Origin of the sequence: Superficieibacter sp., assembly GCF_032071645.1 — a bacterium.
Lineage (GTDB): Bacteria > Pseudomonadota > Gammaproteobacteria > Enterobacterales > Enterobacteriaceae > Superficieibacter.
Map to the genome: position 1 here is coordinate 1 of NZ_DAMAPU010000014.1, position 89789 is coordinate 89789.

Genomic DNA, 89789 nt, shown 5'->3' on the forward strand with positions numbered 1-89789 from the left:
GTTCCCTCTCCCTGTGGGAGAGGGTCAGGGAGAGGGAGAAAATCGGCACCGGACGCCACTCTCGCGCTCGGTCAGTTCCCTCTCCCTGTGGGAGAGGGTCAGGGAGAGGGCATTTTCAGCAATTTTACTTTTTTATTTTTCATTACCTTCAGGATAATCAACATGTTTACCGACACCATTAATAAGTGTGCGGCCAACGCTGCACGCATCGCACGCCTCAACTCCACTAATCCTTTCGGCTTCTGGATCAGCTCCGCCATGGCGGGCGCTTACGTCGGACTGGGGATTATCCTTATTTTCACTCTCGGCAACCTGCTTGATCCTGCCGTGCGTCCGCTGGTGATGGGCGCGACCTTCGGCATCGCCTTAACGCTGGTGATTATCGCCGGGTCTGAACTCTTTACCGGCCATACCATGTTCCTGACGCTCGGCGTCAAAGCAGGCACCATCAGCCAGGGGCAGATGTGGGCGATCCTGCCGCAAACCTGGCTTGGCAACCTGATTGGCTCGGTGTTTGTCGCGCTGCTGTATAGCTGGGGCGGCGGTAGCCTGCTGCCGGTCGATACCAGCCTGTTACACACCGTCGCGCTGGCAAAAACTGCCGCTCCCGCCTCGGTGCTGTTCTTTAAAGGCGCACTGTGCAACTGGCTGGTTTGCCTCGCGATCTGGATGGCCATGCGCACCGAAGGCGCAGCGAAATTGCTTGCCATCTGGTGGTGTCTGCTGGCGTTTATCGCTTCCGGCTACGAACACTCGGTCGCCAACATGACGCTGTTCGCGCTCTCCTGGTTTGGTCATCACAGCGATGCCTACACCCTCGCTGGTATCGGTCATAACCTGCTGTGGGTGACGCTGGGCAACACCTTCTCCGGCGCAGTATTTATGGGATTAGGTTACTGGTATGCTACGCCGCGCGCCGAACGTCCCGTTCCGGTGAAGTCAGCCCCGCAAACGACCGTCAGCCCGTAAAGTAAGGAACCGCCGTGGACCATTTGCCCATTTTTTGTCAGTTACGCAATCGCGCCTGCCTGCTCGTCGGCGGCGGTGACGTTGCCGAGCGTAAAGCGCGCCTGCTGCTGGAGGCCGGGGCACGGCTGACCGTGAACGCGCTGGCTTTTGTGCCGCAGTTTGCCATCTGGGCGGAAGCCGGAAAACTGACGCTGGCCGAAGGTGAGTTTGCCGAAGCGCTGCTGGATGAAAGCTGGCTGGTGATTGCCGCCACCGACGATGCCCGCGTTAACCAGCGCGTCAGTGATGCCGCCGAAGCACGACGCATTTTCTGTAACGTGGTCGATGCGCCGACGCAGGCCAGCTTTATTATGCCGTCGATTATCGACCGCTCGCCGCTGATGGTGGCGGTGTCTTCCGGCGGCAACTCGCCCGTGCTGGCGCGTCTGCTGCGGGAAAAACTCGAATCCCTGCTGCCGCAGCATCTGGGGCAGGTGGCGAAATACGCCGGACAGCTGCGTGCGCGGGTGAAACAACAGTACCACACCATGAGCGAGCGCCGCCGCTTCTGGGAAAAACTGTTTGTGAACGATCGTCTGGCGCAATCGCTGGCAAATCAGGATAGCCAGGCCGTTGAAGTTACCACGAAGCAACTGCTGAGCGAACCGCTGGATCATCGCGGTGAAGTGGTGCTGGTCGGAGCCGGGCCGGGCGATCCGGGGCTGTTAACCCTGAAGGGTCTACAGCAGATCCAGCAGGCGGATATCGTGGTCTACGACCGCCTGGTGTCAGATGAGATCATGAATCTGGTGCGCCGCGATGCGGACCGGGTATTCGTCGGCAAACGCGCGGGCTACCATTGCGTGCCGCAGGAAGAAATTAATCAAATCCTGCTGCGCGAAGCGCAAAAGGGTAAGCGCGTGGTGCGCCTGAAAGGGGGCGATCCGTTTATCTTTGGTCGCGGCGGTGAGGAGCTGGAAACCCTGTGTCACGCCGGTATTCCGTTCTCAGTCGTGCCTGGCATTACCGCCGCCTCCGGCTGTTCCGCCTACGCGGGTATCCCGCTGACCCACCGCGATTACGCGCAAAGCGTGCGGCTGATCACCGGCCATCTGAAAACCGGCAGCGAACTGGACTGGAAAAATCTGGCGGCGGAGCAGCAAACGCTGGTCTTCTATATGGGCCTGAACCAGGCACCGCGCATTCAGCAGGAATTGATTGCGCACGGGATGTCAGCAGATATGCCGGTGGCGCTGGTAGAAAATGGCACGTCGGTGAAGCAGCGGGTGGTTAGCGGAACCCTTGCCGAACTGGGTGAACTGGCGCAACAGGTCGCCAGCCCGGCGCTGATTATTGTGGGGCGCGTGGTGGCGCTTCGCGATAAACTTAACTGGTATTCAAACCACTAATTTAAATTCAGGCCAGCTTTCCGCGCTGGCCTTTTTATTTTCCAGCAATTTTTAAGTCCGAATGCAAACTTATTAATTCCGCCGCCTTGCTTTATACTAAATGCCTTATATTTGAAAAGGATATATACGCGCCTCGTAATATTCGCATCAACTATAAATAATCCGTTATATGACTTAATGATAAGGAAATTGAATATGTTTAAATTTGCAAAAGCCGCTGCGCTGATCGCAGCATTAGCTACCCTGACCGCCTGTACGGGTCACGTTGACAACAAAGCTAAAAATTGCAGCTACGACTATCTGCTGCACCCGGCAATCTCCATCTCTAAAATTATTGGTGGTTGCGGCCCGACGGCTCAGTAATTATGATTATTTCGCCCCCGCTTTGGGGGCGATTTTATTTCCCGGCACAACTTTCACGTAAAATTCTCAGCACCGTGTCTTTGCCACTGCGATTCGGATTAATTCGGATCATCCGTTGTTCAAGTGTCGGATCGGCCTGGCGAAACGTCCCCGATAAACGGTAAAACAGCGGCGGAATTTCATATTTTGACTCGGCCCCCACCGGATAAGGCAATGCTCCCAGTTGCTGTGCCATCGCTAAAACCTCCCCGGCAATCGGCTGATGAAACTCAACCAGCAGCACTTTTGATTGCGCATTGGCAATCAGCGCCTGCTTCACCTGCGGGATCGCCCCTCCGTTCAGCGCTGCCACCAGTTCATCATTCACCTGCGCCTGGACGGCGTGCATCACCGGCGCAAAGACCAGACCGCGCAGCGCTTCCATCGCCTGTCCGCCCTGAACCTGACTGCCGCCGGAATACATCGTCTGGCGCACCGCGCTGACCGCGTCGGCCTCCCCTACCACCACGCCAACGCCCGGCGGCCCAAAGAGCTTAAAGCACGAGAAGGTGGACAGCGTTGCCCCGTATTCACAGCCAATTTTGTCCACTTTCATCACCGCGTAATTATCATCCACCAGCGACGGTAACCCCTGCCGCTGGCAGCATTCGACGATCTCCTGCAACACATACGCGTCATCCATTTTTTGCCGGGTATGCTGGATCAGCACCGCCTGCGGACGATACTGCCTGATGGCTTCGGCGAGCCGCACCGGAGAATTAAAATCGGCGCGGATGAGTTTCAGGCCCATCTGCTGCGCAATCACTGCCGTAGTCGGATACAGCGGCGCATCGTGAACCAGCAGCGTCTGCCCGGCGTTTAGCAGCGCGGCCAGACCGCTACGGATCGCCCCGGTGCCCGCGCCCTGCACCAGCGCGGCGGCGGGCGCGGCAAAAAATTCAGCGAGCACCGCTTCAACGCGCCGGGTCATCTGCGGCTGATTCAGCCCCGGCACCAGGCCAACATCCCCGGCGCTAAGAAAATCGCTGCCGGGGAAATGGCGGCAGATAATATCCACCAGCCGGAACTGTTTACTCTGCGCCTGCGCCATCGTCAGGCTTTGCAACGGCCAGCATTTCACCGATTACGCTCCCGGCACAAACAGGCCGCAGTAGAACAGAATATTCAGCACGATCCCGGTGATCAGCACTGCCACCACCGGCGAGGCCATTTTCTGCACCGGACGCCCCAGCGATTCGTTGAGGAAGTAGAGCGCGGCGGCAATAGTAAACCCGGTATAGCCCGCCATTTTGATCGCAGCGAAAATCGAGCCGATCAGCAGCGCCATTTCCATCAGCATGTTCATCGCGTTGCGGATGTTATCCGACGCGTTGCGCACCGAAGGATAGCGCCCCAGCCACTTGCCAATGGAGCGTAAGAGCAGCACTTCGATGGAAATGACTATCGCCCCCGCCACAAAGGCGAGGATCGGATTGGTGATCAGGTATCCGGCAGCATAGACAAACGTAAAGCCTGCGACCGCATAAACTCCGGTCGCCAGCGCGGTTGTGGCAATCAGCGGCACAAAGCCCAGGCCGCGCATCAGTTCCGCCAGCGCCGCCTGATGGATCAGCGTCTGCGACTCGGCGGGGTCCAGCCCCGGCGTATATGCTTTCTCAAGGGTAAAGATGGAAACCTCCGATCCGGCAAAAATCTTCATGCTGGCGACGACCGCGATCAGCCCACCGACCACCGCGATAAACGGCAGATTTTTGATGATCCTGGAGGTGCGTTCCTCAAAAACGGATATGCCGCCGTAGTCGTGCTCTCGCTCGCCGCGCGTGCGCACATCCTGGGTGATGGCAATGCCCAACAGCATCACCATGCCGACGAAGATTTCGATGGATTCCGGGTTCAGATGCGGGAAGAAGCGCACCACCAGCACGCGGGTCATCAACACCACCACCGCCGCCACGAGGCTGTTCTTCCAGCCAAACTGATAGAAAATTGCCACCAGCGGGAACAGCGCGAACGCAGAGACGACGGGCGAACTCAGCTCTCCCAGCGACCCCAGCACATCTACCGGCAGCGCGGTCAGTAAATGGTTTACCGGGATCAGGAAGGTCAGGATCAATATCCCCCAAATCGCCCCCAGCCCGAACGCCAGCCAGCCGTTAATCGCCAGCACGCCGAGAATATCCGTCGGCAAAAACAGCAGCCAGCTATTGAGCAAGCCGGTTTTCAGCGTGAATGAAATGCCCACCGATGCCACAAATCCGATACTCAGGCCAAAGGCGATACTGCCCGCCTCGCGGCGATTCATATGGCCTTCAATAAGCTGGGGCAGAATGGGGCGAATACCGTCGTGAAAAACCGCCGCTGACTTGTGCGCCAGCAGCGCGGTCATTCCCGTCAGGCAGGCCACTATCAAGATTTGCATGTAGAAATCCATCACCGTGCCTCTATTTTAGGTGAGCGATTAGCATCGGGATCGCATGTTCAATATGCTCAACCGACAGTCCAAACGCGACTTTCCCTTCCGCGACAAATTTAGCGATCTGATCCTCTTTCGCTTTGATCCCCGGTTTGGCGATGGTGCAGCTTTTGTTGTAGCCAATCACCGCGATGGCAATGGATAACGCCGCACCCGCCCCGGTATTACACGCGCCGATGTAGTAATCAAGCTGCCCGGATTTCACCTTCATTGCCGCGTCCATATCGTTATGAATAAATACCTCAAAGCAGCCGGGGGCGGCGGTTTCAATCGTCTTTTTCATCAGCTCGCGCTGCAAGCCAGCAACACCGATCTTTTTCATGGGAAAACCTTATTTAAAGAAGACAGAGGGATTGTCGCGTAACATAAGATCAACATCGGCCTGAGTCAGGCCCGCCTTAAGCAGCATCGGCACAAATGTTGTCAGTAAATAATCAAAACCGGGGCCGCCGTTCGCTTTCAGGTGGGAGCGGCGGGTGATATCCATTGAGAGCATGACGCGATTAAGCAGCCCGCGCCGGGCCAGCTCGCACAGCGTGGCGACGCGCTTTTCATCCGGGTAATAGTTGTTCTTGCCGATAGTATCGAACTGGACGTAAGCGCCCTGATCAATCATCCGCAGAATGTCTTCGAAGTGATCGCGCAGGTCGCAATGGCCGACCACCACGCGGTTGAGCGCCACGCCGTGCTGTTTCAGCAGCGCCAGCTGCTCCAGGCCCATGGTGCTAAACGACGTATGGGTAGAAATGGGACGCCCGGTTTCCCGGTGCGCAATGGCAGCGGCGGTAAACACTTTGGCTTCGTCGGGAGTAATAACATCCACGCTGGAGCCGATTTCGGCAATAATGCCCGCCTTCAGGCCCGTGCCGTCGATGCCGGTTTCGATCTCGTCGATCATCTCCCGCGCCAGCGTTTCCACTGGCGTGGTCGCCACGTGTGCCGGGAAAAAATCGTGCTGATAATAGCCGGTGCAGGCCACGACGTTCATCCCGGTGTCACGCATAATGTGCATCAGAAATAAGGGATCGCGCCCCATATACCGGTTGGTCATCTCAATAATATTGCGCACGCCCTGCGCATAGAGAGATTTCATTTCGGCGCAAATCAGCGCGTATTGATCCAGACGGCAATCAATATTGTTCTTAAAGGACGACAGATCGATACGCAGATGCTCATGCGCATAGGTGTAGCCCGACGCATCAATCGTCATGATGACCTCCAGAATGTGTTTTCAGCAGGGAGAGGAATGAGGTGCCGTTTTGCGGAGCTGCCGCCGCGAAAAAGTCGCAGGCCGTCGCCCCCACATCGGACAGCGTGCGCCGCTCGCCGAGGCGGGCGGGGACAATATCCGGCTGCCAGACCAGCAGCGGCACCTTTTCGCGGGTGTGGTGGCTGTGCCCGATGGTCGGATCGTTACCGTGATCTGCCATCACCACCAGACAGTCGCCGGCGTGCATGGCCTGCATCAGGCGGGCGAGATTTTTATCAACCACGATCAGGCGGTCGGCGTAGCGCGTCACATCCTGCGCGTGCCCGGCCAAATCGGTTTCCTGGATGTTGGTGCAAATAAAAGCATTCCCCGGTTTCTGAAGTTCGTCCAGGGTAATATCCATAATCTGTTGAGTATCCACCAGATTCTGATAGCTGACGCCGTGCGGGTTAATGGCGATGTCTGCCACCTTGCCGACCAGCACCGTTTTGATGCCCACGTCGTGCAGTTTTTGCGGGGCCTGCACGTCAGGATCGACGCCGTATCCCAGATGCACCACCTGAAAGCCCCGCTCATATACCCCGGAGCGCGGTGCGTTAATCCCCATATAAATGCCCTGCTTTTCTTCGGCGGCATCATGCAGTTGCTGGCTGCTCTCCAGCAGACCGCCAAAAGCGATAACGCGCCCCACCCGCACGCAGCGGCGCACCACGTCGCCGATAGCACGCACCTTGTCGAAAGCGATGGCGCTGAGGTTGGCGCTGACGTTGAAGACCTGACCGAGATCGGCTTCGAGATTATCGCCAATCGCCACCGCCTGATTCACCCACAGGTAGCGCAGGGTATTGCCGAGACGTTCGACCTCCCAGCCGTCGGCAAGCAGCGCCTGCTCAACGTCGTCTATAACCGCCGAAAACGGCATTCGCAGCGGTGACTGCGGGCGGGTACCCAGGATTTCCTGGTGCCCCATAAAAGTGTCGCCGCCTTCATGCTGTAGCGCCGCCGTGCCATAAACCGCACTGGCGGAAGGCAGCATCGCACCGGCGGAAAAGCCCAGCGCGTTGATCAGGCCGAGCTTTTCCAGTACCGGCAGGCGAAGCTGGGGGAAATGCTGCAAAATATGCCCGCAGGTATTGGCTCCCACATCCTGCGGCCTCACCTGCGGCACATCCTTCATTGCGCCCACGCCAAAACTGTCGATAACCACGACGACAAACTTACTCATGCAGACCTCCAGAAATGGGATTGCCGAGACTGTCATACAACGCCTCAAGAACGGGCTTGCCCGTCTTAATGCCGGACACCAGCGCCACATCGCTGCGGGTCACAAAAATCTGCGTGCGATAACACATCAGCACCGGACTACCGACCGGGAATTCGCCCGCCAGCGGCAGGTGATAATCAATGCTGCTTTCGTCCACCGGCAGAAGCCGCGTCGCCCGCGCAACATCCTGATTTTTCGGGTACACCAGCGCGTTTTCTGCATGGCCCCGACGATAATAACCGCCGCCATAGCAGTAGCTATTCCCCTGGAAATGGTGGGAAACTTCGGTGAGGTAAAGCATAGCGATGCGTTCCGGCTCGTTGCCGTACTGGTTGGACGGCAGCGTGCCGGTTAGCGCGTGGCCGGGCTCCGCATGGGTGACGCCGAATTCCGCCAGCAGCGGAAACATGCGGCAGCTTGAGGCGGACGGCGCGTTAATCTGGCTCACCTGTACGCCCAGCGCCCGCAGATGGTCGCTGGCTTTCAGCAGCGTGTGGATATTCTGCGTCGGCAGCGTCAGGCGAATGTCGTCATGCCACAGCAGGCAGGGAAAGTGCGTCAGTCCGCTGATTTTGACGCCCGGCAGCGCCCGGATGGCCTTCACGACCTTATCAAGCATTTCCAGCGGAAAGCCCGCTTCCTGACCGGGATAAAGCGTGTCGTTATCAGCATAGAATTTCAGCATAATCGGCTGAACGCGCCCGGTACGCTCCGCCGCCGCCGAAATCTCTCTGGCTTTTTCCAGCGAGAAGACGGTGATGATGTCGACCGCAAAGTTCACTTCATCCTCAATGCGGCTTTTCGGTATCTGTACCAGATGCCCCACGTGCGACACCGGAATACCGGCACGGCGCAGCGTGCGCGCCTCTTTGAAATCGACCGCCACCGCGCCCTGAAAACCCAGTTCGATCAGTTTTTTGGCAAGCCAGGCATTGCGTCCAAGCTGCTTGGTCATCAGGTACAGTTTAAGCCCACAGCGGTCCGCCTCTTCCAGCAAGCGCCGTCCGTTTTCCATCACCTGATCGACATCAATCACCCAGGTATCGGGCAGTAGCGCCCCCTGCTGCCATAATTCACGCGTGGCCTGCATCAGCCCTGGATTTTGTGCCCTGAGTGCTTCAATAAACATGCTTTGCCTCTCAACGACCGATCACGATACCACCCTAAATAATCATTTTTTTGAAGATTTAAGGCATATAAAAAACACGCTACTCCCGACTGGCCAGCCACAGGCTGAGAAGATTCACCAGCATATACCCTTCTTCGTTCGGATGCAGTTGCACATCAAACGGGGCCAGCAGCGCCTGATGGACCGGCAGCAGCTGCGGATACAGTTCTGACGTCACCAGTTCCTGCCATAACTCCTCATCCAGCGGGTTGACACGCTCGCCCAGCCGGCTGCGCATCAGCGCATTGGCCATATGAGTGATCGCCATTTCCCCCTGCTCGTTATGCATCGGAATGTCCCATATGGTCTCCAGCCGGTTCACGGTCGCCAGCAGGCCGTCGCGAATGTCCTTATCGATAATTCCCGCCTCATGCAGAAGGTTTAACCGCTCTTCCATTTCGCTCTCCTAGTAGCTCGGCTCCTGAAGTCCGGTCAGCACGCGCTGTTGATGAGTCAGGAGCGCGTTTTTATCCACCACCGTGCGCAGCAGTTGCTGGATCGGGATGTCTTCACTGCGGGTCAGCACCACCGCTTCCGAGGCCTGCGCAAAGCGCGGATCGCCGGACAGCGGTCTGGCGACCAGCCCGTGCGTCAGCAGGTCCGCCTCGTTGGTAATGTTCCAGATCGAGGCATCAATATCGCCCCGCGCAATATGACTCAGGCATTCGTGATAGGGCACGTCCAGGCGCTCAATCGGCTGCCCGGCAAAATAGATATCCCCCATAATGCGCTGGTCGGCAGAACGCGGGTCCTGACCGAGGCGGCGGATGTCCTTCTCGCCAGCACGGCAAATCAACTTATGTTCATTCACATAGGTGTGCGGTCCCAGCGCCAGCGCCATGCAGACATCGCCGCTATCAAGATAGCTTTGCGCCGCCAGACGTGACACCACCGCCAGGTCGTAAACGCCGTTCAGCAGACATTCAACGCGAACATCTGATCCGCGCATATGCGCGTAGTAAAACGGAATACCGTTGAACTGCGCCTTCAGCCCGCTGGCTAACCCTTCATACAATCGGGTATAGGGCAGCGGCATTGCACACACTACATTACCGATATCGGCAAACGCTAATAGGGCTTTATTATCCATACTGACCAGATAGCTTCCGTTACGTCCGCGTCGCTCGACGGTCACGGCTCCGGCTTTTTCCAGCGTTTTCAGCGCCGCCTGAATCAGGCCCACAGAAAAGTGACACTCGCTTGCCAGCTCATCGATAGTTTTCAATCGATTACCGGTTTTTTCACCCAGCAAGTACCGGGCAAGCGACGTCTGCGCCACGCCTTCTTTTTTGATAAAGCTACGACTCATGATTAATCTTCAAAATATTGAATACTTATATCTTTATTAAGATGAATATAAATGGCAAATGGGGAAGATGCAAAAAGAGAGGGTGGTCACAGAATAAACAGTACAAAAAACCCTCTCCGCACGGGAGAGGGTCAGAGGAAAGGTATTACGGCTTCGCCACGAAACCAATCGCTTCGTAGACTTTTTTCAGCGTTTCCGCTGCGCGCGCGCTGGCTTTCTCCGCGCCCTCTTTCATGATTTTTTGCAGGAAAGCTTCGTCGTTACGGTAGCGGTGATAACGCTCCTGCAACTCAGTCAGCATCCCGGAAACGGCTTCGGCGACTTCCCCTTTCAGGTGGCCGTACATTTTGCCTTCGAAATGCTGCTCCAGTTCCGGGATCGTTTTACCCGTTACGCCGGAGAGAATATCCAGCAGGTTAGACACGCCCGCTTTATTCTGTACGTCATAGCGCACCACCGGCGGCTCTTCAGAGTCGGTCATCGCGCGTTTGAGTTTTTTGACTACCGATTTCGGATCTTCCAGCAGGCCGATCACGTTGTTGCGATTATCGTCAGACTTGGACATTTTTTTCGTCGGGTCGAGCAGCGACATCACGCGCGCGCCGGATTTCGGAATAAACGGCTCCGGCACTTTGAACACGTCGCCGTACAGCGCGTTAAAGCGGGAGGCGATATCGCGGCTCAGCTCCAGATGCTGCTTCTGATCTTCGCCAACCGGCACCTGGTTGGTCTGATACAGCAGAATATCCGCCGCCATCAGAACCGGGTAATCAAACAGACCGGCGTTGATGTTCTCGGCATAGCGGGCCGATTTGTCTTTGAACTGCGTCATGCGGCTTAATTCGCCGAAGTAGGTGTAGCAGTTCAGCGCCCAGCCAAGCTGCGCGTGTTCGGTCACATGGGACTGAACAAAAATGGTGCTTTTCTCTGGATCGATACCGCAGGCCAGATACAGCGCCAGCGTGTCCAGAGTCGCCTTACGCAGCTTCTCAGGATCCTGACGCGCGGTAATAGCATGGAGGTCAACGATGCAGTAGATGCAGTCATAGTCATCCTGCATGTTTACCCATTGACGCAGCGCACCCATGTAGTTACCAATGGTCAATTCACCTGAGGGCTGTGCGCCACTAAAGACGATGGGCTTAGTCATTTTTTAATTCCTGGTTTTCACTGTGCAAAAGCCCGAGTGCGGGCAGAAGTTCATTGAAGCGATCGAAAATATAATCCGGGTGGCTTAAGGAAATCGCTTCGCCATAGTTATAGCCGTAGGTCAGACCAACGGAGCAGCAACCCGCCGCGGCGGCGGCCTGAATATCATTGCGCGAATCGCCGACAAAAAGCAGCGCCTGCGGCTCAATACCCAGCCGACTGGCTACCAGCAGCAGCGGCTCCGGGTGCGGCTTTTTATTTTGTACATCATCGCCGCCAATCACGACGGTAAAATATTTGCTGATATCCAGCGCATCCAGCAGCGGCGCGACGAACGGCGTGGGTTTATTGGTCACCAGCGCCAGCGGCAGCCCCTGCGCGTGCAGCGCACCGAGCGTATCGGCGACATCCGGGAAGAGAAAACTTCCCTCTTCGGCAAACTGCGCGTAGTAGCCATCGAAGAGCTTGCGCAACATACGCGCCTGCTCTTCCTGTGGGATATCGTTTTGCTCAACCACCGGTTTACCAGATGCGGCACGGAGCGTCGCGCGCTCCTGAAGCGCCCAGCTTAGCGCTCGCGCCATCAGGACATCGGCCCCGTTACCAATCCACGTAATTACACGAGCTTCACCCGCCTGCGGTAATTCCAGCGCGTACAGAGCGCTATCAACCGCCGAGGTCAGACCCGGCGCGCTGTCGACCAGCGTGCCGTCAAGATCGAAGGCGATGCCCTTGATGGCGTTTAACTTATCCATGACTCACCTTCGCCAGCTCGCGGCGCATTTCGTCAATCACCTGCTTGTAGTCCGGCTTGTCGAAAATCGCCGAACCGGCGACGAACATATCCGCGCCCGCAGCGGCGATTTCAGCGATATTGTTCACCTTCACGCCGCCGTCAACTTCAAGGCGAATATCAAACCCGGAAGCGTCAATGCGGCGGCGTACTTCACGCAGCTTATCCAGCGTATGCGGGATAAAAGACTGACCGCCAAAGCCTGGGTTAACGGACATCAGCAGGATCACGTCCAGCTTATCCATAACGTAGTCGAGATAGCTCAGCGAGGTGGCCGGATTAAACACCAGACCCGCCTTGCAGCCGTGCTCTTTGATCAGTTGCAGGGTGCGGTCAACGTGTTCGGAGGCTTCCGGGTGGAAAGTGATGATGCTGGCACCGGCGGCGGCGAAATCAGGCACCAGGCGATCGACCGGCTTCACCATCAGATGCACATCGATCGGCGCGGTAATACCGTAGTCGCGTAAGGATTTCAGTACCATCGGCCCGATAGTCAGGTTAGGCACATAGTGATTATCCATGACGTCAAAATGCACAACGTCCGCACCTGCTGCCAGCGCTTTTTCCGTATCTTCACCCAGGCGGGCAAAATCAGCTGACAAAATCGAAGGGGCAATTAAGTACTGGCTCATCCGCATCTCCTTGAAATTTATTGAATATCGGGCAAAGCGCTCTCTGGACGATACAGCGCCAGCAGTTCGCTCACCTTTTTACGTGTTCCGCCATTGCTGCTAATACTGCGACGCACTTTAATCCGGGTTTTCGCCGCTAATTTATACCACTCGCGGGTCTGTACGGTATCGTGATTGGAAATCAGTACCGGGATCTGGTTATTCACCAGATCTTCCGCCAGCTGCGCCAGATGCGCCTGCTGCTCCAGCGTAAAACTGTTGGTGTGATAAGCGGTGAAATTCGCCGTCGTCGAGAGCGGCGCATAGGGCGGATCGCAATACACCACCGACCCGCTTTTCGCCCGCCTCATGCTGTCTTCGTAGGTTTCACACAGGAAAGTCGCGTTCTGCGCCTTCTGCGCGAAATGGTACAGCTCGTCCTGCGGGAAATAGGGCTTTTTATAGCGGCCAAACGGCACGTTGAATTCGCCGCGCAGATTATAGCGACAAAGACCGTTATAACCGTGGCGGTTAAGATACAAAAACAGCACCGCGCGCCGCAGCGGATCCTGGCACCGGTTAAACTCGTCGCGCAAAAGGTAGTACGCTTCGGCAACGTTATTTTCCGGCGTGAACATCGCCCGCGCAGCGTCTACGTACTCTTCGGTTTGCGTTTTGACGGTGTTGTAGAGACTGATCAGGTCGCTGTTGATATCCGCAAGAATATAATGAGAAAAGTCGGTGTTCAGAAACACCGACCCGGCACCCACGAAGGGTTCAATAAGGCATTCACCTTCCGGCAAATGCTTTTTGATATCATCGAGCAGGGAGTATTTCCCCCCTGCCCATTTCAGAAAAGCGCGATTCTTTTTCATGCTGACTGATTACACTTTCTCCGGCTGTGGAGAGTGCTCCGACAGCATACTGCGCTTCTGTCTGTGCCCAACCATTACTTCAGATCGGCCTGGACCTGGTTCAACGGTTTTGCCCACGGATTTTTCGCCTGGACATCAGCAGGCAGCGCGGTCACGGCGCGTTTCGCATCGTCTTTAGATGCATAAACGCCGCTTACCAGCACATACCACGGCTGACCGTTGCGGGTGGTCTGATACACCACGTAGTTTTTCAGATTCTCTTTCTTCGCCCAGCCGTTCAGGTTGTCGTAGTTAGAAGAGCTGCTGAGTTGCAGGGTGTAATGGCTGGACGGCGCGGATTTCAGCGAGCCAACGTTGCCGGAAGACTTCGTGCCCGTTGACGCAGCCGGTGCCGTCTGTGCCGGAGCCGTTGCGGTTACCGCAGGCGTTGAAGCCGGAGCCGTCGCCTTTGGCTGCTGGGCCGGGGCGGAAACTGTCGCGGATGGCGCCGTCGCTTTCGGCTGCTGTACCGTCGTTGCCGTCGGCGCTTTCACCGGCGCGGTGGCGGCGGTTTCAGTACGCTTCGGCTGGGCGACCGGTTTTGGCTCGGTTACCGTCGGTTTAGCGGCAGTCTGCTGCGGTTTGCTTTGCGGTTTCGGCTCGATGACAGCCTGCTTACGCTCTGGCCTGGTGGTCGTGGTGGTACGACGCTCGCCCGTTTCGCCAGTCGTGGCCTGACGCGGCGCATTGCCGTTGTGGATAGCCGCCACGGTCGCCGGTTGCGTCGGCAGCGTAGAGTTCACGGCGTTATCGACCTGGCCCTGCTGCTGGGTCAGCGCATTGTTCAGGTCGCCCTGCACTTCCACGCGCTGCTGATTACCTGGCGCAGCCGGAGCTTCACCCTGGGTCGGGGTAGAGGAAATCGGCGGCAGAGAAACTTCCTGCGGGGCGTTATTGCCCGCCGTTTGATTCGTCGGCGCGGTGCCATTTGCAGGCTGGGTGCCCTGGGCGTTGTTATCGTCGCCAGACAGCGCGATATTTTTCTCGCCTGATGAAGCCTGCTCATTCGACGAAGGCGCTTTCAGCGCGGAACCAATACCGGCGATCAATAGCAGCAGCACCACAATACCAATGCCCATCATGATGTACTGACGGGAAGCAGGTTTACGGGCAGGGGCTTTTTTGCGTTTACGCGGACGACGCTCTACCGGCTCTTCGTCATCGAAAGCTTCGTCGTCGGCCTCATATTCATATTCTTCTTCACGCGTTCTGCGCGCGCCACGCGCCGGACGCGGTTCATCGGCATCCAGTTCAACCTCATCAAAATTGATCTGCTGATCGTTATCACGATCGGAAGCCTGCCGAGAACGACCAGTACGACGATCGCTGGGATCGGGTTTCAGCTCGTCTTCTGGTTTGAATTCATCCATTTAACACCCCACTAAAAGGCTTATGCCCACTACGATTGCACATTGCCCGACGTTAAAACGCCACGTCGAAACGTGGCAGACACTTCTCGTTTATTACGCTTGCTGACTATCAGCAATGGCGCTAAGCACCACATCGTGCGGTACACCACTGCGAACTTCACTTTTACCGATTGCGAGCGGCAATACCAGGCGCATTTCGCCCGCCAGCACTTTTTTATCGCGCATCATATGCGGCAGATACGCGTCAGCGGACATCGACTGCGGCCCGTTGACCGGCAATCCTGCCCGCTTAAGTAGAGTGATAATACGCTGCGTATCCTGCTCTGAAAACTGTCCGAGGCGTGCAGAAGTGTATGCAGCCATGACAATTCCCGCTGACACCGCTTCGCCGTGCAGCCAGTTGCCGTAGCCCATTTCGGCTTCGATGGCATGACCGAACGTATGCCCCAGATTCAGCAGCGCGCGAACGCCGGTTTCCCGTTCGTCTGCGGCAACCACGTCCGCTTTGATTTCGCAACAGCGGCGGATGCAGTACGCCATCGCTTTTTCATCGAGCGCCAGCAGAGCATCAATGTTGTTTTCCAGCCAGTCAAAAAATTCGCCATCCAGAATGATGCCGTATTTGATCACTTCCGCCAGACCAGAGGATAGCTCACGTTTCGGCAATGTTTTCAGACAATCGAGATCGACAACCACCGAGGCCGGTTGCCAGAACGCGCCGATCATATTTTTGCCGAGAGGATGGTTAACCGCCGTTTTGCCGCCGACTGATGAGTCAACCTGCGACAGCAGCGTGGTAGGAACCTGAATGAAACGCACGCCACGTTGATAGCTGGCGGCAGCAAAACCGGTGAGATCGCCCACAACTCCGCCACCGAGGGCGACCAGCGTTGTATCACGACCGTGCGGTTTTTGCAGTAATGCAGTAAAGACCGTGTCCATTACCGTCAGGCTTTTGTATTGCTCGCCATCGGGAAGGATCACCCGATCGACGTTTACGCCCGCCTGCTTCAGGACGTTACTGACTTTATCCAGCCAGAGCGGAGCCAGTGTTTCGTTGGTGACCAGCATGACCTGATCGCCAGATTTAAGCGGCAAGAAGGAAGCTGGATCGTTAAACAAACCAGCCGCGATGGTAATCGGGTAACTACGTTCCCCAAGAGTAACGGTAAGCCTCTCCATAACGCGACGTCTACCTTAGTTGCTTATACTCGCTGGCCGTATGTATTAAGCCAGTATCAGTTGCTTTCCAGCATATGAATAATCTGGTTTGCGACGACTTTAGCGCTTTGGTCATCCGTACGGATGGTGACGTCAGCAATCTCTTCGTACAGCGGATTACGTTCGTCAGCCAGGGCTTCCAGCACTTCACGCGGCGGTGTCTCAACCTGTAACAGGGGACGTTTTTTATCGCGCTGGGTACGGGCAAGCTGCTTTTCGATAGTGGTTTCAAGATAAACCACGACACCACGAGCGGAAAGACGATTGCGCGTTTCGCGTGATTTCACAGAGCCGCCGCCAGTCGCCAGCACAATACCCTGCTTTTCCGTCAACTCATTGATGACTTTTTCTTCGCGGTCACGGAAGCCTTCTTCGCCTTCGACATCAAAGACCCAGCCCACATCAGCGCCGGTGCGTTTCTCAATCTCTTGATCCGAATCGTAAAATTCCATATTAAGCTGTTGAGCTAATTGACGCCCAATAGTGCTTTTGCCGGCACCCATAGGCCCAACCAGAAAGATATTGCGTTTCTCTGCCATTTTTTCGGTACTACTAAGACTATTCGTTAATGATAAACCTGCTTGCAGACTTCCAGCGGTGCAGGAAATGAACTGAAACCTCTTATGCGATAGAGCGAGAGTCAGACTAAAAATTATCTCAATACTCAGACGGGTTTGGCAACTGAATAAATTACCTTGCGCGAGTAATCATCACTTCTGCGTTAGTCGCTTAGTGACTCTCAAATCGGTACTCCTTGTATGCTAAATCCTCTCCCACGTCAAACGCCGGACGCGGGTTTCATACAAAAACGTGGTAACAAAAAAAGGCATTCAGGCTCCCGGAACCAGGCGGGGCGTAATGAATACTACCAGTTCACGACGTTCATTGTCTTTTCCGTCGTGACGAAAAAGTTGCCCCAGCCACGGGATATTGCCGAGTAGCGGGATGCTGTCGCTGGCCGATTTATTTTTTTGCGAGAAGATCCCGCCCAGCGCCAGCGTTTCTCCGCTTTTGACTTCCACCTGGGTTTCAATCTCTTGTTTATCAATGGTTAACACTTCACCATCGGCCTGCTGGAGTACCTGGCCCGGCATGTCCTGGCTGATGCGCAGCTTCAGACGAATGCGGCCTTTTTGCAGCACCGTCGGTGTGACTTCCATACCCAGCACCGCCTCTTTGAACTCCACCGACGTCGCCCCGCTCTCGCCGCTGGACACCTGATAGGGGATTTCGCTCCCCTGTTTGATACTGGCAGGCTGAAGATGCGCGGCCAGCAGGCGCGGGCTGGCGATAATATCCAGTTGCTGCTTCTGCTCCAGCGCGGAAAGCTCCAGTTCAAGCAGGCGACCATTGATGCGCCCAATGTTAAACCCGACGCGAGCGGTGGCTCCGGCGACGGATAAATCGCCGTTAAGCGTAGTCATTTTTCCCGCGCCCGGCGAAACTTCCGCATCGGCGAGATTCCATTTCACGCCCAGCTCACGCAGGCTTTTTTCATTAATAGTGACGATATGCGCCGCCAGCTCCACCTGATCGACCGGCAGATCCATTTCATTCACCCAGCGCTTTAACGCCGCCAGGTTGTTTTGATCGTCGCGCAACAGCAGCCGGTTCATGCGTTTGTCGACGGTCATTGTCCCGCGCGACCCAAGGAGTTTTGCCCCGGCTTTCGCCAGTTCGTCGGCGTCGGCATATTGCAAAGTGATGCTGGCGTCCGCCAGCGGTAAACTCTGCTGCTGGCGCGCGCGATCGGCTTCCTGCCGGGCAAGCCGCGCCGCCTGCCACGCCTGCGAATGGACGTGCAGAATTGCGCCCTCCTGACGCAGAATCAGCCCGGCGCTGCCGACCACCGTTTGCAGCGCCTGCTTCCACGGCACGTCATTGAGGCGTAGCGACAGCGTTCCGCTGACGTCCGGCGCAATCACCAGATTTTGCCCTTCCAGATCCGCCAGCGTTTGTAAAATCTGGGCGACGGGAACGTCATCCACCACCAGCGTTACCGGCTTTGGTTTTTGTGCCCACACCAGCGGGGTGACGATCAGCAACAGAATGGCTGTCCATTTTTTCATCTTTTTTTCCTTCCCTTGACCAGACCCAGCGTGCCGGATCGCATCCGGGACCGGTTTCAATCTCAATACTCTGTGGCGCGATCCGCACGATCCGCCAGCCTGTGGGCAGTTCGCTACCCGTCTCCACGCGCTGCCATTTTCCCTCAGGATTGCGTACCAGCCCGATCAGCCGGGGCCAGCGCGCTATCGCGCCCTGATAGTACCACTGCGTAAGCTGTGCCTTCCGGCAGCGGTCTTCCGGCGGCTGAAAAGGGTCGCGCATCCCCGTTATCAGCGGCAGCGCGATAAGCAATACCCTCCAGCACTTAACCGCCATCGTCCGACTCCAGTTGCAGAGTGAAATTCAGGCCGCCCTCGCCCGGCCTGATGGAAAACGCCGTTGCCGCCATACCGCGCTGCGCCAGCGCCGGAAAGACTTGCGGTACGGCCTGCCACGCGGTTTCCAGCGTCATGACACCGCCCTTTTCCGCAGGTTGCCAGCTCACCAGCCGCGCATCAGCGATGTGAAAGTCGAGCGGTGAGAAAGGCAGCGCGGGCGGCGGGCGGCGAGACAGCATCTCGTCCGCAGGCGCAGAAACCCGTGCCTCACGCCAGCGAGCGGCGAGGTACTGCTGCTGAAGATGCGCCTGCTCCCACGCCGCTGCCATTTGCTGCCGGGGCGGAAGCAGCCAGAAAAGCCACGCCGCGCCCGCCAGTAGCAGCGTGCTGACCAGCCAGCACAGCCCGCGCGCCCATGGCGGCAATGCACACCAGCGTTCAGGGCTGAACGTCATGATGAATCTCCCTGATCAGCTGATAGCTAAACTGCCAGCGGCCCTGTGGGTCGCGCCCGGTGTTGCCCGGCCTTATCGCGTGAAAGTCGGGCAGCATTTGCAGCGCCTCATCCGGCGCTTTTAGTGCCGCAAAGGTATTAGCGTGGCCGGCCAGCGTCAGCGAATCCTGCTGCACCTGAAGCTGTGTCAGCCAGGCCTGCTCCGGCAAACGCCCGGCGAGCGTTTCCAGCGTTTGCTGCCAGCGCCGTGTCATCCGCCGCTGTTGCTGACGCGCCCGTTGCTGCGTCCGGGCATCCTGCTGCTGGCGCAGTTGGGACTGCCGCTGTGCCAGCGCGTCGGTCAGCGTCATGCTGGCGCGCAGCCACAGGTTCTGGCTTTGGATCAGCGCCAGCTCTTCGCTGCGCAACGCAAAAGTGGACGTTAAAAGGATCAGCAAAGTGCCCACTCCGCACAGCCCCCAGAATCGCCAGCAGCGCTGCGCTCGCGCCTGCCGCCACGGAAGTAAATTCACCGTCGTCATGCGGATTTGCCTCCCAGCGCCAGGCCCAGCGCGATGGCGAACGCATCGCCGCTCGCCGGGAGCGGGGGCTGCTGAAAGCTTAGCGCGCACCACGGATCAAAATGGGGGGATGGGATTGAACGGGCGGTACACTGCACCAGTTCGCGTTCCTGATAGCCCAGGCTGCTGGCCAGCCGCGCTACACAGGGGGTCTCGCTGAGTGCGCCACTTCCCCAGCCAGTCTGCGTCGCCCACAGCCAGCGCTCATCATCCTGCCAGGCCAGACAGCGTTCTTCAGCGGAAAGCCAGGGTAAAAACTGTTGCAGCGCACAGGCATCCGGGGTGATGGCCGCCAGTTGCAGACGCAGCGTTTTCGTCAGCCCGGTCAGCACGGCGATGTCATGATTGCGGGCGGCGGTGATGCTGTAGAGGTTGTCCTGATCGCGTTCACAGTAGTCAAAACAGAGCGCGTCCGGGTCCATATCCAGCGACTGCGCCATAGACCCGGCGATCCATTCCGCCTGCTCGCTTTCCCGCAGGCGCAGCGCCGGGCGTGGCAGCGTTTTTTGTAGCGTCCTGCCCGCCGGAAAAGCGATGTGAACGCGGTGCTGGATCGGCAGTTCCCGCCGCCAGTCGCGCAGCGCGTCGGCCAGCCCCTGCGGCTCCATAATTTGCCCCTGCCGGACGATGCCGGACGCCAGCGGAATACACCACCAGCGCCGCAGCGACCAGCGGTTGCGCACCCGCTCAAGCGCAATGATAACTATCTGTTCCTGCTGAATATGTATCCCTGTTTGCCAGAGTCGAAACGCCATAGAAAACGATCTCCTTATCGGCCGTCAAATGACGGCTATATCAATGCATCTGGCTTGCCTTTATACTACCGCGCTGTTGTTTATAAACTGCCCACACCTGACTAAATGAGAAATCCTCGGTGAAGTTCGTAAAGTATTTATTCATCCTTGCAGTTTGTTGCATTCTGCTGGGAGCTGGCTCGATATACGGCCTCTACAAATTCGTTGAGCCGCAGTTGCCTGACGTCGCCACGCTCCGCGATGTTCGTCTGCAAATTCCGATGCAGGTCTACAGCGCAGACGGTGAACTGATGGCGCAGTACGGCGAAAAGCGCCGTATCCCAGTCACGCTGGCGCAAATGCCGCCGGAAATGGTGAAAGCCTTCATCGCCACCGAAGACAGCCGTTTTTATGAGCACCACGGCGTCGATCCGGTCGGTATTTTCCGTGCCGCCAGCGTCGCGCTGTTTTCCGGTCGCGCCTCGCAGGGGGCCAGTACCATTACCCAGCAGCTGGCGCGTAACTTCTTCCTTAGCCCGGAACGCACTCTGATGCGTAAAATTAAAGAAGTCTTCCTGGCGATCCGCATTGAGCAGTTGCTGAGTAAAGATGAAATTCTTGAACTGTATCTGAACAAAATTTATCTCGGCTATCGCGCCTACGGCGTCGGGGCCGCCGCGCAGGTCTATTTCGGCAAGCCCGTTGAGCAACTCACCTTAAGCGAGATGGCGACGATTGCCGGTCTGCCGAAAGCGCCGTCCACCTTTAACCCGCTCTATTCGCTGGATCGCGCCACCTCACGCCGCAACGTGGTGCTGTCGCGGATGCTGAGCGAAGGTTATATTTCGCAGGATCAATACAACGCCGCGCGTAGTGAGGCTATTGATGCGAACTATCACGCCCCGGAAATCGCTTTCTCCGCGCCTTATCTGACCGAACTGGTGCGCCAGGAGATGGTCACTCGCTACGGCGAGCAGGCTTATGAAGACGGCTACCGCGTTTACACCACCATCACCCGCAAGAATCAGCAGGCCGCGCAGGATGCGGTGCGCAATAACGTGATGGATTACGACATGCGTCATGGCTATCGCGGCCCGGCCAACGTACTGTGGAAAGTGGGCGAAGCGGCGTGGGACAACCAAAAAATCACCGATTCGCTGAAAGCGCTGCCGACCTACGGTCCGCTGGCTCCGGCGGTGATTGTCTCTGCCTCGCCGCAGGAAGCGACCGCGATGCTGGCTGACGGCACTTCCGTTGCGCTGCGTCTGGAAGGCGTTCGCTGGGCGCGACCGTGGATTTCCGATACCCAGCAGGGGCGCACCCCGGTCAAAGTGACCGACGCGGTGCAAACCGGCCAGCAGATATGGGTGCGTAAGGTAAACGACGGCTGGTGGCTGGGACAGGTTCCTGACGTTAACTCCGCGCTGGTGTCGATCAACCCGCACGACGGCGCGGTGCTGGCACTGGTCGGCGGTTTTGATTTTAACCAGAGTAAATTTAACCGTGCGACGCAGGCGCTGCGTCAGGTTGGCTCGAACATTAAGCCCTTCCTCTATACGGCAGCGATGGACAAAGGTCTGACCCTGGCGAGTATTCTGAACGACGTGCCCATCTCCCGCTGGGATGCCGGTGCCGGTTCCGACTGGCGTCCGAAGAACTCTCCGGCAGAATATGCCGGTCCGATTCGCCTGCGTCAGGGGCTGGGCCAGTCGAAGAACGTGGTGATGGTACGCGCGATGCGTGCGATGGGCGTCGATTACGCGGCGGAGTATCTCCAGCGCTTCGGCTTCCCGGCGCAAAATATCGTGCATACGGAATCGCTGGCGCTCGGCTCCGCCTCCTTTACCCCGATGCAGGTGGCGCGCGGCTACGCGGTGATGGCTAACGGCGGCTTTCTGGTTGACCCTTACTTCATCAGTAAAATCGAGAACGATCAGGGCGGCGTGGTTTTCACCGCCCGGCCGAAAGTGGCCTGCGCCGAATGCGATTTACCGGTGATTTATGGGGAAACGCAGAAATCCAACGTGCTGGAAAACAAAGACGTTGAAGACGTCGCCACATCGCTGGAGCAAAAAAATCTGGCGGTGCCGATGCCGCAGCTGGAACAGGCAAACCAGGATCTGGTGGCCCGCACTGGCGCGCCGGAATATGCCCCGCACGTCATCAATACGCCGCTGGCATTTTTGATGAAAAGCGCGCTGAACAGCAACGTCTTCGGCGAACCGGGCTGGCAGGGTACGGGCTGGCGTGCCGGGCGCGATTTACAGCGCCATGATATCGGCGGCAAAACCGGCACCACCAACAGTTCAAAAGATGCGTGGTTCTCCGGCTATGGTCCGGGGGCGGTGACGTCGGTGTGGATTGGCTTTGACGATCATCGCCGCGATTTGGGGCGTTCCACCGCGTCCGGGGCGATTAAAGATCAGATTTCCGGTTACGAAGGCGGCGCGAAAAGCGCCCAGCCTGCCTGGGATGCCTTTATGAAGGTGATCCTCGACGGCGTGCCGGAAGAGCCGCTGACCCCGCCGCCCGGCGTGGTGACGGTCAATATCGACCGCAATAGCGGGCAGCTCGCCAACGGCGGCAACAGCCGCGCGGAGTACTTCATTGAAGGCACCCAGCCGACACAACAGGCGGTGCACGAAGTGGGGACGACGCTTATTGATAACGGCGAAACCCACGAACTGTTCTAAAGAAAACGCCCGGCGATATCAGCCGGGCGTTTTTTTATGCGCAGGAAACACCGGCGCAATTACAGCCGCCCCTGCCCCTTCAGCCATTCGCGGACTAAAAACAGCGCGCTGACGTTGCGCGCTTCGTTAAAGTCCGGCTCTTCCAGCAGATCCATCAAATGCGCCAGCGGCCAGCGAACCTGCGGCAGCGGTTCCGGCTCGTCGCCGGGCAGCGATTCCGGGTATAAATCTTCTGCCACCAGGATATTCATTTTGCTGGAGAAATAGGACGGGGCCATGCTGAGCTTTTTCAGAAAGGTGAGATTATTTGCGCCAAAGCCCACTTCTTCTTTCAGCTCGCGATTACCCGCCTCAAAAACGGTTTCACCCGGATCGATAAGCCCTTTCGAAAAGCCCAGTTCGTAGGATTCTGTCCCCACCGCGTATTCATAAATCAGGATCAGATGATCGTCGACGATTGGCACAATCATTACCGCCTCTCGCGTGGAGGGACGCATTCTTTCGTACACCCGACGCTCGCCGTTGCTGAATTCAAGATTCACGCTTTCGACGTTAAAAAGGCGCGAGCGGGCAACGGTTTCGACGCTGAGAATGGCTGGTTTTTGTAATGGTTTACTCATTGTGCAAGTCTTTACTGGGGTGACAGGCGTTATTGTGCGACATGCCGCACGGTTTCGGCAATTCAAATTGCTATTTCTTTACATTTTCGTAACGTCTTTGGCCAATCCTGTTTTGACCACAAAAGTCAAGAGGTTGAAATGCAATTGAGAATTTGCTGATATTCGCCCGGAAATGGCTTTGCTACCATCGCGCGTTGCGGAATAACGGGTTAATTCTTGCGCTCTGCGTCAGGCGTGCTGCCACTGACTTACGTAACCCTCCATAAGACCTGTAAGAAAAGTAAGATAGGAAAAGCATGAGCACCTTTTTAATTTTTTTTGCTGCTGTGCTGGCCTGCGTGCTGCTTGCAGGATGGTTTTTCAGACATAAATTGCATCGGCATCACCTGCCCTGGCTGCATACTTTTGCCAGCGCCAGCACGCGCAAGCTGACCGCAGAAGAACAGAGCGCCGTCGAAAACTATCTTGCCAGCTTAAGCCGCATCCAGCAGATGCCCGTTTCCGGTGCCAGTGCTCCTCCCGTCTCGCTGAGTCTTAATGCGCAAAGCCAGACCGTGATGATGCTGACGCGCTCCATTACGCGCTACGGTATCAGCGCCGACGATCCTAATAAATGGCGCTATTTTCTCGACTCCGTGGAAGTTCATCTGCCCCCGTTCTGGGAGCAGTATATTAATGACGAAAACAGCGTGGAGCTGATTTATACCAGCTCCCTGCCGCTGGTTATTGCGCTCAATGGCCATACTTTAAATGAGTATATTCAGGAGGCGCACGGCTACGCGCTGGAGCGCCCGGCCTCCACGGAAACGTCTATTCGCGGTGAAGAAAGCGAACAGATTGAACTGCTGAATATTCGCCAGCAAACGCGGGAAGAATATGCGCTCAGTCACCCCGACGGCCTGCGCGAAGCTATTTTTATCGTCGCCTCTTTCCTGGTGATGTTTTTCTGCCTGATTTCACCGGACGTTTTTTTGCCGTGGCTGACCGGCGCGGCAATTCTGCTGATGGCCGCCGGGCTGTGGGGACTGTATGCCCCGCCGATGAAAAGTATGCTGCGCGAAATTCACTGCCTGCGCGGTACGCCCAAGCGCTGGGGATTGTTCGGGGAGAATAATCAGGAGCAGATCAACAATATTTCGCTGGGCATTATCGATCTGATTTACCCGCGTCACTGGCAGCCGTGGATCACCCAGGATCTGGGCCAGCAAACCAATATTGATATCTATCTTGACCGTCACGTCGTGCGCCAGGGACGTTTTTTGTCGCTGCATGATGAAGTCAAATATTATCCGCTTCAGCACTGGCTGCGCAGTTCGGTGATTGCCGCTGGCGCGCTGCTGGTTGCGCTGATGCTGTACATCAGCGTGCCATTAGAAATGCCGTTTAAATTTACCCTTTCCTGGCTGAAAGGCGCGCAAACGGTGGAGGCCACCAGCGTCAAGCAGCTTGAGGAGAAAGGCGTGCGCACCGGCGATACGCTGCACCTCCAGGGGAGCGGGATGTGTAGTATCCGCACGCCCGCTGGCTGGAACAGCCGTTCCAGTTCGCCATTTACCCCTTTCGACTGTTCGCAAATTGTCTGGAACGACGCGCCGCCGCTGCCGTTGCCGGAGTCGGAAACCGTCAATAACGCCACGGCGCTGATGCAGGCCATTAACCGGCAGTTGCACCCTGGCCCGGAAGAAATCACCCGCGTCAGCCCGGCGCTGCGCTCGGCGATCCAGAAATCAGGGATGGTGTTGCTGGATGATTTTGCCGATATCGTGCTGAAAACCCAGCAGCTTTGCGGTGCGCCGGATGGGTGCGTGCGTCTGAAAAATGCGCTGGTTAATCTCGGCAATACCAAAGACTGGGACGCGCTTACTAAGCGTGCCAGCGCGGGCAGGCTGGACGGCGTTAACGTTTTGCTGCGTCCGGTAAGCGCGGAGTCACTGGAAAATATGGTCACCACGACCGCCGCGCCGTTCGTGACCCGTGAAACGTCCCGCGCGGCGCAGGCGCTCAACAGCCCGGCTCCCGGCGGTTTTCTTATCTCCAGCGATGAAGGCAGCGATTTAGTCAATCAGCCTTATCCGCCGGTGGCGCTGTACGATTATCCGGCGCATGAACAATGGGGCGAATTCCAGCGGCTGGCGGAAATGCTGATGCACACGCCGTTTAGCGCAGAAGGGATCGTGACCAAAATGTTTACCGATGCTAACGGCACTCAGCATATCAGCCTGCACCGCATCCCGGATCGCGCGGCGCTCTGGCGTTATATTGGCACCACGCTGCTGATGATAGCGATGATTGTTTGCGCACTTTATAACGGCGTGCAGGCGATCCGCCGCTACCAGCGGCACCGCATCCGGCTGGCAAAAATTCACAAATATTATGAAAGCTGTCTGAATCCGGTTTTGATCCCCTCCCCGGATAAGCTCTCCTGATTCTGAACGGCGGCAGTTGTGGTACGCTGTCGCCTTTCTTCTGGCTGGAGAGTCATCATGCATTTGGCTATCGACTGGCAGGAGGTCGACACTGTCCTGCTGGATATGGACGGCACCCTGCTCGACCTCGCCTTTGACAACTATTTCTGGCAGCAGCTGGTCCCGGAAACTTACGGCGCGGCGCGCGGTGTCACCTCGCAGGAAGCCCAGGAACTGATCCGCCAGGAGTACAGCGCGGTGCAGCATACGCTAAACTGGTACTGTCTGGATTACTGGAGCGAACGTCTGGGGCTGGATATCTGCGCCATGACCACCGCGCAGGGTTCGCGTGCGGTGCTGCGTCAGGATACGATGCCGTTCCTGGAGGCGCTGAAAGCCTGCGGCAAAAAGCGTATTTTGCTCACCAATGCGCATCCGCACAATCTGGCGGTCAAGTCAGAACATACCGGGCTGGCCGCGCACCTTGATTTATTACTTTCCACCCACACATTTGGTTATCCGAAAGAGGATCAGCGACTCTGGCAGGCGGTAAGGCAGGAAACCGGTCTTGATCCTGCGAGAACGCTTTTTATTGATGACAGCGAGGCGATTCTGGATGCTGCGGCACAGTTTGGTATTCGTTACTGCCTCGGCGTGACTAACCCCGACTCCGGTCTGGCGGATAAATGCTATCTGCGCCATCCGGCGCTGAACGACTACCGGCGTCTGATCCCCTCACTCACCGTGAAGGAGGTGCCATGAAAGAAAAACCCTCTGACGATGTCAGGCTGGACAAATGGCTGTGGGCCGCGCGCTTTTATAAAACCCGCTCGCTGGCCCGCGAAATGATTGAAGGCGGTAAAGTTCACTATAACGGGCAGCGCAGCAAGCCGAGTAAAATCGTCGAGCTGAATGCCACCCTGACGCTGCGCCAGGGCAACGACGAGCGCACGGTGATTATAAAATCGATCACCGAGCAGCGTCGCCCGGCGACGGAAGCGGTGGCGCTCTATGAAGAAACCCTGCAAAGCGTGGAGAAGCGGGAGAAAATCGCGCTGGCCCGCAAGATGAATGCCCTGACCATGCCGCACCCCGACAGGCGACCGGATAAAAAAGAACGCCGCGACCTGATGAGATTTAAACACGGCGAAAACGATTAGTTTCGCCCGCGAGAGAGACCACTATGACTCAACACGATCAACTGCACCGTTACCTGTTTGAAAATTATGCCGTGCGCGGCGAACTGGTTACCGTGTCGGAAAGCCTGCAAGAGATCCTTGCCAATCACAGCTACCCGCTGCCGGTGCAGACCGTTCTTGCCGAGCTGCTGGTCGCCACCAGCCTGCTGACGGCGACGCTGAAATTTGACGGTGATATTACCGTACAGCTTCAGGGCGATGGCCCGATGAATCTGGCAGTGATTAACGGTAACAACCGTCAGCAGTTGCGCGGCGTGGCGCGTGTGCAGGCTGAAGTGCCGGAAAACGCCGATCTGAAAACGCTGGTCGGCAATGGCTATCTGGTGATCACAATCACCCCGGACGAAGGCGAGCGCTATCAGGGCGTGGTCGGGCTGGAAGGCGATACGCTGGCAGAATGCCTGGAAGATTATTTCATGCGTTCCGAACAGCTGCCGACGCGGTTGTTCATTCGTACCGGTGAAGCGGACGGTAAAGCGGCGGCTGGCGGGATGCTGCTCCAGGTGCTGCCTGCCCAGGACGCGCAGAAAGACGATTTCGATCATCTGGCTACCCTGACCGAAACCATCAAAGCCGATGAGCTGTTCACCCTGCCCGCGAACGACGTGCTGTGGCGTCTGTATCATGAAGAAGAAGTGACGCTTTATGAGCCGCAGGCGGTGGAATTCAAATGCACCTGTTCACGCGAGCGCTGCGCGGGCGCGCTGAAAACGCTGCCGGATGAAGAGCTGGACAGCATTCTGGCGGAAGACGGCGAAATCGATATGAACTGTGATTACTGCGGCAATCACTACATTTTCGACGCGATGGATATCGCGGAAATCCGCAATAACGCTTCGCCTGCCGATCCGCAGGTGCATTAATAAAGAAAGGGGCAGCGATGCCCCTTCTCATTAGTTAGCGTAATAATCGAGATCTATCCGCTCGCCGTTAATGCTGACATCCTGCCATTTTTTCGGCACCGTGCCCACTTTCCCCTGTTTAAACGCCTCCAGTACCCTGGCCTGGTCCATTTTTTCCGGCAGCGACATACCGTATCCCGCCCTGTCCCAGCCCTTATCACCTCGTTTCAGGACAGTTAAGCTACCGCGATCAAAATCAAACAGCAGCCATTCCGCTACGCCGTCACTGTTTAAATCCTGCGCCATCAGCAGACAATTTTTTGCCTCGCGGCCGCAGGTCTGCACAAGATCGTTCTGGCGGATGAGAAAAGCCCACAGCGCGTTGTCAGGCTCCCCGAAGCGCGTCGCCAGCGTAATATTGCGCCGCAAAACGTGCTCCGTAAGCGGCTGGAGAGTTGTCGGTCGGTTGTTGTCCAACGCTATGTCCAGCCAGCGTCGGCGTTCGGGGTCGCTGATGAACGTCATGTCTTTTCGCAGGCTGCGCAGCGCATCAAAACCCCGGCGGCCTCCTTCTTGCAGCTCGTAAAGCGTGAGATCTTTTGCCGATGTCTGTCCGCTATGATAGCGCGCCATCTGGCTGTTCACGCTGATCCGATAGCGGTCGAGCACCGGTGAATGCAGCAGGATTAGCAGTACCAGCATCAACAGCGTTACGCTCTGATTCACGATGCCCTGCACGGCGAGCGGCTGCCGCTGACGCGGTGATGCGCTGATGGCATAGCCAATCGACCAGGCAATCGCCACGCCGGTGGTCACGGCTGCGAACAAACGCTCCTGCGTCCAGCCATACTGTGCAACCCGCGCCCATACGGCCCACGCGGCCAGCAGGGTCAACACAGGCAGCAGGACCAGCGAAGTCCGTACCAGCCAGCGCAGCGGCGCAGGCAACGGCAGCACCGGTTTATCCGGCATCCACACCATCGCAGTCAACACCAGCAGCATAAACGTCAGGGTGTTCAGCAGTCCCGCCGCCGAAACCTGCCCGGAAAGCGTTTTCAGCCCGACAAAAGGCAGCGTTACGGTGAACAGCAGGACGACCAGCGCGGTTAACGGCAGCAGGCCAACGGCCAGCATTCTGAGCAGATTCTGCACCGCCAGCATCAGCCGCGCCTGCCCACGTGCGCGGATCACCACCAGCGCGCATATCAGCCCGGTCGACAGACAGAAAAACCAGCAGGTTTCGAAGAAAAGCTGGTGAAAGATCTTCAGACTGAGCATTTCAAACAGCGATGACCATAAATAAAGCACCAGCCAGAACAGGCCGAGGGCAATCGCGAGCAGCAGCACCGTCAGCCCGTTTTGCCAGAAATGCTGACAAAATAAAGCGTAGCCCGCGTTAAAACGTCCGGTTTGCAACCGCGCCTGAAACCACGGCAGGAACAGCAGCGCCATGATCACCAGCAAAAAGCCGTACATCGCGAGCGTGTCACCGCGTTGCCAGACGGTTTCCGATTGCAGGTTCCACCTCAGCCATGCGCCCATCGCGCAGACCACGATCATGACCAGCGCCACGCCGACCCACAGCGCACGCTGGCGGAAGTTCTCCACCGCAAACAGCAACGTGCCGGAGAGCGCAAGGGTGCCCATCATGCCATACAGAAAAATAAGGCTCTGGTTCTCCAGTCCCTGCGCCTCACTCATGCGCAGCAAAAAATAGCAAAGTGCGCCCTGAAGAACGCCCGCGCCGATCATGCCGAAGCGCGTGGTACGAGAAAGCGTGTTGATGTTGTCCATTATCCTTTCCGTGAATGAATTAAAAAATCCTGAAACTCTTACGTAATTTACTTACGTGAATGCGATTACACTCACAAAATACCCGATATATCCTCTGCCATTTCAGCTTTCTGAAACACATTCCGCATAAAAATGTTATTTATTACCATAATCGTCCCGTTTGTGTCAGGAGAGCCAGTATTTTACCGATATTTAGTTTTCTTCGGATACGCAAATCTATGAAGCCCGTCGCGGTTAATCGACCCGGAACAACCCTACAATTCGAGGCAGTACATATTAGCTAAGGAGTAGTGAAATGCGCGTTAAAGAATTAACCCCGCAGGATCTCAAGGCTTATGGTATCAACGACGTTCAGGAGATCGTTTATAACCCCGACTACGATACGCTGTATCAGGAAGAGCTTAGTCCGAATCTGGAAGGATACGAGCGCGGGGTGTTAACGGATTCTGGTGCTATCGCCGTCGACACCGGGATTTTCACCGGACGTTCGCCGAAAGATAAGTATATTGTGCGTGATGACACCACCCGCGATACCGTGTGGTGGTCCGATAAAGGTAAAGGTAAGAACGACAACAAGCCGCTCTCACCGGAAACCTGGCAACATCTGAAGGGACTCGTCACCCGTCAACTCTCTGGTAAGCGCCTGTTCATCGTTGACGCCTTCTGCGGTGCCAACGCGGACACCCGCCTGTCGGTGCGCTTTATCACTGAAGTGGCCTGGCAGGCGCACTTCGTAAAAAACATGTTTATTCGTCCTTCCGATGACGATCTGGCCGATTTTACGCCGGACTTTATCGTGATGAACGGCGCAAAATGCACCAACCCGCAGTGGAAAGAACAGGGGCTGAACTCGGAGAACTTTGTCGCGTTTAACCTGACTGAACGCATCCAGTTAATTGGCGGCACCTGGTACGGCGGCGAAATGAAAAAAGGTATGTTCTCAATGATGAACTACCTGCTGCCGCTGAAAGGAATTGCCTCCATGCACTGCTCGGCGAACGTCGGCGCAGAAGGCGATGTGGCAGTGTTCTTCGGTCTTTCCGGCACCGGCAAAACCACGCTGTCCACCGATCCAAAACGCCGCTTAATCGGCGATGACGAGCACGGCTGGGACGACGACGGCGTATTTAACTTCGAGGGCGGCTGCTACGCCAAAACCATCAAGCTCTCCGAAGAAGCCGAGCCAGATATTTATCACGCCATTCGCCGCGATGCGCTGCTGGAAAACGTCACCGTGCGTGACGACGGTTCCATCGACTATGATGACGGTTCGAAAACCGAGAATACCCGCGTTTCCTACCCGATTTATCATATTGAAAACATCGTCAAGCCAGTGTCTAAAGCGGGTCACGCAACTAAAGTGATCTTCCTGACCGCCGACGCGTTTGGCGTTCTGCCGCCGGTTTCGCGCCTGACGGCTAACCAGACCCAGTACCATTTCCTGTCCGGCTTCACCGCCAAGCTCGCCGGGACGGAGCGCGGGATCACCGAACCGACCCCGACCTTCTCCGCCTGCTTCGGCGCAGCATTCCTGTCGCTGCACCCGACGCAGTATTCCGAAGTGCTGGTGAAACGGATGCAGGCTGCGGGCGCGCAGGCTTATCTGGTTAACACCGGCTGGAACGGGACCGGCAAGCGTATTTCCATTAAGGATACCCGCGCGATCATCGACGCCATCCTCAATGGTTCGCTGGACGATGCCGAAACCTTCACCCTGCCCATTTTCGATCTGGCGGTGCCGACCAGCCTGCCGGGTGTCGATACGAAGATCCTCGATCCGCGTAATACCTATGGGTCCGTTGAGCAGTGGCAGGAAAAAGCCGAAGCGCTGGCGAAACTGTTTATCAGTAATTTCGAGAAATATACCGATACGCCAGCGGGCGAAGCGCTGGTCAGCGCCGGTCCGAAGCTGTAATCAGGTCGTCGTTTGAAATCAACCCTCTTCCTGGCGGAAGAGGGTTTTGTTTTATGGGGGGAACGTACTTTTTCAGCAACAGATATGACGTCTGTTTACCTGCCCGACTCATCAACCCGGACAGATTAAACGTCTTTCACCACGCCGCCTGAGCGCACGACCGGCACCGGGAGCCAGGCACGGATCGACAGGCCACCGCGCTCGCTGGTGCCGATTTCCAGCATCCCGTTATGGTTATCAATAATGCGCTGCACAATCGCCAGCCCTAACCCCGTTCCGCTGGTGCTGCGGGCGCTGTCGCCGCGCACGAACGGCTGGAACAGGTGCTTGCGCTGTTCCGGTTTAATACCGGGGCCGTCGTCTTCGACCTGGAACCAGGCGCGGTTGGCTTCGCTGCCGCTGCTGACTTTGATCCAGCCGTTGCCGTAGCGGGCGGCGTTGACCACCATATTGGCGACCGCACGCTTGATCGACAGCGGATGCATCCGTACTTCGATCTCGCCCGGCTGGAGATCGGTATCAATTTCACGCTCGTAGCCGCTTTCGGCTGCCACCACTTCGCCCAGCACGCCGTTGAGATCCGCCAGCTCCAGCGGCATTTCCTGCCCGGTGCGCAGGTAGTCGATAAACTGCTCGATGATGGCGTTGCACTCTTCGATATCTTTGTTGATCGACTCGGCAAGATAGCCGTCCTGCTCGCCCATCATTTCGGTCGCCAGACGGATGCGGGTCAACGGGGTGCGTAAATCGTGGCTGACCCCCGCCATCAGCAGGGTACGGTCGTCGGCAAGCTGCTTCACGCCCGCCGCCATATGGTTGAAGGCGCGGGTAACGGAGCGCACCTCCGACGCGCCGTATTCGCGCAGCGGCGGCGGAATAATCCCTTTCCCAACCTGCAACGCGGCGTGTTCGAGATCGACCAGCGGTCGGTTCTGTATTCGGATAAACAGCCACGCGCCGCCAATCGCCAGCAGCATAATCGCCAGCGTGTAGCGGAACAACGGGGAGAAATCGCCCTGATGGATTTCGGTCAGCGGAACGCGGACCCAGATGTTGGGTGATAGCCAGGTTTTCAGCCAGACCACCGGCGAGCTTTTGTTGACCTCGACGCGCACTTCCGTCGGGCCGCCCAACTGCTGCGCCATCTGCTGACTTAAGAATTCGTAATGCTGCGCCCAACGCAGACCTGCATCTTCCGCCGCTTCGTCAGAATAGAGGGAGATGCCCAGCTCGCGGTAGATCTCGCGGCGAAACGCCGGGGGAACCACCAGTTGCGTACCGTCCTCCAGTTGCAGTTTATCGGTCATCAGCATACGGACTTCGTACGCCAGCACCTTATTAAACTGCTGAAGGCTCGGCAAAATGGCGAAGTTCAGCACCACCAGATACGTCGTCACCAGGCTGACAAACAGCAGGGTGACGATCAGTAACAGCGTGCGGGCAAAAGAACTTCGTGGCGAAAGGCGCATTCGCCTCATGCTTTAGAACCGTCCGGCACGAAAACGTAACCCAGACCCCAGACGGTCTGGATGTAGCGCGGATGCGCCGGATCTTCTTCCACCATGCGGCGCAGGCGGGAGATTTGCACGTCAATCGAACGCTCCATCGCCGAATATTCACGGCCACGGGCGAGGTTCATAAGCTTGTCGCGCGACAGCGGCTCGCGCGGGTGGCTGACCAGCGCTTTCAGTACCGCGAACTCGCCGCTGGTTAACGGCATCGGTTCGTCTTCGCGGAACATCTCGCGGGTGCCGAGATTGAGCTTAAATTTACCGAAGGCAATAACCGCTTCTTCCTGCGACGGCGCGCCCGGCAGTTCGTTGGCCTGACGGCGCAGCACCGCGCGAATACGCGCTAACAGTTCACGCGGGTTAAACGGTTTCGGGATGTAATCATCAGCGCCGATTTCTAACCCAACGATGCGATCCACCTCTTCCCCTTTCGCCGTGACCATAATGATCGGCATCGGGTTACTCTGACTGCGCAGGCGGCGGCAGATAGAAAGACCGTCTTCCCCCGGCAGCATGAGATCCAGCACCATCAGGTGAAATGATTCGCGGGTTAACAGGCGGTCCATCTGCTCGGCGTTGGCGACGCTTCGAACCTGGAAACCCTGCTCGGTCAGATAACGTTCCAGCAGCGCCCGCAGACGCATATCGTCATCTACAACCAGGATCTTATAATTCTCTTGCATGGTTTTAACTCCCAAAGGTTCGCAAAACTCGTGATAGCGTATTCTTAAAAAAGGACACGTTTGCCACCAGCAAAATCTGGTATAAATTTCAGGCTAAATTGTTACAAAGCATATTTAACAGCAGCTTAAGTATACACATAAGCATACGCCACATTATTTGTTCTGTCGGCAGGCTCGCGCGTGACGTATTGTGCGCAGGATCGGAAAAAGAAGGTAAAGCCAGATGAAAACGCCGCTAATTACGCGTGAAGGGTATGAAAAGCTAAAAAAAGAGATGGATTATCTCTGGCGTGAAGAGCGCCCGGAAGTCACCAAAAAAGTGACCTGGGCGGCGAGCCTCGGCGATCGCAGTGAAAACGCCGATTATCAGTACAACAAAAAGCGGCTGCGTGAGATAGACCGACGCGTGCGCTACCTCACCAAATGTCTGGAAAATCTCAAAATCGTCGATTACTCGCCGCAGCAGGAAGGCAAAGTCTTTTTCGGCGCGTGGGTGGAAGTGGAAAACGATGACGGCGAGGTGAAGCGTTTTCGCATCGTGGGCTACGACGAAATTTTTGGCCGTAAGGATTACATCTCCATTGATTCGCCAATGGCGCGGGCGCTGCTAAAAAAAGAGGTCGGCGATCTGGCGGTGGTGCAGGCACCCGGCGGAGAGATGAACTGGTACGTTAACGAAATCGAGTATGTAAAATAGCGCCGGAACAGTCCGAAGCCGCCGTCTGCGGCTGGCATTTTTGCCTGCCAGTCCGTATAACTATCCGCTGATTTTTGACCTCAAGATGATACTAGCCATGTTGAATGATTCGCTCTGCCGCATTATTGCGGGTGAACTTCAGGCCAGAGCCGAACAGGTAGAGTCTGCCGTTCGCCTGCTTGATGAAGGGAATACCGTGCCGTTTATTGCACGTTATCGTAAGGAAGTCACCGGCGGGCTGGACGACACGCAGTTACGCCTGCTGGAAACGCGTCTCGGCTATCTGCGCGAACTGGAAGAACGCCGTCAGGCCATTCTCAAATCCATCGGCGATCAGGGCAAACTGACCGACGAACTGACCCGCGCCATTAACGGCACGCTCAGCAAAACAGAACTGGAAGATCTCTATCTTCCGTATAAGCAAAAGCGCCGCACGCGCGGTCAGATTGCCATTGAAGCCGGGCTGGAGCCGCTGGCGGACCTGTTATGGCGCGAACCGTCTCACGACCCGGAAACCGAAGCCGCGAAATACATTGACGCCGATAAAGGCGTGGCGGACAGCAAAGCCGCCCTGGACGGCGCGCGCTATATCCTGATGGAACGTTTTGCCGAAGACGCTGCGCTGCTGGCAAAAGTGCGTGACTATCTGTGGAAAAACGCGCATCTGGTCGCCACCGTTGTCGCGGGCAAAGAAGATGAAGGCGCGAAATTCCGCGATTACTTCGATCATCATGAACCTGTCTCTTCCGTCCCCTCTCACCGCGCGCTGGCGATGTTTCGCGGGCGCAACGAAGGCGTACTGCAACTGGCCCTCAATGCCGATCCGCAGTTTGACGAGCCGCCGAAAGAGAGCCACTGCGAACACATCATTATCGACCATCTCGGTCTGCGCCTGAACAACGCACCGGCGGATAGCTGGCGTCGCGCGGTAGTGAGCTGGACCTGGCGCATCAAGGTGCTGATGCATCTGGAAACCGAACTGATGGGCACGGTGCGCGAGCGGGCAGAAGACGAGGCGATTAACGTTTTCGCGCGTAACCTGCACGATCTGCTGATGGCCGCTCCGGCTGGCCTGCGTGCCACGATGGGCCTCGATCCGGGCCTGCGCACCGGGGTAAAAGTGGCCGTGGTTGACGGCACCGGCAAACTGGTGGCGACCGATACCATTTATCCGCATACCGGTCAGGCGGCGAAAGCCGCGGTCGCGGTGGCGGCGCTGTGCGAAAAGCACAACGTCGAACTGGTGGCGATTGGCAACGGTACGGCCTCACGCGAAACCGAGCGTTTCTTCCTCGACGTACAGAAGCAGTTCCCGAAAGTGACGGCGCAGAAAGTCATCGTCAGCGAGGCGGGCGCATCCGTGTACTCGGCGTCAGAACTGGCGGCGCTGGAATTCCCGGATCTGGATGTGTCGATTCGCGGCGCGGTGTCTATCGCCCGTCGCCTGCAAGACCCGCTGGCAGAGCTGGTGAAAATCGATCCGAAATCGATTGGCGTGGGCCAGTATCAGCATGACGTGAGCCAGAGCCAGCTTGCCCGCAAGCTCGACGCGGTCGTGGAAGACTGTGTGAACGCCGTCGGTGTGGATCTCAACACCGCCTCCGTGCCGCTGCTGGCGCGCGTAGCCGGTCTGACCCGCATGATGGCGCAGAATATCGTCGCCTGGCGTGATGAAAACGGCCAGTTCCACAATCGCCAGCAGTTGCTGAAAGTGAGCCGTCTGGGGCCGAAAGCTTTTGAACAGTGCGCGGGCTTTCTGCGTATCAATCACGGTGATAACCCGCTCGATGCCTCTACCGTTCACCCGGAAGCCTATCCGATTGTTGAACGAATTCTGGCGGCAACCGAGCAGTCCCTGCGCGATCTGATGGGCAACGGCAGCGAACTGCGTAACCTGAAAGCGTCCGATTTTACCGACGAGCGCTTCGGGGTGCCGACGGTGACCGACATCATCAAAGAGCTGGAAAAGCCGGGCCGCGATCCGCGTCCTGAATTCAAAACCGCAACGTTTGCCGACGGCGTGGAAACCATGAACGACCTGCTGCCGGGAATGATCCTTGAAGGCGCGGTCACTAACGTCACTAACTTTGGTGCGTTCGTGGACATCGGCGTTCACCAGGACGGGCTGGTTCATATTTCCTCGCTGGCGAATAAGTTCGTTGAAGATCCGCACACCGTGGTGAAAGCGGGCGATATCGTGAAGGTGAAAGTGCTGGAGGTGGATCTGCCGCGTAAGCGCATCGCCCTCACCATGCGCCTGGACGAGCAGCCAGGTGAAACCAACGCCCGTCGCGGCGGCGGCGCGCGTGAGCAAAACAGCCGTCCGCAGGCGAAACCACGCGCACGCGAAGCCCAGCCAGCCGGTAACAGCGCGATGATGGATGCGCTGGCAGCGGCAATGGGTAAAAAACGCTAACCGTCTGCTGACTTATTCCGTCCATCTGGTTTACCCGCCATCAGGCGGGTAAACACTCTCGTATCAGGGTGATATTCCGACTCATAAAAGTGAGCGCACGCCGTTTTCAAAATCGCCGTCAATGAATTTTATCAGCCGGTACTTTCGGGTGTTATAGAAAGCCAGCTATTACAGATACCGATTTACTCCCCGATAATCAAAATATCCCGCCATGCGACCAGTAACAATACCATCATTGAATACCCGGAAGCATTTGCCCATCCGACCAATTATCACGTCAATATTTCCATCAGAAGATGGTTAATATGCAATTCACTTTAATTGAATCAGAACATGATATTGCCAGCACCGTCGCCAGGACAATCCTCAACATTGCAGAGAACAAAGACGTCGATGAATCATGCGATGATTAAAGGCGCGCAGGACGTTAAGCGTGGCATTACCACCAGTATCCGACAAATTCTCCGCTCTAAAAAAATTATTGTTACCGTTACCGGGGATAATAAAAAAGAGATCCTCAGCAAGCTGATGAATGCCAGGCAGTTATCTGCCCAACTCCTGCTCCACGCTCATGCTTTAACACTAATAAAACAATTAATCATATAATGTAAAATATTAAAAACACCCGGACTCTTTTTCAACTGCGTTGCCTGGCGGCAAAACCCCGCTTATTTTTGCGCTATATCAATTTTTCGCGACTTTATTTGCTAACAGCATACTTCGTCACACTTTAAAGATTGAAGATACAAACTATTCTCATTACCATCGCCTTGATTGATAATTAACCGTCGTGCGCAGACCGCATGGTCTATTCCGCAAGTGATACATAAGTAGGCTCTATGCAATTTACACCAGCCAGTGCCTGGAAGATCACCGGATTCTCCCGTGATATCAGCCCGGCCTATCGTCAGAAGCTGCTCTCACTGGGTATGTTACCCGGCTCGTCCTTTAATGTAGTGCGCATCGCGCCATTAGGCGATCCCGTCCATATCGAAACCCGCCGCGTTAATCTGGTATTACGCAAAAAAGATTTGGCGCTATTAGAAGTGGAATCGGTTTCCCGTTAATACAGTGAGTCAACGAAAATGAAAAAACTAACCATTGGCTTAATTGGCAATCCTAATTCGGGTAAGACAACGTTATTCAACCAGTTAACCGGCTCGCGTCAGCGGGTAGGCAACTGGGCGGGCGTGACCGTTGAACGCAAAGAAGGTAGCTTTCTGACTACCGATTATCAGGTCACGCTGGTTGACCTGCCCGGCACTTATTCGTTGACCACCATTTCCTCCCAGACCTCGCTCGATGAGCAAATCGCCTGCCATTACATTCTCAGCGGCGATGCTGACCTGCTGATTAACGTGGTGGATGCGTCTAATCTGGAGCGCAACCTTTACCTGACACTGCAACTGCTGGAACTGGGTATTCCCTGCGTAGTGGCGCTCAATATGCTGGATATCGCCGAAAAACAGCAGGTGCGGGTTGATATCGATGCCCTCTCCGCTCGCCTCGGCTGCCCGGTAGTCCCGCTGGTTTCCACGCGCGGTCGCGGGATAGACGCGCTGAAACTGGCGATCGACCGCCATACCCGTAATCAGGACGTGGATCTGGTCCACTATGCGCAGCCGCTGCTGGTTGAAGCTGACAGCCTGGCGCAGAAAATGCCCGCCGATATGCCGATGCAACAGCGCCGCTGGCTGGCGCTGCAAATGCTGGAAGGCGACATTTATAGCCGGGCGTATGCCCAGGACGCCGCGCAAACGCTGGACGGCTCGCTGGCCCGCTTACATCAGGATATTGACGATCCCGCGCTGCACATCGCCGACGCGCGCTACCAGTGTATCGCTGCCATCTGCGATACGGTCAGCAACTCGCTGACCGCTGAGCCCAGCCGCTTCACCGCCGCGATGGACAAAATTATCCTTAACCGTTTTCTCGGTCTGCCGATCTTTCTGCTGGTGATGTACGTGATGTTCCTGTTCGCCATCAACATCGGCGGCGCGCTGTCGCCAATTTTTGACGTCGGATCGGTGGCGATTTTTATCCACGGCATCCAGTGGATTGGCTACACCCTGCACTTCCCGGACTGGCTGACGATTTTCCTCGCCCAGGGGCTTGGTGGCGGGATCAACACCGTTCTGCCGCTGGTGCCGCAGATTGGCATGATGTATCTGTTCCTGTCTTTCCTGGAAGACTCCGGCTACATGGCGCGTGCCGCCTTTGTCATGGACCGTCTGATGCAATCGCTGGGTCTGCCGGGTAAATCTTTCGTTCCGCTGATTGTTGGCTTTGGCTGCAACGTGCCGTCGGTGATGGGTGCACGCACCCTGGATGCACCCCGTGAACGGCTGATGACCATCATGATGGCACCGTTTATGTCCTGCGGCGCGCGGCTGGCGATTTTCGCCGTCTTCGCCGCCGCCTTCTTTGGGCAGCAGGGCGCGCTGGCGGTCTTCTCGCTCTACATTCTTGGCATTGTGATGGCGGTGCTGACCGGTCTGATGCTTAAACATACCATCATGCGCGGTGAAGCCTCGCCGTTCGTGATGGAACTGCCGGTGTACCACGTGCCGATGATTAAAAGCCTGCTCATTCAGACCTGGCAGCGGCTGAAGGGTTTTATTCTGCGTGCCGGTAAAGTCATCGTTATCGTCAGTATTTTCCTCAGTGCGCTGAACAGTTTTTCTCTCAGCGGCAAGGCGGTCAATAACATTAACGACTCTGCGTTGGCGTCCGTCAGCCGCGTCTTTACGCCGCTGCTGGAGCCGATTGGCGTTCATCAGGATCACTGGCAGGCGACCGTTGGCCTGTTTACCGGCGCGATGGCAAAAGAAGTGGTGGTGGGCACGCTCAACACGCTTTATACCGCCGAAAATATTCAGGAAGAGGAATTTAACCCGGCAGAGTTCAGCCTCACCGGGGAGCTGTCCGGCGCGGTCAGCGACACCTGGCAGAGCCTGAAAGACACCTTCAGCCTGAGCGTACTGGCGAACCCGATTGAAGCCAGCAAAGGCGATGGTGAAATGGCGACCGGGACGATGGGCGTGATGAGCGAGAAATTTGGCAGCGCGGCGGCAGCCTACAGCTATCTGATTTTTGTGCTGCTGTACGTGCCCTGCATCTCAGTGATGGGAGCCATTTCCCGCGAATCCAGTCGTGGCTGGATGGGCTTCTCTATTCTGTGGGGGCTGAACATCGCTTATTCCCTGGCGACGCTGTTTTATCAGGTTGCCAGCTTCGAGCAGCATCCGCAGTACAGCCTGGTCTGTATTCTGGCGGTGCTGCTGTTTAATGTGGTGGTGATTGGCAGCCTGCGCCGCGCCCGCAGCCGGGTGGACGTCAATCTGCTGGCGACGCGTAAAACGCCTGCCAGTTGCTGCGAAAGCCCGGCGGGAGATTGCCATTAATGGCCTCGTTAATGGACGTGCGAAATATGCTGGCTCTGCAAGGAAGGATGGAAGCCAGCCAGCTTAGCGCTGCGCTGAAACTGCCTCGTCCGCTGCTGGATGCCATGCTCAGCCGCATGGAAGCGATGGGCAAAGCCCGTCGTACCCAGGAAGATGTCGAAAGCTGTCTGAATGGCAGTTGCAAGCGCTGCCCGGAAGGGAAAGCGTGTCTGCGGGAATGGTGGATGCTGCGCTGAAACTGCTTGCCGGGCCTGATGAGGCCCGGCAAGGCGCTTATTTATACACTTCAGCCGTAGTGTGGATGTCTTTTTCTGATTTCTTCGCGCTGGTGATCACGTAATATTTCCCGCCCAGCTCGTCGGCTTTTTTGGACAGTTCACGCTGTGCGTCCATCGGAGCCGTACCTTTGGAGGTGCTGATATCCCCCACTTTGGTCAGGTTCATCTCTTTGAGTTTATCTTTATGCAGCTCTTCCGCCGCCATAACCCCGAACGACAGCGATCCAATCACCAGCGATGCAACGATACCTGCAACAATTTTCATAGCCCGGACTCCTTTTTGACAGGGGATGCCACGGCATAAAAATACGCAGCGGCATTATCAGTATTGCTGCGTCATCCCACTTTTGCCAGGCCGCGCGAAAGAATCAGACCACTCTGGCTTTGAGGTCGATCAGCGCCTGACAAAACGCTTCGGGATGGGAAACAAACGGCGCATGCGCGGCCTTCGGGATCGTCAGCGACTCGCTGGCAGGCCAGAGGGCGTCAATCAACGGGATAACCTTGTGCGGTATCAGTCCGTCGAGATAGCCGTAGATGCGCAAGAACGGCAGAGTCAGCTCGCGCAGTGGTTCACGTAAATCCGTATTTTTCAGGATTTCCAGTCCACCATTGAGCACCGCCACTTCCGGCATCGGTAACGCCAGCACGGCGTTTTTCAGCCTGCGGGCGTCCTGGCGGGCGCTCTCTGTCCCCATTGTTTGCAGCGCCAGAAAACGCTCCACGGTGCGCTGAAAGTTCTCGCTGAGCTGCTGCTGGAACCCGGACAAGACTTCCGGCTTGATCCCCGGCCAGCCGTCACAGGCGCAAAAACAGGGGGATGACGCCACCGTCACCAGCGCCTGCACGCGCCCGGGATGACTTAGCGCCACCTGGCTTGCCACCAGCCCGCCGAGACTCCAGCCCAGCCAGATGGCTTTTTCCGGCGCGCGGGCCTGCATACACTCGGCCATTTCCGTAAGCGTAAGCGCACCAAAACCCTGGCTGCGCCCGAAGCCCGGCAAGTCCACCAGATGCAGCGTAAAATGCGAGCTTAATTCCGCCGAAATGCAATCCCACACTTCCGCATTCAGTCCCCATCCGTGCAGCAGCACAAGATGACAATTTCCTTCGCCTTTCGTTTGCCACCAGAGGTCGCTCATCAGGTACTGTTCTCACTTGTCGTTTACGAGGTGAAATATGTTAACAGCCTGTGGCTTATGCTGGCTATGCCGAATGCCGCTTGCCCTGCCGCAGTGGGGGATTTGCTCGCGCTGCGCGTCCACGCTTTTTGCAAGAGCGCCGGTCTGCCCGCAGTGCGGCCTTCCCGCGCAGCATGAACACCTGCCCTGCGGGCGCTGTCTGCAAAAACCGCCGCCGTGGCAGCGGCTGATTGCGGTCAGCGACTACATACCGCCGCTGAGCACGCTGATTCACCGCTTTAAGTTTTCCGGCAAAGCGGAGCTGGCTCCGGCGCTGGCGAGGCTCCTGCTGCTGGCCTCGTTCCAGCGGCGGCAGCCTCGCCCGGATCGCCTTATCAGCGTGCCGCTGTGGCAAAAAAGACACTGGCGCAGAGGGTTTAATCAGAGCGATTTGCTGTGCCGCCCGCTGGCGCGCTGGCTGGGCTGTGAGTATGAAGCCGACGCCATCACCCGCGTGCGGGCCACCGCGACCCAGCATCAGCTTTCCGCCCGGCTGCGTAAGCACAACCTGAAAAATGCCTTTCAGCTTGAAATCCCGGTCAGAGGTCTCCATATCGTCGTGGTGGATGATGTCGTCACCACAGGCAGCACCGTCGCAGAAATTGTCCGCCTGCTAAAGCGAGGCGGCGCAGCAACGGTCCAGGTCTGGTGCCTCTGTCGAACCTTGTAGAGCCTCGACGATGGGCGTATTATAACCGAGTAAAACAGTCAACTATTAGGCCATTGCTATGATCCGTATTTCCGATGCTGCACAAGCGCACTTTGCCAAACTGCTGGCAAATCAGGAAGAAGGGACGCAAATTCGTGTATTTGTCATTAATCCCGGAACGCCTAACGCCGAATGCGGTGTTTCTTATTGTCCGCCGGACGCTGTGGAAGCAAGCGATACTGCCCTGAAATTTGATTTGCTGACCGCCTACGTAGACGAGTTAAGCGCACCGTATCTGGAAGATGCGGATATCGATTTCGTGACCGACCAGCTCGGCTCCCAGCTGACGCTGAAAGCGCCAAACGCCAAAATGCGCAAGGTTTCTGACGACGCCCCGCTGATGGAGCGTGTCGAATACATGCTTCAGGCGCAGGTGAACCCACAACTTGCCGGACACGGCGGCCGCGTCACGCTGATGGAAATCACTGACGAAGGCTACGCCATCCTGCAATTTGGCGGCGGCTGTAACGGCTGCTCGATGGTCGACGTTACCCTGAAAGAAGGGATCGAAAAGCAACTGCTGAACGAATTCCCGGAACTCAAAGGCGTGCGCGATCTGACCGAGCACCAGCGCGGCGAACACTCGTATTACTAATCCCCTCCGCCCCTGATGACCGTCAGGGGCGTTATCATGTTGTCACTTCATTTGTAGCAATTCATGAAGCCAGGAAAATCCGATCCCGAAATGGATGAGATCATCTGAATTTACCCATGCCGAATTGTGCGATTAAAAATTCATCTTTCTGTGCATATCTTATCGGTAATTGTTAAAACTTCCCGCAGAGTATGACCTGCCTCCCACTTTTAAAATTTTGCCTGCCGGGGGGATGTTCATTTTATTAATGTTACCCGTATCATCCTGCCTTAGCACTATTCTTCCACAAACAGCCCGCTTTTCTCAGGTGTACCAGAGGGATTTGTTGATGTGCTATTCGTCTTGCGATCGCCAGTGCAGTCCCGGAATCGGAAGGCAGTGAAATCACAAAGTTACCCATAACAAATTAAAGGCCAGTAAATCATGCCATTAGTCATCGTTGCTATCGGGGTTGTGTTGTTATTGTTGTTAATGATTCGTTTCAAGCTGAACGGATTTATTGCGCTGATTCTGGTGGCCCTCGCCGTCGGGATCATGCAGGGAATGCCGGTAGAGAAAGTTATCGCCTCTATCAAAGCGGGTGTTGGCGGCACGCTCGGTGGCCTGGCGCTGATCATGGGCTTCGGTGCGATGCTCGGCAAACTGCTCGCTGACTGCGGCGGCGCGCAGCGCATTGCCACTACGCTTATCGCCAGGTTCGGTCAAAAATACATTCAGTGGGCGGTGGTATTAACCGGCTTTACCGTGGGTTTTGCCCTGTTCTATGAAGTGGGTTTCGTTCTGCTGTTACCGCTGGTATTTACCATCGCGGCCGCTGCACGCATCCCGCTGCTTTTCGTCGGCGTGCCGATGGCCGCAGCGCTTTCTGTAACCCACGGTTTTCTACCGCCGCACCCCGGTCCGACCGCCATCGCGACTATTTTCCATGCGGACATGGGCAAGACGCTGCTTTACGGCACGCTGCTGGCGATCCCAACGGTGATCCTTGCCGGTCCGGTCTATGCCAAATTCCTGAAGGGCATTGATAAGCCGATCCCGGAAGGTCTGTATAACGCCAAAACCTTTACTGAAGCGGAGATGCCGGGGTTCGGCGTCAGCGTCTGGACGTCGCTGGTCCCGGTGATCCTGATGGCGCTACGCGCGGTTGCCGAGATGATCCTGCCAAAAGGCCATGCCCTTCTGCCTTACGCTGAATTCTTCGGCGATCCGGTAATGGCGACGCTCATTGCGGTGCTGATCGCGATCTTCACCTTTGGCCTGAATCGCGGTCGTTCGATGGATGACATTAACGATACCCTCACTACCTCGATCAAAATCATCGCCATGATGCTGCTGATCATTGGCGGCGGCGGTGCATTCAAGCAGGTGCTGGTTGATAGCGGCGTGGACAAATACATCGCCTCAATGATGCACGGCTCCGGCGTGTCGCCGATTTTTATGGCATGGTCTATCGCCGCCGTACTGCGTATCGCGCTGGGTTCCGCTACCGTGGCAGCGATTACGGCGGGCGGGATCGTCGCGCCGCTGATTGCCACCACCGGCGTCAGCCCTGAACTCATGGTGATCGCCGTGGGTTCAGGCAGCGTGATTTTCTCTCACGTTAACGATCCGGGTTTCTGGCTGTTCAAAGAGTACTTCAACCTGACTATCGGCGAGACGATCCGCTCATGGTCGGCGCTGGAAACCATAATCTCGGTATGTGGTTTGGTCGGGTGCCTGCTGTTGGGAATGGTGGTGTGATTTCATAATCTGCCACTGATTCGTATTGCGAAGCCCCTGATGAAAATCAGGGGCTTTTTTGTTGTTGCTTTACCCAATGGCTGTAATAAACTTCATAAAATACTATTTTATACATTTTTTTGTACAAAATGAGGCTTTATGAAAAACGCTATCTTATGGTACGAAGTCAAAAACTTCGGCAGTTTCGGCGATGAAGGGGGACTGGTGGATCTCACCACCAGTAAAAAAGACCGCTACAAGGATTTATGGCAGGAATGCGGCGGGCATCAGGTCAACCTTATCACGGCGATCATGGGCGCAAATGCTTCCGGGAAAACAACCCTGCTTAAGCCGCTGCCGTTTTTAGGATGGTTATTCTGGAATATCCCTGCGCGCGCTAGCGAACCGTTGTATATTAATACTAATAAAATAGATAACTGCTTCAGTAAAATACGGATGAATTTCCTGCTAGATGGCGATGAGTACCTTTACGAAATTACAGCCAATGAGTTTTTGATCTATGAAGAAAATTTATTCTTGAAGAACAAAAGCAAGAAGTTTATTTATGTTTTTAAACGCAAATTAACTAATGCTTCGATGAATAGTATCTTACGAAAACTATCTACTTATGAAAGCTATACTAAATTAGATGACCCAAGAATAGAAGAGTTACATCTGGGCGTCCTGTATGAATATACAGAAAAAAGTGATATATTTCCCTTGGGAGAAAAGGAGGCATTACGTACCCCATGTAATACCAGTATTATATCGGCAGCGCGAAGAATAAACATTACTCTCGCAAACAGTATCGCTTATAGTATCATCTGTTTCACAAATATTCATTCCACGGGAAGGAGATCCAGTACCGAATATAACCTATCTGATATCGCTATGATGCTGGACATGAATTCTGTACTGTTTGATAAGCTTAAAAATCAAATCAAAAAATGGGATTTAGGTCTGCATGATATTACCATCAATAAAGAAACCAGGATAAATGAACTAGGGCAAAATAAAAATCATTACTCTCTTAATGGATTACATAGCTGCGAAAATGGCGGGCAATTCACCCTACCTTTTTTCCTTGAGTCAGCCGGGACGCAAAGTGCACTGATCCGCTTATACGAAATCTTAAACGCGCTGGAAAGCGGCAATCCCTGCTTTATCGATGAGCTGGGCGACGATCTTCATCCACATATGATGAAGCCAATCCTTGAGTTATTTACTAATAAAGAAAGCAATCCACACGGCTCACAGCTGGTCTTCACCTGCCACAAACCGGAACTGATTAACTACCTCGGTAAATATCGGATCATCATCACCGAGAAAAAAAATAACCGCAGCGAATGCTTCCGCCTTGATGACTTCCCATCAACGGAAGCCCGCGCCGATGAAAATCTGGCGGCAAAATATCTGGCCGGAGCCTTTGGTGGAGTACCTGAACTATGAGCAAACCTGCCAGAAAAACACGGACGTTACGCTCCACCCGGTTAATTATCTGTGAAGGGATTTCCGATAAGAAATTTGTTGAGCGAATCAAGACACTTTATCATCCGCGAAACGCGGGATTTAGCGTCAAAATTGATGAAGCGGGCGGCGGTGGGCCAAAAACCGCTATTCAGCGGGCGATTAATTATTTGGGGGATTTCGATCAAAAATATATTTATATTGATTCCGATTTGGCGATATCCGCCACAGACAGAAAGGCGGCAGAACGAAGGAACATCCATATCATTCAATCTGAACCCTTTTGTCTGGAGGGACTGCTTCTTAAAATAACTGACTTCCCGCGCGAAGTCGCAAATTCACAAAATGCGAAGGAAATATTGTATGGTCAACATGGTCTAACCACGGTCGTCACCGAAGCTTGGTATGAGGAAAATATTACCTGCCAACGTCTCAACACTATTTGCGCCAGTAAAAATCACGCCGCCGGTCCTGTTCTGACAGCGCTTATCGCTATCTTTGTCGACATATCTACCCTAAATAATTCGAGTTGCATGAAGGCGGCGACGCAGTGAATCCCCAGGAGCTTACTCCAGTAAGTGACTGGGGTGAGCGAGGAAAGCCAACGCACAAGCAACTTGAAGTATGACGGGTATAAGCATAATGCCCGATGTTCATCACACCGGGCGTCGTCAATTATTTCCGCTTCACCTTCCGCCGCTTATCCAAATCTTTAATCAGCCTGTTCACGCCGTCATCGGCAAACATCTTCTCAAGCGTGGTGGCAAGCTTGCGCCGCCAGTTTTTGTACTGATAGCTGGTGCCCGGAATATTCACCGGTTCCGCCATCTGAAGCCAGTCCTCCGGCTGGAGGCCCAGCAGGGCGCTGTGAGTATCGGCGATATAGCGCTGCATCCCGCGATTCAGTACCGGCGTCATGGTCATGCGCGAGGCTTTATGGCCAACGCTTTTCGGCAGGCAGCCATGGCGATGCAAAGCATCCAGCAACCCCTGTTTCGCCAGTTCGCGATCCTGATACAGTCCGCGCAGCACCACCGGGTCCGGGTACAGCCCCAGCGTTTTACCGAGCGTCAGATCGCCGCTTTCCCAGTAGCCGCGCAGAGTAGGCAGGTCGTGCGTTGCCGCCACCGCCATTGATTGCGCAGGCCAGGCATCCGGCGCGCGGACCGTTTTTTCGTGGTCGCTTTCGAAATACAGCACCTTATACGAATAAACGCCGGATTTACGCAGCTTGCCGACGATCTCCACCGGCACCGTACCAAGATCTTCGCCGATCACCATGCACTGATGACGTTGACTTTCCAGTGCAAGGATCGCCAGCAGATCGTCTACCGGATAGTGCACGTAAGCGCCATGATCCGCCGTCTCGCCGTAGGGGATCCACCACAGGCGCAGCATCGACATCACGTGGTCGATACGCAGCGCCCCGCAGTCGCGCATATTCGCGCGCAGCAACTGGACGAAGGGCTCGTAGCCACGGGCGGTGATGATGTGCGGGTCCATCGGCGGCAGGCCCCAGTTCTGTCCCAGCGGACCGAGAATATCCGGGGGTGCGCCAACCGACGCTTTCAGGCAGTACAGCTCGCGGTCGCACCAGGTTTCCGCGCCGCCTTCCGCAACGCCCACCGCCAAATCGCGATACAGCCCGACCGGCATATTCAGGCTCTGACATATCTCCCAGCAGGAAGCGAACTGTGTGCAGGCCAGCCACTGAAGCCACAGGTAAAAATCGACCTCTTCCTGATGCTCCTGACAGAACTGCTTCACTTCCGGCGTTGAAGTAGACCGATACGCCTCCGGCCAGACCGGCCAGCCCCAGCGCATCGGATCTTCTTTCACCTGCCAGGCATGCATCGCATCAAAGGCCGCCTGCCAGTACAGGCTTTCCCCCTCGTCAGCAACGAACTGGCGGAACGCCTGCATATGCTCATCGTCTTTTGACCGGGTAGCGAAGCGTCGCCACGCCATACTTAGCCCGGTCAGCTTCAGCGCGGTTACGGCGGAGTAATCCACCCAGTCTTCTTTCACCGCTTTTTGCAGCGCCTGCCGGGTCGTCGGCATCTGCCACCACTCCTGCGCTTCTTCGCTGTGCTGAAAATCATCCACCGCGTTGACGTCAATGTAGATAATGTTCAGCCAGCGGCGTGAAGAGGGGCTGTACGGACTGGCGCTTTCGGGATTTGCCGGATAGAGCGCGTGGATCGGGTTGAGACCGATAAACGCCCCGCCCCGCTGTGCGATTTCCGGCAGCATGGCTTTTAAATCACCAAAATCGCCGATGCCCCAGTTTTTCTCCGAACGCAGCGTGTAAAGCTGAACGCAGGCACCCCACAGCTTTTGACCACTGCGCAGCGCGTCAGGCTCGTAGCAGCGCTGCGGAGCGATAATGATCCGGCATTGCCACTGCTTTTTGCCCTGGCGCAGCGTCAGCGTGTGATAGCCTTCCGGCAGGCGCGTCGGCAGCGTCAGCGGTTTACCGCCGCTGGCCTCGCCCTGATGCTGACGTCCCTCTTCGGTTGTCAGCGACCAGCTAAACTCGCCGCTTCCCGCCAGCTCCAGCGCCATTTTTTTACCACGGGTAAAAACCATGACGTTGGGTAATGGCGTAACGGCCCCTTTCGGGGCCGTGGTGTGATGCATGGCATCCAGCAAACGCCGTTTGGTTTCAGCACCAATAGACTGCGGTTTACCGTGCGCGTTAATGTAATCAGGGCTAATCCCCGCCGCTAATGCGGCTTTATCGAGGCGTTTGCGTTCCATAGCTGTCCTTAACGTTTGGCCTGCCAGATACGGCTCTGGTAGTCCCGAATGGAGCGATCGGAGCTGAACATTCCGCAGCGGGCAGTATTAAGGATCGCCGCGCGGGTCCACGCATCCCGATCGCGATAAAGCACATCAACCTGCTTTTGTGCCTCAACGTAGGCCGCAAAATCCGCCAGTACCAGGTACGGATCGCCGCCCTGCTTGCCGAGACTGTGCAGCATCTGATCGAACGCGTGTTTGTCGCCGTTGCTGTATTTTCCGCTCTCCAGCTCTTTAAGTACGGCATCCAGCACTTTGTCTTTTTTGCGCCATTTCAACGGATCGTAGCCTTTGGCTTTCAGGCGCTTCACCTCTTCCACAGTATGGCCAAAGATGAAGATATTCTCCTCACCGACTTGCTCGGCGATTTCGACGTTCGCACCGTCCAGCGTGCCGACGGTCAGCGCGCCGTTCAGCGCCAGTTTCATGTTGCCGGTGCCGGACGCTTCTTTACCGGCGGTAGAGATTTGCTCGGAGATATCCGCCGCCGGGATCAGTCGCTCCGCAACCGACACACAGTAGTCTGGCAGGAACACCACTTTCAGCTTATCGCCCACCAGCGGGTCATTGTTCACCGCTTCGGCGACTTTATTGATCGCCAGGATGATATTTTTCGCCAGGTAGTATCCCGGTGCCGCTTTCGCACCGAACAGGAATACGCGCGGTACGCGGTCCGCCTGCGGGTTTTCACGGATTTCTTTGTACAGCGCCAGGATGTGCAGCAGGTTCAGGTGCTGACGCTTGTACTCATGCAGACGTTTGATCTGTACGTCGAAAATGGCGTCCGGGCTGATTTCAATGCCGGTCCGCGCTTTCACAAAGGCCGCCAGGCGGATTTTGTTATCCAGCTTGATCGCCTGATACTGCTGACGGAATTTGGCATCGTCGGCGTATTTCTCCAGGTTGATCAACTGGTCGAGATCGTTGGCCCACTCTTTTTTCAGCGATTTATCCAGCAGCGCGGCAAGCGCCGGGTTGCACTGTTTGATCCAGCGGCGCGGGGTAATGCCGTTGGTGACGTTATGGAATTTGTTCGGCCACAGCTGGTGATATTCCGGGAACAGATCCTTCACCACCAGTTCGGAGTGCAGCGCCGCCACGCCGTTGACCGCAAAGCCGCTCACCACGCACATGTTTGCCATGCGCACCTGCTTGTCATAGACCACCGCCAGCTTCGCCCAGACCGCCTCATTGCCCGGCCAGGTTTTCTCCACCAGCGCCTTAAAGCGGGTGTTGATCTCATGGATAATCTGGATGTGACGCGGCAGCAGCGCTTTGATCAGCTTCTCATCCCAGCACTCCAGCGCTTCCGGCATCAGCGTGTGGTTGGTGTAGGCAAAGGTTTTGCTGGTGATGGCCCAGGCATCGTCCCAGCTGAGCTGATGCTCATCAATCAGCACGCGCAGCAGTTCCGGGATGGCGATGGTCGGGTGGGTGTCGTTCAACTGAATGACTTCGTAATCCGCCAGCTCATGCAGCGCGCGGCCCGCCAGGTGATGACGACGCAGAATATCGGCAATGGAGCACGCACACTGGAAATATTGCTGCATCAGACGCAGTTTCTTGCCCGCCGTGTGGTTGTCGTTCGGGTAGAGCACTTTGGTCAGTTTGTCAGCGTCGATGCCCTGCTGCTCGGCACGCATAAAATCGCCGTCGTTGAATTTGGTCAGGTTGAACGGGTGGGCGTGAGTCGCCTGCCACAGACGCAGCGGCTGGGTGATACCGTTACGGTAGCCCAGCACCGGTAAATCCCACGCCTGCCCGGTAATAGTGAACCCTGGCTGCCATTCACCTTTCACCACTTTACCGCCGATGCCGACCTGCACATCCAGCGCTTCATTGTGGCGGAACCACGGGTAGCGACCGCGATGCCAGTCGTCCGGCGCTTCCATTTGATTGCCGTCCGCGAAAGACTGGCGGAACAGGCCGTATTGATAGTTCAGACCGTAGCCCGTCGCCGCCTGGCCGACCGTTGCCATAGAGTCGAGGAAGCACGCCGCCAGGCGTCCCAGACCGCCGTTGCCGAGCGCCGGGTCGATCTCTTCTTCCAGCAGATCGGTCAGGTTGATCCCCTGCTCTTTCAGGGCATCGCTCACCCCCTGATACCAGCCGAGATTGAGCAGATTGTTACCCGTCAGGCGACCAATCAGGAACTCCATCGAGATGTAGTTAACGTGACGCTGATTAGCCGCAGACGCGTTTACCGGCTGGGCGGCAAGTAACTCTGCCAGCGCGCCGCTCACCGCCTGCCACCATTGATGCGGCGTCATTTGCTGTGCATCCGTTAAACCAAAACGCTGCCACTGACGCGCCAGGGCAGCCTGAAATTGTGCGTTATCAAAAGAGGGCTGTGACATAAAAGGAACCGGATCCTGTTCAAATGAAAAAACGTTAACAATAGTGTGCCGGGCTACCCGGCTGGCTTCCTCATCCTGACAGGGATTAGGCAGGGAGGAGCAGCAGGGATGAGCGAAAAATGTGATCGCCACCACTATAACGTTAGCCGCTTACGCTATCCTTGCAGGGCTTTTGAACAGAGGGGAGGCATCCTTCGCCAGCGGAACAGTTTCCGGCATCGCCACCCGCAGAACTATGGTCCCGATCAAAAAACTGAAATCCCGTTTCTAAAAAAGATTGTAATCAGAAAAACAACTAACCTCATGAAATACATCCATCAGGATTATCCCATCCTGTAACGGGTTATTTCCCTGCACCATAAAAGTTGAATATTAAATAACCTTAAGGAAAATCCGGTGTGCGTTATCGCGCATTTTTCGCTCCTCTCCCATTTGACCTAAGCCAGACGCCACGCAGGCTGGCACCGGTTTCAGTAGAACGGATAATTTATTTAATGATTTGTGACCGAGTGCAAATTAAGAAACACTAAAAGCGGACATAACTTGCAATACATTGCAATCTGCACCAACGTAGAGATATTAATTACGAAGCGCAAAAAAACTCCCGCTCTCTTTTTCCGCACAGTGAAGTGATAAATATGTTGATTCCGTCAAAACTAAGTCGCCCGGTTCGTCTTGACCATACAGTGGTCCGCGATCGCCTGCTGGCTAAACTTTCCGGCGCGAACAATTTTCGTCTGGCGCTGATCACCAGCCCGGCAGGATATGGAAAAACGACGCTCATTTCACAATGGGCGGCGGGAAGGAGCGATTTGGGCTGGTTTTCGCTGGACGAAGGCGATAACCAGCAGGAACGCTTCGCCAGCTATTTGATTGCTGCGATCCAGCAGGCAACCGGCGGACACTGCGAGGCCAGCGAAGCAATGGTGCAAAAGCGCCAGTACGCCAGCCTGACCTCGCTTTTTGCTCAGCTGTTTATTGAACTGGCCGAGTGGGATCGCCCGCTGTGGCTGGTTATTGACGATTATCATCTGATCACCAATCCGGTGATCCACGAAGCGATGCGTTTCTTCCTGCGCCACCAGCCGGAAAACCTCACCCTGCTGGTGATGTCGCGCAATCTTCCGCAACTGGGCATTGCCAACCTGCGGGTGCGCGATCAGCTCCTGGAGATCGGCAGCCAGCATCTGGCCTTTAATCATCAGGAAGCGCGGCAGTTTTTCGATTGCCGTTTGACCTCGCCGATTGAAGCCTCTGAAAGCGGCCGCCTGTGCGATGAAGTCGCGGGCTGGGCCACCGCGCTTCAGCTTATCGCTCTTTCCGCCCGGCAGAATAATAACGCGCCGCATCAGTCGGCGCGCCGCCTCTCCGGGATTAACGCCAGCCATCTTTCTGATTATCTGGTCGATGAAGTGCTGGATAATGTGGATTTAAGCACCCGCCACTTCCTGCTGAAAAGCGCCCTGCTGCGCTCAATGAACGACGCGCTTATCGTCCGCGTCACCGGGGAAGAAAACGGTCAGATGCGGCTGGAAGAGATCGAACGGCAGGGTCTGTTTCTGCAACGAATGGATGATTCCGGTGAGTGGTTCAGCTATCACCCGCTGTTCGGCAGTTTCCTGCGTCAGCGCTGCCAGTGGGAACTGGCGACGGAACTGCCGGAACTGCATCGCGCCGCCGCCGAAAGCTGGATGGCACAGGGCTTTCCTACCGAGGCCATTCACCACGCGCTGGCTTCCGGCGATGCGCGAATGCTGCGCGATATTCTGCTTAACCATGCGTGGGGGCTGTTCAACCATAGCGAACTGACGCTGCTGGAAGAATCGCTGGCCTCGCTGCCGTGGGAAAGCCTGCTGGAAAACCCGCGTCTGGTTCTGCTTCAGGCGTGGCTGATGCAAAGCCAGCACCGTTACAGCGAGGTGAATACTCTGCTGGCCCGCGCCGAGCAGGAGATGCAAATCGTGATGGACGTGGCGCTGACCGGAGATTTCAATGCGCTGCGCGCGCAGGTTGCCATCAACGACGGCGACCCGGAAGAAGCCGAACGGCTGGCTGAAATCGCGCTGGATATGCTGCCGGTCGCCAGTTATTACAGCCGCATCGTCGCCACCTCGGTTCTTGGCGAAGTGCTGCACTGCAAAGGTCTGCTGAGCGAGTCGCTGGCCTTAATGCATCAGACCGAGCAGATGGCGCGCCGCCACGATGTCTGGCATTACGCCTTGTGGAGCCTGATCCAGCAAAGTGAAATTCTTTTCGCCCAGGGCTTTTTACAGGCCGCCTGGGAAACCCAGGAAAAAGCATTCCAGTTGATTTACGAGCAGCATCTGGAACAGTTGCCGATGCACGAATTTTTGCTGCGCATCCGCGCGCAACTCCTGTGGGCCTGGGGACGCATCGACGAAGCGGAAAGCGCCGCACGCAGCGGCATGACCGTGCTTTCGACCTATCAACCGCAGCAGCAGCTTCAGTGTCTGGCGCTGCTGGTGCAGTGCTCGCTGGCACGCGGCGATCTGGATAATGCCCGCAGCCAGCTCAACCGGCTGGAAAACCTGCTCGGCAATGGCCCTTATCACAGCGACTGGGTGTCGAACGCGGATAAAGTGCGGGTGATTTACTGGCAGATGACCGGCGACAAAAAATCCGCCGCCAACTGGCTGCGCCAGACGCCAAAACCGGAGTTTGCCAATAATCACTTCCTGCAAAGCCAGTGGCGTAATATTGCCCGCGTGCAGATCCTGCTCGGCGAATCCGGCCCGGCGGAAATTGTGCTGGAAGAGTTAAACGAAAACGCGCGTAGCCTGCGCCTGATGAGCGATCTCAACCGTAACCTGCTGTTGCTCAACCAGCTTTACTGGCAGGCGGGACGCAAAAATGAAGCCCAGAACGTGCTGATTGAAGCGCTGACCCTCGCCAACCGCACCGGGTTTATCAACCATTTTGTCATTGAGGGCGAGGCGATGGCGCAGCAGTTGCGTCAGCTTATTCAGCTTAATACGCTGCCGGAACTGGAACAGCACCGCGCCCAGCGAATTTTGCGTGATATCAATCAGCATCATCGGCATAAGTTCGCCCATTTTGACGAGAACTTCGTCGAACGGCTACTTAATCACCCGCAGGTGCCGGAACTGATCCGCACCAGTCCGCTGACCCAGCGCGAATGGCAGGTGCTGGGGCTGATTTACTCCGGCTACAGCAACGATCAGATCGCCGGTGAGCTTGACGTGGCGGCGACCACCATCAAGACGCATATTCGTAATCTGTATCAAAAACTCGGCGTCGCCCACCGTCAGGATGCGGTACAGCACGCGCAGAAGCTGCTGAAAATGATGGGGTATGGGGTGTAGCGTCACCGGGCAGTTTTCTCTCCCTGCGCGACGGGACGTTTCGTGGCGATCTCTACGCGCGCATCAATAGTCGCAGATAATTTCCGATGCGGGACGCCGGTTATGCGACGTCTCGCGCCAGGAAAAGGCCAAAGCCAACGACGCTGACCGGCTGCGAAAACATCTGCGCGTTTTGACCTGAAATGGGAAATAGTGCGTTAGCAAAGTTCCAGTTGCACGTTGTGGCTGGAAATCACCTGCATCACCCCGGCGGGCGGCATCACGTCGGTGTAAACGGCGTTGACCATGCTGATGCTGCCCATATTCACCATCGCGTTGCGGCCAAATTTGGAGTGGTCCACCACCAGCATAACGTGGCGTGAATTTTCAATGATCGCCCGCTTGGTGCGCACTTCGTGGTAGTCGAACTCCAGCAGCGAGCCGTCGCTGTCAATGCCGCTGATCCCAAGAATGCCAAAGTCGAGGCGGAACTGGGAGATAAAATCAAGCGTGGCCTCACCGATAATCCCCCCGTCGCGGCTGCGCAACTCGCCGCCCGCGAGGATAATGCGAAAATCATCTTTCACCATCAGCGTATTAGCGACGTTCAGGTTGTTGGTGACGATGCGCAAATTGCTGTGCTCCAGCAGCGCGTGCGCCACCGCTTCCGGCGTGGTGCCGATATCAATAAACAGCGTCGAGCCATTGGGGATCTGGCTTGCCACTTTACGCGCGATGCGCTCTTTTTCCGCCGTCTGGGTCGCTTTGCGATCGTGCCACGGCGTGTTGACCGAGCTGGAAGGCAGCGCCGCGCCGCCATGATGGCGCAGGATCATATTTTGATCGGCGAGGTCGTTGAGATCGCGGCGAATGGTTTGCGGGCTGACGGAGAAGTGCTCGACCAGCTCCTCGGTGCTGACGTATCCCTGCTTTTTGACCAGTTCGATAATAGCGTCATGACGTTGTGTCTGTTTCATCAAGAATCCCTGGAAAAGTTACTTTCGTTTTCGCACATTCTGCGTATCAACAAAGGCCATCGCCAGCCCGACCAGTAGCCCGGTAAAGTGGGCACCGTGCGAAACGTCGCTGGAAATAAACCAACCCGAAATCAACCATATTAAAATAAAGGCAATCAGGCCGCGCGGTAAAATGACGCCACTTTGCGGATCGCGCTCGCCCCGCAGCCATGCGTAGCTCATCAGGGCATACACCACGCCAGACAGCCCGCCAAAAAGCGGACCGCTGAATTTGTTCTGAATAAATCCGCTCAGCAGCGCGCTGATAATAGTAATGACAATCAGCTTGCCGCTACCGAGGCGCTTTTCGACCATCCCGCCGATATACCACCACCAGAACAGGTTGAAGAGGATATGCAGGAGCGAAAAGTGCATGAAAGCGTGGGTAAAATAGCGCCAGACATTAAATTTCAGGGAGGGATCAAACGGCCATATCAGCCATGCCATAACGACTTGATCGCCGAGGATTTGCATCAGCAGGTAGACCAGCACGCAGATGGCGATAATCACGGCGGTAAACGGACCGGTTTTTTCCCGCAGGGTTGCCAGAAAGGGAAAACGGCGGTAGCGCAGGCCGCTGTTAGTCTGCCCCGACTGCCAGCTTGCCGCCAGATAGCGCGGGTCTGCCGGGTTCTCCATAAAACGCGCCAGCTCTGCCTGAACCTGCGCGGCCTGGCTTTCATCCGCCAGCCAGACGTCCCACTGCGTATTATGCTGGAGCGTCAGCACGACGCCCTGCGTCGCCATATAATCGACAAATGCCTGCGCGATGCGCGGGTTGGTAAAAGAGGTGATCATCAACATACGGGCGGTCGCTTGTTCCACGCAAAAGGGGGTCAGTATAACGGCTAAAACACCGTGCGTTCCACTTCTGCCGGGAAATGACGGTGCCAGGCATCAAAGCCGCCGTCCACGCTATACACCTGGTCATAACCCTGTTGCAGGAGATACTGCGCTGCGCCTTTGCTGCTGTTGCCGTGATAGCACATTACCATCACCGGCGTATCGGGATCGGTTTCGCGCATAAACGCGCCCAGCGTGTCGTTGGTCAGGTGAAATGCGCCCGGCGTATGGCCCAGCGCGTAGCTTTGCGGATCGCGGATATCCACCAGCACGGCCATGGCCTGATGCAGCTTCTGATGGGCTTCTTCTACATTAATACACTCAAAGTGATCCATATCTTCTCTTTACTCTGTCCGACTCAGTGTTAACGCTCAGTTTACGTCGGCAGGGTAGAGAAACGCCATTATGTTATGCATATCACTCCAAATTGTTTTTTTGATGTTACCAAAAGCGCGATTCCTTGCTATTATGAGCGATATCGAACATTTTTGCGCTTTAACGAAAGTACATGAGGTAGCAGCATGGAAACCAAAGATCTGATTGTGATAGGTGGCGGCATCAATGGTGCGGGCATCGCGGCAGACGCAGCCGGGCGCGGTTTATCCGTGCTGATGCTGGAGGCGCAGGATCTCGCCTGCGCCACCTCTTCCGCCAGCTCGAAACTGATCCACGGCGGGTTGCGCTACCTTGAACACTATGAATTCCGCCTGGTGAGCGAGGCGCTGGCGGAACGCGAAGTGCTGTTAAAAATGGCGCCGCACATTGCCTTCCCGATGCGCTTTCGACTTCCGCACCGTCCGCATCTGCGCCCGGCGTGGATGATCCGCATTGGCCTGTTTATGTACGATCACCTGGGGAAACGGACCAGCCTGCCGGGATCAACCGGTTTGCGTTTTGGCTCAGAGTCCGTGCTGAAGCCGGAGATCGTGCGCGGATTCGAATATTCTGACTGCTGGGTAGACGATGCCCGTCTGGTGCTGGCAAACGCGCAGATGGTGACGCAGAAAGGCGGCGAAGTGTTAACCCGCACCCGCGCGACCTCTGCACGCCGTGAGAACGGGCTGTGGATCGTGGAAGCGGAAGACATCGACAGCGGCAAGAAATACCGCTGGCAGGCGCGCGGTCTGGTCAACGCCACCGGGCCGTGGGTGAAACAGTTCTTCGACGACGGAATGCACCTGCCTTCTCCTTATGGTATTCGCCTGATCAAAGGCAGCCATATTGTGGTGCCGCGCGTGCATACCCAGAAGCAGGCGTACATCCTGCAAAACGAAGATAAACGTATCGTCTTTGTGATCCCGTGGATGGATGAGTTTTCGATTATCGGCACCACCGACGTCGAATATAAAGGCGATCCGAAAAACGTCGCTATCGACGAGAATGAGATTAACTATCTGCTCAAGGTCTACAACGGTCATTTCCAGAAGCAGCTAAGCCGTGAGGATATCGTCTGGACCTATTCCGGCGTGCGTCCGCTGTGCGACGACGAGTCGGATTCTCCGCAGGCGATCACCCGCGATTACACCCTCGATGTGCATGATGAGAACGGCAAAGCGCCGCTGCTGTCGGTATTTGGCGGCAAGCTGACCACTTACCGCAAACTGGCCGAGCACGCGCTGGAAAAACTGACGCCTTACTATCAGGGCATTGGTCAGGCGTGGACCAAAGATGCGGTCCTGCCGGGCGGTAACATCGGCGGCGATCGCGACGATTACGCGGCAAAACTGCGCCGTCGCTATCCGTTCATCAGCGAGCAACTGGCCCGTCACTATGCCCGCACCTACGGCAGCAACAGTGAGCTAATCATTGGCAACGCGAAAACGGTAGCTGAACTGGGCGAGGATTTTGGTCATGAGTTTTATGAAGCCGAACTGAAATACCTGGTTGAGCACGAATGGGTGCGTCGTCTCGACGATGCTATCTGGCGGCGCACTCGTCTGGGGATGTGGCTTAATGCCGATCAGCAGGCGCGCGTGGCGCAGTGGCTGACGGCCCATACGGCGAAACGCGAGCTGTCGCTGGCGTCGTAAGAAATACCAGCCAGAGGAACATCTGTTCCTCTGGCTGCGAGTTACAACCTCACCGGCTTAATATTCCAGATTTCATCGGCATACTCCTGAATCGTGCGATCCGAGGAGAAGTAACCCATGTTGGCGATGTTACGCATTGCGGTGTTAGACCACTGGTCCGGGTGGCGGTAAAGCTCGTCCACCTTCTCCTGGCAGTCTACGTAGCTGCGGTAATCTGCCAGCACCTGGTAGTGATCGCCGAAGTTAATCAGAGAATCGACCAGATCGCGGTAGCGGCCCGGCTCTTCGGGGCTGAAAACGCCGGTAGCGATTTGGGTCAGCACCTGACGCAGCTCTTCATCATTTTCGTAATAGTCGCGAGGTTTATAGCCCTGCCGACGCAGTTCTTCGACCTCTTCCGCCGTATTACCGAAAATGAAGATGTTGTCCGCACCGACGTGCTCCAGCATTTCGACGTTTGCGCCGTCCAGCGTGCCGATGGTCAGCGCGCCGTTGAGGGCAAACTTCATGTTACTGGTGCCGGAAGCTTCGGTACCCGCCAGGGAGATCTGCTCGGAGAGATCCGCTGCCGGAATAATCACCTGCGCCAGACTCACGCTGTAGTTAGGGATAAACACCACTTTCAGCTTGTCGCCAATGTCCGCATCGTTATTAATCACCTTCGCAACATCGTTGATCAGATGAATAATGTGCTTCGCCATGTAGTACGCGGAAGCGGCTTTACCGGCGAAAATGTTGACGCGCGGTACCCATTCTGCCGACGGATCGTTCTTGATGCGGTTGTAGCGCGTGATGACGTGCAGCACGTTCATCAACTGGCGTTTGTACTCGTGAATGCGCTTGATCTGTACGTCAAACAGCGCACCTGGATTGACCACCACGTTAAGCTGCTGGGCGATCAATATCGCCAGCCGTCTTTTGTTGGCAAGCTTCGCCTTCTGCACCGCCTGATTGACCTTCACGAAATCCATATGCTGTTCCAGCTCGCTAAGCTGGCTGAGATCGGTACGCCAGTTGCGTCCGATGTTTTCATCCAGCACGCCGGACAGCGACGGGTTCGCCAGCGCCAGCCAGCGGCGTGGGGTGACGCCGTTGGTCACGTTGGTAAAGCGGGTCGGGAAGATTTTTGCGAAGTCAGCAAACAGCGATTGCACCATCAGGTTGGAATGCAGCTCCGATACGCCGTTCACTTTATGGCTTATCACCACCGCCAGCCACGCCATGCGCACGCGGCGACCGTTTGATTCATCAATGATCGACGTCCGGCTCAGCAGGCCGCTGTCTTCCGGGTATTGCTCCTGAAGGGTTTTCAGGAAGTAGTCATTAATTTCAAAGATTATCTGCAAGTGGCGCGGCAGAATTTTACCGAGCATATCAACAGGCCAGGTTTCCAGCGCTTCGCTCATCAACGTGTGGTTGGTGTAAGAGAAGATCTGGCAGGTCATCTCAAAGGCCTGATCCCAGCTATATTTGTGCTCATCGATCAGCAGACGCATCAGCTCCGGGATCGACAGTACCGGGTGGGTATCGTTGAGATGGATCGCGACTTTATCCGTCAGGTTGTCGTACGTTTGGTACTCTTCCCAGTGACGGCGCAGAATATCCTGCACGGTAGCGGAGACGAGGAAATACTCCTGACGCAGGCGCAGCTCGCGGCCGGAATAGGTGGAGTCATCCGGGTACAGTACGCGCGATACGTTTTCGGAGTGGTTTTTATCTTCCACTGCCGCAAAGTAATCGCCCTGATTAAATTTACCGAGGTTGATTTCCCGGCTGGCCTGGGCGCTCCACAGGCGCAGCGTGTTGGTGGCGTCGGTGTCGTAGCCCGGAATGATCTGGTCATAGGCCACCGCGAGAATTTCTTCGGTTTCTACCCAGCGGGTTTTTTTACCTTCCTGCTGAATACGCCCCCCAAAGCGCACGGTATGACGGGTGTTATGGCGCTTGAATTCCCACGGGTTGCCATACTCCAGCCAGTAGTCCGGGGACTCTTTCTGATAGCCGTTGACGATCCGCTGCTGGAACATACCGTAATCGTAGCGAATACCGTAGCCGCGCCCTGGCAGGCCCAGCGTTGCCAGCGAGTCGAGGAAGCAGGCCGCCAGACGCCCGAGGCCGCCGTTGCCGAGACCGGGGTCGTTTTCTTCGTCAATCAGGTCTTCGAGGTCGAAGCCCATTTGATCGAGCGCGGTTTTCACTTCGTCATAAATACCGAGAGATAAAAGAGAGTTAGACAACGTGCGGCCAATCAGAAACTCCATCGACAGGTAGTTCACCCGGCGGGATTCCTGTGACAGCTTGGCCCGGCTGGAACGCAGCCAGCGCTCCACCAGACGATCGCGCACCGCAAACAGCGTGGCGTTCAGCCACTCATGTTTGTTGGCCATTGCGGGATCTTTGCCAACCATAAACATTAATTTATAAGCGATCGAATGCTTCAACGCATCCACGCTGACATTCGGTGACGAATAGCTAAATGATTCACTCATCTGAAAATTCCATCAGGTAATTCCTTACCCTAAGCGTTTATAAAGGTCGTGATAGGCTTGCGCGGCAACGTGCCAGCTAAAGTCCATATGCATCGCCTGACGCTGAACGTAGCGCCAGAGTGAGGGACGCGACCACAACACAAATGCGCGCCGGATCGCCCGTAACAGGGACCAGGCATTACTGTCTTCAAACACAAAGCCACTGGCGACTCCATCCGCCAGGTTTTCCAGTGAACTGTCTGCAACAGTGTCGGCCAGCCCGCCAGTGCGGCGCACCAACGGCAGCGTGCCGTATTTCAATCCATAGAGCTGGGTCAGGCCGCAAGGTTCGAAGCGGCTGGGCACCAGAATGACGTCTGCACCGCCCATAATGCGGTGCGAGAAGGCTTCGTGATAGCCAATCTGGACGCCAACCTGCCCAGAGTGTTCAGCGGCAGCGGCAAGAAAGCCTTCCTGCAACACCGGATCGCCCGCGCCCAGCAGGGCAAGCTGTCCGCCCTGCTCCAGCAGGCCCGGCAGCGCCTCCAGCACTAAATCCAGCCCTTTCTGGCTGGTCAAACGACTGACCACGGCAAACAGCGGCGCTTTGTCATCGACCTTCAGGCCCATCGCAATTTGTAGCTGCCGCTTGTTTTCCGCTTTATCTTCCAGCGTATCGCGACCGTACCGTGACGAAAGAAGCAGGTCCGTTTCTGGACTCCAGATTTTTTCGTCCACGCCGTTAAGGATGCCGGTCAACCGCCCTTCCAGCTGGCGCTGGCGGAGTAACCCTTCCATGCCATAGGCAAACTGCGGCTGGGTGATTTCCTGCGCGTAGGTCGGACTGACCGCCGTAATGTGATCGGCATAAAACAGTCCGGCTTTCAGGAAGGAGATCTGCCCTTCAAACTCCAGCCCGTGCATATTAAAGAACGACCATGGCAGTTGGATGTCATCCATATGATGGGCGTAAAATAATCCCTGATAGGCCAGGTTGTGCACGGTAAACACCGATTTTGCCGGGTGACCACGTGAAGCAAGATAGGCCGGGGCCAGTCCCGCGTGCCAGTCGTGCGCATGAACCACATCGGGACGCCAGAAGGCATCCAGTCCACAGGCCATTTCACAGCCCACCCAGCCCAGCAGCGCAAAGCGCAGCACGTTATCGGTATAGGCGAACTGGTTGGTGTCGTGATAAGGACTCCCCGGACGGTCATACAGGTGCGGAGCATCAATCAGGTAGATGCCCACACCGTTAAAATGCCCATACAGCAGCGTGATATGTCCAGCAAATGTGTCACGCCGCGCCACTACCTGTGCGTCAGGTATGCCACGGCGAATGTCCGGAAACGCAGGAAGCAGTACGCGTACCTCATCCCCAAGCGCTTTTTGCGCTTCGGGTAACGCGCCAATCACGTCTGCCAGGCCGCCGGTTTTTAACAGCGGAAACATCTCAGAACATACATGTAAAACCTGCATTATCGCTCCTGTCACCCTAGCAAGACCCTCTGGCGCTTGCGGTAAAACAGCGCGCGGACCCCTTCCGCGCAAGGTTATCGTTTTTATTTCTGGCTTTTTAATTTATTCAGCATTTCGCGCGTAACCAGCACGATGCCTTCTTCCGAACGGTAGAAACGGCGAGCGTCTTCTTCCGCATTTTCCCCGATAACCAGACCTTCAGGGATCACGCAGGCGCGATCGATAATACATCGACGCAAACGGCAGGAACGGCCTACCCATACATCAGGTAATAGCACGGAAGAGTCAATATTACAGAACGAGTTGACTCTGACGCGCGGGAACAGCACAGACTGCACAACCACGGACCCGGAGATGATACAACCGCCGGACACCAGCGAGTTGAGCGTCATACCGTGGCTGCCGGAGCGGTCCTGCACAAATTTTGCCGGTGGCAGCGATTCCATGTGCGTGCGGATGGGCCAGTTCTGGTCGTACATATCCAGCTCCGGCGTCACCGAGGCCAGATCGAGGTTAGCTTTCCAGTAGGCTTCCAGCGTACCGACATCGCGCCAGTAAGGTTCAGATTCCGGATCGGACTGCACGCAAGACTGCGGGAACGGATGCGCGTAGGCCAGCCCTTCTTTGGTGATCTGCGGAATAATATCTTTACCAAAGTCATGGCTGGAATTTTCGTTGAGATCGTCTTTTTCCAGCAGCTCATACAGGTAATCGGCGTTGAAAACGTAGATCCCCATACTGGCGAGCGATTTGGTTGAATCATTCGGCATGGTCGGCGGATTGGCCGGTTTTTCCACGAAGTCGATGATTTTGTCATCTTCATCAACCGCCATGACGCCAAACGCCGTGGCTTCTGCCACCGGCACCGGCAGGCAGGCCACCGTACAGCGCGCGCCTTTCTTCACGTGGTCGATCAACATGCGCGAGTAATCCTGCTTGTAAATATGATCGCCCGCGAGGATGACAACGTATTCCGCTTTATAGCGGCGAATAATGTCGAGGTTCTGCGTGACCGCATCCGCCGTTCCGCGATACCAGTTTTCACCGTGTATGCGCTGTTGCGCAGGCAGCAGATCGACAAACTCGTTCATCTCTTCACTAAAGAATGACCAGCCGCGCTGGATGTGCTGTACCAGCGTGTGCGACTGATACTGCGTGATAACGCCAATCCGGCGGATACCGGAGTTCAGGCAGTTTGATAAAGCAAAATCAATGATACGGAACTTACCGCCGAAGTGGACGGCCGGTTTTGCGCGCGTCACCGTTAAATCTTTTAAGCGGGTTCCGCGACCTCCTGCCAGGATCAGAGCTACTGACTTCATTGGCAACTGGCGCGATAGCATCAGCAAATCGTCGTTTTCAAGCCTAACCATGTCTAACTCCTTTTTTATGACCTTTCAAATACGCATACTCCGTGCGCGGGCCCGTGCCAGATAGCCACGACAACCGGATTATCCTTTCCGGCAAACGGAGGAATGGCATGCCACTCCCCATCGGGTAAAGCTATTTCCGTAACGTCCTGCGATGCGTTGATGGTGATAAGCCAGCGGTCCGACAGCAGAATTTGCATCTGCCGCGTGCCGCCCTGCCATTCGCCGGTGCTCAACGGCTGCGCCTGCGCATTCAACCAACGTACGTTTCCGTCACCCTCCTGCCACCAGCTATCACGGGTCAATGCCGGGATGCGCCGACGCAGGTGAATTAACGCCGCAGTAAATGTCATCAGTCCTTTGTTTGCCTCAGCCCAGTCAAGCCAGGTCAGGGTGTTGTCCTGGCAATACGCGTTGTTATTACCATGCTGACTGTGCCCGTGTTCATCCCCGGCGAGCAGCATCGGCGTACCCTGAGCCAGCAGTAACGAGGTCATCAGAGCATGGACGCTGGCCCGTCGACGCTCAATCACATCAAGAATGCCGTCAAGTCCTTCTATACCATGATTATTGCTGTAATTTTTGTTAGTGCCGTCGCGATTTTCCTCACCGTTTGCTTCGTTATGCTTCTCACTAAAGCAAACGCAGTCGCGCAGCGTAAATCCGTCGTGTGCCGTGACCAGGTTGATGCTGGCGGACGGCAGACGCCCGTTGTGCTGAAAAACGTCGCTGGAAGCGGCAAAGCGTCCGGCGAACTCGCCCGCCGTAATATCCTGATGCAACCAGAAACGGCGTATCCCATCGCGAAAATGGTCATTCCATTCGGCAAACAGTGGCGGAAAATTGCCGACCTGATACCCGCCGTGACCAATGTCCCACGGCTCGGCAATCAGTTTGATCTGCGCTAAGCGCGGATCGTTTTTGATTGCCTCAAACAGCGGCGCGTCCTGGCGAAATTCCGGCGTGCGCCCCATCACAGAGGCCAGGTCGAAGCGGAAGCCATCGACATGGCACTCATCGACCCAGAAGCGCAGGCACTGGTGGGCATAGTCCACCACGCCCGGCGTGCTGAGGTTGAGCGTGTTGCCGCAGCCGGTCCAGTTATGATAATCGCCGTCTTCCCTGATCCAATAATAGCTACGGTTATCAATTCCGCGCAGGGATAACGTCGGGCCTTCAAGATCGATTTCCGCACTGTGGTTCAGGACGATATCGAGCACCACTTCGATCCCGGCTTTATGCAGCGCTTTCACCGCGTCGCGGAATTCGTTCAGCGCTTTTTGCGGCTCGCTGGCGTAGCGCGTATCAAGCGCAAACATCGCCAGCGGGTTGTAGCCCCAGTAATTGGTCAGCCCCATCCGCTGAAGACGCGGCTCGCTGGCAAAGCAGGCCACCGGCAGCAATTCCAGCGTCGAGATCCCCAGCGTTTTGAAGTAATCAATCATCACCGGATGCGCCAGCGCCCGGTAGGTGCCGCGAATATCTTCCGGGATGTCAGGATGAAGCTGGGTCAGCCCTTTGACGTGCGCTTCGTAGATCACCGTATCGCCCCACGGAACGCGCGGCGGCGCGTCGTCACCCCAGTCATAGCTCAGGTCAACCACCACGGCGCGCGGTGCGGCGAGCGCACTGTCACGGTGATCCGGCGCGTCATGACCACCGTGAAGCAGCGGGTCGTCTTTCGGATGCCGATCAACCGCGTGCGCACAGGGGTCAAGCAACAGCTTCGCCGGGTTAAAACGATGCCCCTGCGCAGGCTCCCACGGCCCGTGAACACGGTAGCCGTAGCGCAATCCTGGCTGCGCTTGCGGAAGATAGCCGTGCCAGATATCGCCGCTGCGGGCAGGTAAATCGTAGCGCTGCTCGAAGCCGTCTTCGTCAAATACGCACAGTTCTACACGTTCGGCGTGAACGGAATAGAGCGTAAAGTTCACGCCGCTGCCATCGTAGCTCGCGCCGAGTGGCGTGGGTTTTCCCGATGTCAGTTTAATCATTCACCCTCCCGGTACAGCCAGATCGTCGAGAGCGGCGGCAGAGTCAGGCTGAGGGAGTGCTGGCGTCCGTGGCTGGCAATTTCATCACTGTGGGTCGCCCCGCCGTTGCCCGCGTTGCTGCCGTGATAGTGCATGGAGTCGGTGTTCAGCGCCTCTTTCCACCGGCCCGGCTGGTTGATGCCGAAGCGATAATCGTAGCGCGGCACCGGAGTAAAGTTGCTGGCAACGATGATTTCATTTCCCTGCTGGTCACGGCGGACAAAAATCAGCACCGAGCGTTCTTTATCGTCCACTACCAGCCATTCAAAACCGTAAGGATCGAAATCCAGTTCGTGCAGCGCTTTATGGTGGCGATAGGTGAGATTCAGATCGCGTACCAGCCGCTGCACGCCGTGGTGCCAGTTGTCGTCGCCTTCCAGCAGATGCCAGTCGAGGCTGACGTCGTGGTTCCACTCGCGGCCCTGGGCAAATTCATTGCCCATAAACAGCAGCTTTTTGCCTGGGAAAGCCCACATCCAGCCGTAATAGGCGCGCAGGCTGGCAAATTTCTGCCATGCGTCACCCGGCATCCGGTCGAGGATTGATTTTTTACCGTGTACCACTTCGTCATGCGACAGCGGCAGCACGAAGTTTTCAGTGTAGTTGTAGAGCATCCCGAAGGTCAGCTTATCGTGGTGATGCTGGCGATAAACCGGATCGAGTTTCATGTAGTCGAGGGTGTCGTGCATCCAGCCGAGGTTCCACTTGTACCAGAAGCCGAGGCCGCCGGTATCCGTCGGACGGGAAACGCCAGGGAAGTCGGTAGACTCTTCCGCCATGCTGACCGTGCCCGGAACCTGCTCGCCTAAAATGCGGTTAGTGGTGCGCAAAAACTCAATCGCTTCGAGGTTTTCACGTCCGCCAAATTCATTGGGGATCCACTCGCCCTGCTTACGGCTGTAGTCGCGGTAAATCATTGACGCCACCGCATCGACGCGCAGAGCATCAATACCGAAACGTTCGATCCAGTACAGGGCGTTACCGACCAGATAGTTACGCACTTCCCGACGACCGTAGTTGTAGATCAGCGTGTTCCAGTCCTGGTGATAACCTTCGCGCGGGTCGCTGTGCTCGTAGAGATCGGTCCCGTCAAACTCGGCCAGGCCGAAATCATCCGCCGGGAAATGACCCGGCACCCAGTCGAGGATCACATTCAGCCCCGCCGCGTGCGCCGCGTCAATGAAATAGCGGAAATCGTCGCGGGTGCCGAAGCGACGCGTCGGCGCATACAGGCCGGTCGGCTGATAGCCCCAGCTCCCGTCGAAAGGATGTTCGTTAACCGGCAGCAGTTCCAGATGGGTGAATCCCATCCATCGGGCGTAAGGGACCAGTTGGTCCGCCAGCTCGCGGTAGCTAAGCCAGAAATTGTCGTCGGTGTGGCGACGCCATGACCCGAGATGCACTTCATAGATGGAGATGGGCGCGTCGAACTGATTCGCTTTTTGCCGCGCTTCGTTCGGCTCAATTTTCTCCGGCAGACCGCAAATCAGCGATGCTGTTTCCGGGCGCATCTGCGCTTCGAAAGCGTAAGGATCGGCTTTAATACGCAGATTGCCGTGAATGTCGATGATTTCGTATTTATAGAGCTGACCGTTATGCGCGCCGGGCACAAACAGTTCCCAGACGCCGCTCTCTTTACGCAGGCGCATCGGGTGGCGGCGACCGTCCCAGAAGTTGAACTGGCCGACCACCGACACGCGCCGGGCGTTAGGTGCCCAGACGGAGAAACGCGTACCGGTTACGCCGTCCATGGTATCGCCATGCGCGCCGAGGGTTTCATAAGGCCGCAGGTGGGTGCCTTCGGACAGCAGCCACGCATCGAGATCCTGGAGCAGGGGGCCAAAACGGTAGGGGTCATCAATCAGGTTTTGCTGACCGTGCCAGACGACGGCAAGCTGATAGCGGAAAACGTTTTTACGACGCGGCATCACGCCGCTAAAGAATCCCCGGGAGTCCAGGCATTCGAGTTTGCCCACTTTGCGCCCCGTTTTGGGTTCAATCACCCACACTTCGGTGGCATCAGGCAGCAGGGCGCGGACTTCCAGTCCGGCTTCGGTACGATGCATCCCAAGTACGGAAAAAGGATCGGCAAAGTGTCCGGTAATTAGCGCATTAATCACGTCTTTATCTACATGATTCGACATGGATTTCATCCTGTTTTAATTGTGTCGCTTCATTCCAGCGGTATGCACATATCCGGTTGCGACATTTTTTTGACCTGAACGGCGCTGCATAATTTGCGTCCTTCGCTCCGTCCTACCTTCAGCCAGCATGTTGTATAAACATCTCGCTTAAGCATAGCCAACGACTTATTGCTCCCCCGAAAAAAAATGAAACATTGCGTGACTCCTTGTTTAGCGCGAAAAAAGGGGGGTATTACACCCCCTTATTTTAGTTACGTCATTACGCCAGTTGGCGGAGAATACGGCGTAGCGGTTCCGCCGCCCCCCACAAGAGCTGGTCGCCAACGGTAAAGGCGGAGAGATACTCCGGCCCCATATTCAGTTTGCGCAGGCGGCCTACCGGCGTTGCCAGCGTGCCGGTGACCGCTGCCGGGGTCAGTTCGCGCATGGTGATGTCCCGATCGTTAGGGATTACTTTCGCCCACGGATTGTGCGCCGCCAGCAGTTCTTCGATAGTCGGGACAGAGACGTCTTTTTTCAGCTTGATGGTAAACGCCTGGCTATGGCAGCGCAGCGCGCCGACGCGCACGCACAGGCCATCGACCGGGATGGTGGTCGTGGTGCCGAGAATTTTGTTGGTTTCCGCCTGGCCTTTCCACTCTTCGCGGCTCTGGCCGTTATCGAGCTGTTTGTCGATCCACGGGATCAGGCTGCCTGCCAGCGGTACGCCGAAGTTATCGACCGGCAGGTCGCCGTTACGGGTCAGGGTGGTGACTTTACGTTCAATATCCAGGATTGCCGACGCCGGATTCGCCAGCTCATCGGAAACGTGGTTATACAGCTGTCCCATCTGCGCCAGCAGTTCGCGCATGTGACGCGCGCCGCCGCCGGATGCCGCCTGATAGGTTGCTACCGACACCCAGTCCACCAGATCGTTGGCAAACAGGCCGCCGAGCGACATCAGCATCAGGCTGACGGTACAGTTGCCGCCGACGAACGTCTTCACGCCGTGATTAAGGCCGTGAGAGATCACATCCTGGTTCACCGGATCGAGAATGATGATCGCGTCATCTTTCATACGCAGCGAGGAGGCCGCATCGATCCAGTAGCCCTGCCAGCCGCTTTCACGAAGCTTCGGATAGATTTCGTTGGTATAATCGCCGCCCTGGCAGGTGACAATAATGTCGAGCGCCTTCAGCGCCTCAAGATCGAATGCGTCCTGAAGCGTGCCTCCACCCATGCCGCCGAACGTCGGGGCGGCCTGTCCCAGCTGGGATGTAGAGAAGAAAACGGGGCGAATGGCGTCAAAATCGCGCTCTTCAACCATGCGCTGCATGAGTACAGAGCCGACCATACCGCGCCAGCCGATAAAACCAACATTTTTCATAGCGTTTTTTTCCTGCAAAGATGTGTGCTGTTGTGCAATCCAGTTACCCACTGGTATATCCTTCACCATACAAAAAGCAGCCAAAGTCGCAAGTGAAATTAATCGATGATGCCGGTGGCATAAGAAGTGGGTCTAATCGCACTCACCATCACCCCGACAATCGAATAGTAACGCTTAATTATTATCAGGGAATTTAGTTAATGAATGAAATCATTTCTGCCGCCGTTTTGTTGATCCTGATTATGGATCCGCTGGGAAATCTGCCGATTTTTATGTCGGTACTTAAGCATACTGAACCAAAGCGTCGGCGGGCGATCATGATCCGCGAACTGTTTATCGCGCTGCTGCTGATGCTGATTTTCCTGTTCGCGGGCGAAAAAATCCTCGCGTTCCTTAGCTTACGCGCGGAGACGGTGTCTATTTCCGGCGGCATCATTCTGTTCCTGATTGCCATCAAAATGATTTTCCCCAGCGCCTCCGGCAACAGCACCGGGCTTCCTGCCGGGGAAGAACCGTTTATCGTGCCGCTGGCCATTCCGCTGGTTGCCGGGCCGACGCTGCTGGCAACGCTTATGCTGCTGTCGCACCAGTATCCGAATCAAATGGGGCATCTGGTAATCGCCCTGCTGCTCGCCTGGGGCGGTACTTTTGTGATCCTGCTTCAGTCGTCGCTGTTCCTGCGCCTGCTGGGGGAGAAAGGTGTTAACGCGCTGGAACGCCTGATGGGGCTGGTGCTGGTGATGCTGGCGACGCAGATGTTCCTCGACGGGATACGGATGTGGATGAAGGGATAAGGCCGTCTCTTCATCTTTTAAAAGCTGAATATCAATAACGGACAGCCGCCCTCTTGCTGTCCATTCCCGGAATCCGCAAAAAAAATCAATCCGTTGTGGCTTCCGACGCGATATATTTGCCTCCGATTACGGTTAAAAGCAACAGACCGGAAATAGTTGTTTTCATAATGGATTTAATGAGTTCAACAGAGATAAATAATGAAATACGAACTTTCAAGTGAAGGATCATGTCCTCTGGTCCTGATTTCGCTCGGCATGAACGAGCAGGTAAATATCGAACATGGTTCAATGGTGTTTCACAACGGCAAAGTGAATCTTGAAGGCCGGATGAATCAAAACGGCTCTGGCCTGCTCGGCGGGATTATTAAAGCCGCCGCCCGATCGATGGTTAGCGGCGAAAACTTCTTTGTGACCACCGCTACCGGCACTGCCAACGATGCGCTTCTTGCCATTTCGGCCGGCGCTATTGGCAACGTTAAAGCGCTGGACGTCGGAAGCCGCAAATGGTGCCTGAACGACGGTGCCTTTTTAGCCTGCGACAGCAGCGTGACGTACAGCATGAAACGGCAATCCGTGGGCCGCGCCATTTTCGGCGGCACTGGCGGACTTTTTGTGATGGAAACCGCAGGCATCGGCACTCTGCTGATCAACGGTTTTGGCGAGATCGTCGAACTGGAACTCGACGGTAACGATACGCTGGTGGTGGATAACAATCACGTCGTCGCGTGGGAAAACAGCCTGTCCTACAACATCAAAATGGCCTCCGGCATTTTCGGCTTTAAAACCGGCGAAGGCGTGGTGAATGAATTTACCGGCAGGGGAAAACTGCTGGTACAGTCAAAAAACATTGCGGAATTTGCCTCTGTATTGGTGCCTTATTTGCCCATACCGAAGAAATAGTTCAGACCACTGACGTCATAACAGAACCGACTCAATGCTGGCATACCCACCGAACAGGATATGCCAGCATTCGTAACATCAATCAGCTCAGCAAGCTAAACGCGATCGCGCCGACAGTGGCCCCGACCACGCCGAGGATGGTTTCCATCATCGTCCAGGTCTTCAGCGTTTGCGCTTCCGACGCGCCGGTAAATTTGCCGAACAGCCAGAAGCCCGCGTCGTTAACGTGGCTGACGACGATCGAGCCGCCCGCGATGCAGATTGACAGTGCCGCCATCTGCGCGCCGCTGTAATGCAGCTGTTCGATGACCGGCATGACCAGGCCCACGGCGGTCAGGCAGGCAACCGTTGCGGAACCCTGGATAATACGCACCGCAGCCGCAAGAACGAAGCAGGTAACGGCAATCGGCAGGCCCATGCCGGTCAGGGCTTCACCCAACGCCGGGCCGACGCCGGGCCGACGCCGGAATCCACCAGCACCTGTTTAAACACGCCGCCAGCACCAATCACCAGCAGAATAATCCCCGCCGGTTGCAGCGCGTGACCGCAGATTTCCATCACCCGATCTTTTGCCATGCCCTGACGCATCGCCAGGCCGTAAATCGCTACCAGACAGGCCACGAGGATCGCGGTAAACGGATGGCCGATAAATTCGAACCATTCATACGCGGTCGAGCCTTGCGCCACAAAGCGCGCGGCGATCGTTTTCAGGCCGACCAGCACCAGCGGCAGCAGGATCAGCGAGAGGCTGAAGCCAAACGACGGCATTTTACCTTCGCCGAGGTGCGGCTCGCTGATATCGTCAGGAATATTCAGTTCCACGTAGCGGCTGATGAAGTTGCCCCACAACGACCCGGCGATAATCATGCCAGGGATAGCGGCGCACAGGCCGATGAGGATCATCCAGCCAAAATCAACGTGCATCTGCGAAGCCAGCAGCATCGGTGCAGGTCCGGGCAACAGAAAGGCCGCCGCCGCCGCAACGCCCGCAAACAGCGGGATCACCAGCTTCACCAGGTTGGTCCCGGTGTGGCGCGCCATCGAAAACGCGACGCTAATCAGCAGTACAATTGCCACTTCAAAAAACAGCGGCAGCGCGCAGATCAGCCCGGCCAGGCCGATAGCGTAGTGCGCGCGGCTGTGTCCGAAGGATTTAAGCATTTTGACGGCAATCTGATCGACCGCGCCGGTTTCATGCAGGATCTTGCCAAACATCGCGCCCAGCGCGACCACAATCGCCAGAAAGCCCAGCGTGCCGCCCATCCCTTTTTGCATGGTATCGGCAATTTTGTCGAGCGGCATCCCGGAAAAAAGGCCCGCGCCAATAGAAACCACCATTAAAGCGACGAAGGCGTGCATACGCGCCTTCATCACTAAAAACAGCAGCAGCATCACTGATCCAACTGCTGTTAAAACAAGCGTTAATGTACTCACTGCTGACTGCCTTTGTTAATCACCTCAATCGTACTGGCTACCACATCGTCCAGCGGCTGGTCGATATCCACCACCAGCACATCGCGCTCGTCCGCGCCTGGCTCCTGCAGCGTTTCAAACTGGGTGACCAGCATCTGGGTTTTGAAGAAGTGGCCTTTACGCGCCTTCAGACGAGTTTCGATCACCTCAAAATCGCCTTTCAGATAGATGAAAGACAGATTGGGATTGCCCTCACGCAGCTGGTCGCGATAGTGCTTTTTCAGTGCGGAGCAGACGATCAGGGACACTTTGTTGGTGCGCTGCATGGCAAAGGCGGCGTCGTTCAGCGCCTGTAACCAGGGCTTGCGGTCTTCGTCGTTCAGCGGCTCGCCGGAGGCCATTTTGTTAATGTTGCTGCGCGGATGGAGAAAATCGCCATCAAGAAACGCGGCGTGAATTTGATGTGCGACTTCGCTTGCCACAGCGGATTTGCCGCTGCCGGAGACGCCCATCAGGACATAGACGTGGTGATCGTGGTTAGTCGTGCTCAAAGCGCCCTCCCCAGGGATTGATGTGCTGAATTGTTACGGGTAACAGTTATCGGTAACATTGTCCGGTCGGACTACTACAGAAGCAATAACCATTGATGGCAGAAGTGAATAAGTGTGAGCTACATCAAACTTGTCGGGGCTAAATAGATCCACCCGGTGACAAAGTGAAACCTAAATCTAACATTTTAGGCGAAACCGCTTCACCCCGGATACGCGCCAGCAAACGCTCCGCGCCGATGCGTCCCATCCGCTCACGCGGCGTGAGAACGCTGGCGAGACGGGGTTCCATCACCTGACCGATATCGTGGCCGTGAAAACCGGCAATTGCGATGTCATCCGGGATTTTCAGCCCCAGGCGCTGACATTCAAATGCTGCGCCGACCGCCAGGTCATCGTTGGTGCAGAAGATACCGTCAAGCTGCGGATATTCGCGCCGCGCCTGGCGCATCAGTTCAATGCCCGATGAGTAAGACGACGATTGCTCCACCATCACGCTGTAAGGGATCAGCCCGGCATCCAGCATCGCCTGCTCATAGCCCTTCTGTTTGATGATAGTACGTTCATCGAGACGTGCGCCCAGATAGGCGACGTGGCGATGACCGCGCGCAATGATGGCGGCGGTCATCTGGCGGGCGGCTTCAAAGTTGTCGAAGCCGACGGCGATATCCAGGCACGGCGACTGGCTGTCCATCAGTTCCACCACCGGAATGCCCGCCACTTCGATCATCTTCAGGGTACGCGGCGTGTGAGTACGCTCGGTGAGGATCAGGCCGTCAATGTTCCAGGAAAGCATGGATTCCAGCCGCTCCTGCTCCATCTCCGGTTTATAGCCGTAGTGCGCCAGCATGGTCTGATAGCCGTGGGCATCGGTGACGCTCTCAATACCGCGCAGCACTTCGGCAAAGACCTGGTTAGTTAATGAAGGAAGAAGAACGCCCACCGCACGGCTGGTGGCATTAGAGAGGATGTCGGGAGCGCGATTAGGAATGTAGCCCAGTTCATCAAGGACGGCGGCGATCTTGCCACGCAGCGCGACGGAGACCTGCTCCGGGTTACGTAAAAACCGGCTGACCGTCATTTTGGTCACGCCGACGCGATCGGCCACATCCTGGAGTACGGGTCTTTTCTTTTTCATCGTCCTGACTGCGATAAAGAGTGAGAGATTTCCTCAGTTTATCACGGACGACGCTCAACCTTTCCTGCTGATGAGGAAAGGTTGAGAAATTTATTTATACCGGCGGCAGATCGAACAGCAAAATTTCACTTTCGCTGCTGGCATGAACAGAAAGCGCCTGCTCATCCCAGATGGCCAGACCATCGGCGGTGGTCGCAGAAGTGCCGTTGATGCTGACATCACCTTTTACCACCTGGATCCAGACGCGGCGGTTAGCGGCAATCTGATGCGCCGACTGCTCACCTTTCGCCAGCGCCCAGCGGTACAGTTCCATATCCTGGTTGACCTTCAGCGAGCCATCGCGCGCTTCGGGTGACAGCACCAGTTGTTTGCCCTGCGCGGCGTCGAAGCGGCGCTGCTCATAGCGCGGCGTGATGCCGGTTTTTTCCGGGATGATCCAGATTTGATACAGGTGCAGCGGCTCGGTTTCACTCGGATTGTACTCTGAGTGTTGCACGCCGGTGCCCGCGCTCATGATCTGAAATTCCCCGGCCGGGATCTGCTCTTTATTGCCCATGCTGTCCTTATGCGCCACCGTACCTTCCAGCACGTAGGTCAGGATTTCCATGTCTTTATGCGGATGCGTGCCAAACCCCTGCCCCGCGTCGATCACATCATCATTAATGACCCGCAGCGCCGAAAAGCCCATAAAATTGGCGTCGTAGTAGTTGGCAAACGAGAAGGTATGCCAGGAATCCAGCCAGCCATGCCGGGCGTGACCACGGTCATTCGCTTTGCGTAAATAAATCATTGTTGCCTCCTCATCATGTCGATGAGGTAAGTCTGGACGCAAACCGTTGCCGATCATAGAGGGTGAAAATTGACTCCTCTGTTCAAAAAATATGAACAATGCCGAGGAGCCGTTTGAGGGTCAGGCGAGAGTGATTGTGGCTGGCGACTTCTGTTCAAAAGCGCGTTCGAGAATTTCCAGATTGGTGAGAACATCAGATTCTCTGACGTAATTTTCCGCGCCGGAGGTCAGCGTTGCATACAGCGCGTCATACACCCGGCCATAATCGCCGGTTTCCGGTCGCACTTCTTCGCGTACGGTGACGCCTTCCGCATTCACGTACTCCAGTTGCCCGATGCTGTCGTCAGCGGCAAATCCCGGTTCACCCGGCATAACGTTGGCCTTCAGGCTGGTTTCCTGCTGGTCGATACCGTATTTGATAAACGATCCTTTGGTGCCGTGAATGATAAATTTGGGATAGTCGATTTTGACCAGATGGCTGGTTTTGACAATCGCCTTCAGGTCGCCATAAAACAACTGCGCTTCAAAAGTATCATCTGGATTGGCTTTATCGCGCAGGCTGCGCAGGTCGTAAGCCACGTGGTCCGGGCGGCCAAACAGCGAGATAATCTGATCCAGGGTATGCACGCCCAGCCCGTAAAACATGCCGTCCTGCGGCAGGCCAGGTTTGGTCTCCGTGAACGGGCGGTAATAGTCAAAATGGCTTTCGATCTCGACAATCTGCCCCAGTTTGCCGCTTTCAATCACTTTTTTTGCGGTCAGAAAGCAGGAGTCAAAGCGGCGGTTCTGATACGGCGTGACCGTCAGCCCTTTGCTTTTCGCCAGCTCAAACAGCGTTTTCGCCTCGGCAATGGTCGGTGTGAAGGGTTTCTCCACCAGCACGTTCTTGCCCGCTTCCAGCGCGCGTTTTGCGTAGTCAAAATGGCTGTCGGCATGGGTACAAACGATCACCAGCTTCACCTTGTCATCGTTTAAGACTTCATCCAGATCGCTGGTAAAATGAATATGCGAATACTGCGGCTGCTGCTCCTCCGGCTTCGGGTGGCGACGGAAAATGTGCGCCACGTGCCAGCTGTCCTTGCGGTTCAGGACATACGGAAGATGGTAACGGGTGGTGCTTTTGCCGAAACCGATAAATGCGCACTCCAGAGTCATTGTCGTCTCCTTTTTTGACGTCGGATATCATTAACCTTAATGCATTTTCGCGCTGCCGTGGGCGCTGATTATCCTGCGCAGCCAGAGAATATGTGTAAAATAGCCTCGCCCGTAACCTGAGTCGTAAGGAAGCCTGGTATGAAACCCAAATCTGTGACGCTGTACGATGTAGCCGATGCCGCCGGTGTTTCTTACCAGACCGTTTCCCGCGTCATCAACCAGGCCAGCCACGTATCGGAGAAAACCCGGCTGAAGGTGGAAGAAGCCATGCGGGCGCTGAATTACGTGCCCAACCGGGTGGCGCAGCAGCTGGCGGGGAAAATCAGCCAGACTATTGGGCTTGTGACCACTAACCTCTCGCTCCACGCGCCGTCACAAATTGCGGCAGCGATCAAATCCAGAGCGGGCGAGCGGCAGTTTAACGTGGTGATCTCAATGATCGAAAAGCCGGGGCGGGAAGCCAGCAAAGCGGCGGTCAACAGCCTGCTGTCGCAGCGGGTGGACGGCCTGATCATTAATATTCCTCTGGAAAACGACGACGCGCAGGCGGTGCAGGCCATCTGTGGCAGAGTGCCATCGCTATTTCTCGACGTTTCACCCGATCTTCCGGCAAGCAGCATTATTTTCGATCCCTTTGACGGCGCGCGCCTCGGCGTCGATCGGCTGGTCGCGTTAGGGCATCAGCACATCGCCCTGCTGACCGGGCCGCTCACTTCGGTTTCTGCCCGCCTGCGTTTTGAAGGCTGGCAGCAGCGGCTCGCACATCATCAGCTTCGCGCGGCCCGCGTGCTGCACGGCGACTGGAGTTCGCTGTCGGGTTATGAACAGACCCTGCGCCTGCTGGATACCGGCACACAGCCGACCGCACTGCTGGTGGCAAATGACCAGATGGCGCTGGGCGCACTGCGGGCGCTGGCGGAAGCGGGTCTGCGCGTCCCGGCGGAGATGTCGGTGATTGGCTACGATGACACCGAAGACAGCGCTTGTTTTATTCCGCCGCTGACCACCATCAAGCAGGATTTTAAACGGCTGGGTCAGGCGAGCGTCAACCGCCTGATAGACCTGATCCACGATGCTGACGCCGCCTCTGACGTGCTGCCGGTAACGCTGGTGGAACGCAAAACCACCGCCGCACCGGGCGACGCCACGCCCTGCGCGCAAACGCTGGCGGAGGCGCTGACTACCCTCGCCCGCCAGGTCGCTCGCCTGGGCTAACCGCCAGCCCACTTTGTGACGCCCGTCACCTAAACCACCCTTCCCGCTTTACAGCATGGCCCGCAAAAACCATAGTGATTCAAAATTGTGAGCGAATAACAAAACGCAAAGGAATTTGTCTATGACCATTTATGCAGGCTCCACCGCTGCCACACTCACCGCTATTCTTGCCCGTCGAGACTGGGAAAATCCGTCTGTTCCGCACCTGAATCAGCTCCCCGCCCATCCGCCATTCGCCAGCTGGCGCACGCCGAAAGCCGCGCGGGATGAGGCAAAACCCAGTCATCTTCAGTCGCTCAACGGCCTGTGGAAATTCAGCTATTACACGCACCCGGAAGCGGTGCCGGAAAGCTGGATCAATGAAGATCCCGCCACCGCAGATGAAATAACCGTACCGTCGAACTGGCAGATCCTCGGCTACGATGCGCCCATTTATACCAACGTGACCTACCCTGTTCCGGTCAATCCGCCCTTTGTGCCGACGGAAAATCCTACCGGATGTTATTCGCTCACATTTAATCCTGATGAAGCATGGCTTCAGAACGGGCAGACGCGGATTATCTTCGACGGCGTGAATTCCGCGTTTCATCTGTGGTGCAACGGACACTGGATCGGTTACGCCCAGGACAGCCGCCTGCCGTCAGAATTCGACCTCAGCGCGGTACTTAAGCCGGGTGAAAACCGCCTGGCGGTAATGGTGCTGCGCTGGAGCGACGGCTCGTATCTCGAAGATCAGGATATGTGGCGGATGAGCGGCATTTTCCGCGACGTTTCCCTGCTGCATAAGCCAGACATCCATCTCAGCGATGTGCGCATTACCACGCATCTGAATGAGGATTTCACCCGTGCCACGCTGGAAGTGCTGGCGGCGGTACAGGGCGACATCGGGAGCAAAACGCAAATCGCCGTGCAGCTATGGCGCGGCGAGACGCTGGTCGGCGAAACCCGGCAGGCCATCGGCAGCGAGATCATCGACGAGCGCGGGGCATATTCTGACCGCACCACGCTGCGCCTGGCCTTTGAACACCCGCAACTGTGGAGTGCCGAAACGCCGCATCTGTATCGCGTGGTCGTCGTTCTGCATGATGCCGCCGGTCAGGTGATCGAAGCCGAGGCTTACGACGTGGGCTTTCGCACGGTAGAAATTACCGACGGGCTGCTGAAGATCAACGGCAAGCCGCTGCTGATTCGCGGTACCAACCGCCACGAACATCACCCGGAAAACGGTCAGGTGATGGATGAAGAGACGATGCGCCGGGACATTATGCTGATGAAGCAGCATAACTTTAACGCCGTGCGCTGCTCGCATTATCCGAATCACCCGCTGTGGTATCGGCTGTGCGATCGCTACGGTCTGTACGTTGTTGACGAAGCCAATATTGAAACCCACGGCATGGTGCCGATGAACCGTCTGACGGACGATCCGGTGTGGCTGCCTGCGATGAGCGAGCGCGTGACCCGCATGGTGCAGCGCGACCGCAACCATCCTTCTGTTATCATCTGGTCGCTGGGCAATGAATCCGGTCACGGCGCGAATCATGACGCCCTCTACCGCTGGATCAAGAGTAACGATCCCACCCGCCCGGTGCATTACGAAGGTGGCGGCGCAAACAGCACCGCCACCGATATCATCTGCCCGATGTACGCGCGCGTCGATCAGGATCAGCCGTTCCCGCAGGTGCCAAAATGGTCGATCAAGAAATGGATCGGCATGCCGGGAGAAGATCGCCCGCTGATCCTCTGTGAATACGCCCATGCGATGGGCAACAGCTTCGGCGGCTTCCATAAATACTGGGCGGCGTTCCGCCAGTATCCACGGCTCCAGGGCGGTTTTGTCTGGGACTGGGTGGATCAGTCGCTGATCAAGTGCGACGCCAGCGGGCAGCCTTTTTCGGCCTACGGCGGCGATTTTGGTGATACCCCGAACGATCGCCAGTTCTGCATGAACGGGCTGGTTTTCGCCGACCGCACCCCACACCCTTCCTTGTATGAAGCGCAGCAGGCGCAGCAGTTCTTTCAGTTTACGCTGGCGCAGAATGCGCTGACCGTCACCAGCGAATACCTGTTCCGCCACAGCGACAACGAGCGCCTGATCTGGACGCTAAAACAGGAAGGCGAAACGCTGGCGCAGGGCGAAGCCATTCTGGATATCGCACCGCAGGGCAGCCAGACGCTGACGCTCGACGCGCTGCCGGTGAGCACTCGTCCGGGCCAGGTGTGGCTGAATGTCGAAGTGCAGCAGATTGCCGCTACCGACTGGAGCGAGGCCGGGCATGTCTGCGCCTGGCAGCAGTGGCGGATGCCCGACGTGCTGACCGTGCCATCTCCCGCCGCAGAAGGCAGCGCCCCGCAACTCACCGCCAGCGAAGATCACTATGACATTACGCACGGCAGTCAGCGCTGGCAGTTCAGCCGCCAGACCGGGCTGTTGACCCAATGGTGGTCGGACGGGCGCGAGACGCTGCTGACGCCGTTGCAGGATCAATTCACCCGCGCGCCGCTGGATAACGACATTGGCGTCAGTGAAGCGACGCGCATCGATCCCAACGCCTGGGTTGAGCGCTGGAAGGCGGCGGGCATGTACGAGCTTGAATCTCAGCTGGCAGGCTGTGACGCCAGCGTCTGCGGCGAGGAAATTCAGCTGCGTACCGTGCATCTGTGGCAATTCCAGAGCAAAACACTGCTCATCAGCCGCAAAACCTATCGCATTGATGCGCTGGGTGAACTGCATATCAGCGTTGATGTTGATATTGCCCACGGCACTCCCGCCCCGGCGCGTATCGGTCTGACCTGCCAGCTGGCAGAGGTTCAGCCGGACGTCTGCTGGCACGGGCTGGGACCGCATGAAAACTACCCGGATCGGAAAAGTTCAGCCCGCTACGACCGCTGGCAACGACCGCTGGAGGCGCTTTACACGCCTTACGTCTTCCCGACGGAGAACGGCCTGCGCTGCGATACCACCCGGCTGGAGTATGGCGATCACCGCTGGCAGGGTCATTTTCATTTCAACATCAGCCGCTATGGGCAAAAACAGCTCCGCGAAACCTCGCATCGTCATCTGTTGCAGGAGGAACCGGGGAGCTGGCTGAATCTGGATGGCTTCCACATGGGCGTCGGCGGCGACGACTCGTGGAGCCCCAGCGTTTCCCCGGAATTTTTATTGCAGGAAAGCCATTACCACTATGCGCTGAGCTGGGCGCGTCGCTAACCACCAGTCTTTATCGGGCGGACCTGGCCAGTCTGCCCGCATTATCATTACTAAGGATAAGATCATGAATTACATGAGAAACACCAATTTCTGGATGTTCGGGCTGTTCTTTTTCTTTTACTTTTTCATTATGGGCGCGTATTTCCCGTTTTTTCCGATTTGGCTGCATGACATCAATCACATCAGCAAAAGCGACACCGGGATCATCTTCGCCTGCATTTCCTTTTTCTCACTGCTGTTTCAACCCATATTCGGCCTGCTTTCCGACAAACTCGGATTAAAAAAACATCTGCTGTGGATCATTACCGGGATGCTGGTGATGTTCGCGCCGTTTTTCATTTATGTATTCGGGCCGCTGCTGCAAACCAATATCCTGCTGGGATCGATTGTCGGTGGTATTTACCTGGGATTCATCTACAACGGCGGCGCGCCCGCCATAGAAGCCTATATCGAAAAAGTCAGCCGTCGTAGCCAGTTTGAATTTGGTCGCGCGCGTTTATTTGGCTGCGTGGGCTGGGCGCTTTGCGCGTCTATCGTCGGCATCATGTTCACCATCAACAACCAGTTCGTTTTCTGGCTCGGTTCCGGCTGCGCGGTGATCCTTGCCATCCTGCTGTTTATCGCAAAACCCCAGGCACAGCCCTCGGCACAGGTTGCGGATTCACTGGGGGCTAATCACTCGCCGTTCAGTTTCCGTCTGGCCATGGAACTGTTTAAAAATCCAAAGCTATGGTTTTTGTCGCTGTATGTGGTGGGTGTTTCATGCACCTATGACGTTTTCGACCAGCAGTTTGCGAACTTTTTTACCTCTTTCTTCAGCACTCAGGATCAGGGCACCCGCATCTTCGGCTATGTCACCACGATGGGTGAACTGCTTAACGCCTGCATCATGTTTTTTGCGCCGCTGATTGTGAACCGCATTGGCGGGAAGAACGCGCTGCTGCTGGCGGGGATGATTATGTCGGTGCGCATTATCGGCTCGTCTTTCGCCTCTTCACCGCTGGAAGTGATCGTCCTGAAAACGCTGCATATGTTTGAGATCCCGTTTCTGATCGTCGGCTGCTTCAAATACATTACCAGCCAGTTTGAAGTACGTTTTTCGGCGACGATTTATCTGGTCTGCTTCTGCTTCTTTAAGCAGTTGGCGATGATGTTTATGTCGGTTTTCGCTGGCTACATGTACGACAAAGTGGGCTTTCACGGGGCATATCTGACGCTGGGACTGGTCGCGTTGTCCTTTACGCTGTTATCCGTCTTTACGCTAAGCGGCATGGGACCGCTGGCGGCAATTCGCTCCTTTGGCAAACCGAAAGAAACGCTGGCCTGAGGTAAAAAAAAAGCCAGCACGCGGCTGGCTAAGATAATACTGGAAGCAATGTGAGCAATGTCGTGCTTTCAGGTTTTCCGTTCAGGACTCCCTGAATGCATGACAATAATAATCATTATCATTCGCACTTGTCTACCTCTTTTTGTCAAAATTTTGGTTATTGACAGGTTGATGAAAGTCATTGAAGTTAAAGGGGACTTATAACTAATTGAGGATAAAAGGAATGAGCGAGATAGTGATACGCCACATTGAAACGCGCGACGCAGAAGCCTTACGTCAGATTAACGCGCATCCTGAGGTGTATCCGAGTGTGCTACAACTTCCTCATCCTTCTGTTGAAATGTGGCAGGAACGGCTAAAGCCCCAGCCGGGCCTTCGACATCTGGTGGCCTGTATTGATGAGCAGGTCGTCGGGCATCTGGCGCTTCGCGTAGAACAAAACCCGCGCCGCAGTCACGTTGCCACACCAGGCCTCAGCACCGACCCTGAATTTCGCCAGCGCGGGGTAGGATCGGCGCTGATGCGCGAGATGATCAACCTGTGCGACAACTGGCTGCGTATCGAACGCATTGAACTGACGGTTTTCGTAGATAATGCACCGGCCGTCGCGCTGTACCGCAAATTCGGCTTTGAGGTCGAAGGCACCGGCAAGCGCTACGCGTTACGTAATGGCGAATACGTGGATGCGTATTTTATGGCGCGGGTGAAGTGATGCGACTCCCTCTTTCTGGGGTCGGGAGAAAAACAGAATAGCGTCGCGAAAAAGGTCAGGGGTTTCCCCCTGACCGCTCCGGGCACGTTGCCAGTGCACAGCATACAGCCCGTTTAACGTACCACCATTATCTACGGTAGCGAGCGAGATAAATCAGGATAAGACCGGATAACACGCCCGCGAGGGTGGATACCGTCAAATCCTGCAACATCGCCATTAATACGTGCTGCATCGTTTAGCCTTTTGAGGTTGCACCGGCAACCGTTCGCGGCTATCCTTGAATTGCTGAGTTTCAAAGAATCGCCCTCGTAAGTTGCCTGAAAACAACGTGCGAGGGTTTTTTCTTTCCAGCAGTGACGCCGCCGGGGTTAAAGCCCCCGCAACGTTGCGCCTGGTCAGCGAAGCGCTGACGTAGTGCTATTCTACTTCAGCACCCTGCTGATTCCCAGTAAAACTCATGCCTGGCAGGAGCTTACCGGGAATAGCGCGCCAGCGCGCAGTCACTAATACCCCGCCGTCAAATCATCCACCGAACGCGGGTCCGACGCGCCGTACAGCGTGCCATCCGGCGCGATCATAATGCTTTGCGTGCTACCCATCGCTTCTTTCACCGCCACCTTTTGCCCTTTTTGCTCGAGCAGTTTCAGCGTATCCGGGCTGAAGCCCTTCTCCACGCGCAGTTCATCCGGTAGCCACTGGTGGTGGAAGCGCGGGGCGTTTGTGGCTTCAGCGACGTTCATCCCAAAATCAATGCTGTTGACCACCATTTGCAGCACGGTAGTGATGATCCGACTCCCGCCAGGGCTGCCGGTGACCAGCCAGGTTTTACCGTCTTTAACCACAATGGTGGGTGACATCGACGACAGCGGACGTTTTTTCGGGCCGACCGCGTTGGCATCACCGCCGACCAGGCCGTAGACGTTCGGCACGCCGGGTTTGGCAGAGAAATCATCCATTTCATTGTTCAGCAGTATGCCGGTGTTTCCGGCCACAATCCCGGTACCGAAGGTGGTATTCAGCGTATAGGTGACCGCGACCGCGTTACCGTCTTTATCCACCACCGAAAAATGCGTGGTCTGGTTGCTTTCATAAGGCGCAAGTTTGCCGGGGCGGATCTGGCTTGACGGCTTCGCCTTGTTCACGTCGATTTGTTGAGCAAGGGATTTGGCATACTCTTTGCTGGTCAGCGCCTGCCACGGCACTTTCACAAAGTCCGGGTCGCCGAGATATTCCGAACGGTCGGCATAAGCATATTTCTCCGCTTCCGCCATCACCTGCATGGCATCCGCGCTGCCGAAGCCATATTTACTGAGATCGAAGTTCTCCAGGATATTCAGGATTTGCACGATATGGATGCCCCCTGACGAAGGCGGCGGCATGGAGAAAACCTGATACCCGCGATAGTCGCCGCTAATCGGCGTGCGCTCCACCGCGCGGTAGGCCGCTAAATCCTCTTTGGTGATCAGCCCGCCGTGGCTGCTCATCTCCTGCGCAATCTGATCGGCAATCGCCCCTTTATAAAACTCTGCCGGGCCGTTTTCCGCAATCATTTCCAGACTGTGCGCGAGATTCGCCTGCACCAGCTTGTCGCCTTTTTTCAGCGGCTCGCCGTTTTTCCAGAAGATCGCTTTACTGTTTTCATAGTTCGGCAACACCTCGCTGCCGTAGGTTTTCAGATCGTCCGCCAGCGCGTCATTGACCACAAAACCCTCTTTTGCCAGCGCGATCGCCGGGCGCACCACTTTATTCAACGGCAGCGTGCCGTACTTCTCCAGCGCCAGCGAGAATCCGGCGACCGTACCCGGTGTACCGGAGGCCAGGTGTGAGGTCAGCGATTTTTTGCTGTCAGGGTTGCCCTGATCGTCGAGAAACATATCGCGCGTGGCGTTGGCCGGAGCCATTTCGCGAAAATCAATGGCGGTAGTGGTGCCGTCTTTGGTGCGCAGCAGCATAAAGCCCCCGCCGCCGAGATTGCCCGCCTGCGGATGCGTCACCGCCAGCGCGTAGCCCACGGCGACCGCCGCATCCACCGCGTTACCGCCCTCTTTCAGAATATCCACGCCCACCTGCGTCGCGGCTTCATCCACCGAGGCAACCATTCCCTGCTTTGCCACGACCGGATGAAAGACATCGGCCTCAACGCCATACGAGACCGGCTGCGGTGCCGCCAGCGAGCTAAAACACCCTCCCGCCACCAGGGCAGCCGCCGCTACCCAGCGCAAAAACGTCGGTTTCATCATCGTTTTTCTCCAGAGATATGAGGGATGAGTCCCCGCTTAAGTCTGGTCCACAATGCTTAAAAGATCATCGTTTTGACGGAAACCGATTACACTTAACAGATGCTACCGGAGGAGGAAAAGCAGATGAAAAGACTTTTACTTCTGTCACTTTTTGTACCCGCTGTCGCGTTTGCCCAGCCGATCAACACCCTGAATAATCCGAATCAGCCGGGTTATCAGTTCCCCAGCCAGCAGCGGATGCAGACGCAGATGCAGACCCAGCAAATCCAGCAGAAAGGGATGCTGAATCAGCAGCTACAGATGCAGACCCAGGCGCAGCAGCAGCATCTGCAAACTCAGATGAGCAACAATTCAGAGCGCATCCTGCAAAGCCAGCCGGGACAGCAGGTGCTGCCGAACACCGGCGGCGGAATGTTAAGCAGCAGCGGCGAGCAGCATATGCTCACCGAGAAAAAGAATGGCGATATGCTGCGTAACCCGGTGACGCCATCGGTGACACAGCCTTAATCTGCCTGAAAATCTGGCCCGATCAGATCGATACGGTCGGTGCAGATGCAATCCACTCCCCAGCGCAGCAGTTGTGCCGCGCGCTGGGGCTGATTCACCGTATACACCAGAATATGCAGTCCCGCCTCGCGCAGTTGCCGGACGCGCGTTTCATCCAGCAGTTTATGATTGAGATGAACAGAAACGCAGCCCAGCCGTGCGGTCAGGGCATGCCAGTCGTCACGCCACTCATCCAGCAGCAGCCCGCGCGGCAGTTCAGGTGCCGCCGCCTGCGCCGCTTCCAGCGCGTCAATATCAAACGAGGAGAGCAACGGCGCAGTCATTCCCTGCCAGAGTTCGCGCGCGCTGAGGGCCACCGTTTTGCCGGTCAGCGGCCCGGTGCCGGTGGTCGGTTTGATTTCGATATTCGCCATCATTCCGTGCTGATGGCAGCGTTCCGCCACCTGCGAGAGTAGCGGCAGCGGTTCGCCTTTAAATTCACCGCTGAACCAGCCGCCCGCGTCCACATTAAGCAGTTCATTCCACGTCAGATTTCCCGCCACGCCCCAGCCATTGCTGGTGCGTTCAAGGTTGTCGTCATGCAGCAGGAAAATGTGCCCGTCACGCGACAGCTTTACGTCGAACTCAATCATTTTGTGGCCCAGCCGCGCGCCGACGTCAATGGCGGCCAGCGTGTTTTCCGGGGCCAGCTTGCCGCCGCCGCGATGCGCGACGATACGGGGATAAGGCCAGTTACTCATATACGTTGTCCTGTTTCACCATCAAATAGATGCAGATGCTCTTCCGCCATATGCAGCCACAGCGTGCTGCCCGGCGCGGGTCGCACTTTATGCGCCAGACGCGCCACCAGCTTCTGTTGTCCCCAGCGTCCGTGGGCGAGGTTATCCGCGCCCAGCATCTCCAGTGTATCCATCACCAGCGGTACGCCGCCTTCCGCCTGGGAGCTTAGCGCAATATGTTCCGGGCGGATACCCAGCGTCATTTTACGCCCGGCATAGCCGCGATAGTACCAGTTGATTGGCAGCGCCATGCCGCTCTCCAGCTCAAAATGGGTACCTGACATGCTGATGCGTCCCTCCAGCAGATTCATCGCCGGGCTGCCGATAAAGCTCGCCACAAAGCGGCTGGCCGGTTTTTCATATACCTCAACCGGGGTGCCGATTTGCTCCACCACGCCTTTGTTCATCACCATCACCCGCTGGGCGAGGGTCATCGCTTCCACCTGATCGTGCGTCACGTACAGCGACGTGGTGTTCAGCCGACGGTGAAGATGCTGAAGCTCCAGGCGCATCTGCACCCGCAATTTGGCGTCGAGGTTAGACAGCGGCTCATCAAACAGAAAGACCGCCGGATCGCGCACGATGGCGCGGCCCATCGCCACCCGCTGGCGCTGACCGCCGGATAATTCACGCGGACGGCGCTTTAGCAGCGCGTCGAGTTCCAGAATACGCGCCGCCTCCTTTACCCGCTCAGCGATGTGCCCCTTGCCCATCCCGCGAATTTTCAGTCCCCACGCCATGTTCTCTTCCACGCTCATATGCGGATAAAGGGCGTAGTTCTGGAACACCATCGCAATACCGCGATCTTTCGGTTCGCTTTCCGTCACCCGCTGGCGGTCGATCCAGATATCGCCGCTGCTGACGCGCTCCAGCCCGGCGACCATCCGCAGCAGGGTGGATTTACCGCAGCCGGATGGCCCGACCATAACAATAAACTCGCCATCGGCAACATCGACGGTCAGCGGCTGGATCACCTGCGTTTTTCCACCGTCCCAGCTTTTGCTGACTGCCTGTAATTTTAATCCTGCCATCTTATTTCTCACTATCGACGAGGCCACGCACGAACGCACGCTGCATGGCTAATACAATGACGACCGGCGGAATGAGCGTCAGCAGCATTGCCGCCATCACCTGATTCCACTGGGTGGTTCCCTCTCCGGTCGCGATCATCCCTTTAATCCCGGCCACCGCCGTGCCGAGGTTGACGTCGCTGATAATCAGTAGCGGCCACAGATACTGGTTCCAGCCGTAGATAAAGGTGATCACGAACAGCGCCGCCAGATTGGTTCTGGAGAGCGGCAGCACGATGTCGCGGAAGAAACGCATCGGCGACGCGCCGTCAATGCGCGCCGCTTCGATCAGCTCGTCCGGCAGGGTCATAAAGAACTGACGGAACAGGAAAGTCGCGGTCGCCGAGGCCATCAGTGGCAGCGTCAGCCCGGCGTAGCTGTCGAGCATATTCAGGCTGGCGATGACGTCTACCGTCGGGAAAATACGCACTTCGACCGGCAGCATCAGGGTGATAAAAATCATCCAGAAGAAAAGGTTACGTAGCGGAAAGCGAAACCAGACGATCGCAAACGCCGAGAGCATTGAAACCGCAATTTTGCCGACAGTAATGCCGAACGCCATGAGGAAGCTGTTCAGCATCATCCGCCAGAACGGGGCGCTGTTAACCCCTACGCCCTGCGTCCAGATGGTTCCAATATTTTCCAATAAATGACGACCGGGGATCAGCGTCATTGGTGTGTCGAATACCGCTTTGTTGTCCAGCGTCGCCGCGACAAAGGCAACGTACAGCGGAAACAGGATGGCGACGATCCCAAGGATTAGCATGGTATGGCTGAATATTGTCAGCCCGCGACGGTTCTCAATCACTGATAGCGCACCTTACTTTCAACATAGCGGAACTGAACCACCGTCAGGATGATGACGAGGAACATCAGCACCACCGATTGCGCGGCGGAGGCGGAGAGATCCAGCCCGGCAAAGCCTTCGCGGTAAATTTTGTAGATAAGGGTCGTGGTGGCCTGGACCGGCCCGCCTGCGGTCGCGGCATCGATAACCGGGAAGGTATCGAAGAAGGCGTAGACCAGGTTAACCACCAGCAGGAAAAAACTCACTGGCGCAATCAGCGGCAGGGAGAGTTTAAAGAAGCGGCGTACCGGCCCCGCGCCGTCGATAGCGGCGGCCTCCACCAGCGAGCGCGGGATGGATTGCAGCGCAGCAAAGAAAAACAGGAAGTTATAGCTGATCTGCTTCCAGACAGAGGCGAAAACGACCAAAAACATCGCCTGACCGCTGTTCTGTGCATGATTCCAGTCATAGCCGAATTCCGCCAGAAAATGGGTGATAAGGCCGCGTCCGGGGTTGAAGAGAAAAATCCACAGAACGGCGGCGACCGCAGGGGCAACGGCGTAGGGCAGCAGCATCAGCGTCTGGTAAAAACGGCTACCGCGCACCACGTAATCCACCAGCGCGGCGAAAAACAGCGAGGCCAGCAGGCCGCTGAATGTTACTAATGCGCTGAATTTGATGGTGGTCCAGAAAGCGTCAAGATAGTAGCTATCGTGAAACAGGACGGCAAAGTTCGCCAGCCCGACAAAGGTGCTGGAAAGGCCAAAAGGATCGACGCTCAGCAGCGAGTACCACAGCGCCTCACCTGCGGGCCAGATAAAGAAAATAACGGTGATGACCAGCTGCGGGGCCACCAGTAAATACGGTAGCCAGCGTGAGCGAAAAACCGGACGTGATGAAGACATAAGTAAGCTCTGTAATGTTAATACTGCTCTCTGCCAAAGGGAGAGGGAATTCGAAACTTCGGTCCCATAGGTGGGGAAGGGAGGACAAACGCTTCCCCTCTCCCCGGCCCTCTCCCTCGAGGGTCAGGGAGAAAAGCGGCACCGGGGAACAGCGGTAAAAGCGTGCCACGGACAGTTCCCTCTCCTGGGGGAGAGGGTCAGGGAGAGGGCGAAAAACTACCCCCGCACCCACCCAATTTCACCAGACGCTCCCCCTCTCCCCGGCCCTCTCCCTCGAGGGAGAGGGGGAAAAACGGCACCGGGGAACAGCGGTAAAACCGTGCCACGGACAGTTCCCTCTCCTGGGGGAGAGGGTCAGGGAGAGGGCGAAAAACTACCCCCGCACCCACCCAATTTCACCAGACGCTCCCCCTCTCCCCGGCCCTCTCCCTCGAGGGAGAGGGGGAAAAACGGCACCGGGGAACAGCGGTAAAACCGTGCCACGGACAGTTCCCTCTCCTGGGGGAGAGGGTCAGGGAGAGGGCGAAAAACTACCCCCGCACCCACCCAATTTCACCAGACGCTCCCCCTCTCCCCGGCCCTCTCCCTCGAGGGAGAGGGGGAAA

75 protein-coding genes and 1 pseudogene are annotated in these 89789 nt (G+C 56.3%); 29 read left to right on the plus strand and 47 right to left on the minus strand.

Features of this window, described 5'->3' with window-relative positions; genetic code table 11:
- The first annotated feature begins 162 nt into the window (after nucleotides 1-162).
- The 3 genes from nirC (at nucleotide 163) to RT197_RS18185 (ending at nucleotide 2720) form a co-directional block, all read left to right on the plus strand.
- Nucleotides 163-969 carry a nitrite transporter NirC gene (nirC, locus tag RT197_RS18175; protein ID WP_312952553.1) on the plus strand — a complete coding sequence of 269 codons (807 nt, stop codon included), beginning with the start codon at nucleotides 163-165 and terminating at the stop codon, nucleotides 967-969.
- A gap of 14 nt (nucleotides 970-983) precedes the next feature.
- Nucleotides 984-2357 (plus strand): siroheme synthase CysG, encoded by a 1374-nt coding sequence (cysG, locus tag RT197_RS18180; protein WP_312952554.1) that lies wholly within the window; start codon nucleotides 984-986, stop codon nucleotides 2355-2357.
- A 195-nt stretch (nucleotides 2358-2552) separates the two neighbouring features.
- The gene (locus RT197_RS18185) at nucleotides 2553-2720 is read left to right on the plus strand and encodes a DUF4223 family protein (protein ID WP_312952555.1); all 168 of its coding nucleotides are present in this window, start codon (nucleotides 2553-2555) and stop codon (nucleotides 2718-2720) included.
- A gap of 34 nt (nucleotides 2721-2754) precedes the next feature.
- Here the strand turns inward: RT197_RS18185 and RT197_RS18190 are convergent, their stop codons facing one another.
- From RT197_RS18190 to RT197_RS18285, 20 genes are all read right to left on the minus strand, one after another.
- Entirely contained in the window at nucleotides 2755-3840 is a 1086-nt protein-coding gene (locus tag RT197_RS18190; protein WP_312952556.1) for an aminotransferase class I/II-fold pyridoxal phosphate-dependent enzyme, read from the minus strand.
- 3 nt (nucleotides 3841-3843) lie between these two features.
- A complete protein-coding gene (locus RT197_RS18195) occupies nucleotides 3844-5151 on the minus strand; it encodes a YhfT family protein (RefSeq protein ID WP_312952557.1) in 1308 nt (435 codons plus the stop codon).
- A gap of 10 nt (nucleotides 5152-5161) precedes the next feature.
- Nucleotides 5162-5515 carry a DUF2620 domain-containing protein gene (locus RT197_RS18200; RefSeq protein ID WP_312952558.1) on the minus strand — a complete coding sequence of 118 codons (354 nt, stop codon included), beginning with the start codon at nucleotides 5513-5515 and terminating at the stop codon, nucleotides 5162-5164.
- Between the two features lie 9 nt (nucleotides 5516-5524).
- Complete coding sequence (locus RT197_RS18205) at nucleotides 5525-6403, minus strand: phosphotriesterase-related protein (protein ID WP_312952559.1); 879 nt, start codon at nucleotides 6401-6403, stop codon at nucleotides 5525-5527.
- Nucleotides 6393-7628, minus strand: coding sequence for a phosphopentomutase (locus tag RT197_RS18210; RefSeq protein ID WP_312952560.1), 1236 nt, complete (start codon nucleotides 7626-7628; stop codon nucleotides 6393-6395). The genes RT197_RS18205 and RT197_RS18210 overlap by 11 nt, the downstream gene beginning before the upstream one ends.
- Nucleotides 7621-8796, minus strand: coding sequence for a YhfX family PLP-dependent enzyme (locus tag RT197_RS18215; protein ID WP_312952561.1), 1176 nt, complete (start codon nucleotides 8794-8796; stop codon nucleotides 7621-7623). The genes RT197_RS18210 and RT197_RS18215 overlap by 8 nt, the downstream gene beginning before the upstream one ends.
- Before the next feature lie 79 nt (nucleotides 8797-8875).
- Nucleotides 8876-9232, minus strand: a complete 357-nt coding sequence (locus RT197_RS18220) for a PRD domain-containing protein (RefSeq protein WP_312952562.1) — start codon at nucleotides 9230-9232, stop codon at nucleotides 8876-8878.
- A 9-nt stretch (nucleotides 9233-9241) separates the two neighbouring features.
- Nucleotides 9242-10144 (minus strand): GntR family transcriptional regulator YhfZ, encoded by a 903-nt coding sequence (yhfZ, locus tag RT197_RS18225; RefSeq protein ID WP_312952563.1) that lies wholly within the window; start codon nucleotides 10142-10144, stop codon nucleotides 9242-9244.
- Between the two features lie 145 nt (nucleotides 10145-10289).
- Nucleotides 10290-11294, minus strand: a complete 1005-nt coding sequence (trpS, locus tag RT197_RS18230; RefSeq protein WP_312952564.1) for a tryptophan--tRNA ligase — start codon at nucleotides 11292-11294, stop codon at nucleotides 10290-10292.
- Complete coding sequence (gph, locus tag RT197_RS18235; RefSeq protein ID WP_312952565.1) at nucleotides 11287-12048, minus strand: phosphoglycolate phosphatase; 762 nt, start codon at nucleotides 12046-12048, stop codon at nucleotides 11287-11289. The genes trpS and gph overlap by 8 nt, the downstream gene beginning before the upstream one ends.
- Nucleotides 12041-12718, minus strand: a complete 678-nt coding sequence (rpe, locus tag RT197_RS18240; protein ID WP_276163381.1) for a ribulose-phosphate 3-epimerase — start codon at nucleotides 12716-12718, stop codon at nucleotides 12041-12043. The genes gph and rpe overlap by 8 nt, the downstream gene beginning before the upstream one ends.
- 17 nt (nucleotides 12719-12735) lie before the next feature.
- A complete protein-coding gene (dam, locus tag RT197_RS18245; RefSeq protein ID WP_312952566.1) occupies nucleotides 12736-13572 on the minus strand; it encodes an adenine-specific DNA-methyltransferase in 837 nt (278 codons plus the stop codon).
- A 74-nt stretch (nucleotides 13573-13646) separates the two neighbouring features.
- Nucleotides 13647-14981, minus strand: coding sequence for a cell division protein DamX (gene damX / locus RT197_RS18250; RefSeq protein ID WP_312952567.1), 1335 nt, complete (start codon nucleotides 14979-14981; stop codon nucleotides 13647-13649).
- 93 nt (nucleotides 14982-15074) lie between these two features.
- Nucleotides 15075-16163 carry a 3-dehydroquinate synthase gene (gene aroB / locus RT197_RS18255; RefSeq protein ID WP_312952568.1) on the minus strand — a complete coding sequence of 363 codons (1089 nt, stop codon included), beginning with the start codon at nucleotides 16161-16163 and terminating at the stop codon, nucleotides 15075-15077.
- 56 nt (nucleotides 16164-16219) lie between these two features.
- Complete coding sequence (gene aroK, locus RT197_RS18260) at nucleotides 16220-16741, minus strand: shikimate kinase AroK (RefSeq protein ID WP_003861630.1); 522 nt, start codon at nucleotides 16739-16741, stop codon at nucleotides 16220-16222.
- A gap of 291 nt (nucleotides 16742-17032) precedes the next feature.
- Nucleotides 17033-18271 carry a DNA uptake porin HofQ gene (hofQ, locus tag RT197_RS18265; RefSeq protein WP_312952569.1) on the minus strand — a complete coding sequence of 413 codons (1239 nt, stop codon included), beginning with the start codon at nucleotides 18269-18271 and terminating at the stop codon, nucleotides 17033-17035.
- A complete protein-coding gene (locus RT197_RS18270; RefSeq protein ID WP_312952570.1) occupies nucleotides 18183-18587 on the minus strand; it encodes a HofP DNA utilization family protein in 405 nt (134 codons plus the stop codon). The genes hofQ and RT197_RS18270 overlap by 89 nt, the downstream gene beginning before the upstream one ends.
- Nucleotides 18577-19044 (minus strand): hypothetical protein, encoded by a 468-nt coding sequence (locus tag RT197_RS18275; RefSeq protein WP_312952571.1) that lies wholly within the window; start codon nucleotides 19042-19044, stop codon nucleotides 18577-18579. The genes RT197_RS18270 and RT197_RS18275 overlap by 11 nt, the downstream gene beginning before the upstream one ends.
- Nucleotides 19028-19564, minus strand: coding sequence for a PilN domain-containing protein (locus tag RT197_RS18280; protein ID WP_312952572.1), 537 nt, complete (start codon nucleotides 19562-19564; stop codon nucleotides 19028-19030). The genes RT197_RS18275 and RT197_RS18280 overlap by 17 nt, the downstream gene beginning before the upstream one ends.
- Nucleotides 19561-20358, minus strand: a complete 798-nt coding sequence (locus RT197_RS18285; RefSeq protein WP_312952573.1) for a hypothetical protein — start codon at nucleotides 20356-20358, stop codon at nucleotides 19561-19563. The genes RT197_RS18280 and RT197_RS18285 overlap by 4 nt, the downstream gene beginning before the upstream one ends.
- A 119-nt stretch (nucleotides 20359-20477) precedes the next feature.
- On the opposite strand from RT197_RS18285, the gene mrcA reads away from it, so the two are divergent.
- The gene (gene mrcA, locus RT197_RS18290) at nucleotides 20478-23030 is read left to right on the plus strand and encodes a peptidoglycan glycosyltransferase/peptidoglycan DD-transpeptidase MrcA (protein ID WP_312952574.1); all 2553 of its coding nucleotides are present in this window, start codon (nucleotides 20478-20480) and stop codon (nucleotides 23028-23030) included.
- 59 nt (nucleotides 23031-23089) lie between these two features.
- On the opposite strand, the gene nudE is transcribed toward mrcA, so the two are convergent.
- Nucleotides 23090-23650 (minus strand): ADP compounds hydrolase NudE, encoded by a 561-nt coding sequence (nudE, locus tag RT197_RS18295; protein ID WP_312952575.1) that lies wholly within the window; start codon nucleotides 23648-23650, stop codon nucleotides 23090-23092.
- A gap of 296 nt (nucleotides 23651-23946) precedes the next feature.
- Between nudE and RT197_RS18300 the strand changes: the two genes are divergently transcribed.
- From RT197_RS18300 to hslO, 4 genes are read left to right on the plus strand one after another with little or no spacing between them, the layout of a single operon-like run.
- On the plus strand, nucleotides 23947-26076 hold the full coding sequence (locus RT197_RS18300) for an intracellular growth attenuator family protein (protein ID WP_312952576.1): 2130 nt from the start codon (nucleotides 23947-23949) through the stop codon (nucleotides 26074-26076).
- A gap of 57 nt (nucleotides 26077-26133) precedes the next feature.
- The gene (gene yrfG, locus RT197_RS18305; protein WP_312952577.1) at nucleotides 26134-26817 is read left to right on the plus strand and encodes a GMP/IMP nucleotidase; all 684 of its coding nucleotides are present in this window, start codon (nucleotides 26134-26136) and stop codon (nucleotides 26815-26817) included.
- The gene (gene hslR / locus RT197_RS18310) at nucleotides 26814-27215 is read left to right on the plus strand and encodes a ribosome-associated heat shock protein Hsp15 (RefSeq protein ID WP_312952578.1); all 402 of its coding nucleotides are present in this window, start codon (nucleotides 26814-26816) and stop codon (nucleotides 27213-27215) included. The genes yrfG and hslR overlap by 4 nt, the downstream gene beginning before the upstream one ends.
- Before the next feature lie 23 nt (nucleotides 27216-27238).
- Nucleotides 27239-28117, plus strand: a complete 879-nt coding sequence (gene hslO, locus RT197_RS18315; RefSeq protein WP_312952579.1) for an Hsp33 family molecular chaperone HslO — start codon at nucleotides 27239-27241, stop codon at nucleotides 28115-28117.
- Between the two features lie 30 nt (nucleotides 28118-28147).
- On the opposite strand, the gene RT197_RS18320 is transcribed toward hslO, so the two are convergent.
- Entirely contained in the window at nucleotides 28148-29890 is a 1743-nt protein-coding gene (locus RT197_RS18320; RefSeq protein WP_312952580.1) for a DUF4153 domain-containing protein, read from the minus strand.
- Between the two features lie 295 nt (nucleotides 29891-30185).
- Here RT197_RS18320 and pckA point away from each other — a divergent pair, with 295 nt between their 5' ends.
- Nucleotides 30186-31805 (plus strand): phosphoenolpyruvate carboxykinase (ATP), encoded by a 1620-nt coding sequence (gene pckA, locus RT197_RS18325; RefSeq protein WP_312952581.1) that lies wholly within the window; start codon nucleotides 30186-30188, stop codon nucleotides 31803-31805.
- 125 nt (nucleotides 31806-31930) lie between these two features.
- Here the strand turns inward: pckA and envZ are convergent, their stop codons facing one another.
- Together envZ and ompR are read right to left on the minus strand one after the other, a co-directional pair.
- Complete coding sequence (envZ, locus tag RT197_RS18330) at nucleotides 31931-33283, minus strand: two-component system sensor histidine kinase EnvZ (RefSeq protein WP_312952582.1); 1353 nt, start codon at nucleotides 33281-33283, stop codon at nucleotides 31931-31933.
- Entirely contained in the window at nucleotides 33280-33999 is a 720-nt protein-coding gene (gene ompR, locus RT197_RS18335; protein ID WP_001157751.1) for a two-component system response regulator OmpR, read from the minus strand. Before ompR ends, envZ begins: the two co-directional genes overlap by 4 nt.
- Nucleotides 34000-34222: 223 nt before the next feature.
- Between ompR and greB the strand changes: the two genes are divergently transcribed.
- The 6 genes from greB to feoC all read left to right on the plus strand — a co-directional run bounded on the left by greB (nucleotide 34223) and on the right by feoC (nucleotide 40752).
- Entirely contained in the window at nucleotides 34223-34696 is a 474-nt protein-coding gene (gene greB / locus RT197_RS18340; protein ID WP_312952584.1) for a transcription elongation factor GreB, read from the plus strand.
- A 97-nt stretch (nucleotides 34697-34793) separates the two neighbouring features.
- On the plus strand, nucleotides 34794-37112 hold the full coding sequence (locus RT197_RS18345) for a Tex family protein (protein WP_312952585.1): 2319 nt from the start codon (nucleotides 34794-34796) through the stop codon (nucleotides 37110-37112).
- A 405-nt stretch (nucleotides 37113-37517) separates the two neighbouring features.
- On the plus strand, nucleotides 37518-37718 hold the full coding sequence (locus RT197_RS18350) for a hypothetical protein (RefSeq protein ID WP_312952586.1): 201 nt from the start codon (nucleotides 37518-37520) through the stop codon (nucleotides 37716-37718).
- A 233-nt stretch (nucleotides 37719-37951) separates the two neighbouring features.
- The gene (gene feoA, locus RT197_RS18355; protein ID WP_312952587.1) at nucleotides 37952-38179 is read left to right on the plus strand and encodes a ferrous iron transporter A; all 228 of its coding nucleotides are present in this window, start codon (nucleotides 37952-37954) and stop codon (nucleotides 38177-38179) included.
- 18 nt (nucleotides 38180-38197) lie between these two features.
- Nucleotides 38198-40516 carry a Fe(2+) transporter permease subunit FeoB gene (gene feoB, locus RT197_RS18360; protein WP_312952588.1) on the plus strand — a complete coding sequence of 773 codons (2319 nt, stop codon included), beginning with the start codon at nucleotides 38198-38200 and terminating at the stop codon, nucleotides 40514-40516.
- The gene (feoC, locus tag RT197_RS18365; protein ID WP_312952590.1) at nucleotides 40516-40752 is read left to right on the plus strand and encodes a [Fe-S]-dependent transcriptional repressor FeoC; all 237 of its coding nucleotides are present in this window, start codon (nucleotides 40516-40518) and stop codon (nucleotides 40750-40752) included. Before feoB ends, feoC begins: the two co-directional genes overlap by 1 nt.
- A 37-nt stretch (nucleotides 40753-40789) precedes the next feature.
- On the opposite strand, the gene RT197_RS18370 is transcribed toward feoC, so the two are convergent.
- Nucleotides 40790-41059 carry a YdgH/BhsA/McbA-like domain containing protein gene (locus tag RT197_RS18370; protein ID WP_312952591.1) on the minus strand — a complete coding sequence of 90 codons (270 nt, stop codon included), beginning with the start codon at nucleotides 41057-41059 and terminating at the stop codon, nucleotides 40790-40792.
- Nucleotides 41060-41162: 103 nt separating this feature from the next.
- On the minus strand, nucleotides 41163-41936 hold the full coding sequence (gene bioH / locus RT197_RS18375; RefSeq protein WP_312952592.1) for a pimeloyl-ACP methyl ester esterase BioH: 774 nt from the start codon (nucleotides 41934-41936) through the stop codon (nucleotides 41163-41165).
- A gap of 37 nt (nucleotides 41937-41973) precedes the next feature.
- On the opposite strand from bioH, the gene gntX reads away from it, so the two are divergent.
- The 5 genes from gntX (at nucleotide 41974) to RT197_RS18400 (ending at nucleotide 47019) form a co-directional block, all read left to right on the plus strand.
- Complete coding sequence (gntX, locus tag RT197_RS18380) at nucleotides 41974-42645, plus strand: DNA utilization protein GntX (RefSeq protein ID WP_312952593.1); 672 nt, start codon at nucleotides 41974-41976, stop codon at nucleotides 42643-42645.
- 58 nt (nucleotides 42646-42703) lie between these two features.
- The gene (gene nfuA / locus RT197_RS18385) at nucleotides 42704-43279 is read left to right on the plus strand and encodes a Fe-S biogenesis protein NfuA (protein ID WP_312952594.1); all 576 of its coding nucleotides are present in this window, start codon (nucleotides 42704-42706) and stop codon (nucleotides 43277-43279) included.
- A gap of 423 nt (nucleotides 43280-43702) precedes the next feature.
- Nucleotides 43703-45019 carry a gluconate transporter gene (gene gntT, locus RT197_RS18390; protein ID WP_312952595.1) on the plus strand — a complete coding sequence of 439 codons (1317 nt, stop codon included), beginning with the start codon at nucleotides 43703-43705 and terminating at the stop codon, nucleotides 45017-45019.
- Between the two features lie 138 nt (nucleotides 45020-45157).
- Nucleotides 45158-46447, plus strand: coding sequence for an ATP-binding protein (locus RT197_RS18395; RefSeq protein ID WP_312952596.1), 1290 nt, complete (start codon nucleotides 45158-45160; stop codon nucleotides 46445-46447).
- A complete protein-coding gene (locus RT197_RS18400) occupies nucleotides 46444-47019 on the plus strand; it encodes a hypothetical protein (protein WP_312952597.1) in 576 nt (191 codons plus the stop codon). The genes RT197_RS18395 and RT197_RS18400 overlap by 4 nt, the downstream gene beginning before the upstream one ends.
- A 121-nt stretch (nucleotides 47020-47140) precedes the next feature.
- On the opposite strand, the gene malQ is transcribed toward RT197_RS18400, so the two are convergent.
- Together malQ and malP are read right to left on the minus strand one after the other, a co-directional pair.
- On the minus strand, nucleotides 47141-49225 hold the full coding sequence (gene malQ / locus RT197_RS18405; RefSeq protein WP_312952598.1) for a 4-alpha-glucanotransferase: 2085 nt from the start codon (nucleotides 49223-49225) through the stop codon (nucleotides 47141-47143).
- Between the two features lie 8 nt (nucleotides 49226-49233).
- Nucleotides 49234-51624, minus strand: coding sequence for a maltodextrin phosphorylase (gene malP, locus RT197_RS18410; protein WP_312952600.1), 2391 nt, complete (start codon nucleotides 51622-51624; stop codon nucleotides 49234-49236).
- A 638-nt stretch (nucleotides 51625-52262) separates the two neighbouring features.
- Between malP and malT the strand changes: the two genes are divergently transcribed.
- Complete coding sequence (malT, locus tag RT197_RS18415) at nucleotides 52263-54968, plus strand: HTH-type transcriptional regulator MalT (protein ID WP_312952601.1); 2706 nt, start codon at nucleotides 52263-52265, stop codon at nucleotides 54966-54968.
- Between the two features lie 197 nt (nucleotides 54969-55165).
- Here malT and RT197_RS18425 read toward each other — a convergent pair whose 3' ends face one another.
- Genes RT197_RS18425 through glpE form a run of 3 tightly spaced genes read right to left on the minus strand, consistent with a single transcriptional unit; the run spans nucleotide 55166 to nucleotide 57141 of the window.
- Nucleotides 55166-55924: a DeoR/GlpR family transcriptional regulator gene (locus RT197_RS18425; protein ID WP_312952603.1), complete on the minus strand. Its 759-nt coding sequence runs from the start codon at nucleotides 55922-55924 to the stop codon at nucleotides 55166-55168.
- Between the two features lie 18 nt (nucleotides 55925-55942).
- Nucleotides 55943-56767: a rhomboid family intramembrane serine protease GlpG gene (gene glpG, locus RT197_RS18430; protein WP_312952604.1), complete on the minus strand. Its 825-nt coding sequence runs from the start codon at nucleotides 56765-56767 to the stop codon at nucleotides 55943-55945.
- A gap of 44 nt (nucleotides 56768-56811) precedes the next feature.
- Nucleotides 56812-57141: a thiosulfate sulfurtransferase GlpE gene (glpE, locus tag RT197_RS18435; protein ID WP_312952605.1), complete on the minus strand. Its 330-nt coding sequence runs from the start codon at nucleotides 57139-57141 to the stop codon at nucleotides 56812-56814.
- A gap of 186 nt (nucleotides 57142-57327) precedes the next feature.
- Here glpE and glpD point away from each other — a divergent pair, with 186 nt between their 5' ends.
- Nucleotides 57328-58836, plus strand: coding sequence for a glycerol-3-phosphate dehydrogenase (glpD, locus tag RT197_RS18440; protein WP_312952606.1), 1509 nt, complete (start codon nucleotides 57328-57330; stop codon nucleotides 58834-58836).
- Nucleotides 58837-58877: 41 nt separating this feature from the next.
- Here the strand turns inward: glpD and glgP are convergent, their stop codons facing one another.
- The 6 genes from glgP to asd form a co-directional block, all read right to left on the minus strand.
- A complete protein-coding gene (gene glgP, locus RT197_RS18445) occupies nucleotides 58878-61325 on the minus strand; it encodes a glycogen phosphorylase (RefSeq protein ID WP_312952607.1) in 2448 nt (815 codons plus the stop codon).
- Between the two features lie 24 nt (nucleotides 61326-61349).
- Nucleotides 61350-62783: a glycogen synthase GlgA gene (gene glgA / locus RT197_RS18450; protein WP_312952608.1), complete on the minus strand. Its 1434-nt coding sequence runs from the start codon at nucleotides 62781-62783 to the stop codon at nucleotides 61350-61352.
- Between the two features lie 83 nt (nucleotides 62784-62866).
- Nucleotides 62867-64156, minus strand: coding sequence for a glucose-1-phosphate adenylyltransferase (glgC, locus tag RT197_RS18455; RefSeq protein ID WP_312952609.1), 1290 nt, complete (start codon nucleotides 64154-64156; stop codon nucleotides 62867-62869).
- Nucleotides 64157-64170: 14 nt separating this feature from the next.
- The gene (glgX, locus tag RT197_RS18460) at nucleotides 64171-66147 is read right to left on the minus strand and encodes a glycogen debranching protein GlgX (protein ID WP_312952610.1); all 1977 of its coding nucleotides are present in this window, start codon (nucleotides 66145-66147) and stop codon (nucleotides 64171-64173) included.
- Entirely contained in the window at nucleotides 66144-68330 is a 2187-nt protein-coding gene (gene glgB, locus RT197_RS18465; RefSeq protein ID WP_312952611.1) for a 1,4-alpha-glucan branching enzyme, read from the minus strand. The genes glgX and glgB overlap by 4 nt, the downstream gene beginning before the upstream one ends.
- 259 nt (nucleotides 68331-68589) lie before the next feature.
- On the minus strand, nucleotides 68590-69696 hold the full coding sequence (gene asd / locus RT197_RS18470; protein ID WP_312952612.1) for an aspartate-semialdehyde dehydrogenase: 1107 nt from the start codon (nucleotides 69694-69696) through the stop codon (nucleotides 68590-68592).
- 200 nt (nucleotides 69697-69896) lie between these two features.
- Between asd and yhgN the strand changes: the two genes are divergently transcribed.
- Nucleotides 69897-70490, plus strand: coding sequence for an NAAT family transporter YhgN (gene yhgN / locus RT197_RS18475; RefSeq protein WP_312952613.1), 594 nt, complete (start codon nucleotides 69897-69899; stop codon nucleotides 70488-70490).
- A gap of 198 nt (nucleotides 70491-70688) precedes the next feature.
- On the plus strand, nucleotides 70689-71390 hold the full coding sequence (locus RT197_RS18480) for a TIGR00266 family protein (protein ID WP_312952614.1): 702 nt from the start codon (nucleotides 70689-70691) through the stop codon (nucleotides 71388-71390).
- A gap of 82 nt (nucleotides 71391-71472) precedes the next feature.
- Here RT197_RS18480 and gntU read toward each other — a convergent pair.
- From gntU to RT197_RS18505, 5 genes and pseudogenes are all read right to left on the minus strand, one after another.
- A pseudogene (gene gntU, locus RT197_RS18485) lies at nucleotides 71473-72824 on the minus strand (gluconate transporter).
- The gene (gntK, locus tag RT197_RS18490) at nucleotides 72821-73354 is read right to left on the minus strand and encodes a gluconokinase (protein WP_312952615.1); all 534 of its coding nucleotides are present in this window, start codon (nucleotides 73352-73354) and stop codon (nucleotides 72821-72823) included. Before gntK ends, gntU begins: the two are co-directional and overlap by 4 nt.
- Nucleotides 73355-73493: 139 nt before the next feature.
- Entirely contained in the window at nucleotides 73494-74489 is a 996-nt protein-coding gene (gene gntR, locus RT197_RS18495) for a gluconate operon transcriptional repressor GntR (RefSeq protein WP_312952616.1), read from the minus strand.
- Nucleotides 74490-74583: 94 nt separating this feature from the next.
- Nucleotides 74584-75279, minus strand: coding sequence for a pirin family protein (locus RT197_RS18500; protein ID WP_312952617.1), 696 nt, complete (start codon nucleotides 75277-75279; stop codon nucleotides 74584-74586).
- A 120-nt stretch (nucleotides 75280-75399) separates the two neighbouring features.
- Nucleotides 75400-76434 carry an oxidoreductase gene (locus RT197_RS18505; RefSeq protein ID WP_312952618.1) on the minus strand — a complete coding sequence of 345 codons (1035 nt, stop codon included), beginning with the start codon at nucleotides 76432-76434 and terminating at the stop codon, nucleotides 75400-75402.
- A 138-nt stretch (nucleotides 76435-76572) separates the two neighbouring features.
- On the opposite strand from RT197_RS18505, the gene RT197_RS18510 reads away from it, so the two are divergent.
- The 4 genes from RT197_RS18510 (at nucleotide 76573) to yhhY (ending at nucleotide 82896) form a co-directional block, all read left to right on the plus strand.
- Nucleotides 76573-77649 (plus strand): LacI family DNA-binding transcriptional regulator, encoded by a 1077-nt coding sequence (locus RT197_RS18510; protein ID WP_312952619.1) that lies wholly within the window; start codon nucleotides 76573-76575, stop codon nucleotides 77647-77649.
- Nucleotides 77650-77770: 121 nt separating this feature from the next.
- Complete coding sequence (locus tag RT197_RS18515; RefSeq protein WP_312952620.1) at nucleotides 77771-80857, plus strand: beta-galactosidase; 3087 nt, start codon at nucleotides 77771-77773, stop codon at nucleotides 80855-80857.
- A 64-nt stretch (nucleotides 80858-80921) separates the two neighbouring features.
- On the plus strand, nucleotides 80922-82184 hold the full coding sequence (locus RT197_RS18520; RefSeq protein WP_312952621.1) for an MFS transporter: 1263 nt from the start codon (nucleotides 80922-80924) through the stop codon (nucleotides 82182-82184).
- A 223-nt stretch (nucleotides 82185-82407) separates the two neighbouring features.
- Nucleotides 82408-82896 carry an N-acetyltransferase gene (yhhY, locus tag RT197_RS18525; RefSeq protein ID WP_312952622.1) on the plus strand — a complete coding sequence of 163 codons (489 nt, stop codon included), beginning with the start codon at nucleotides 82408-82410 and terminating at the stop codon, nucleotides 82894-82896.
- A 503-nt stretch (nucleotides 82897-83399) separates the two neighbouring features.
- Here yhhY and ggt read toward each other — a convergent pair.
- Complete coding sequence (ggt, locus tag RT197_RS18530) at nucleotides 83400-85136, minus strand: gamma-glutamyltransferase (RefSeq protein WP_312952623.1); 1737 nt, start codon at nucleotides 85134-85136, stop codon at nucleotides 83400-83402.
- Between the two features lie 123 nt (nucleotides 85137-85259).
- On the opposite strand from ggt, the gene RT197_RS18535 reads away from it, so the two are divergent.
- Entirely contained in the window at nucleotides 85260-85643 is a 384-nt protein-coding gene (locus RT197_RS18535; RefSeq protein WP_312952624.1) for a DUF2756 family protein, read from the plus strand.
- On the opposite strand, the gene ugpQ is transcribed toward RT197_RS18535, so the two are convergent.
- The 4 genes from ugpQ to ugpA are packed head-to-tail and all read right to left on the minus strand — an operon-like array spanning nucleotide 85640 to nucleotide 89184.
- Nucleotides 85640-86383: a glycerophosphodiester phosphodiesterase gene (gene ugpQ, locus RT197_RS18540; protein WP_312952625.1), complete on the minus strand. Its 744-nt coding sequence runs from the start codon at nucleotides 86381-86383 to the stop codon at nucleotides 85640-85642. The two genes, RT197_RS18535 and ugpQ, sit on opposite strands and share 4 nt — an antisense overlap.
- Entirely contained in the window at nucleotides 86380-87453 is a 1074-nt protein-coding gene (locus tag RT197_RS18545; protein WP_312952626.1) for a sn-glycerol-3-phosphate import ATP-binding protein UgpC, read from the minus strand. Before RT197_RS18545 ends, ugpQ begins: the two co-directional genes overlap by 4 nt.
- 1 nt (nucleotide 87454) lies before the next feature.
- On the minus strand, nucleotides 87455-88300 hold the full coding sequence (gene ugpE / locus RT197_RS18550; RefSeq protein ID WP_312952627.1) for a sn-glycerol-3-phosphate ABC transporter permease UgpE: 846 nt from the start codon (nucleotides 88298-88300) through the stop codon (nucleotides 87455-87457).
- Nucleotides 88297-89184, minus strand: a complete 888-nt coding sequence (gene ugpA / locus RT197_RS18555) for a sn-glycerol-3-phosphate ABC transporter permease UgpA (protein ID WP_312952628.1) — start codon at nucleotides 89182-89184, stop codon at nucleotides 88297-88299. Before ugpA ends, ugpE begins: the two co-directional genes overlap by 4 nt.
- Nucleotides 89185-89789: the final 605 nt, after the last annotated feature.

Coding starts and splice junctions, on each gene's coding strand:
- yhfZ (WP_312952563.1), bottom strand. CDS start 10,144: ATGAGTCGTAGCTTTATCAAAAAAGAAGGCGTGGCGCAGACGTCGCTT.
- malP (WP_312952600.1), bottom strand. CDS start 51,624: ATGTCACAGCCCTCTTTTGATAACGCACAATTTCAGGCTGCCCTGGCG.
- nfuA (WP_312952594.1), top strand. CDS start 42,704: ATGATCCGTATTTCCGATGCTGCACAAGCGCACTTTGCCAAACTGCTG.
- RT197_RS18285 (WP_312952573.1), bottom strand. CDS start 20,358: ATGGCGTTTCGACTCTGGCAAACAGGGATACATATTCAGCAGGAACAG.
- RT197_RS18350 (WP_312952586.1), top strand. CDS start 37,518: ATGATTAAAGGCGCGCAGGACGTTAAGCGTGGCATTACCACCAGTATC.
- hslR (WP_312952578.1), top strand. CDS start 26,814: ATGAAAGAAAAACCCTCTGACGATGTCAGGCTGGACAAATGGCTGTGG.
- RT197_RS18275 (WP_312952571.1), bottom strand. CDS start 19,044: ATGACGTTCAGCCCTGAACGCTGGTGTGCATTGCCGCCATGGGCGCGC.
- hofQ (WP_312952569.1), bottom strand. CDS start 18,271: ATGAAAAAATGGACAGCCATTCTGTTGCTGATCGTCACCCCGCTGGTG.
- RT197_RS18220 (WP_312952562.1), bottom strand. CDS start 9,232: ATGGAAGAGCGGTTAAACCTTCTGCATGAGGCGGGAATTATCGATAAG.
- RT197_RS18515 (WP_312952620.1), top strand. CDS start 77,771: ATGACCATTTATGCAGGCTCCACCGCTGCCACACTCACCGCTATTCTT.
- greB (WP_312952584.1), top strand. CDS start 34,223: ATGAAAACGCCGCTAATTACGCGTGAAGGGTATGAAAAGCTAAAAAAA.
- RT197_RS18205 (WP_312952559.1), bottom strand. CDS start 6,403: ATGACGATTGATGCGTCGGGCTACACCTATGCGCATGAGCATCTGCGT.
- damX (WP_312952567.1), bottom strand. CDS start 14,981: ATGGATGAATTCAAACCAGAAGACGAGCTGAAACCCGATCCCAGCGAT.
- aroB (WP_312952568.1), bottom strand. CDS start 16,163: ATGGAGAGGCTTACCGTTACTCTTGGGGAACGTAGTTACCCGATTACC.
- RT197_RS18535 (WP_312952624.1), top strand. CDS start 85,260: ATGAAAAGACTTTTACTTCTGTCACTTTTTGTACCCGCTGTCGCGTTT.
- glgX (WP_312952610.1), bottom strand. CDS start 66,147: ATGATTAAACTGACATCGGGAAAACCCACGCCACTCGGCGCGAGCTAC.
- RT197_RS18210 (WP_312952560.1), bottom strand. CDS start 7,628: ATGAGTAAGTTTGTCGTCGTGGTTATCGACAGTTTTGGCGTGGGCGCA.
- feoA (WP_312952587.1), top strand. CDS start 37,952: ATGCAATTTACACCAGCCAGTGCCTGGAAGATCACCGGATTCTCCCGT.
- RT197_RS18400 (WP_312952597.1), top strand. CDS start 46,444: ATGAGCAAACCTGCCAGAAAAACACGGACGTTACGCTCCACCCGGTTA.
- ggt (WP_312952623.1), bottom strand. CDS start 85,136: ATGATGAAACCGACGTTTTTGCGCTGGGTAGCGGCGGCTGCCCTGGTG.
- glgC (WP_312952609.1), bottom strand. CDS start 64,156: ATGGTTAGGCTTGAAAACGACGATTTGCTGATGCTATCGCGCCAGTTG.
- RT197_RS18215 (WP_312952561.1), bottom strand. CDS start 8,796: ATGTTTATTGAAGCACTCAGGGCACAAAATCCAGGGCTGATGCAGGCC.
- RT197_RS18195 (WP_312952557.1), bottom strand. CDS start 5,151: ATGGATTTCTACATGCAAATCTTGATAGTGGCCTGCCTGACGGGAATG.
- RT197_RS18270 (WP_312952570.1), bottom strand. CDS start 18,587: ATGGCGGTTAAGTGCTGGAGGGTATTGCTTATCGCGCTGCCGCTGATA.
- nudE (WP_312952575.1), bottom strand. CDS start 23,650: ATGAGTAAACCATTACAAAAACCAGCCATTCTCAGCGTCGAAACCGTT.
- RT197_RS18505 (WP_312952618.1), bottom strand. CDS start 76,434: ATGACTCTGGAGTGCGCATTTATCGGTTTCGGCAAAAGCACCACCCGT.
- RT197_RS18300 (WP_312952576.1), top strand. CDS start 23,947: ATGAGCACCTTTTTAATTTTTTTTGCTGCTGTGCTGGCCTGCGTGCTG.
- gntR (WP_312952616.1), bottom strand. CDS start 74,489: ATGAAAAAGAAAAGACCCGTACTCCAGGATGTGGCCGATCGCGTCGGC.
- RT197_RS18510 (WP_312952619.1), top strand. CDS start 76,573: ATGAAACCCAAATCTGTGACGCTGTACGATGTAGCCGATGCCGCCGGT.
- RT197_RS18545 (WP_312952626.1), bottom strand. CDS start 87,453: ATGGCAGGATTAAAATTACAGGCAGTCAGCAAAAGCTGGGACGGTGGA.
- gntT (WP_312952595.1), top strand. CDS start 43,703: ATGCCATTAGTCATCGTTGCTATCGGGGTTGTGTTGTTATTGTTGTTA.
- RT197_RS18425 (WP_312952603.1), bottom strand. CDS start 55,924: ATGAAACAGACACAACGTCATGACGCTATTATCGAACTGGTCAAAAAG.
- gntX (WP_312952593.1), top strand. CDS start 41,974: ATGTTAACAGCCTGTGGCTTATGCTGGCTATGCCGAATGCCGCTTGCC.
- glpE (WP_312952605.1), bottom strand. CDS start 57,141: ATGGATCACTTTGAGTGTATTAATGTAGAAGAAGCCCATCAGAAGCTG.
- glgB (WP_312952611.1), bottom strand. CDS start 68,330: ATGTCGAATCATGTAGATAAAGACGTGATTAATGCGCTAATTACCGGA.
- RT197_RS18280 (WP_312952572.1), bottom strand. CDS start 19,564: ATGACGACGGTGAATTTACTTCCGTGGCGGCAGGCGCGAGCGCAGCGC.
- aroK (WP_003861630.1), bottom strand. CDS start 16,741: ATGGCAGAGAAACGCAATATCTTTCTGGTTGGGCCTATGGGTGCCGGC.
- dam (WP_312952566.1), bottom strand. CDS start 13,572: ATGAAAAAGAATCGCGCTTTTCTGAAATGGGCAGGGGGGAAATACTCC.
- glpG (WP_312952604.1), bottom strand. CDS start 56,767: ATGTTGATGATCACCTCTTTTACCAACCCGCGCATCGCGCAGGCATTT.
- malQ (WP_312952598.1), bottom strand. CDS start 49,225: ATGGAACGCAAACGCCTCGATAAAGCCGCATTAGCGGCGGGGATTAGC.
- gph (WP_312952565.1), bottom strand. CDS start 12,048: ATGGATAAGTTAAACGCCATCAAGGGCATCGCCTTCGATCTTGACGGC.
- ompR (WP_001157751.1), bottom strand. CDS start 33,999: ATGCAAGAGAATTATAAGATCCTGGTTGTAGATGACGATATGCGTCTG.
- RT197_RS18200 (WP_312952558.1), bottom strand. CDS start 5,515: ATGAAAAAGATCGGTGTTGCTGGCTTGCAGCGCGAGCTGATGAAAAAG.
- RT197_RS18520 (WP_312952621.1), top strand. CDS start 80,922: ATGAATTACATGAGAAACACCAATTTCTGGATGTTCGGGCTGTTCTTT.
- glgP (WP_312952607.1), bottom strand. CDS start 61,325: ATGAGTGAATCATTTAGCTATTCGTCACCGAATGTCAGCGTGGATGCG.
- glpD (WP_312952606.1), top strand. CDS start 57,328: ATGGAAACCAAAGATCTGATTGTGATAGGTGGCGGCATCAATGGTGCG.
- trpS (WP_312952564.1), bottom strand. CDS start 11,294: ATGACTAAGCCCATCGTCTTTAGTGGCGCACAGCCCTCAGGTGAATTG.
- feoC (WP_312952590.1), top strand. CDS start 40,516: ATGGCCTCGTTAATGGACGTGCGAAATATGCTGGCTCTGCAAGGAAGG.
- RT197_RS18185 (WP_312952555.1), top strand. CDS start 2,553: ATGTTTAAATTTGCAAAAGCCGCTGCGCTGATCGCAGCATTAGCTACC.
- RT197_RS18395 (WP_312952596.1), top strand. CDS start 45,158: ATGAAAAACGCTATCTTATGGTACGAAGTCAAAAACTTCGGCAGTTTC.
- glgA (WP_312952608.1), bottom strand. CDS start 62,783: ATGCAGGTTTTACATGTATGTTCTGAGATGTTTCCGCTGTTAAAAACC.
- ugpQ (WP_312952625.1), bottom strand. CDS start 86,383: ATGAGTAACTGGCCTTATCCCCGTATCGTCGCGCATCGCGGCGGCGGC.
- rpe (WP_276163381.1), bottom strand. CDS start 12,718: ATGAGCCAGTACTTAATTGCCCCTTCGATTTTGTCAGCTGATTTTGCC.
- RT197_RS18345 (WP_312952585.1), top strand. CDS start 34,794: ATGTTGAATGATTCGCTCTGCCGCATTATTGCGGGTGAACTTCAGGCC.
- envZ (WP_312952582.1), bottom strand. CDS start 33,283: ATGAGGCGAATGCGCCTTTCGCCACGAAGTTCTTTTGCCCGCACGCTG.
- bioH (WP_312952592.1), bottom strand. CDS start 41,936: ATGAGCGACCTCTGGTGGCAAACGAAAGGCGAAGGAAATTGTCATCTT.
- pckA (WP_312952581.1), top strand. CDS start 30,186: ATGCGCGTTAAAGAATTAACCCCGCAGGATCTCAAGGCTTATGGTATC.
- RT197_RS18370 (WP_312952591.1), bottom strand. CDS start 41,059: ATGAAAATTGTTGCAGGTATCGTTGCATCGCTGGTGATTGGATCGCTG.
- yhgN (WP_312952613.1), top strand. CDS start 69,897: ATGAATGAAATCATTTCTGCCGCCGTTTTGTTGATCCTGATTATGGAT.
- malT (WP_312952601.1), top strand. CDS start 52,263: ATGTTGATTCCGTCAAAACTAAGTCGCCCGGTTCGTCTTGACCATACA.
- yhhY (WP_312952622.1), top strand. CDS start 82,408: ATGAGCGAGATAGTGATACGCCACATTGAAACGCGCGACGCAGAAGCC.
- RT197_RS18320 (WP_312952580.1), bottom strand. CDS start 29,890: ATGGACAACATCAACACGCTTTCTCGTACCACGCGCTTCGGCATGATC.
- nirC (WP_312952553.1), top strand. CDS start 163: ATGTTTACCGACACCATTAATAAGTGTGCGGCCAACGCTGCACGCATC.
- hslO (WP_312952579.1), top strand. CDS start 27,239: ATGACTCAACACGATCAACTGCACCGTTACCTGTTTGAAAATTATGCC.
- feoB (WP_312952588.1), top strand. CDS start 38,198: ATGAAAAAACTAACCATTGGCTTAATTGGCAATCCTAATTCGGGTAAG.
- asd (WP_312952612.1), bottom strand. CDS start 69,696: ATGAAAAATGTTGGTTTTATCGGCTGGCGCGGTATGGTCGGCTCTGTA.
- yrfG (WP_312952577.1), top strand. CDS start 26,134: ATGCATTTGGCTATCGACTGGCAGGAGGTCGACACTGTCCTGCTGGAT.
- RT197_RS18500 (WP_312952617.1), bottom strand. CDS start 75,279: ATGATTTATTTACGCAAAGCGAATGACCGTGGTCACGCCCGGCATGGC.
- ugpA (WP_312952628.1), bottom strand. CDS start 89,184: ATGTCTTCATCACGTCCGGTTTTTCGCTCACGCTGGCTACCGTATTTA.
- RT197_RS18480 (WP_312952614.1), top strand. CDS start 70,689: ATGAAATACGAACTTTCAAGTGAAGGATCATGTCCTCTGGTCCTGATT.